Here is a 115,343-nt window from a genome sequence, read left to right on the forward strand (position 1 = left end):
CGAACGCAGCAGCGACGACAAAAACAACTGCTGGCGTTTGATGCGCCCGTAGTCGCCATTGCCCTCGGTGGTGACCTGGCGGGCGCGCACATAGTTCAGCGCGGTCGGCCCGTCAATGACCTGGCGTCCGGCGTGCTCCAGCACCGTGCCCAGTTCGTAGTCCCGCAACGGGGTGGTGCTGCATACCTCGACGCCGCCGAGGGCCTCGACCATCCGCGCGAAACCGACGAAGTCAATCGCGATGAACCGGTTGATGCTCAAGCCCGACAGTTTCTGAATGACCTTCACTAGACACTTAGGCCCGCCGAAGGAGAATGCCGAGTTCAGCTTGGTCTCCGTGTAAACCAGTCTGGGACCCATCGTTCCCGTCTTCTCGTCGTAGATGGGTCCGTACTTACCGGTCTCGGGGTTCCACGCCTCGCATTGGATTGGAGTGATCGCCAGGTCGCGGGGGAACGACACCGCGACGACCCGCTCGCGGCTGGCCGGAATGTTGACCAGCATGACGGTGTCCGAACGTGCGCCGCCGGCGTCCTCGGCGTCGCCGGCGCCGATATTGGCGTTCGCCCCGGCACGAGAGTCCATACCGACGAGCAAGAAGTTCTCGTCGCCATGCTGCCCGCTGGGGTTGACGATGTCGCCCGAATGCGGGTCGAGCGCGCTTACCATGTTGAGCCGGCTGTTCTTCGACGCGCTCCACTGCCATGCCCCGCCGGTCAGCGCCAACGCCAGAGCGGCAAACAGAGCCGCCAGCGAGCGCGCGGCCAGCACCATCGGGCGCCGGCCGGAGTTCGGCGCTGGCTTGGCGGGCGCGGGCGACGTTCGGCGGATCCGCAATGGCCGCACTCGAGCCGATCCGGTTAGCTGCTTGCCGGGTAGCTCGGGTTCACGGCGGGCGTGGTCGGCGCGCGGATAGTTGGCTGCCCGGAGGTCGGGAAGCTCCGAGAGGAACTCGAGCGAGTGGGCCGGGATGGCGATAGCCTCGGTGTCCTGCTGGTCGTCGGCGTCGTCGGGGACCTTCGGGCCGCGGCCGGATGGCTCGGGTTCGGGGGCGACATGGCGGTGCGTGGGGAGGTCAGGAAAAGCGGGGCCGAGCCTGGCGATCAGATCGGCCACACTAACGGCGCCGGTGGCATGACAGCCGACATTCTGGGTGTCCCGCGGACCCTGGGCTGCCACCCATGTGGCGGGCGGTACCGTGATCCATCGGTCAACACCATCGGGGAATGCTGACTCGGAGAGCCGTGCCCACGGCGCGGCGCTCTCGCCGTCACTCATGTCCTACCGGCCTCCGAGAGTCTAGGTGGCGGACGCCCGCGGTGTTGGCTGCGTGTCCTACGCGCACCTTCGCGCAGCACCGCCACGATTCGGCGCCGCACAATGCAGCAAGGCCCACATCGTACTGATTTATCGGTCCAGACGCGATTTCGACAGGGTCTCGATTCAGCCACCCGACCCCATGGCGTCCGCCCCTTCCGGCACTCGGCAGTCGTCGGGGTCGGTTAGCCAGCCGTCGGGAAGGGCCACCCGGGCGGGGGAACCCTGCCGGCCCCGGGCGCCAGTCGCGGAGTCCGGGAACGGTACCGTGCCGTCCAACCGGTCCAGCAGGCAGTCGAGCTCGTCGAACGTCTTGACCATTGCTAACGCCCGCCGGAGCGCGGAGCCCGCCGGGAAGCCATGGAGATACCAGGCGATGTGCTTGCGGATATCGCGCATGCCCTTGTCCTCGCCGAAGTGTGCGGCCAGCAAGGTGCCGTGACGGCGGATGATGTCGGCGACTTCGCCGAGCGTGGGTGGGGTGGGGGCCGGGCTGCCGGTGAAAGCCGCGGACAACTCGGCAAATAGCCAGGGACGGCCCAGGCAGCCACGGCCGATGACCACGCCGTCACAGCCGGTGGTGGACATCATGGCCAGTGCGTCGCCGGCATCGTAGATGTCGCCGTTGCCGAGCACCGGAATCGTCCGGACATGCTGCTTGAGCCGGGCGATCTGTTCCCAGTCGGCGGTGCCGGAATAGCGTTGTGCCGCGGTACGGGCGTGCAGCGCGACCGCAGCGGCTCCTTCGGCCTCAGCGATGCGGCCGGCATCCAGATGTGTGTGGTGGGCGTCATCGATGCCAATGCGAAACTTGACCGTCACCGGTATATCGGTGCCTTCGGTGGCGCGCACAGCCGCGGCCACGATCTGACCGAATAGCCGCCGTTTGAACGGTAGCGCCGCCCCGCCGCCGCGCTTGGTGACTTTGGGCACTGGGCAGCCGAAATTCATGTCGATGTGATCGGCTAACCCTTCGCCAGCGATCATCCGAGCGGCCGCATACGTGGTGTCCGGATCGACGGTGTACAGCTGCAGCGAGCGTGGTGATTCGTCCGCGGAGAACGTTGTCATGTGCATGGTGACCGGGTGCCGCTCGATGAGCGCACGTGCGGTCACCATCTCGCAGACATACAGTCCGCTGACCGTGCCGACCTTCGACTGTTCCAGCTGACGACACAGCGCCCGGAATGCGACGTTCGTCACACCGGCCATCGGAGCCAGCACAACCGGGCTGGCGAGCTCGATCGGGCCGATGCGCAACGCCGGGCTGGGTTGGATTGCCCGCCTCCTGCTCATCGCGCTGCGCGCTCTGCATCGTCGCCGGGCTGGGTTGGATTGCCCGCCTCCTGCTCATCGCGCTGCGCGCTCTGCATCGTCGCCGGGCTAACGACGGCTCATCGCCAGTTTGCCAGCGGTTTTATGCAGCTCGTGGGCGCTGACCTTCTTGCCCGTACGGGCTTCCCGGTCGAGTTGGCGTTGCTTGGACACCTCGAACTTGTCGCAGGCCAGCTCGAGGTCCTTGATCACCAGGGCCAGCTCGTCGCGCAGCTTAGCCCCCTCGCCGGTGAAGTCCTCGCGCTCGAAGATACGCCATTTCTTCAGTACCGGCATGACGACTTCGTCGAGGTGGATGCGCGGGTCGTAGACACCCCCGACGGCGATGACCACGGCTTTGCGCCGGAACTCGGGTACTTGGAAGCCGGGCATCTGGAAGTGGCTCAAAATCAGGTGCAGCGACTTCATGGCCTGGTTGGGCACGAGGTCGAACGCGGCCTCGCTGACGTCGCGGTAGAAGATCATGTGCAGATTCTCGTCTGCCGAGATCTTGGCCATGAGCTGGTCGGCGACGGGGTCGTTACATGCCTTGCCGGTATTGCGGTGCGAAATCCGGGTTGCCAGTTCCTGGAAACTGACATAGAGGACGGAGTCGGTGAGGCTCTCCGCGAAATAGTGGCCCTGGTGGTTTTGGCCTGGGCTGAAGCCCCGGTTGACTACCTCGAGGCGAAGTTTCTCCAACTCGACAGGGTCGACCGATCGGGTCACCACCAGGTAGTCGCGCAGCGCGATGCCGTGCCGATTCTCCTCGGCGGTCCAACGGTTGACCCACTGCCCCCACGCGCCGTCCATGCCCATGTTCATCGCGATCTCGCGGTGATACGACGGCAGGTTGTCCTCGGTGACCAGGTTCTGCACCATCGCCACCTGGGCGACATCAGAAAGCTTGCTCTGGTCGGGGTCCCAATCCTGCCCGCCGAGCGCGTAGTAGTTCTTCCCGTCCGACCACGGGATGTAGTCGTGCGGGTTCCAGGGCTTGTGCATGCTCAGGTGCCGGTTCAGGTACTTCTCGACGACCGGTTCAAGTTCGTGCAGCAGCTGCAGGTCGGTCAGCTTGGCTGACATGGCGCCTCCAGTTATCTGTGTCTAATGGTTGCAGTCAATATATCTGTGTCTCTCGGTAGCATCAAGTTTGGGCTTCGCGCGGCATGTTGAGCTGCCAGCAGCGGGCAGGATGCTGGCATCGGCGGGCCCCGGTGGCCGCGTGGGGTGAACCCCAGTCGTCCTCAGTTGTGCGGCCCGGCTGGGATGGAGTGTTCGGATTCTCCCCGCTCGCGGTGCGGTGCGTAGGTGGCGGCGGTGCTGAGCAACATGTTGACGCAGTAGTCGATGAATTGCTTGCGGGTGGCTCCCAGCCGTCCGTTCAGATATGCGGTGAACAGACCGGTAAGAGCGCCGATCAAGCTGGTGGCGACCAGTTTCTGCAGAACTGGATCAACGATGCGGGACAACTTGCGTTGCAGCAACTCGATGAAGTTGGGCATCCACTCCGCGCCCGACCGGGTCAGGGCCGGTTCTACCGCCGGCGCCAGCAACAGCACGCGCCCGCGCACCGGATCATCGACCATCAGCTCGACGAATTGCTCTACGGCCTCGCGCGGGGTTTGCGCGGACGTGAGGGTTGCCATCGCTCGTGTGCAGACGTCGTCGTAGACCGCGCGAACGAAATGTTCACGGTCGGCGAAGCTTTCGTAAAAGTAGCGTTCTGTCAGGCCGGCGTGGCGGCACACTGCGCGGACGGTGAGTGCGGGTCCGCCTGCGCCGCCGAGCAACTGCACGCCGGCGGCGACGAGGTTGTCTCGACGTAGGGCGTGCCGACTTTCCAAGGGGACACCGGACCAGCGGCCCCGGTTTTGACCGGTCTGCACAGCTCTCCTAAACTCCATCGTGACAACGTGCGTAGTCAGAATTCGTGTGGCCAATGAAGATTCAGCAGGCAAAACCACCAGTGACCCAAGATACGTCTGCTACCTGTCCGCTGACCAGCACCGTGCAGGATTCCTCGCCGGTTGCGGGCCAGCTTGGCAGGCCTATAGGGTTCCGCGGACTGGCCGGCGGTTGCCCCGTGTCACCGCTGGGTTACGAATCGCCGCCGCTGCCGCTGGGGCCGGATTCGCTGACGTGGCGATACTTCGGTGACTGGCGCGGGATGCTGCAGGGACCGTGGGCGGGATCCATGCAGAATATGCATCCGCAGCTGGGCGCGGCGGTCGAAGATCATTCGACGTTCTTCCGGGAACGCTGGCCACGGCTGCTGCGGTCGTTGTACCCGATCGGCGGAGTTGTCTTCGACGGCGATCGAGCCCCAGTCACCGGTGTGCAGGTGCGTGACTACCACATCACCATCAAGGGTGTCGACGGTGCGGGCCGTCGCTACCACGCGTTGAATCCCGACGTCTTCTACTGGGCGCACGCCACCTTCTTTGTCGGCACGTTGCATGTGGCCGAGCGGTTCTGCGGTGGCCTGACCGAGGCGCAGCGGCGCCAGCTATTTGACGAGCACGTCCAGTGGTACCGCATGTACGGCATGAGCATGCGGCCGGTGCCGGCGACCTGGGAGGAGTTTCAGGACTACTGGGACCACATGTGCCGCAACGTGCTGGAGAACAACTTCGCGGCGCGTGCCGTGCTCGACCTGACCGAACTACCCAAACCGCCATTCGCCCAACGAGTTCCGGATTGGCTGTGGGCCGCGCAGCGCAAGTTGCTGGCCCGGTTCTTCGTCTGGCTGACCGTCGGACTCTACGATCCGCCCGTGCGCGAGCTGATGGGCTACCGGTGGTTGCGCCGCGACGAATGGTTGCACCGCCGCTTTGGCGACATCGTCCGGCTCGTCTTTGCCTTGGTGCCATTCCGGTTTCGCAAGCACCCGCGGGCTCGCGCCGGCTGGGACCGTGCCACCGGCCGCATCCCCGCCGATGCGCCGCTAGTACAGACGCCCGCGCGCAACCTGCCGCCGCCCGACGAGCGTGACAACCCGACGCACTACTGCCCTAAGGTCTGACCCCGGACCTGCGGCGCAACCGGGGCGTGGTTGTGCTCACCGTTAATTGGCTTACCCGACATCCTTGGTAGCCGATGCCTTAGCGACCGACTGCAGTCCGCCGGCAGCACGGTGGTGGCGGGGAATCCCGGGACCGGCGTGCTCGGCGTTGAAAACGGCGTCGATGACGAGCTGGCGCACGTGCTCGTTCTCCAGACGGTAAAAGATCGTGGTTCCATCGCGGCGGGTGCGCACCAGCCGCGCCATTCGTAGCTTTGCCAGGTGCTGGGAGACCGACGGCGCGGGCTTGCCCACCTGCTCGGCGAGTTCATTGACCGACATTTCGCGGTCTGCCAGCGTCCACAGCACCTGCACGCGGGTCGCGTCGGCGAGCATTCGGAACACCTCGACCACCAAGCAGACCTGATCGTCAGGCAACGGGTCAGGTCCACTATCTGCGTACATACGCAAACAATAGAACGCGGGCGTGGTGGGCTGTCAAGGTCGCGGGTCGGCGCCCGCTCAGCCCGTCGGAGCGGCGATCGCGCTGCGCTCACCGCCGTTGGGTTCCTGCCGGAACCGGTAGACATCCACCGCGCCAGCCCTGATATCGGGCCGGTGCTCTTGGCGCATCGGCAGGCGCCGGTCCTGCCATTCCTTGGCGAACTCGTCGTAGAAGGTGGCGGGCTCGAAGTACCTGCGGTCATCGACGTAATGCGGTTCATAGGCGTCACGCGACGTCAGGAAGACAACCTCATCGGGTGAGCAGTAGTACAGCGATCCATAGCACATCGGACACGGATGGGCCAGCACGTTGAGAGTGGTACCGACCAGGTGCTCAGTGCCCAGCTTGGTGCACGCGGCACGGATGGTAAGGCTCTCGGCGTGGGCGGTCGGATCATTGGTTTGGGCCCATCGTCGAAAACCTGCCAGGCCTGCCGGCATGTGCAAGACATCGGCTGGGACGAAAAATGGCAATGCGACGGCTGTTCGATCACGCACCAACGTGACGACAACGCCGCGATCAACCTCGCACGCTACGAGGAACCACCTAGCGTCGTCGGCCCAGTTGGGGCCGCCGTCAAGCGTGGAGCCGACCGTAAGACCGGGCCTGGCCCGGCGGGTGGCCGTGAAGCGCGGAAGGGAACCGGCCACCCGGCTGGCGAACAACCCCGAGACGGGGTGCTAGTCGCGTGACCACTAAAGATCACTCACTTGCAACGGTAGTTCGCAGTGGAGACCACGGTAGTAGCTAGACTATCTACATTTATCGCATATCCGTTTTGCTTGAGGGGGCAACGATGGTACGCGCCGATCGTGATCGCTGGGATCTCGCGACGAGTGTCGGGGCGACGGCTACCATGGTCGCCGCCCAGCGCGCGCTGGCTGCCGACCCGCGATATGCGCTGATCGATGATCCATATGCGGCGCCGTTGGTGCGTGCCGTTGGTATGGACGTCTACACGCGGCTGGTGGATTGGCAGATCCCCGTCGAGGGGGATTCCGAGTTCGATCCGCAGCGAATGGCCACGGGGATGGCCTGCCGCACCAGGTTCTTCGATCAGTTCTTCCTTGATGCCACCCACAGTGGCATCGGCCAGTTCGTCATCCTGGCGTCCGGGCTGGACGCCCGGGCTTACCGCCTTGCCTGGCCGGTGGGCAGCATCGTCTACGAAGTGGACATGCCGGAGGTGATCGAGTTCAAGACCGCCACGCTGAGCGATCTGGGCGCCGAGCCGGCCACCGAACGCCGGACTGTCGCGGTCGACTTGCGCGACGACTGGGCCACCGCACTTCAGACGGCGGGTTTTGATCCGAAGGTGCCAGCGGCCTGGAGTGCTGAAGGGTTGCTGGTATACCTGCCGGTCGAAGCTCAGGATGCGCTGTTCGACAACATCACCGCGTTGAGTGCTCCCGGTAGTCGGCTGGCGTTCGAATTCGTGCCGGATACCGCGATTTTTGCCGATGAGCGATGGCGCAACTATCACAATCGGATGAGCGAGCTCGGATTCGACATCGACCTCAACGAGCTGGTGTACCACGGTCAGCGTGGTCACGTTCTCGACTATTTAACCCGCGATGGCTGGCAGACCTCGGCGCTTACGGTCACGCAGTTGTACGAGGCAAACGGCTTTGCCTATCCCGACGACGAGCTCGCGACGGCGTTTGCCGACCTCACCTACAGCAGCGCGACGCTCATGCGCTAAAGCAAGCGATCTGACCGCTTACTGGCGAAGCAGCTCATCTTTCAGGCGACTGGTGATCATCTCCTGAAACACGACCTGGGCCGGACCGTACAGGTCCTGGAATGTCGACACTAAGGCGTCCCTGTTGTACTCGGGAATGGAGCCGCCACTGGGAGTCCAAAAGCTATCGATGTCCAGCAGGAAGAATGGTCCGGTTTGGGCGGGTGTTATTCGGCGCAGATGGTAATTGGGATCAAGCGCTTGGCCCATACCCGGGCCGTAGCGCACGATGAGCGATTTGCCTGGTTGTAGCTCACGGTAGACTGCGGCACCCTGCCACTCGGTCAGGACCAGGCCGCCGGGAGTGAAACGCTGCGGCCCGAGCAGCTGCTCGTCGATCCAGTTGCTCCACGTGATCCGGCCGTCGACACCCGCGGGGACGCGGATCTCCAGAACAAAGCGCAGACCGATACGCTCCAACCCAACGATTGACGAGACCTGCGCGCGAGCATCCACGACCCGCATCACAACGTCGGTAAAGGCCTCAAAGCTGCGGTAGGCGGTGGTCTCCACGACTATCGCCTGGTTCTTCAGTGAAGCGGCGGTGGTGTTATCGCGATTGACATAACGAACGAAACGATCCGCGACCGGGGTGGGGGCTCCACCGGGCGCCGTCATCCCCCAGCTGACGTCCTGCGCCTGGCGTTCGATCGGTAGATCATTGATAAGCAGGTGTTTGAGCTCCCGGTTCGCTGATTCGGTGAGCGAATCCGTTGTCGGGTGACGGATTTCCACCGTCACCAGGGCAACGGGTGCGTTGGGCTGGACCTCATCCTGATTTGTCTCGGGGAGCATAGACAGCAAGCATAGCCAGGTTGCTTTGCTCAGATCGCCGGACCGTGCATCGGGAGGGAATCGGCGATGCGCACGGCTTCGTGCCCCTGTTTGTGCCCCCACCAGGACTCGAACCTGGGACCTGCGGATTAAAAGTCCGTAGCTCTACCAACTGAGCTATAGGGGCGCGAAGACTCAGGATACTGCGTTGGCGTCGGCCGCTCGTTTGAGGAATAGGCTGGGGGTGACCTAAGCTGGCGTGGCTCCCAACGGTCACCACGTTGCGAGTGCCCCGGAGAGATTCGGTTCTGCCCCCTTCGTCTAGACGGCCTAGGACGCCGCCCTTTCAAGGCGGTAACGCGGGTTCGAATCCCGTAGGGGGTACCTGCGACGCGGTATCGCGGAGCACACAACACAGCAAGGCCCTGTGGCGCAGTTGGTTAGCGCGCCGCCCTGTCACGGCGGAGGTCGCGGGTTCGAGTCCCGTCAGGGTCGCCAGGACGGTGAGGCACATGCTGCCTTCCGGCCAGGTAGCTCAGTCGGTATGAGCGTCCGCCTGAAAAGCGGAAGGTCGGCGGTTCGATCCCGCCCCTGGCCACCATGGTCTACCTGGATAGGCACTGTGGCAGCACTGCTACGTAGCCGACCTCCCTGGGTCTGGGTGATTGGTCCCGGGCTGCGATGGTCGTGAGCACACGCCCGGATCACCGATGCCGTCCCGCCCCGGTAGGCCATCGCGGCGATGATCGAGATTGCCGGCCGGGTTGATCGCTGCGGATTCCACCCGGGTCGAACGGCGGGTCCATCTGCTCCTCGATCGCTCGTGAAAGACCTGATTGTTCAGCCATTTCCAGCATCACAGGCGCCAAACCCATTGGCCGACATCAAATTCCGCTCGTCAACCACCGCCGGCTCGGTGGTGAACGCATGCAGTGAATGGGTCAAAAGTGTGGTCTTGGACTGTAGAGAAATGCGACGTGAGCGCTGGTGTTGTCCCAGGCCAGAAGGCCCAGAAGACTTGTCGCGGTTCGCACGCCGATCGAGTCACCGGACCATCCATGGGCGATGCGCCGGAAAACCAGACGCGCGCAAGCCTCGAAGGCCTTGGCGTGGCGAAGGGCCGCCGGCTAGGGCAACCCTCGTATTCCCGGATGTTGGCGGCCCGACGGGATTACACTGCTTCCTGCTGATTCCTCCCTGCGATCGGTCGATCGCAGGATCGGTTGGCATCGAGGTCATGTCGCTGTGGGAGGAGATGTCGCGTGTCTTATGTGAGCGTGTTGCCCGCTACGCTGGCCACAGCGGCAACAGAGGTGGCCCGCATCGGCTCGGCGCTCAGTTTGGCTAGCGCGGTCGCGGCGGCCCAGACCAGCGCGGTGCAGGCCGCGGCCGCGGATGAGGTGTCGGCGGCGATCGCTGCGCTGTTTTCCGCCCACGGGCGGGATTTTCAGGCGCTCAGCGCGCGGGCGGCAGCGTTTCATCACGAGTTTGTGCAGGCCCTGGCCGCGGGTGCGGGGTCCTATGCGGTCGCCGAGATTGCCGCCGCATCGCCGTTGCAGAGCCTGATCGACGTGTTCAACGCGCCCATCCAGGCCGCCACCGGGCGCCCGCTGATCGGCAACGGCGCCAACGGCCAGCCGGGCACCGGGGCCCCGGGGGGGCCCGGCGGGTGGTTGATCGGCAACGGCGGGGCCGGCGGGTCCGGGGCGCCCGGCGCCATCGGTGGGGCCGGCGGGCCCGCGGGGTTGATCGGTGTCGGAGGTGCCGGCGGGGCCGGTGGAGACTCCGCGGTCGCGGGTGTCATCGGAGGGGCCGGTGGGGCAGGCGGGGCTGCCCTGCTGTTCGGTGCCGGTGGGGCCGGCGGGGCCGGGGGTTCCGGCGGTTCCGGCGCAGCTGGTGGGGCCGGTGGCGCCGGTGGGGCCGGCGGGCTGTTCGCCAGCGGCGGCAGCGGCGGGTTCGGCGGGTTCGCATCGACGGGCACCGGTGGGGCCGGCGGCACCGGTGGGGCTGGTGGGTTGTTCGCCAGCGGCGGGGTCGGCAGTACTGGCGGGGGAGCCGGGTCCGGCGGTACCGGTGGGGTTGGTGGGACGGGTGGGGCCGGAGGGCTGTTCGCTAGCGGCGGCGCTGGCGGGGCCGGCGGGTCCGGCGGTACCGGTGGGGCTGGTGGGACGGGTGGGGCCGGCGGGCTGTTCGGAGCCGGTGGCGCTGGCGGGCTCGGCGGGCAAGGCAACCACACCGGCGGGCACGGTGGGGCCGGTGGCAGCGCCGGCCTGCTCGCCCTTGGCGACGGCGGCGCTGGCGGGGCCGGCGGGGCCGCTACCACCGGAACCGGCGGGGCCGGCGGGGCGGGTGGCAAGGCCGGCCTGCTGTTCGGCTCCGGTGGGGCCGGTGGGTCCGGTGGGGCTGCCGGCACCTTCGGTGACACCGGTAACTCCGGCGGGGCCGGTGGGGCAGGTGGCAAGGCCGGCCTGCTGTTCGGCTCCGGTGGGGCCGGTGGGGCCGGCGGCGCTGGGGGCTTCGCCAACGGCTCTACCGGCGGTGCCGGCGGGGCCGGCGGCGGGGCCGGGCTGATCGGCAACGGCGGCAACGGTGGCAGCGGCGGCACGTCGGTTGCCACCGGGGGGGCCGGGAACGGCGGTGCCGGCGGCGCCGGCGGCGGGGCCGGGCTGATCGGCAACGGCGGCAACGGCGGCAGTGGCGGAATGGGCGATGCCCCGGGCGGCACCGGCGTCGGCGGCATCGGTGGGCTGTTGTTGGGTTTGGACGGCGCCAACGCCCCGGCCAGCACCAACCCGCTGCACACCGCGCAGCAGCAGGCGTTGGCCGCAGTCAACGCGCCCATCCAGGCCGTGACCGGGCGCCCGCTGATCGGCAACGGCGCCAACGGCGCCCCGGGCAGCGGGGCCCCCGGCGGGCACGGCGGGTGGTTGTTCGGCGGCGGAGGGACCGGCGGGTCCGGCGTCAGCGGCGGGGCGGGCGGAGATGGCGGGGCCGGCGGGATCTTGTTCGGCGCCGGCGGGGCCGGCGGCGCGGGCGGGGCCGTCACGGGAACCGGCGCCACCGGCGGGTCCGGTGGGGCCGGCGGTGGAGCCTTGCTGTTTGGGGCCGGTGGGGCCGGTGGAGCCGGCGGGTCCAGCGGGATTGGCGGGTTCGCCGCGGGCGGGGCCGGTGGGCCCGGAGGGGCCGGTGGGCTGTTCAACGGCGGCGGGGCCGGCGGGGCCGGCGGGTCCGGCGTCAGCGGCGGGGCTGGCGGGGAGGGCGGGGCCGGCGGGGCCGGTGGCCTGTTCGCCGGTGGCGGGATCGGCGGGGCCGGCGGATTCGGCGGATTCCGCGGCGGGGAGGGCGGGGCCGGCGGGGCCGGTGGCCTGTTCGCCGGTGGCGGGGCCGGCGGGGCCGGCGGATCGGGCAACAACGTCGGGGGGGCCGGCGGGGCCGGTGGGGTCGGTGGGCTGTTCGGGGCCGGCGGGGCCGGCGGATCCGGCGGCGGCGGTAGCGTTGCTGGCGACGGTGGGGCCGGCGGCAACGCGGGCTTGCTCGCCCCCGGTCTCGCCGGCGGTGCCGGCGGTGGCGGCGGGCAGGGTTTTGACACCGGCGGGGCCGGCGGGCCCGGCGGCGACGCCGGCCTGCTGGTCGGCTCCGGCGGGGTCGGAGGTGCCGGCGGATTCGGCCTCACTACGGGTGGGCCTGGGGCGGCCGGCGGCGACGCCGGCCTGCTGTTCGGCTCCGGCGGCGCTGGCGGGGCCGGCGGCTCCGGCCGAACCGACCTCGGCGGCGCTGGCGGGGCCGGCGGCAAGGCCGGGCTGATCGGCAACGGCGGTAACGGCGGGGCCGGCGGGGCCGGCGGGAACGGCGGCGGGGACGGCGGGCCCGGTGGAGCCGCCTTCGGGCTCGGTAACGGCGGCAACGGCGGCAACGGGGGGACCGGCACGTCCGCGGGCAGCCCCGGTGCCGGCGGCGCCGGTGGTTCGCTGATCGGCGCGGAGGGGCTGCCCGGGCTGCTGCCCTAGCCGGCCCGGTTGGACCACGTGATCGACGACCGTCACAAGTCGACACGCCGAACGTGCAACCACGGCGGCATCACCTGGCGTGTCGCCGCCACCAGCGCACGCTCGGCACGGAGTTTAGCAACTACTCATCCAGAAGCCGGCCACTACGGCCTGGCCACCTGGTTTACCCGCATGGACGCGATGACCGCACCGACCTGAGTCGGCATTGCAGGTTGCGAGTGCTCATCCGGTTATGGCAAGCCGTTCTGTCCCGGTGCGCCAAACACGCCGGCGTTGCCACCGGTACCGCCGGCTCCGCCGTTGACGCCGTTGCCGCCATTGCCGCCGTAGCCGAGGGTAGACGGGGCGAGCATGCCGTTGACAACTAGCGTCGTGTCGCCGCCGTTGCCGCCGGTGGCAGCCCCGACGCCGGTGCCGGCGTTGCCGCCGTTCCCGCCTAAGCCGACTAATCCGAGGGCCTCGCCGCCGTCGCCGCCGTCGCCGCCGTTACCGGTGGGGGCGGCGCCGCCGGCACCGCCGGCACCGGCCACGGAGATCCCAACCGATGTGGCCTTGCCGCCGGCGCCGCCGTCGCCGCCGGTGCCGGCGGTCCCGGGGGCGGCACCGCCGTCGCCGCCGGCACCGCCAATGCCCACGCCCAGGATCACGGGCATGCTCGACCCGCCACCGCCACCGGCCCCGCCGAAGCCGCCGTCCCCGGTGGCTGCGCCACCAACCCCGCCGGCGCCGCCGTGCAGCACGGAGAATCCAAGGAAGTTTGCGAGGCTAGCGCCGGCGCCGCCGAAGCCGCCGGCTCCGCCGGTGGCGCCGTCCCCGGTGGCGGCACCACCAGCCCCGGCGGCGCCGCCAAAGCCTAGGCCGAGGACAGCAATGCCCTCGAAGACGCCGTCACCGCCGGCTCCGCCGGTGGCGCCGCTAGTGCCGGTGCCGCCCTGCGCGCCCGCACCGCCGATGGCGATGGCGATCCCGAAGGGGCTGCTGGCGGTGCCCGTGCCACCCGGACCGCCGGGTCCGCCGACTCCCGTGGAAGCGTCGCCGCCGGCGGCTCCGGCGCCGCCCAGGGCAAAGATCAGGCCGCGGGCGCTGCCGCCAGCACCGCCGAACCCGCCGGTTCCGCTGGTGGCGTCCCCGCCGGCCGCGCCGGCCCCGCCGACGGCCGCGAGTGCGCCGGTAGCGCTGCCGCCGTTGCCGCCGTTGGCGCCGTTAACCCCGACTCCGGTGCCGGCGTTGCCGCCGTTGCCACCTGCGCCGACGAATCCGAAGCCGTCACCGCCGGCACCGCCGCTGCCGCCGGTACCAGCGGAAGCCCCGCCGCCGTGCCCACCGGCGCCGCCCACGCCGCCCAGCAGCCCGGTCCCGCTGCCTCCGGCGCCGCCGTTGCCGCCGGTGTCGGTGGCGGCTCCGCCAACCCCCCCGACGCCGCCGATGCCGGCGCCGATCAATCCGAGGGCATCGCCGCCGGTCCCGCCATGGCCGCCGCTACCAGCCGAAGCGGCGCCGCCGGGACCGCCGGCGCCGCCGGCGCCGCCCAGCAGCCCGACGCCCAATCCGCCGGCGCCGCCGATGCCGCCGGTCTCGGTGGCGGCCCCGCCAGCCCCGCCGGCGCCGCCGACGCCCACGCCCAGAGCCGCGAAGCCGCCGGCACCAACGCCACCGGTCCCGCCGGTGCCGCCGGCACCGGTCGCAGCCCCACCAAGCCCGCCGGCCCCGCCGTAGGCCGCGCCGAACCCGATGAAGTCGGGGGCAACAGCGAAGCCGCCAGTGCCGCCGGCCCCGCCGGTCCCAGTGGTAGCTGCGCCACCATTGCCGCCAGCACCGCCCCAGCTCAAGTCGAGCGCGAAAACGGTGCCCGAGGAACCGCCGGCACCGCCGGCGCCGCCGGCACCGCCGTTAGTACCTGCGCCGCCGTGCCCGCCGGCACCGCCGATGCCGATGTCGATCCCGAAGGGGCTGGCGGCGCCACCAGAGCCACCGGCACCGCCGGCACCGCCGCTTCCCATGGCCGAGTCGCCGCCCTGACCGCCGGACCCGCCCAGGCCAAGGAACAGCCCCAATGCGTTGCTGCCGGCGCCGCCGGCACCGCCGGTTCCAGTGGTAGCGGCCCCGCCGGCGCCACCGGCGCCACCGATGGCTACCAGTGCGCCGCCGGCTCCACCGGCGCCGCCGACCCCGCCGTTCCCGACTCCGCTGGCGGCCCCGCCAGCTCCGCCGTTGCCGCCAATGCCGAACATCAGCGCGTTGCCACCCGCCCCACCGGACCCGCCGCCGGACCCGCCGGCCCCGCCAGCTCCGCCGCTACCCCACAGCCACCCGCCGGTGCCGCCTTTGCCACCCGAGGCGCCGGTGCCTCCGGCCCCACCGGTCCCGCCATGGCCCAGCAGCCCGGCGGCACCCCCGGCACCCCCGGTCTGCCCCGGAGCACCCGAACCGCCGTTGCCGCCGTTGCCCAACAACCAGCCTCCAGGCCCACCGGCCTCCCCGGTCCCCGGGGCGCCGTTGGTGCCGTTGCCGATAAAAGGTCGGCCCGACAACGCGGCGGCGGGTGCATTGATGGCGCCTAGCACGCCCTGCTCGAGGGTCTGCAACGGCGACGCGTTGGCCGCTTCGGCGGCCGCATAGGCGCCCATAGCCCCGGCCAGTGCCTGCACAAACCGGGCATGAAACGCCGCCGCCTGCGCGCTTATCGCCTGATACTGCTGACCGTGGCTGGAAAACAACGCCGCGATGGCCGCCGACACCTCATCGCCAGCAGCGGCCAACAGCCCGCTTGTCGGGACGGCGGCCGCCGCATTGGCAGCGGTCAGGGACGCACCGATGCCTGCAAGATCCTCCGTGGCCATCGCCACCAAGTCCGGCGCTGCAATCACGAAAGACATCCGACACCTCCCAGCTGGCCGGTGTGATCTGACTGTCGCCCATCGTTACGATACGCGCATATAGCGCCTACCGGGAGACGAAGTTGACACTCGTCAACATCCGATGGCCGCCGGAGATCCGGCACGGCTCGGCGGTCGTTTGGGCGGGCGTTGGCCCCGCACGTTCGACAGATTCGACAAGTTCGTGCGCCTCGCGCAACGAGACAACCGGCGACGCCGCCTAAGGTCAAGGGCGGCGTGCGTTAGCACTTCCGTCACTCTTGTCAATTAGCCGCAGCAAACGCCAGTCGCCCGTACGATGGCGGCAACGGCGTCGGCGGAGCGGTTTCCCGCTTGGCCAACGCCGAAGTCCCAGCATGACCGATCGCGGACGCCAGTCCGCAGAAGCCGGCTTATCGACGATGAGGCCAAAGAGCTCAACCCGTCAGCGGACATGTGGCGCGCGCTGGCCAGTGTGGCGATCAGTCGTGTGTTGCTCCACTGCTGCCAAGTCGGCCGTCATCGTCTGCTGTGCGGCCATCGCGACCACGGCATGCTCGTTTCAAGCCACATCGACCCAGCCGAGCACCGCACCCCCGACATCGCGGGTCGATTCGTTGATCGTCAGCATCGAAGACGTACGGCGCATCGCCAACTACGAGGAGCTCGCCGCACATTTTCAGACCGACTTGCGTGAACCGCCGGAGGCGGACACGAACGTTCCGGGCCCCTGTCGTGTGGTGGGCAGCAGTGATCGCACCTTCGGAACCGACTGGTCAGAGTTCCGTAGCGCGGGTTACCACGGCGTTACCGACGACCTCAGACCGGGCGGGCCGGTCATGGTCGAGACGGTTAGCCAGGCGATAGCGCTGTACCCGGACCCGAGTACGGCGCGCGGTGTGTTCCATCGGCTCGAGTCGTCGCTGGCAGAATGTGCTGGCTTGCATGACCCCTACTTCGATTTCATCCTCGACAGGCCGGACGCCTCCACCGTGAGGATCGGCGCTGCGGGTTGGAGTCATGTGTATCGCCTGAAATCGTCGGTATTCATATCCGTTGGCGTGTTGGGTATTGAACCGGCAGAGCCGATCGCCAACGTCATCTTGCAGACGATCAGCGATCGCATCCAGTAGTTAGCCGAGGACTGGAAAGCAGCAGCGGCGGCGACGAGCGCAGCGTGTTGAGGGCTGTTGACGCCACGACGCCCACCGTTGCGAAGAAGAAAGCGAGAAGCGTCGCTTCGGCACCGACTGCTGTCACCGCAACCGAGCTGTAACTACGGGGATCTATTGGATGCGAGGCGTAATCAAGCAGCGTGGCGATGGGTCTGGTGTCCACCGCAAAGGAGAAGACATGCCATATGGGGGAAAGCTTGACCCACGAGAGCGCTGTCCCGAACAACTCGGTGCCTGTCAGAAGGATCAGCGCACTGGCCGCTATCCAGGCCGTCAGGCGTGCCGGGGATATCACGACGCCGAATGTCTTTCGTTGGTTATCCCAGACTGTCGAGCGACGTTGTTTTTGCACTGAACGTCGAATCTTCTGAGACTGCCGCCGCTTTCGCCGGCGCCAAGTCTCGGGCTTACTTAACCAGGCGAGCCGCCACCGTACGACAGTCGCAGTCGCTAAGACTTGCTGCTGCATCCAACTCGTGGCGGCCTTCATTGATCCCGACTACCACCCTGCCTAACCAATTCTGTATGACGCGCCGTTTGAGAACGTACATTTGTGATTGCGGTTCGCATTTAGGAGCCCGGCGTGAGCTGGTCGAGTAACGCCTCGACCAGCGGGCGCCGCGAAGCTGTGGTGGTGGGCCAGCCCGGTCGACCCACGGCGAAGTGCTGGGCCAGCAGGTCGTGGTCGGCCTGTGTGGCGCGCGTCGCCAGCACGGCGGCCTCCGGTGCGCTGACACTGGCGCGCATGTCGTGGCCGAGCAGCGCGGCAGCGGCGGTGCGTAGGTCGAAGTCGTGACGGCGTAGCGCCCACTGGTCTGGTTTGGCGTAAAGCCGGTCGAGGTCGCCGGCGTACCAGTGCACCACCAAGGCCAGATCTGGGCCGTCTTTGTAGTCGTGGTCCGCGGACCGATCGAGCCATGCGTGCAGTTTGAGGACCGCATAGTTCGGCGGTTGGGGAAGGTGGACTGTCAGGCCGCCAGGGAGAGGCAGAACATCGGCACGCAGGTAGGCGTCGGTGCATCCGTGGACGTTCATGAGCTGGTTGCCTGGGGGATGGCGGGTTGTGCCGGTGGGCGACTCCACCTCGCCGAACGGGAGGGCATCGACGGCGCGGTCGGCGATCAGGAATCGGTGCCCGGTGCTGCCCAGGGCGCGGAAGGTGGCCCGAATTGCCTCGAAGTGGTCCCAATTGTTCAGGGTCCCTGCGATATCGGTGTCGTTGGTGGCCCGCGGCGGCACCCCGCGGCAGAAGCGCCAGTGCAGTAGATCGCGGCACTGTGCCCCGACGAGCATCAGCTGTTCAGCCGGCACGACGTCGGCAAGTGCTGTGACGATCGGTGTCACCCAGGCCAGGAGGACCGGGTCATAATCGGGCGAGTCGCTCATCCTGCCTTCTCATGAGGTGGGCGACTTCGACCTGGCGCGGCTCGCGCGAGGCAAGGAGGTCGGCATAGATCAAGGCCGTGGGAGCCAACCCCGGTTGCTCGTCAGGTAGGTTGCGCCAGAATAGCTTTCGGATCACGATGCTGCCGTGTGGGTCGCGGTGCCAGCGGTTGTGTATAAGCAGGTCGGCGGGTAGCCCGGGCGCTGGGGTGTCGACGTAGAGCATCAGTGATTCGGGATTGCGGATTTCGTCGGGCAGGGCCTGTTCCCCGCTGACCGCCACTGCGAGTCCGTCGGGTGCGGACCACGTGTGGATATCACCACTGGCGACCAGGAGTTTGTTGGCCCGGCCCAGACCCCCCGGATAGGCAGCCGCCCACAGGTCCAGCAGCTCATCGGTGCGCACCAGCCTGCGGCGGGAGCCGAGGTGTTCGAAGAAGCCGGTAGTGCGCAACGTATCCATCGTCTCCTTGGCCATACCGACCGAGACGCCGGCGCTCGCGGCGATCGCACGCAGCGGCGCGTCGACCAGTTGCGGTGCGTCAAGCAGTACGCAGACAACCTGCGCGCGCTTGGGGGTAAACGGGTTACGCGGTCCATCGCTGTGCAGTCCGTCACCGAGGGTGCCCGGTTGTGCGGACACAGCTGACCGTCGGCCGCGCACGTCGATGAGCAGTCCACCCTGGTGCCGCAAATAAGCGTTCCCAGCTCCGTCGATGTACCAGAGTCCGCGAGCCCGCAGCGTTTCAGCGCTCGACGGATGCAGACGCGGGCCCACCACAAGCAGCGGCGAACCAGCGCCGGCGGTATCCCAGGCCTGCAGTGCTGCCGTTGCCGACAGGTGAGGAAGGTAGAGGGCAGTGATCGTGAGGGGGTGAGCGTCGATCTCAAGGTCTAGTGATTCGGGATGCGCGGAGTTCAATGCTGATAGGCCACCGAGCACCCGCACTCCGTATTCGGTGAGGTGACGCTCGACGGCCTCAGCGAGGTCAGCCCCGATCTGATCCATGCGTTCAGTATATCCGCACGTTCAGTTTTATTGAACATAATGATTTATTGAACATATCAGGTCGGAGCTGGTCGACTTGGAAGGTGTAGCGGTATCCGAGTCGCACTCACTGCCTCCTGCCATGACTCACCCCAAGGGTGCAGGTTGTGCGGCAGTCTGATGAGTTGCCGCAGCATCGTTGCCGCGGCCTCCTCGTTGGCTGTCTGAAACCTCGTCTGCAGTCGAGGGGTGGTCAGCACGCGCCGGGCCAGACGGACTGGTCTACTGCGCCAAAGCTTGTCGCTGCGCTTGGAGGTCAGGCCGAGCAGGCGCGAGGAACGACGAACCCAACAAGCCATGGTGGTTGGCGCCGTCGAGAGGTCGGCGGTCGCCACAACGGGAAGATCGCCTTGAGCGCCGCTCGACCGCCGCCTCGAGTTGGGTCATAACGAAGTAGCTGATGCCGATCATGTCGACGTTTCCGTCGCATCAGCGTTGCAGCGGCGACCCACTCGACGAGGTCTCGGTGCCGCCGCGGCCAGGGCACCAGCAGTGACGAGTCCAGGCGCCGTCGGGCCAAGCAGTCGCGGTGCCAGCCGTGTTGGGTCGGGCGATGGTTGGGTGTGCTCATTTCGGGAACGCCAGGGCGATCAGCGTCGGCAAACTCGCGTCGATGTGCCCGCGGCGCAACAATCCGCGACAATGATCGGGTGCGTCTGATCGGGCGGCTCCGTCTGCTCATGGTGGGGCTGGTCGTCATCTGCGGGCCTTGCGCATGTGACCGCGTGTCGGCCGGCCGTTGGTCCGAGTCGCCGAGTGCGACCTCGTGGCCCGTCCGGCCGGTAAACACCACCACGCCGTCCGGTCCTGTGCCGCCAGTCAGCGAGGCGGCGCGGGCAGCCGGGTTGGTCGATGTTCGCGGTGTTGTTCCCGATGCCGCCATCGACCTGCGCTACGCGACGGCGAACAATTTCACCGGCACACAGCTATACCCGCCCGGGGCAAGATGCCTGGTGCACGAGTCCATGGCCGAGGGTCTCGCGGCCGCCGCGGCGGTGCTGCGCCCACACGGGCAGGTGCTGGTCTTCTGGGACTGCTATCGGCCCCACGACGTTCAGGTCAGGATGTTCGATGTGGTCCCCAACCCGGCCTGGGTGGCGCGGCCGGGCAAGTACGCGCGTAGCCATGAGGCGGGGCGTTCGGTCGATGTGACGTTTGCCAGCGCTCAGCGGCAGTGCCCATCAGTGCGGCGATCCGGCGAATTGTGCCTGGCCGACATGGGCACCGACTTCGACGACTTTTCTTCGCGGGCGACAGCGTTTGCAACGCAGGGCGTCAGTGCTGAGGCCCAGGCCAACCGTGCCCACCTGCGAGCCGCCATGCAGGCCGGGGGGTTGACGGTGTACTCCGGTGAGTGGTGGCATTTCGACGGCCCCGGCGCCGGCGTCGATCGCCCGATTCTCGAAGTGCCAGTTGACTGACGTCTCATATAGTGAAATTAATGTCCATTATTTGGGCGCAGTGGCGGTAGGCTTTGAGCCGAACACCTCGACCATGGGACCGCACGGTGAACGACAAACGTCGGGTGATTTATACGCACGGATATCACGAGTCGGTGCTGCGCAGTCACCGGCGACGCACTGCGGAAAACTCCGCCGGCTACCTGCTGCCCTACTTGGTGCCGGGGTTGTCGGTGCTCGACGTCGGTTGCGGCCCCGGGACGATCACCGTCGACCTCGCCGCTCGGGTCGTGCCGGGATCCGTGACCGGCGTCGAGCCAACCGATGACGCCTTAAGCCTGGCCCGCGCCGAGGCCCAGCTGCACCGCCTGTCAAACATTTCGTTCACCACTTCCGACGTGCATAAGCTCGACTTCCCTGACGACGCGTTCGATGTCGTCCACGCACACCAGGTGCTGCAGCACGTCGCCGATCCGGTACGGGCACTACAGGAGATGAGGCGGGTGTGTACACCAGGCGGCATCGTCGCAGCTCGCGATGCCGACTATTCGGGGTTCATCTGGTTCCCGAAGCTTCCGGCGCTGGACCGGTGGTTGGACCTTTATGAACGGGCGGCTCGAGCCAACGGCGGCGAACCGGATGCCGGCCGGCGGCTGCTGTCCTGGGCCCGTGCGGCAGGATTCGACGACGTCACGCCGACGGCCAGTGTCTGGTGTTTCGCGACGGCCTCGGCCCGCGAATGGTGGGGCCTAGTGTGGGCCGACCGGATTCTGCAATCCGATCTGGCTCACCAGCTGGTGGATTCGGGTCTGGCCACTGCCGCGCAACTCGAGGAGATCTCCACGGCGTGGCGAGAGTGGGCCGCGGCCCCGGACGGTTGGCTGGCGATACCCCACGGTGAAATCCTTTGCCGGGCATAAACTCAGGCACACGCGCGAGGCTCGCGCGGTTGGTTGCCGACGACGGGCAGGACGTGGCCCGGCGAGATCAAATATCGTGCAGCCGAAGGAATTCACGCATCACCCGGTCGAATCGCGCCGGCTCTTCGATGAACGGCATGTGGGAACTGGACTCGAAGAATTCCAATCGCGAGCCCGCAATCCGGCCCTGCATTTCTCGCATGTGCTCAGGCGAACATTCGTCGAAACGGCCCACCACCAGCAAGGTCGGCACCGCGATGTCGGCCAACCGGTCGACGACGTCCCAGTCTCGAACATTCCCAACGATGCGAAAGTCGCTGGGCCCAAACATCGTCTCGAAGATCTCGGTTCCCATGTTGGCGAATGCTTCCGTGAGTTCCCGGGGCCAGGGGCGGGTGCGGCACAGATAAGTCTCGTTCCAGGTTCTGATCGCGGCCTGGTATTCGGCGGAATGGGTGGTGCCGGCCGCCTCGTGACGGTCAATTGCCGAGCGAGTTGCCACGTCCAAGCACGACTTCAAGCTGACCAGACTGGCCGAAAATTCGGGTATCGAAGCCGTGCTGTTCGCGATGGTCAGACTGACGGCGTCAGGCGCCTTGTCGAGCACGTACTGCTGTGCCAGCATCCCACCCCACGAATGGCTGAAGATGTGAAAGCGGGTAAGGGCAAGGGCTTCCGCCACGGTTGCCATCTCGGCCACTGAGCGGTTCATCGTCCAAAGGTCTACGTCTGACGGACATGCGGAATTTCCGCAACCGAGCTGGTCCCAGAAGATGACCTCCCGCTCATCAGACAACCGTCGCAGTGGGGCCAAGTAGTTGTGCGGCAAGCCCGGCCCACCGTGCACTACAAGCAGCGGACGACCAGGACCGCCACCAATCCGCTGGAACCAGACGCGTCCACCCGGGACCGCGATTGTCCCCTCCACTTGACCTCCGATTTCGGTTGACCAACAGACGCAGAATCGCACATTCGCCCCTTCGGGGGAGTGCGAGTTTGCGTCGCCTCGCCGGGCATGTCGGTCAGCGATGGCGCGGTCGAGACCAGACGGCCCGAGGCGGTTTGGGTGGATCGACAGTATCGGTCGCGCAGTTGCCGGCGGACTCGGCTTCTGCTGGCCGGCCGGTCGGGTGTGCCCGTGCATACCGCTCTCGGCTTCACCGTGGCTGTGGCCGTGTGCACACCGGGTGAGACGCCCGGTTCGTGGTTGCGGCCAGCATCGTGCACCACAGCGCTGCGCCGGCCAACCGCGGTCGCTACCACGGAATCTGGTCGATGACCCCTGCAGTTGCTTCGGTGGTTGTGCCAATCATGGCTTCCTACGGCCCGATTCATGGTGGTCATCTCTTGGCCGCGGTGGTCGTGGGGTCGGCCGGTGCCGCGCTGTGCCTGCCGTTGGCGCGGGCCCTGCGCCGACCGACCCCCGTGCAATGACGACGGATTGACGGTGCGGAGCCCGGGGATGTGCTGAGGGCACCAATGTGGTGAAAGTTGCACGCAAGCAGCACAATCGGAGCCCAGAATGGGCACTGGGCGCAGAACCCGAGCCGCAGAAGTAATGTGCTGGAGGGGTTACTGCAGCAACCACACCCCCGGGTGTCCTCCGATCGGGGGAAGGGGCTTTCGTCATCGTTTCAGGCCGATCGGAGGACGCCGGCACAGGTCAACGATCCTAACTTGAGTTAGTGACCACTGCGGCGGCCATCGCCCGCGAGGACCGGTTGCGTTACGCCGGTCCGGAGCGCTGCTCGGGGGACGGACAAGTTCGAGCGGCCGGGGATCGCTATTCGACGGTGATCTGGCTGCTGGGCGGCAACTTGCTGGTGCGCTCGGCCGGATTCGGCTATCCGTTCCTGGCCTACCACGTGGCTGGACGAGGACATGGTGCGGGAGCGGTCGGCGCGGTCGTGGCGGCCTACGGCCTGGGTTGGGCGGTGGGGCAGCTGCTGTGTGGGTGGTTGGTGGACCGTGTCGGGGCGCGGGCGACGCTGGTATCCACCATGCTGGTGGCCGCCGCCGTGCTGGTGCTGATGGCCGGGCTACACACCGTGCCGGGATTGCTGGTTGGGGCCATGATCGCCGGCCTGGTTTGCGATGCCCCGCGTCCGGTGTTGGGTGCGGTGATCGCGGAGTTGGTTGCCGACCCACAGCGGCGGGCACAACTCGACGGCTGGCGATACGGTTGGGTGCTCAATATCGGTGCTGCGATCACCGGCGGGGTCGGCGGTGTGGTTGCGGGCTGGTTGGACACCCCGGTGTTGTACTGGATCAATGGCATCGGGTGTGCGATCTTCGCGGGGTTGGCAGGCCGCTGTATACCTGCCGATGTGTGCCGTAGGACCGAGTCCGGCCTTCGAGCTTGCACCGCCATGTCGAAAGTTGGCTATCGGCAGGCACTCTCGGACAAGCGCCTGGTCCTGTTGGCCGTCTCGGGTCTGGCAACGCTCACGACGCTGATGGGTTTCTTCGCGGCGGTACCGATGCTGATGAGCGCGAGTGGACTGGGTGTCGGGGCGTACGGCTGGGTGCAGTTGATCAACGCCCTAGCGGTTGTCGCGGTGACCCCGCTGTTGACGCCGTGGCTGAGCAAGCAGCTCGCACTTGGTCCACGGCCAGACATTCTGGCCGGCGCGGGAGTGTGGGTGACTCTTTGTATGGCGGCTGCCGGGCTCGCCCGCACCACGGTCGGTTTCAGTGTGGCCGCGGCTGCCTGCTCGCCGGGCGAGATTGCCTGGTTCGTGGTTGCCGCCGGCATCGTGCACCGCATCGCCCCTCCCGCGCACGGTGGGCGCTACCACGGGATCTGGTCGATGGCCGTCGCGGCGTCGTCGGTGGCCGCGCCTATCCTGGCTGCTTTCAACCTGGCTAATGGTGGGCGCCTAGTGCTGGCGGCCACCACGGTGACGGTTGGTTTCTTCGGGGCCGCTTTGTGCTTGCCGCTGGCTCGTGTTCTGGCAGCTGCCAGTTGCGGTCCGTTGAGCAGCAAGGAGCCGTCGCGTGACTCGTACCAGTGAAGGGTTGGCTGCGTTCGTGGTCGATCAGCTGGAGGAGCTGTATCGCCGGATGTGGGTGTTGCGACTGCTCGATATGGCGTTGGAGCAGTTGCGCATCGAAGGCCTGATCAACGGGCCGCTGCAGGGTGGCTTCGGCCAGGAAGCAGTAAGTGTCGGTGCCGCGGCGGCGCTGGGCGAAGGCGATGTCATCATCACCACCCATCGTCGGCATGCCCAACACGTTGGTACTGACGCTCCGCTGGGCCCGGTGATCGCCGACATGCTGGGTGCGACCGCAGGCGATTTAGAAGGCGCTGACGAGGATGCGCACCTTGCCGATCCTCGGGCCGGGCTACCGGCTGCAATACGCGTGGTCAAGCAATCGCCGCTGTTGGCTATCGGACACGCCTACGCCCTGTGGCTGCGCGACACCGGACGGGTCACACTCTGCGTGACCCAAGACTGTGATGTTGATGCCGATGCCTTCAACGAGGCCGCGGACCTAGCGGCCGTGTGGCAACTTCCGGTGGTGATTCTCGTCGAAAACATTCGTGGTGCCCTAAGTGTGCACCTGGACAGGTACACGCACGAGCCTCGGGTTTATCGCCGGGCTGTGGCCTACGGAATGCCGGGGGTATCGGTGGACGGCAACGACGTCGAAGCGGTCCGTGACTGTGTGGCCAACGCGGTGGTTCGGGCTCGCGCTGGTGGCGGCCCCACGCTGGTCCAAGCCATCACCTACCGCACCACCGATTTCTCTGGATCTGACCGCGGCGGCTATCGCGACCTGGCCGGATCCGAGCAGTTTCTGGATCCGCTGATCTTCGCGAGAAGGCGGCTGATTGCTGCTGGCACGACCCGCGGTCGGCTCGACGAGCAGGAGCGGGCGGCATGCCAACAGGTGGCCGATGCCGTGGCGTTCGCCAAGGCCAGGGCGTGGCCCAACGGCGGTGGGCCAATCAGCCGACCAACATCCGGCTGGCACCAACAACCAAAGACCCGGTTCTGAGGCCTAGATGTACGTTGGCCGCGGACAACGCGGTCGGTACATGCCGTCGCGCCGCGGCCCCAGCTAGTCGAGCAGCCTCTGCCGCATCGCCTCGGCGACCGCGGCAGCTCGGTCGCTGACGCCGAGCTTCTCGTACAACCGTTGCACGTGGGTCTTTACCGTCGACGGCGCCACATATAGCTCGGCTGCGATCGCGGGGATGCTTTGACCGCACGCAATGCGATTGAGCACCTCGCGTTCGCGCGCGCTGAGCACCGGGGCCACGGGTGCCGCGCGCTGGCGAATCTCCCCGGCGAGGCCCCCGACCAGCGAGGGCGCCACCACGTCGCGGCCCTTCGCGCAATCGAGCACCGCCTTGACGATCTCGGTGCGAGTCGAATCCTTGAGCAGGAATCCGGCGGCGCCCTGTTGGAGTGCCTGGTAGACGATCGCCGGCTCGTCGTGCGCGGAAATAAGCAGCACCCGGGTTGGCAACTCGTAGCTGCGCACCGCCGCCGCAACCTGCGCGCCGTCCATGCCGGGCATGCGGTAGTCCAGCAATGCGACGTCGGGCAAATGGGCCTTAATCAACTCCAGGGCCGCGGCGCCGTCGTCGGCCTCGCCGACCACGTTCACCGAGCCACTCAACGAAAGCGCTCGCACAACGCCCTCGCGAAATAACGGGTGGTCGTCGCCGACCACCACGCGCACTTTCTCCGGCTGCGGATTGCTCATGGCGCGCCGACCATGGCGATGAGTTTAGCTGCTCGTCGGCAACCAGCCGCTGGCAGTCACTGGACATTGATTTGCACTCCGACGTGCCCAGCTACGGCAACCTCGGACGTTTGGGCGGTCGCCATGAGTACGGTGTCCTAGTGGCAATGACCAGCTCGGCGGAACTGGACCGGGTTCGTTGGGCGCACCAGTTGCGCTCCTACCGAATTGCTTCGGTATTGCGGATCGGTGTCGTGGGGCTCATGGTCGCCGCGATGGTCGTTGGAACCAGCCGGTCCGAATGGCCACAGCAAATCGTGTTGATCGGCGTCTACGCGGTCGCTGCATTGTGGGCTCTGCTGTTAGCGTATTCGGCGTCCCGGCGATTCTTCGCTTTGCGACGCTTTCGCAGTATGGGCCGGTTGGAGCCATTTGCTTTCACCGCCGTCGACGTTTTGATATTGACGGGCTTTCAGCTGCTGTCCACCGACGGGATCTATCCGCTGCTGATCATGATCCTGCTGCCGGTCCTGGTGGGCCTTGACGTGTCGACGCGACGGGCGGCGGTGGTGCTGGCCTGTACGCTAGTCGGATTCGCAGTCGCGGTGCTGGGAGACCCCGTGATGCTGCGCGCGATTGGATGGCCCGAGACAATATTTCGGTTCGCGCTCTATGCGTTCCTGTGCGCCACGGCCTTGATGGTGGTTCGCATCGAGGAGCGGCATACCCGTTCGGTTGCCGGCCTGAGTGCGTTGCGGGAGGAACTGCTTGCCCAGACGATGACGGCCTCGGAGGTGCTGCAGCGGCGGATTGCGGAAGCCATTCACGATGGACCGCTGCAAGACGTGCTGGCCGCGCGTCAGGAGCTCATCGAGTTGGATGCCGTAACCCCCGGTGACGAGCGCGTCGGACGCGCGTTGGCCGGACTGCAGAGCGCGTCGGAGCGGCTGCGGCAGGCCACCTTCGAGCTGCATCCGGCAGTGCTTGAGCAAGTTGGGTTGGGGCCGGCGGTAAAACAGTTGGCGGCCTCTACCGCTCAGCGTTCGGGTATCAAGATCTCCACCGATATTGATTACCCAATACGCAGTGGGATCGACCCCATCGTTTTCGGTGTGGTTCGCGAACTGCTGTCCAACGTCGTGCGGCATTCCGGAGCTACCACCGCCTCGGTCAGGCTCGGAATCACCGACGAAAAATGCGTTTTGGATGTGGCCGACGATGGCGTGGGGGTCACCGGTGACACTATGGCGCGCCGCCTGGGTGAGGGACACATCGGTCTGGCTTCGCATCGGGCTCGGGTGGATGCCGCCGGCGGAGTTTTGGTTTTCCTGGCCACCCCCAGGGGGACCCATGTCTGCGTGGAACTACCACTGAAACGGTGAATGGCCGTTGTTGCCGGTCAACCGATGTGCCGGTGGCAGCGACGTGACCCCCGCGCAGGTCGAAAGCCTTGCTGGATCGATGGTTCCGCCGGTGCCCACAATGGGCCCGGCCGGTCACGCCGGCCAGTCCGCAACCGGCTGTCCAGGGCCATCTCACGGGCAACGTCCTGAGAGGCGCTGGCAGCGGCCCGGTTCAGCCCACAAGCCGCCTGTCACAGAATGTAGTCCAGGCGGGTCGCCATTCCGGCGACCTGGTGATAGTTGTTGTGGCAGTGCATCACCCACACGCCAGGATTGTCGGCGACCAGGACGGCGCGCATCTTCTGCTTGGGCAGCACTATCACGGTGTCCTTGCGGGCGCCGGGGCTGCCGTCGGCCTTGATCATCTGAAAGGTATGGCCGTGTAGGTGGATTGGGTGATACATCATGGTGGTGTTATCGAACGTCAGGGTTGGCCGTTGGCCTAGCCGCACGTGCAGTGGATTGGTCGTGCTGTAGGGTTCCCCGTTGATTGTCCAGTCGTACTTGGCCATGGTGCCGCCCAAGGTGACCGGGAGGTCGTGGGTGGGTTCGGGCCGGCCCAGGTTGGCAGTCGTTGCGGCGGTGAACATTTCCACGGTACCCACTCGCCAGTTCAGTTCATCCGGCCGAAACTGCGGGTCGGGTGGGCTGCCGGCGCCGGTAGACAGCAGCGCACGCGCCAGCGCGTTCTTGCCTTCCGCGAGTGCGACCAGGGGAAAGACGCCGCCAGCGGCGGTCACCATGACGTCGTAGCGTTCGGCCATGCCGATCAGCAGAGCGTCGACTTCGGTGGGAATCACTGGGTAACCGTCGGTGTGGGTGACCGTCATCGAATGCCCGGCCAGCGCGATGCGGAACGCGGTGTCGGCGGCGCTGTTGATGATGCGGATCCGGATTCGCTGGCCAGGCTTGGCCTTAAAAGACGTGGCCGCCACGGGGATTCGCCCGTTGATCAGATAGTACGGGTAGGCGATGTCCCCTCCGTCGCCGCCGAGCAGGTTGCTGTCAACGCCTTCGCCTTCGGGCATACCTGTTGTGTTTTGCATGGTGGGTTTGTTCGGGTCGGTCAGCTCGCCGTAGAGCTGTTGCGGGGACTTCCCGATGCCGTCCGTCCAATCGTCGAGGATGATGATCCATTCGGCGTCGTAGTGGCCTGGCTCAGTCGGATCGTCGACGACGACAGGCAGATATAGGCCGTGGTCGCCTTGAAGACCGACGTGCGGATGGGCCCAGTAGGTGCCCGGATCCGGCACGGAGAACCGGTACGTAAAGTCACCGCCGGGGCCGATGTTCGCAGTCGCGGGCTCGGTGCCATCCATATCGTTGCGCAGCGCGATGCCGTGCCAATGCACCGACGTCGGATCACCCAGACGGTTGGTCACCGAGACGACAATCTCATCCCCGACGGTGGCCCGGATCAGTGGTCCGGGGATGGTGTTGCCGTAGGTCAGCGTGCTGACGATCGGCCCGCCCAGGTCGATCCTCGCCGGCTGGGGGGTCAGCGTGGCGGTAACCGTTCGCCCACTGTGCGGCCGGGCCGCCTCGGCCGCGTCGATTGCAGCGGTCATCCCGGCGGCGCCGGATGCCGTGGGCTTCGAGGCGCAAGCGGCTAGCGCAAAGCCGCTGGCGATGCCGGCGCCGAGGAAGCCGCGCCGGCTGAACCGCCTCTTGTCGAAGGCGTTACCGCTCGTGGCCAGCTCGGGCATCGATCGCTCCTCGTCTGGATTTGGTCTCGCTCTTCGTACCCTGCCCAGACATCGGGCAGTACGCAACGGTTGATGATCACCACGCCATCATCCGCCCTTACACTATACCCCTATAGGGTATATAGTGGGCCACGTGGAAAGCGGGCACGTGGTGTGGATGCGATCGGCGATTGTCGCGGTCGCGCTGGGGGTGACGGTAGCCGCCGTCGCCGCTGCATGCTGGCTCCCCCAGCTCCACCGTCATGTGGCTCACCCAAACCACCCGTTGACGACGTCCGTAGGTAGCGAATTCGTCATCAACACCGACCACGGGCACCTGGTGGACAACTCGATGCCACCGTGCCCGGAACGGCTCGCGACGGCGGTGCTGCCGCGCTCCGCCACTCCGGTGTTACTACCAGACGTCGTGGCGGCTGCGCCCGGCATGACAGCCGCGCTTACCGACCCCGTCGCGCCGGCCGCGCGCGGTCCGCCGGCGGCGCAGGGATCCGTTCGCACCGGTCAAGACCTGTTGACCCGGTTCTGCCTGGCTCGTCGCTGAGGGGTCAGCGCCAGGCGGTGGTGGCCATTCGCCATCGCCGGTGACCGCTGACCCCCATCCAGTGCCGCGTGTGACTTCCGGCCCCGATGCAGAAGCGACGATCACTATGAACAACAACCTGCCGCTGGCAAATCCGGTAAACCCAACAAGCATCACCTCCAACCCGCAGATACTCCTGGCCAACCGGGCGCACCGCACCTTGGTGAGGTCGCGGCAGACCCGCGACCGGTACCGCCTCCTCCCGGAGGGATATCAAGTCACTCCTGGCCGGAATCGCCACCCGGGCACCATGGTTGGCAATACCCCGGTGCTTTGGATACCTGAGCTGTCGGGGACCTCAGACCCTGACCGTGGATTTTGGGCCAAGCTAGAAGGATTCAATCCCGGGGGTATGAAAGACCGCCCCGCGCTGTACATGGTCGAATGCGCGCGCGCCCGGGGCGATATCGCGCCCGGTGCCGCGATAGTCGAATCAACCAGTGGCACTCTGGGATTGGGCCTAGCCCTCGCTGGTAAGGTGTACCGGCACCCGGTCACCCTGGTCACCGACCCGGGGCTGGAACCCATCATCGCGCGCATGCTGACCGCCTACGGCGCCGGCGTCGATATGGTGACGCAGCCGCACCCGGTCGGCGGATGGCAACAGGCGCGCAAGGACCGGGTTGCGCAGCTGATGGCCGAATACCCCGGCGCGTGGAATCCGAACCAGTACGGCAACCCCGACAACGTCGGCGCCTACCGGTCGTTGGCGCTGGAGCTGGTCGCTCAGCTTGGCCGGATCGATGTCCTGGTGTGCTCGGTGGGGACGGGTGGACATTCAGCAGGTGTCGCCCGAGTGCTACGGGAGTTCAACCCGGACATGCAGTTGATCGGCGTGGACACCATCGGGTCCACGATCTTTGGGCAGCCCGCGTCGAACAGGCTGATGCGCGGGCTGGGCTCGAGTATTTATCCGCGCAATGTCGATTACCGTGCATTCGACGAAGTGCACTGGGTTGCTCCCCCCGAAGCCGTCTGGGCGTGCCGCTCCCTGGCCGCAACCCACTACGCCAGCGGCGGCTGGAGCGTCGGGGCGGTCGCCCTGGTAGCCGGCTGGGCAGCACGCAAGTTGCCGGCGGACACCACGATTGCCGCGGTCTTTCCCGACGGCCCACAACGCTACTTCGACACCATCTACAACGACGCGTACTGCAACGAACACGAACTGCTAGGCGGACAACCTCCCACCGAGCCCGACGAGATTGCCTCGCCGCTAGACGCCGTCGTCACCCGATGGACACGCAGCACCACGGTGATCGATCCAACCCAGGTGGTGTCGTAATGGGAGCGCGCGCTATATTCCGCGGGTTCAACCGCCCGAGCCGGGTGTTGATGATCAACCAGTTCGGCATCAACATCGGCTTCTACATGCTGATGCCGTACCTGGCCGACTACCTAGCCGGGCCACTGGGGCTAGCCGCGTGGGCGGTGGGTCTGGTGATGGGCGTGCGCAATTTCTCCCAGCAGGGCATGTTCTTCGTGGGTGGCACGCTGGCCGATCGGTTCGGCTACAAGCCACTGATCATCGCCGGATGTCTGATCCGCACCGGCGGGTTTGCCTTGCTGGTGGTCGCCCAGTCGCTGCCCAGTGTGCTGATCGCCGCGGCTGCCACGGGCTTTGCCGGCGCGCTGTTCAATCCCGCGGTGCGCGGCTATCTCGCGGCCGAAGCCGGGGAACGCAAGATCGAAGCGTTCGCGATGTTCAATGTCTTCTACCAGTCGGGGATCCTGCTCGGCCCGCTGGTTGGATTAGTATTGCTGGCGCTGGATTTCCGGATCACGGTGCTGGCCGCCGCCGGTGTGTTCGGCGTACTCACCGTCGCGCAGCTGGTCGCACTGCCCCAACACCGGGCCGACTCGGAGCGCGAAAAAACATCGATCCTGCAGGATTGGCGGGTCGTCGTTCGCAACCGTCCGTTTCTGACGTTAGCCGCCGCCATGACCGGATGCTATGCGCTGTCGTTCCAGATCTATCTGGCTCTGCCCATGCAGGCGTCGATCCTCATGCCACGCAACCAATATCTCTTGATTGCGGCGATGTTCGCGGTATCGGGTCTGGTCGCCGTCGGCGGGCAGCTGCGCATCACCCGCTGGTTCGCCGTCAGATGGGGGGCCGAGCGCAGCCTGGTAGTCGGCGCGACGATTTTGGCGGCCTCGTTCATCCCGGTTGCAGTCATCCCAAACGGCCAGCGGTTCGGCGTCGCCGTTGCGGTCATGGCATTGGTGCTGTCGGCGAGTCTGCTGGCGGTTGCCTCGGCAGCGTTGTTTCCTTTCGAAATGCGTGCCGTGGTCGCACTGTCGGGCGACCGGCTGGTGGCGACCCACTACGGGTTCTACAGCACCATCGTGGGCGTCGGAGTCCTCGTCGGAAATCTGGCGATCGGATCGCTCATGAGCGCCGCGCGCCGCTTAAATACCGATGAAATTGTTTGGGGCGGATTGATTCTGGTGGGCATCGTTGCGGTGGCCGGGCTCCGTCGGTTGGACACATTCACCTCGGGTTCCCAGAACATGACCGGTCGGTGGGCTGCACCCCGGTGACCCGCGATCCACACAGCCCGGACTGCGGGCGCGAGGGCAGCTACCGCGACACCATCACCCGCCCGTTGACCGACCTACCGGTGGCCGGCTATCCGTTGGTGCCGCGGGTCGCGTCGCCCCGCTACCGGTGCACAACGCCGCAGTGCGGGCGTGCGGTATTCAATCAGGATCTCGCTAACGTCGACCAGTACCTCGTTGTCAATCAACTGGCGCACCAACTCATCGACGGTTCTTCCCTCATACCCGATGCTGACAAGAGATGGGATGCGCGACGACATGCCGACATGACGCACCATCTGACATCGAGCCTTAAGGAAAATCAAAGCTAATGCCGCCACCCCTCGGCGGCCTGTTCGTCGAAGGTGCGGTCAATGCGCTCGAACCTGCGGCGGATCGAAGCGCGCGAGGCCGCATGCGGAAGGACGTAGAGGCGGTTGGCCAGAATCGCATCGGCTGTTAGCTGGGCGATATCGTCGACGCCCAGGTTGTCGTCCTGCAGGGGGAGTGGACCGGGCGATCCCGTCGTTGAGGACTGCGCGCAAGCCGCGCCTCGGATTCGTTCAGAGTTGGCAACCAGATTGGTTCCGACGACCATCGGGCAGAGCACCGACACCCCAATGCCGTCGGCGGTGACCTCGCGGGCCAGCGTCTCCGCCAGACCGACAACCCCGTACTTGGCAACGCCGTATGCGCCGAGTCCGGCATTGGGCACCAGCCCGGCAAAGGACGCGGTGAACACCACATGCCCGCCCGTGCCCTGCTCAAGCAACCTCGGCAGGAACGCTTCGACCGTATGGATCGAGCCCCACAGGTCGACGTCGATCACCCAACGCCAGTCGTCGTGCGTCATCTCCACGATCGGACCGCCGACAACGATGCCGGCGTTGCTGAATACGACATCGACGTGGCCGAGCAGGCGGAAAGCCTCGTCCGCGAGGTGAGTGACCTCTTCTCGATGCCGGACGTCGCACATCACGCCGTGCACATCGAACCCCTCGGCACGCAGGTGGTTCACCGCCTGCCGAAGTCCCGGCTTGTCAACGTCCCCTAGCACGACTCTGGCTCCGCGGCGGGCGAACTCGGTGCCGGTAGCCAACCCGATGCCACTGGCACCGCCAGTGATGACCGCACCGCGCCCGGGAAACCCGTCCACAGCACGCAACCCTATTTCAGGCAGTCACCCGCGTCGACTGCGCCGGGCGAGCGTGATTCTGGCGACGCCACAGCGGCATGTTGCGTCGCGGTGTTCACAATCGGTTACAGCTGCGCTAGTCGCGGCGCAGATTCATGGTTGATCCGCAGGTGCAGTGTCGTGCAAGGTTGTCTCGACGATCCAGGTGCCACTGTGGAGGCAATCGATGACGACGGATGGCCGCACACCGGCGATCCTTGCAGCCCGAATTCGGCAGCCTCCGGCAAATATGGTGAAAGACCAGCTTCGGTGAGTACCGGCGACATTCATTCGTTGGTGATCGCTTCGGACTATCGGGTCCCTGATCCCGGTAGAGTGTGGCCGCTGCTGCAGCGCAACAAATCGGCTCTGGCCGACATCGGCGCACACCACGTTCTGATCTACGCGTCAACGCACGACTCTGGCCGTGTGCTGGTAATGATCGGAGTACGCAGTCGTGAGCCGATCGTGGAATTGCTCCGCTCACGGGTCTTCTTCGACTGGTTCGACGCCATGGGCGTCGACGATATCCCGGCGGTCTTCGCCGGCGAGATCGTCGACCGATTTGTCGCGGCGCCTACTACGACTCAGTCCACTCCACGGGTTCCTGGCGTTGTGGTGGCCGCGTTCGCGTCGGTGAACAACGTGTCCAACCTGACCGCCGAGGTCCGTTCTGCGATAGCCAGGTTTACCGCCGCGGGGATTCGAAAGACCTGGGTTTTCCAGGCTTTCGACGATGCGCACGAGGTTTTGATCCTGCAGGAGTTTGCCGATGAGGCGGGCGCGCGGTGCTGGATCGAGCATCCCGACGCCGCCGCCGAATGGATGAGCGGGGCGGGAGTGGGAGCCTACCCACCGCTGTTCGTCGGCCGGTTCTTCGACATGATGCGGATCGAGGCGCTGCAGTGAGCGCATCGCTGGGCACTCGGCCCGGCCCGGGTCAGCGACCTCACTGCGGCGCCATGGATCCCACGAGTTGGCCAAGCAGGCGGGGGATCTCGAGCCGCGGCAACACCACCTCGACGAGCACCATCCGGTCCCGCCGTGCCGCGGCGACGGTGAGGGCGTCGTCGAGTTGGCCATAGGTTTGGGCACGGAACGCGAGGTGATTGGTCACACCCAGCGCGCTGGGAAGCTCGGTCCAATTCCAGCTCACGATGTCGTTGTACGGGGCCATCTCGCCGTGGATGGCCCGTTCGACCGTGTAACCATCGTTGTTGACCACCACGATGACCGGGGACAGCCCTTCGCGGGAGAACGTGCCGAGTTCCTGCACGGTCAATTGTGCGGCCCCGTCGCCGATCAACAGCACCGTACGGCGGTCCGGATGCGCCACCGCGGCCCCGACTGCCGCGGGCAGCGTGTAACCGATTGAGCCCCACAAGGGTTGGCCGATAAAGGTCACTCCTTGCGGCAACCGGTGGTCCGCCATGCCGTAGAACGACGTCCCCTGGTCGGCGAGCACCACGTTTCCGGGTGTGAGCGCTGAGCAAACCCGGTCCCACACCATCTGCTGGGTGAGCGGCTCATCGCGCGCCGGCATCGCCGGCGGCGGTTCGGCGGGCGGCGGTACCACCGGCGGCGAACTGATTCCGCGCCCGGTCAGGATGGTGGCCAGCGCCTGCAGCGCGGCACTCATTTCCAGTGGTGCGAACACCTGGTCGGCCACGCTGCTCTGGTATTGCCCGATGTCGATGGTCCGGGCCGGGTCGATCCGCTGGCTGAAGAAGCCGCTGACCATGTCGGTGAACACCACTCCGGCGGTCACCAGCACCGGCGCCCCTTCGATCGCGGCGCGCACCCGTTCGGCGCTGGCCGCGCCGGCGTAGATTCCCAGGAAGTTCGGCGAGCTCTCGTCGAGCAGGCTCTTCCCCCACATCAACGTGGCGTGCGGCACCACGTCGGCGGCCAACAGCGCCTCGAGTTCTTTGACGGCATGCAGGCGATGAACCAACAGATCGGCGAGCACCGTCAACTGGTGGTCGGCAATGAGTTCGGTGGCGGCCTTGGTGAACAGCGACAGCGCGCGCGGGCTGGTGCCGCCGGGGTAGCGGGGCAACGGCGCAGCGGGCGGTTCAGTGGGGAAGCGTGCTACGTCGCTGGACAGCAATATATATCCTGGACGCTTCTGCTCCCGTACCTCGGACAGCACCCGATCTATTTCTCTACCGGCCGTTGCCGGCATGAGATTGGCTTGGGCACAGGTGATTTCACGGCTGATCCGGAGAAAGTGCTCGAAGTCGCCGTCGCCGAGGGAATGATGCAATGCCCGGCGAGTGCCCTGGGCGTCTTTGGTCGGGCCGCCAACAATGTGCACCACTGGCACATGCTCGGCGTAACTGCCCGCGATCGCATTGGTCACCGAGAGCTCGCCGACCCCGAATGTCGTTACCACCGCTGACATCCCACGCAGCCGCCCGTACCCGTCGGCGGCATACCCGGCATTCAGTTCGTTGGCGCTGCCCACCCACCGGATGGTCGGGTGGGCCACGATGTGGTCGAGGAATTGCAGGTTGTAGTCGCCGGGAACGCCGAAGATCTCAGAGACGCCGAGTTCGGCGAGCCGGTCGAGTAGGTAGTCGCCGACGGTGTAGACGGGATCGCTGCAGGCATCGCTCTTCTGGGGTGTCACGAAGACGACCGTACGCCGGAGCGAGGCTATTCCCGACTGGACGCCGATTCGCTATCGTGCGGCCATGGCCATCAAGGAGTCGCGCGACATAGTTATCGAAGCAAGTCCCGAGGAGATCCTGGATGTCATTGCCGACTTCGAAGCGATGACCGAATGGTCGCCAGCCCATCAGAGCGTCGAAATACTCGAGACCGGAGACGACGGGCGGCCCAGCAAGGTGAAGATGAAAGTCAAGACCGCCGGCATCACCGACGAGCAGGTGGTGGCCTATAGCTGGACCGACAGATCAGTGCGGTGGACGCTGGTCAGCTCCACCCAGCAGCGCTCGCAGGATGGAAAGTACGAGTTGACACCCAAGGGCGACAACACCCTGGTCCAGTTTGAGATCACCGTCGACCCGCAGGTGCCACTGCCCGGCTTCGTGCTGAAACGTGCGATCAAAGGGACGATCGACACGGCCACCGAGGCGTTGCGCAGCCAGGTGTTGAAAGTGAAGAAGGGTCAATAGTCGCGGTGACGACCGGGGGGCCCCTGGCCGGGGTGAAGGTCATCGAACTCGGTGGTATCGGACCGGGGCCGCACGCCGGGATGGTGCTCGCCGACCTGGGTGCTGACGTGGTGCGGGTGCGCCGCCCGGGTGGCCTGACGATGCCGTCCGAAGACCGCGACCTGCTGCACCGTGGGAAGCGGATCGTCGACCTGGACGTCAAAACGCAACCGCAGGCGATGCTGGAGCTGGCCGCCAAGGCCGATGTGCTGCTGGACTGTTTCCGGCCCGGCACTTGCGAGCGCCTCGGCATCGGACCCGACGACTGTGCGTCGGTCAATCCGCGACTGATCTTCGCCCGCATTACCGGTTGGGGACAGGATGGCCCGTTGGCCTCGACGGCGGGTCACGACATCAACTACCTGTCGCAGACCGGTGCGCTGGCGGCGTTTGGCTACGCCGACCGGCCTCCGATGCCGCCGCTAAACCTGGTTGCCGACTTCGGCGGCGGCTCGATGCTGGTGCTGCTGGGCATTGTGGTGGCCCTCTACGAACGGGAACGTTCGGGTGTGGGTCAGGTCGTCGATGCCGCGATGGTCGACGGGGTTAGCGTGTTGGCGCAGATGATGTGGACCATGAAGGGGATTGGCAGCCTGCGCGACCAGCGCGAATCTTTCCTGCTCGACGGCGGCGCCCCGTTCTACCGCTGCTACGAAACGTCCGACGGCAAGTACATGGCCGTTGGGGCAATCGAGCCGCAGTTCTTCGCGGCGTTGCTGAGCGGGCTCGGCTTGTCGGCCGCTGACGTGCCGACTCAGCTCGATGTGGCCGGCTACCCGCAGATGTATGACATCTTCGCCGAGCGATTTGCCAGCCGAACCCGCGACGAGTGGACGCGGGTTTTCGCCGGCACTGACGCATGTGTGACGCCGGTGCTGGCGTGGAGCGAAGCCGCCAACAACGATCATTTGAAGGCACGATCGACGGTGATCACCGCCCATGGTGTCCAGCAGGCCGCGCCCGCTCCCCGATTTTCCCGGACACCGGCCGGGCCGGTCAGGCCGCCGCCGGCCGCAACCACGCCGATCGACGAAATCAACTGGTAACCACGGTGGCTGCCGAACACCGCCCACCAACGGCGCGGCGTTGCTAGCGTGAACGTCAGTGGCCGTAAAAGCATCGCGGGAATTTGTCATCGACGCGCCTCCGGAAGTGGTGATGGAGGCGCTGGCAGATGTCGGCGTCCTGGCTTCGTGGTCACCGCTGCACAAGCAGGTGGAAGTGATCGACTACTACCCGGATGGCCGGCCGCACCATGTGAGGGCAACCGTCAAGATTCTGGGGCTCGTCGACAAAGAGGTCCTCGAATATCACTGGGGCCCGGACTGGGTGTGCTGGGATGCCGATCAGACCTTCCAGCAACATGGACAGCACATCGAGTACACCGTGAAACCTGAGGGTGTCGATAGGGCCCGGGTGCGCTTCGACATCACCGTCGAGCCAGCGGGACCGATCCCCGGCTTCATCGTCAAGCGGGCAAGTGAGCATGTGTTGGATGCCGCGGCGAAAGGGCTGCAGAAGTTGATCGCGGGTGCCGGCGATCAAGGAAACGCGAAATCGTGACGATGTGACGGGTCCGCGTAGCGGATCGTGATTGCTAATTTGGTAGCAGTGGCTATCCGAGCATCGCGCGAAGTCGTCATCGAAGCGCCTCCGGAAGTGATCGTGGAGGCGCTCGCCGACATGGACGCTGTGCCGTCTTGGTCTTCAGTGCACAAACGGGTCGAAGTCGTCGACACTTACTCCGACGGTCGACCACATCACGTGAAGGTCACCATCAAGGTGGCGGGCATCGTCGACACGGAGTTACTGGAGTATCACTGGGGACCCGACTGGGTGGTGTGGGATGCCGCCAAGACCGCGCAGCAACACGGCCAGCACGGCGAGTACAACCTGCGCCGTGAGGATAACGACAAGACCCGAGTGCAATTCACCCTCACGGTCGAACCCTCGGCGCCCCTGCCGGCGTTTTGGGTCAACATTGCCCGCAAGAAGATCCTCCATGCGGCGACGGAAGGACTGCGAAAGCAGGTGGTGGGGCGCCGACGGTTCACGTCGGGCTAGGTAGCGGGTCGCTCGGCGAGCACGCTCAGTCGCCTGATTGCCTCGTCGAGGGTGTCGTCTCGTTTGCAGAAGGTGAAGCGCACCAGGTGGTTCCACACATCGGCTTGTTGTGAGGCCTGTCCTGCGGCGGGGTCGCAGAACGCCGACATCGGGATGGCGGCCACCCCGACTTTCTCCGGTAGCGCCGCACAGAATTCGGTGCTGTCGTCATAACCCAACGGGCGCGGGTCGGCGCATAGGAAGTACGTGCCGTAGCTGTCGTGCACTGCGAAGCCGATCTCCGTCAGGCCCGCTGCCAGCCGGTCGCGCCGGGCCCGCAACGAGTTCCGAAGGGCCGCCACCCAGGCGTCCTCGGTGTCTAGCGCGAGGGCGACCGCAGGCTGAAACGGTGCGCCGCCCACATAGCTCAGGTACTGTTTTGCGGCGCGCACCCCGGCGATGAGTTCGGCTGGGCCGCAAGCCCATCCGATTTTCCAGCCGGTGCAGTTGAACATCTTGGCCGCACTGGAAATGGTGATCGTGCGCTCGGCCATGCCGTCGAAACCCGCCAGCGGCAGGTGTCTGGCGTGGTCAAACACTAGGTGCTCGTACACCTCGTCGGTGATCACCACAAGGTTCGCCGCCACCGCGATCTCGGCGATGGCCGCGAGTTCCGTCGCGCTCAGCACCGCACCGGTCGGATTGTGCGGCGAGTTAATGATCAGCGCCCGAGTTCGCGGGGTCACCGCGCGTCGCAGCGCGTCGGCGTCTAGGGCGAAGCCGCGGCCATCGGGCACCAGCGGTACGGTCACGCGGTGGGCGCCGGCCATCGCCACCACCGGCGAGTAGGAGTCGTAGAACGGCTCGATCAGCAACACCTCCGAGCCCGGTTCGACCAGTCCGAGCACCGCTGCGGCGATGGCCTCGGTGGCTCCGACCGTGACCAGCACCTCGGTCTCGGGGTCGTAGTCGACGCCGAAATGGCGCCGCCGCTGGGCGGCGATGGCCCGCCGTAGCGGAGCGCTTCCAGGGCCGGGCGGGTACTGGTTGACGCCGCCGGCGATGGCGTCTTGGGCGGCCTGCAGCATCTTCGGCGGGCCGTCCTCGTCGGGAAAGCCCTGTCCCAGGTTGACCGCGCCGATACGGGTGGCCAGCGCGGACATTTCGGCGAACACCGTGGTCGCATACGGCCGCAGCCGCGACACCGTCATGGCGGTCGAGCCTATCCGGGCGACGATGCGCGCCGCAGCGATACCTTGCCCAACCAACAGGTTGGCCGGGGGCCCTGTTAGGGTGCCGGTACGGGACCTAGTCTTGAAGAAGGATCCAAACCCCCTTTTGTGGAATTTGTGGAACAGGAAATCGACATGTCCGAAGAAGCCTTCATCTACGAGGCCATCCGCACCCCGCGCGGCAAACAAAAGAACGGATCGTTGCACGAAGTCAAGCCATTGAGCCTGGTCGTCGGCCTGATCGACGAGCTGCGCAAGCGCCATCCCGACCTCGACGAGAACCTGATCAGCGACGTCATCTTGGGCTGCGTCTCACCGGTGGGCGACCAGGGCGGCGACATCGCCCGCGCCGCGGTGCTGGCATCGGGCATGCCGGTCACCTCCGGCGGTGTGCAGCTCAACCGGTTCTGCGCGTCCGGCCTGGAGGCCGTCAACACCGCCGCGCAGAAGGTGCGTTCGGGCTGGGATGACCTGGTGCTGGCCGGCGGCGTGGAGTCGATGAGCCGGGTGCCGATGGGCTCCGACGGCGGCGCTATGGGCCTGGACCCGGCGACCAATTACGACGTCATGTTCGTCCCGCAGGGCATCGGCGCCGACCTGATCGCCACCATCGAGGGCTTCTCCCGCGAAGACGTCGACGCCTACGCGCTACGCAGCCAGCAAAAGGCCGCCGAGGCGTGGTCGGGCGGCTACTTCGCCAAGTCGGTGGTGCCGGTGCGCGACCAGAACGGCCTGCTGATCCTCGATCATGACGAACACATGCGGCCGGACACCACCAAGGAGGGTCTGGCCAAGCTGAAGCCGGCCTTCGAAGGCCTGGCCGCGCTGGGCGGTTTCGACGACGTGGCGCTGCAGAAGTACCACTGGGTGGAAAAGATCAACCACGTACACACCGGCGGCAACAGCTCGGGGATCGTCGACGGTGCCGCGCTGGTGATGATCGGTTCCGAGGCCGCCGGCAAGTTGCAGGGCCTGACTCCGCGGGCGCGCATCGTCGCCACCGCCACCAGCGGCGCCGACCCGGTGATCATGCTCACCGGCCCCACCCCGGCCACCCGCAAGGTGCTCGACCGCGCCGGGCTGACCGTCGACGACATCGACCTGTTCGAGCTCAACGAGGCGTTCGCGTCGGTGGTGCTGAAGTTCCAGAAGGACCTCAACATTCCCGACGAGAAGCTCAACGTCAACGGTGGCGCCATCGCGATGGGCCACCCGCTGGGTGCCACCGGCGCGATGATCCTGGGCACTATGGTCGACGAACTGGAGCGCCGCAACGCCCGACGTGCACTCATCACGCTGTGCATCGGGGGCGGCATGGGTGTCGCGACGATCATCGAGAGGGTTTAACAGCATGCCAGACAACACAATTCAGTGGGACAAGGATGCCGACGGCATCGTCACGCTGACCATGGACGATCCCTCCGGGTCAACCAACGTGATGAACGAGGCCTACATCGAGTCGATGGGCAAGGCCGTCGATCGCCTTGTCGCCGAAAAGGATTCGATCACCGGAGTGGTAGTCGCCAGCGCGAAGAAAACCTTCTTCGCCGGCGGCGACGTCAAGACGATGATCCAGGCCAGGCCCGAGGACGCCGGCGATGTATTCAACACCGTCGAGACCATCAAGCGGCAGCTGCGCACCTTGGAGACATTGGGTAAGCCGGTCGTCGCGGCCATCAACGGGGCGGCGTTGGGCGGCGGCCTGGAGATCGCGCTGGCGTGTCATCACCGGATCGCCGCCGACGTCAAGGGCAGCCAGCTCGGTCTGCCGGAGGTGACGCTGGGTCTGCTGCCGGGTGGCGGTGGGGTGACCCGCACGGTACGGATGTTCGGCATCCAGAACGCGTTCGTGAGCGTGCTGGCGCAAGGTACCCGGTTCAAGCCGGCCAAGGCCAAGGAGATCGGTCTGGTCGACGAGCTGGTGGCAACGGTCGAGGAGCTGGTGCCCGCCGCCAAGGCTTGGATAAAGGAGGAGCTCAAGGCCAACCCCGACGGTGCCGGGGTGCAGCCGTGGGACAAGAAGGGCTACAAGATGCCCGGCGGCACCCCGTCGTCGCCGGGTCTGGCGGCGATTTTGCCGTCGTTCCCGTCGAACCTGCGCAAGCAGCTCAAGGGTGCCCCGATGCCGGCGCCGCGGGCCATCCTGGCCGCCGCGGTCGAGGGTGCACAGGTCGACTTCGACACCGCCAGCCGCATCGAGAGCCGCTACTTCGCGTCGTTGGTCACCGGCCAGGTCGCCAAGAACATGATGCAGGCGTTCTTCTTCGACCTGCAGGCCATCAATGCCGGCGGGTCTCGGCCCGAAGGCATCGGCAAGACCCCGATCAAGAGGATCGGTGTGCTGGGTGCGGGCATGATGGGCGCCGGCATCGCCTACGTCTCTGCCAAGGCCGGCTATGAGGTGGTACTCAAAGATGTCAGCCTTGAGGCCGCCGTTAAAGGCAAGGGCTACTCCGAAAAGCTGGAGGCCAAGGCGCTGGAGCGGGGCCGCACCACACAGGAGCGCAGCGACGCCCTGCTGGCGCGCATCACCCCGACCGCCGACGCCGCCGATTTCAAGGGCGTTGATTTCGTGATCGAGGCGGTTTTTGAAAACCAGGAGCTCAAGCACAAGGTGTTCGGCGAGATCGAAGACATCGTCGAGCCCAACGCGATCCTGGGATCCAACACCTCGACGCTACCGATCACCGGTCTGGCGACCGGCGTCAAGCGGCAGGAAGATTTTATCGGGATCCACTTCTTCTCGCCGGTCGACAAGATGCCGCTGGTGGAGATCATCAAGGGCGAGAAGACTTCTGACGAGGCCCTGGCCCGGGTGTTCGACTACACCTTGGCCATCGGCAAGACCCCGATCGTGGTCAACGACAGCCGCGGCTTTTTCACCTCGCGGGTCATCGGCACGTTCGTCAACGAGGCGCTGGCGATGCTCGGTGAGGGTGTCGAGCCGGCTTCTATCGAGCAGGCGGGGTCGCAGGCCGGGTATCCGGCGCCGCCGCTGCAGCTGTCCGACGAGCTCAACTTGGAGCTGATGCACAAGATCGCCGTCGCCACCCGTAAGGGTGTTGAGGACGCCGGCGGCACGTACCAGCCGCATCCGGCGGAGGCCGTGGTGGAGAAGATGATCGAGCTCGGCCGGTCCGGCCGGCTGAAGGGCGCGGGCTTCTACGAGTACGCCGACGGCAAGCGATCCGGGTTGTGGCCCGGCTTGCGCGAGACGTTCAAGTCGGGCTCGTCGCAGCCGCCGCTGCAGGACATGATCGACCGCATGCTGTTCGCCGAGGCGCTGGAAACCCAGAAGTGCCTCGACGAGGGGGTGCTGACGTCGACGGCCGACGCCAACATCGGCTCGATCATGGGCATCGGCTTCCCGCCGTGGACAGGTGGCAGTGCCCAGTTCATCGTCGGCTACTCCGGCCCGGCCGGTACCGGTAAGGCGGCTTTCGTGGCCCGGGCCCGCGAGCTGGCGGCCGCCTACGGCGACCGCTTCCTGCCGCCGGAGTCGCTGCTAAGCTGAGCGCGAGCAGACGTAAAAGCCCCCGCACGCTCGGCGTGTCGGGGGCTTTTACGTCTGCTCGCGCAACCTAAATTGCCGGGCCCAGCAGGTCGTCGGCGTCGCGGATGATGTAACCGTAGCCCTGCTCAGCTAAAAACCGCTGCCGGTGTGCGGCGTACTCGGCATCCAGGCTGTCGCGGGCCACCACCGAGTAGAAGATGGCACCGCCCCCGTCGGCCTTGGGTCGCAATATCCGGCCGAGCCGTTGCGCCTCTTCCTGGCGTGAGCCGAATGTTCCCGAAACCTGTACCGCCACGGCGGCTTCCGGCAAGTCGATGGAGAAGTTAGCCACCTTGGACACCACGAGCGTAGCGACCTCGCCGCGGCGGAAGGCGTCGAACAGTGCCTCGCGTTCGCTGGTCCTTGTCGACCCCTGAATCACCGGAGCGTCGAGCTCGGCGCCCAGCTCGTCGAGCTGATCCAAGTACGCTCCGATGACCAGGGTCTGCTCATCCGGGTGCTTCGCCAGAATCGACTTGACCACAGCAATTTTGGTGTGCACCGTCGAGCAGATCCGGTAGCGTTCTTCGGGTTCGGCGGTGGCGTACATCATCCGCTCGCTGTCGGTCATCGTGACCCGGACTTCCACGCACTCAGCTGGCGCGATCCAGCCCTGCGCCTCAATGTCCTTCCACGGCGCGTCATAGCGCTTTGGTCCGATAAGGGAAAACACGTCGCCCTCGCGTCCGTCTTCACGGATCAACGTGGCGGTCAGCCCCAGCCGCCGTTTGGACTGCAGGTCAGCGGTCATCCGGAAGACCGGTGCCGGCAACAGGTGCACCTCGTCATAGATGATGAGCCCCCAGTCGCGGCTGTCGAACAGTTCCAGATGGCGGTACTCGCCCTTGGTGCGGCGGGTGATCATCTGGTATGTCGAGATGGTGACAGGTCGGATTTCCTTGCGTTCTCCCGAGAATTCGCCGATCTCAATTTCGGTGAGCGAGGTGCGCGCGACCAGCTCTCGTTTCCATTGCCGGGCCGCGACGATATTGGTGACCAGGATCAACGTCGTCGCGCCGGCTTTGGCCATTGCGGCCGCACCGACCAGCGTCTTGCCGGCCCCACATGGCAGCACCACCACCCCGGAGCCGCCCGCCCAGAACGAGTCCGCGGCCAGCCGCTGGTAATCGCGCAGCTGCCAGCCCTCCTGGTGCAGGCTGATCGGGTGCGCTTCACCATCGACGTAGCCGGCGAGATCCTCTGCGGGCCAACCGATCTTGAGCAGCAGCTGCTTGACCCGGCCGCGTTCGCTGGGGTGGACGACGACGGTGTCGTCATCGATGCGGGCGCCAAGCATCGGCGCGACCTTCTTGTTGCGCAGCACTTCCTCAAGCACCGCGCGGTCCAGGCTCACCAGCGTCAGGCCATGGGCCGGGTTCTTGACCAACTGCAGTCGTCCGTAGCGGGCCATGGTGTCGACGATGTCGACGAGCAAGGGTTGCGGCACCGCGTAGCGGGAGTAACTGACCAGCGCGTCGACGACTTGCTCGGCATCATGGCCGGCGGCGCGAGCATTCCACAGTGCCAGCGGTGTGATGCGGTAGGTGTGGACATGTTCGGGTGCACGTTCCAGCTCGGCGAACGGCGCGATGGCGGCGCGTGCAGCGCCGGCCAGTTCATGGTCGACTTCCAACAGCACCGTCTTATCGGACTGCACTATCAATGGTCCGTCAGTCAATGGCGCCGCTCCTCCTCATCGCTGCGCTCTGCATCGTCGCCGGCGGTAGTCAATGGCGCCGCTCCTCCTCATCGCTGCGCTCTGCATCGTCGCCGGCGGTAGTCAATGGCGCCGCTCCTCCTCATCGCTGCGCTCTGCATCGTCGCCGGCGCGGGGGTCATGGGCTCCATTATCGGTCGTGGGCCGACACCACCGACGTGATGCGGTGGATGGCGAAGTCACGCAGTCGCCCGGATGACGAGTCGAACGCCACCAGCTGGCCGCCCCGTAGCGTGATCGGTGCGACCACCCGCTGAGTGGCAACGCCGGCGGCATCGAGGTAGCTGATCACCAAGGTGGCCTGGTCCTTGGCCGCGCGCTGCAACAGCGACATGGTGACCGCCGGGTCGACGCGGACATTAGCGAACGGCGCTGCGGTCACCTCACGCAGCACGGCAACCACGGCTTTCAACGCCTCGCTATTGGGTCTCGGCGGCGGTCGGTATGGCCGGCGCCGTTGCGGTGTGGGCACCCGGGCGCCGCGGGTTCGCACGTCGACAACGGCTCCGGTGGAATCTTCGGCGGCCGGGGCAAAGCCCGCGCCGCGCAACGTGACGAGGACTTCGGATATCGGAGCGGGGGACACCGCCACCGTTGGGGCCAGGGCCCGCAGTGCCAGCCCGTCGGCTTCGGGCGCCGCCACGACCTGGGCCAGTAGCGTTGGGTCCTCGCACCGCACGAACGATGCGGCCATGCCGATCCGAAGCTGGCCGTGCCGGCGCGCGACATCGTCGATGAGATATGTAAGCCCTTGTGGTACAGGAGTTTTAGAACGATTTGCGAAGAATTCCTGCAACCAGTCGCGGGACTTGCCGACATCGAGGGCATGCCGGATCGACTGCTCGCTGACGCGGTACACCATCGCCGTGCCGGCCGATTCCACGGTGGCGACGGTGGTCAGGTCGTCGGCCAGTTCGCGCTGCAGCGGCCCTGGCACCACGACGGTCAGGTCGGCCTGCACCAGGAAGTGATCGATGGGCTTGGGCAGCGCCCGAGCCATCACGCCGACCGCGGCGGCAGGGGCAGTAGCTGGCTCTAAGGCCTCGTCCAACAGTGCGCGAGCAGGCGTGCTGATCGCCCCGCGCCCCACCAGACCCAGCGCATGGCCCTCTGTCAGCAGATCCGCGATAGGCGCAGGTTGCAATCGCCTGGCCCAACGTGGGCGGCGCCAGATCAGTGTCGCCGACGCCCGGGACGCATCGACGCCGGCGCCGGCGGGCAGCTCGGCGAGCATGCCTAGCAATAGCCGGCGATCCAGTGGGGCCGCCGTGGAGAACAGCGAATCCGACAGGGCGCCATAGGGTTTGGCGTCGGGTCCGCGGGTACCGATTAACGCCGGCCGGCCCGGAAGGTCAAGCCAGGCGCTGGCCAGCAAGTGCCAACGCTCGGCGGGTGACATCGTGGCGAATCGATCGGCGGCCACCGTTGGCGCCCAAAAAGGTCCGTCACTGTGGGGCGGTTCGGGATCGGGCATGCCGCTGGCGATCAGTCCAGCCGCGGCCGCAATCTCGAGGATTAGGCCCAGCCGCGGCTCGTCGATTCCCGTTGCCTTGGCCAGCCGCTTGAATTCACGAACCCCCAGTCCGCCGCTGCGTAGTTCGGCAACCGGTGTGGCGCCGAGGTTTTCGAGCAGTACGTCGACTTCACGCAGTAGGTCGATGACGGCTCCGGCCGCCGCAGCGTCGGCGTCGTCGGGTGTGGTGGTGGAAACTACCGGGTCCGGCGCGGTCAACTCCATCGGACCGGGTTGTTCGCCGCGCAGCACCTGCCCGACGTGGCGGGGCAAGATCACCGTTTCGGCATCGATTCGTCGCAGCAAGCCCATCGCCAGCAACCGCGGCACGGGTCGATCAGATGGCGCGCCGGGTGCGGCGTCGCGAGTGCGCCCCACGGGTGACCCTTGGAGCAATTTGTCCAGCACGTCACGCTGCGCAGGGTCGAGGCCGGCGATCAGGTCGGCGAGCTGATCCCCGGAACGCGAACTTCCCTCGAGGGTGACCTGGCCGGGATGCCACGGCAACGCCGTACCTGCGTCTGTCGCCACCCGGACTGCGGTCTCGCCCCAGGCCAGGGCACGTTGTTTAAGGTCAGCCAGCGCGCCAAGCACGTCGGCTTGGGCGGCGCGGTCGCCGATCACTGCCAGCAGCCGGGCGATCGGCACCGGTGCGGTATCTGCCTGCAGCACCAGCAGTGCGTCGAACACCGCCAGCCGCAGGAAGTCGAGCTCGTCGGTGGCCGCCTTGACCGACTGGCGGGCCTGGGCACGGGCGGCCAGCGCGGCGATGCTGCCGGGTGGTGGCTGGGCAAGGTCGGGCCGCAGCTCCAACAGCTGGGTCAGCCGTTCATCGGGCAAGGCGGCCAGCCAGGACCCCAGCGGGATATCCGGGGTGTGTTCGGTCATTGCTGATCAGCGTAGGCCGGACCAGCCTTGTGGCGTGGGCGGGTGCAAGACCTGTCAGAATGGTTTCGTGGCTGACATTGCTGAAGGTAAGGCACGCAAGACCAGGTACGTGGACCATGGTTGGCCGACCACCGATCCAGACGACCATGCGGTGAGCGAACTCGTGACCGACCGCACGGGTGCGCTATCACCCTTCGGTGAATTGACGTTCCCGGTACCGTCCGACGACCTGCCCTACATCCACCCGGTGACCGTCATCAATCGGTAAGCCGCCAGGATGGCCAGGGCTTCTGGGGCATCCGACTACCGCTCGGGCGAGCTGTCGCACCAGGATGAGCGGGGGGCAGCGCACATGGTCGATATCACCGAGAAGGCAACCACGAAGCGAACAGCCGTTGCCGCGGGCATCTTACGTACCTCGGCGCAGGTGGTGGCGCTGATCTCGACTGGCGGGCTGCCCAAAGGGGATGCGCTGGCCGCCGCGCGGGTGGCGGGCATTATGGCGGCCAAGCGCACCAGCGACCTGATCCCGCTGTGCCATCAACTCGCGCTTACCGGAGTCGACGTCGATTTCACCGTCGGCCAGTTGGATATCGAGATCACAGCGACGGTACGCAGTACCGACCGAACGGGCGTCGAGATGGAAGCGCTGACCGCTGTCAGCGTGGCCGCCCTCACGCTCTACGACATGATCAAGGCGGTCGATCCGGGCGCGCTTATCGATGACATCCGGGTGCTCCACAAAGAAGGCGGTCGTCGCGGGACCTGGACGAGGCTATGAGCACCCGGTCCGCTCGAATTGTCGTTGTGTCGAGCCGCGCGGCGGCCGGTGTGTATACCGATGATTGCGGGCCGATTATCGCTGGATGGCTTGAACAGCATGGGTTTTCGTCCGTCCAGCCGCAGGTGGTTGCCGACGGGAACCCAGTCGGCGAGGCGCTACACGACGCGGTCAACGCCGGAGTCGACGTGATCATCACTTCCGGCGGCACCGGTATCTCGCCCACCGATACTACGCCCGAACACACGGTCGCCGTGCTGGACTACGTCATTCCCGGGCTGGCCGACGCGATCCGCCGCTCCGGCCTGCCCAAGGTGCCGACATCGGTGCTGTCGCGCGGGGTGTGCGGCGTGGCTGGGCGGACCCTGATCATCAATCTGCCGGGATCGCCTGGAGGTGTACGTGACGGCCTCGGGGTGCTCGCCGATGTGCTGGACCATGCTCTCGAGCAGATCGCCGGTGGAGATCACCCGCGATGACGCAGGTCCTGCGCGCCGCGCTGACAGATCAACCGATCTTTCTGGCCGAGCACGAGGAGCTGGTGAGCCATCGGTCGGCTGGCGCCATTGTCGGGTTCGTCGGAATGATCCGCGACCGTGACGGTGGACGGGGGGTGTTGCGGCTGGAGTACTCCGCGCACCCGTCGGCCGCACAGGTCCTTGCGGATTTGGTGGCGGAGGTAGCTGAAGAGTCCAGTGGCGTGCGTGCGGTGGCGGCCAGCCACCGGATCGGCGTCTTGCAGGTCGGGGAGGCCGCCCTGGTGGCGGCGGTTGCCGCCGATCACCGGCGGGCGGCGTTTGGCACCTGTGCGCACCTGGTGGAGACCATCAAGGCGCGGCTTCCCGTGTGGAAGCACCAGTTCTTCGAGGACGGTACCGACGAATGGGTGGGTTCGGTTTAAAGTCCGGCCTCAGCCCGTCAGCCGATGACGTACGGCTGTGCGAGCGAGTCCAGCGCATCGTTGCCGCAGACGTCCTGGGCCCGAATCGCCTGCCACAGCTTCTTCGTATAGGCGATGTTCGAGACTTGGGGCGTTTCGGCGGGCGCCTCGGTGACGTCGCCGGGCGGCGGTGCGTCAGCTGGTTGGGGGTCGGGCTCGGGGAGTTCCAAATCGGTGGCAAGGCCAACCGGGCCGCCTGGAGCTGTGGCGGGCTGATCGCTCGGCGCGGTTTGCTCGTTCACCGCAGCGGGTGGTGCCAGTTCGGCGGGCGCGGGTGGCGCCAGGTCGGCGGGCGCGGGTGGCGCCAGTTCGGCGGGCGCGGGTGGCGCCAGGTCGGCGGGCGCGGGTGCCAGATCGGCGGGTGGCGCCAGTTCGGCGGGAGCTGCCGGGAGGGGTTCACCCAGCGGCGCGGGCAGGTCGTTTACGGCAAGTTCCACGGGTGGTGCCAGGTCGGCGGGCGCGGGTGGCGCCAGTTCGGCGGGCGCGGGTGGCGCCAGGTCGGCGGGCGCGGGTGCCAGATCGGCGGGTGGCGCCAGTTCGGCGGGAGCTGCCGGGAGGGGTTCACCCAGCGGCGCGGGCAGGTCGTTTACGGCAAGTTCCACGGGTGGCGCGACGTCGGCGGGCGCGGGTGGTGCCAGGTCGGCGGGTGGTGCCGGGTCGGCGGGAGCTGCCGGGAGGGGTTCACCCAGCGGTGCGGGCAGGTCGTTAGCGGCAAGTTCCACGGGTGGCGCCGGGTCGGCGGGCGGCGGGGCCAGCGGTGCTGGTTCGCCGTTGACCGCGGCCGCGTCCAACGGAGCGTCCATCGCTGCCGAAGCGGGAAGCACTTCGCGGGGTGTTGCGTTCGATAACCCGCGGCCGCACACCGGCCAGGCGCCGCGACCCTGGGTGGCCAGCACCCGCTCACCGACGGCAATCTGCTGCTCCCGGCTGGCCAGCTGAGCCGACGGGGCGAACTCGCCGCCACCATGTGCGGCCCAGGTGCTTTGAGTGAACTGCAAGCCACCGAGGTAACCGTTGCCGGTGTTGATCGACCAGTTGCCGCCCGACTCGCAGCGGGCCACCTGATCCCATTCCCCGTCGGTGGCCGCAGTCGCCTGAGCGGCCATGGCGATGCCGCCGCCACCGAGTACTGCGCCGGTAAAGGCGATCTTGGCGACGCTGACGTTGGATGTGGTGGGCTTACGGTGGCGTCCACTCATACGTTAGGTAATTCCTCTCGGTACACGCCTACGAGGTCAGCTGTCGGGTTCGGGTTGGATTCGCCGTGGAGAGGATCACCCGGCCGCGGTCGTACATCGGCGAACGACGTTGGCTTCACCCCAAGGAGCCGTATGCGGCTCCGGTCCGATCTCGGCGGACCTGGTGGGTCCCCCGCCTCCATCCGCGGTCGGAATCCCTCGCCCACTGGATGGAGTTCGGCGTGCTATCGGCGAGGGAGGGCACGTCATTTTGGGTTAGGTTGACGAGCCTCCCGAGACGGTAGCGGTTTCAGGCGATTCCGTCACGTTTAAGAAAAGTCGGCGTTTCCGTCACAATCGCCGGCAAGAACGCCAAGAAATATAGGCATTTGCGCAGGTAGTAAGCCCTCGCAATCGGAGCGTGTCCGCCCCGTTATCGTTCCGTTATGTGGGTAATGTCACATGGCCTTAGCCGCCGGCGAAAGGGGATAGTACGTCAATCGTGTCGCCGGCGGATAACGCGACGGCGTCATCTCGGACGACAATCCCGTCGCGCAGGTAGGAGCATCGACTCAACACCGTCGCGAGGCGAACATCGCGGACCGACAGGCCGTCTATCAGCTCGGCGACTGTGGCGCCAGATCGCAGGGTGACTTTCTCCGACCCGGCACCAGCGGCCGCTCGGGCGGCCGCGAAGTAGCGGACAGTCACCTGAATTCCGGCGGATTCGTCGGACACCTGCGTCACCGGTTAGCCGCCGATCGCGCTCATCGGGCGGTCGGGCTGAATGAAATCGGGGGCGTTGATGCCGTGGCCGGCGGGTTTGCTCCACATCGCGGCACGCCATGCCGCCTCGATCGCGTCGTCGTCAGCACCGCCGCGCAGTAGGCGGCGCAGGTCGGTCTCCTCGGTGGAGAACAGACAGCTGCGGATCTGGCCATCGGCGGTCAGCCGGGTGCGGTCGCACGTCGAACAGAAGGCGTGCGACACCGAGGCGATGACACCGAACCGTCCGCGTGGCGTGTTCGGTCCGGCGTCGACCAGCCAGAGTTCGGCCGGGGCCGAACCGCGCGGTGCCGGGTCGGGCCGTAGCCGGAAGTGGGGCCGCAGCGCCGCCAGCACGTCGTCGGCGCTCAGTGCGATGTTCCGCCGCCAGCTATGCCCCGCGTCCAGCGGCATCTGCTCGATGACTCGCAATTGATAACCGCGCTCTAGGCAGAACCTCAGCAGGTCGACGACATCCTCGCGGCCGGTCGTGGGGTCGAGGACGGCGTTCACCTTGACGGGTGTCAACCCGGCTGCCTTGGCGGCGGCCAAGCCGGCCAGCACATGCGCAAGCCGGTCCCGACGGGTGATAGCAGCGAAGTGGGCGCGGTCGATGCTATCCAGCGAGACGTTGACCCGGTCCAGGCCCGCTTCGGCCAGGGCGCCCGCCCGCCGCGCCAGTCCCACCCCGTTGGTGGTCAGCGAGATCTCCGGGCGCGGCCGCAGCCTAGCTGTCGCTGCGACCACCTCGTCGAGGTGGTGGGCCAATAGCGGCTCGCCGCCGGTGAACCGCACGCTGGTGACGCCGAGCCGAGTTACCGCGATGTGTATCAGCCTGGCCAGTTCGTCGGGCCGCAGCAGTTGCTCGCCGGGCAGCCACCTCAGCCCTCGCTCAGGCATGCAGTAGCTGCACCGCAGGTTGCAGCGGTCGGTTAGCGACACCCGCAGATCGTTGGCGACCCGGCCGAACGTGTCCACCAAAGGGCCAGTGGTGGGTACGACCCGCGGGTCGGCAATGCCGTTGGTGCGGCTGCGCAGCGCCGGCATGCCCAGCGCGGTCAGTGTCATGTGGGCACCTGTGAGTTGACCCCGACGATGTCCTTGCCCAGCGGCACCAGCGACACCGGGATCAGTTTCAAGTTGGCCAGTGCTAGCGGAATGCCGATGATCGTGACTGCCATTGCCGCGGCACTCACCAAATGCCCGAGGGCCAGCCAGATCCCGAACAGCAGCACCCAGATGACGTTGCCGATCAAGGCCCCGGTCCCGGCGGTTGGCTTTTCGACGATCGTCCGGCCGAACGGCCACAACGCGTACGACGCGATGCGCAGCGCCGCGAAGCCAAACGGAATGGTGACGATGAGCACGAAGCAGACAAGCGCCGCCGCCAGGTACCCGAGGGCCAGCCAGAGGCCACCGAACACCAACCAGATAACGTTCAGGATTAGGCGCATATCTCCTCCAGCGGTAGTGCAAGCCTACCGAGTGGCGGGTAAACGGGGGTGCTCGGCGGCCAACCATCCGAGTAGGATCTTCAGATCGTCATCGCGTCCCGCGCAGGAGGGGCGCGTCTTCTGTTGCCAATCTAGCGACCCGTCAGACAAGCAGGTGAGACCAGTGCCGACCGGCAAGGTGAAGTGGTACGACCCCGACAAAGGGTTCGGCTTCCTGTCGCAAGAGGACGGCGAGGACGTCTACGTCCGCTCCTCGGCGTTGCCCACGGGTGTCGAGGCACTCAAAGCCGGGCAGCGGGTGGAATTTGGCGTCGCCTCCGGGCGGCGCGGACCGCAGGCATTGAGTCTCAGGTTGATCGAACCGCCGCCCAGCCTTTCCCGGCCGCGCCGTGAGCCGGCGGCCGAGCACAAGCACAGCCCTGATGAGCTGCACGGCATGGTCGAGGACATGATCACCTTGCTGGAAAGCACCGTGCAGCCGGAGCTACGTAAGGGGCGCTACCCGGATCGCAAGACTGCTCGCCGGGTCGCCGAGGTTGTCCGGGCGGTGGCGCGCGAGTTCGAGGCCTAACTCGGGTCGACGACGCGTGCCGTGTTCCCGTGCACCATCCGTTGCCACATTCGGGTTGACGCGACGGCAGCCGGTTAGCCAGGTTGGCCGGGTAGGCCGGCACTGGGCGTTGTCTATCAGCGGGCGACCCAGCAGCGTCTGCGTGCGCGGTTGTCACATTCAACGCTTGCTGCAGCGGGGAGGCATTTGCCGCCTCGGCGCTGCCATATGCGCCCGCAGCCGTGCTCAAGGCCTGGATACGCCGCTCATGAAACGCCGCCGTCTGCGTGCTAAGCGTCGGGTGTGCCCGGAAAATAGCGATGCCACGGCTGCCGACAGCTCGTCGGCGCCCGCGGCCGGCACCGCGGTTGTCTGGGCCAGTGCCGCGGCGTTGGCCGCGCTCAACGCCGAGCCGATCTGCGCCAAATTGGTTGCTGCCGCTGCCACCATCTCCGGTGTCGCCAGTACGTACGACATCGCTGTCCTGCCACATCGTCATCGTTGACCGGTCGACAGATATTTACGCTGGCGTGATTACGGCTTGGCGTCTCCGGTTTCTATTTCTTGACATGGAGAGTTCGGTGGCCGCGACTTCGTGACTGGGTTTTCCTGCCATTGCACCGCTTCCCGCGTCCGCAAACGGCGCCACGTAGTATTCGGACAGGTACTGGCAGGTAACCTTCGAAGCGATTCGTCAGCGAGGAGGCGGCGATGGCACAGCAAACGCAGGTCACCGAGGAGCAAGCGCGGGCCCTTGCCGAGGAATCTCGCGAAAGTGGTTGGGATAAACCGTCCTTCGCTAAAGAACTCTTTCTCGGCCGTTTTCCGTTAGGGCTCATACACCCATTTCCCAAGCCGTCCGACGCCGAGGAGGCCCGAACCGAGGCGTTTTTGGTCAAACTGCGGGAATTCCTCGACACCGTGGACGGCAGCGTCATCGAGCGTGATGCCCAGATCCCCGACGAGTACGTGAAAGGCTTGGCGGAGCTGGGCTGTTTCGGCTTGAAAATTCCGTCCGAGTACGGCGGGTTGAACATGTCGCAAGTCGCCTACAACCGCGTACTGATGATGGTCACGACGGTTCATTCCAGTCTGGGCGCGTTGTTGTCGGCGCATCAGTCGATCGGGGTACCAGAACCGCTCAAGCTTGCCGGGACTGCCGAACAGAAGCGGCGGTTCTTACCGCGGTGCGCGGCCGGCGCCATATCGGCCTTTTTGCTCACCGAACCCGATGTGGGCTCCGATCCGGCGCGCATGGCATCGACGGCGACGCCGATCGACGACGGCCAGGCTTACGAGCTTGAGGGTGTGAAGTTGTGGACCACCAACGGTGTGGTCGCCGACCTGCTAGTGGTTATGGCCCGGGTACCGCGCAGTGAAGGGCACCGAGGGGGAATCAGCGCCTTTGTCGTCGAGGCTGATTCGCCCGGGATCACCGTGGAGCGGCGCAACACGTTCATGGGACTGCGTGGCATCGAAAACGGCGTGACCCGGCTCCATCGCGTCAGGGTGCCCAAAGAAAACCTGATCGGCAGGGAAGGCGACGGCCTGAAGATCGCGCTGACCACACTCAACGCCGGAAGGCTGTCCTTGCCGGCGATCGCAACCGGAGTTGCCAAGCAGTCGCTGAAGATAGCGCGGGAATGGTCCCGCGAGCGGGTGCAGTGGGGCAAGCCGGTTGGCCAACATGAAGCGGTGGCCAGCAAGATCTCTTTCATCGCCGCCACCAACTACGCGCTCGATGCGGTGGTCGAGATGTCCAGTCAGATGGCCGACGAAGGCCGCAACGACATCCGGATCGAGGCTGCGCTGGCTAAATTGTGGGCCAGCGAGATGGCCTGCCTGGTCGCCGATGAGCTGATGCAGATCCGCGGTGGCCGGGGCTACGAGACCGCCGAGTCCCTCGCCGCGCGCGGCGAGCGTGCGGCACCAGTGGAGCAGATGGTGCGGGACCTGCGGATCAACCGGATCTTCGAAGGGTCCAGTGAGATCATGCGGCTACTCATTGCGCGTGAAGCCGTCGACGCGCACCTCACTGCCGCGGGCGATCTCGCGAACCCGAAAGCCGACCTCCGCCAGAAGGCCGCGGCGGCGGCTGGTGCCAGCGGGTTCTACGCCAAGTGGTTGCCGAAGCTGGTTTTCGGCGAAGGTCAACTACCCACCACGTATCGCGAGTTCGGCGCCCTGGCGACACATCTGCGTTTTGTCGAACGCGCGTCGCGCAAATTGGCCCGCAATACCTTCTACGGGATGGCGCGCTGGCAGGCCAGCCTGGAGAAAAAGCAAGGATTCCTCGGCCGCATCGTGGATATCGGCGCCGAGCTGTTCGCCATGTCTGCGGTGTGTGTTCGCGCCGAGGCGCAGCGAACAGCAGATCCGGTCGAGGGGGAGCAGGCATACGAACTGGCCGAGGCGTTTTGCCAACAGGCCACACTGCGGGTGGAGGCACTGTTCCACGCGTTGTGGTCCAACACCGACAGCATCGACGTTCGGTTGGCACACAATGTGCTGGAGGGCCGCTACACCTGGCTGGAGCAAGGGATACTCGACCAGTCCGAAGGCACCGGACCGTGGATCGCGTCCTGGGAACCGGGTCCATCCACCGAGGCCAATCTGGCTCGGCGGTTCTTGACGGTGTCTAGATCGAGCGAAGCGAAACTTTAGGGCGCCCGCGTGGCCGGTTATGTCTGCAGAACCGGCGAATTCAACCGCGACGTGGCTCATCGCTTCCAACGATCGCTTCGGCACCGGCCCTCGGACGCAGAGTGGGTCGCCGGTGGCATGGAGCGTATCCCTTCGGTGACGACACCGTATAGCTGACGGAGGAGCCGTGGCTTCGTCAAAAGGTCAGGCGCACAGACCATTCCGCGTGCGGAACGTCGTGTAGTTCACCCGAGTGGTCGACCACCAACGTCAGCAACTGCACGACAATCCCGGTCAGCCGCCCGCGCTGCGGGTCGACAGTGGGGATGGTGACCGCCAACCGGGTGTCCGGCCGAAACAAGGTGCTGGTGGTGTTGGCGGGGTCCTGGTATACCTGCAGCAAACGCCACGGCGCCCGGGAAATGACTTCGGGTACCGAGAGCTGCACGGGATAGCGTTCGCTTACCGGCAATTCGCCCTGCGCCTGCGGGGTCTGACAGTCGTCGAGGTCGACCACGTTGCAGTACAAATAGGGCCCCACGCGGGTCAGGTGCCCGTGCGAGTAAGCGCTGATCTCGGGTTGCTGCGGACCGTGTCCGCGTACTAGCAGCCATGCACCGGCCCCGGCCGCCACCGAGAGCAGAATCACCAGGATCACCGGCAGCGTTGCGACACCGCGCTTCACTGCGGCGCCACCGCCGCACCACGACGGGTGGTTTCTTGCTCGGCCATCACGGGCCGATTACCGCCCAGGCCAGGGATCAGCGAATCGCCGCGGAAGCTGACGATGGTCTGAGCCAGACCCAGGATCAGCAGCGCGCTCACCGCAGTGAAGCCCACCCACAGCTCGGTGTACACCAACACGCCCACAGCGCCGCCCAGCACCCAGGCCAGCTGAAGAGTCGACTCGGAACGCCCAAACCCCGATGCCCGCGACTCCTCGGGCAGGTCGTGCTGCAACGAGGCGTCCAGCGAGGCTTTAGCAATGGCACTGGACCCTGCCGTGATCAGGGTGGCAATCGCTGTCGCTGCCAGGCTGCCGGCCACCGCGGCCGCGATGGCTAACACGGTAACTAGCACGGTGCAGCGCACCACCAGCACAGCTGGCCTGCCTAGCTGCAGGCGTGCGCTGGTGAAATTGCCGGCGAAGTTGCCGACCGCGGCCGCCGCGCCGATCAGGCCCAGCATGCCCAATTGCACCCACCCGTTGGCTTCGTGCGCCTTGGCGACAAACGCCGGATACAAGAACAGAAAGCCGACCATCACCTTGATGGTGCAGTTACCCCACAGGGAGGTAATGATGTTGCGGCCCAACGGTTGTCGGAGTGTTCCGCCGAGGTTCTTGACTTCCTCCGGCCAGCGTCGCCGTAGTCTGCCCCTATCCCGGTGGTAGCTCAATGTGGCCGGGACCTCACCGCTGGTCACCTCGACCCAGCGCGGAATGCGCATCGACAGCGAAGCGCCAGCGATGGTGATCGCGACGACGACGAACAACGCGCCGGGTAGCTGGAACAGGTGGGTGCAGACGAATTCGACTCCGGCCGCAATCGCGCCACCAGCGATGGTGCCGCCGAGCAGGCCGAACACGGTCAGCCGTGAGTTGACCCGGACCAAGTCGATGGTTGGCGGCATCACCCTCGGTGTCACTGCGCTGCGCAGCACGCTGAACGACTTCGAGAACACCATCATGGCCAGGGCACAGGGATAGAGCACCCATGACGGGAAGCTGCCGGTGGCGCCGTCGTAGTTCATGATCAGCACCACCGCCAACGCGGTCCGAAGTCCGAATGACAGCGCCAAGGCGACGCGACGGCCATGCTGCAGCCGGTCGAGTGCCGGACCGATGAGTGGAGCGATCACGGCGAACGGCGCGATGGTGATCAACAGGTACAAGGCGACCCTGGACTTGCTCTCCCCGCTGGCGGCCGCAAAGAATAGTGTGTTTGCCAGTGCTACCGCCATTGCCGAGTCGACCGCGAAGTTCGCCATTACCGGCCAGGTCAATGCCGTCAGTCCAGACTTGTCGGCGCCGTCTGCGGTAGCGGCCCGGTGCACCAGCAAGTACATCCGAGAACCCATTTCGCGGCTGCGCATGGCCGCGGCGCGGGTGACGGTGATCCGCTCGCCCGCCCTTGTAGTCCGTGGCGGTACGCGGCTGCGTTCAGGTTCGGGCTGCTCGCCCAGCGGCGGGAGATAGCGGTTGGCGCTGGGCATCGGCGGAGGTCGACGCGATCGGCGATAGTTGGCGTCGTCGGGAGGGTAGTTGGCCATGCCAGGGTGCCCGTTGACCGATCCGTTTCGGGTCCGGCGGCCCGGGGTTGGGGCCGTCCGGCCCGGATGATCACCTCGCCGTCCGGACACAAATCAATTCTGTCCTATCCGGACTCCTGGCGTAGCCAACCGGGTGTGGCTTGCCGGCCGTGTCTTCCGGCAGTATTGGAAGCGCGTTACAGAGAGGGGACAGCGTGACCGGGCCCACCGAGGAGTCTGCCGTGGCGACTGTGGCCGACTGGCCCGAGGGGTTAGCGGCGGTGCTCAGGGGTGCGGCCGACCAAGCCAGGGCCGCCGTTGTGGAGTTCAGCGGCCCGGAGGCGGTGGGAGACTACCTGGGCCTCAGCTACGAGGATGGCAACGCCGCCACCCACCGGTTCATCGCGCATCTGCCTGGCTACCAGGGATGGCAATGGGCCGTCGTGGTGGCGAGCTATTCCGGTGCGGACCATGCCACGATCAGCGAGGTGGTGCTGGTCCCGGGGCCTACCGCACTGCTGGCGCCGGATTGGGTGCCGTGGGAGCAACGGGTGCGGCCGGGAGACTTGAGCCCCGGAGATCTGCTGGCGCCGGCGAAGGATGATCCGCGGCTGGTTCCGGGTTACACCGCCAGTGGTGATGCGCAGGTTGACGAGACCGCCGCAGAGATCGGGTTGGGTCGGCGCTGGGTGATGAGCGCCTGGGGTCGCGCCCAGTCGGCCCAACGGTGGCACGACGGCGACTATGGTCCCGGCTCTGCTATGGCGCGGTCGACGAAACGCGTCTGCCGCGACTGCGGTTTCTTCCTGCCGCTGGCCGGGTCGCTGGGCGCAATGTTCGGGGTATGTGGTAACGAACTGTCCGCTGACGGGCATGTTGTCGATAGGCAATACGGCTGTGGCGCCCATTCCGACACCACTGCGCCGGCCGGTGGCAGCACACCCATTTATGAGCCGTACGACGACGGTGTGCTCGACATCATCGAGAAGCCGGCTGAATCATAGGTTTTCTCTCACCCGCTGTTCCCTACTTTTTTTTTTGGGGGGGGGGGGGTCACCAGTCGAAGAAACCCGACTGATTATCACCCGTATTGAACACTCCCGAGCTGTTGTCGCCCGAGTTCGCCACACCTGAAGTCTGGAGGGTGCCCGTATTGGCCAAGCCCGAGGTGAATCTGCCCACGTTGAAGAAGCCCGAGTTAAACGCGGTGCCTGCATTCTGGAAGCCGGAGCTAGTGTCGCTCGCGTTTCCGAAGCCGGAGCTGCCGTTGCCCAAGTTCTGGAAGCCGGAGCCACTGTTGCCGGAGTTAAAGAAGCCCGAGTGACCGGTGCCCGTGTTGCCGAAGCCCGAGTTCGCGACGCCTTGAGTGACCGGGCTGCCGATGCCGGTGTTCAGGTCCCCCGAGTTGAAGCCGCCCGTGTTGGTGTCGCCCGAATTACCCCATCCCGTGTTGTCGTCGCCGTCGTTTCCGAAGCCGAGGTTTCCAGAACCTTCGTTTCCACTGCCGATGTTGAGGAAGCCGGCATTTCCGCTGCCGAAGTTGGTGTTGCCGTCGTTTCCGTTGCCGAAGTTGAAGAAGCCGGCGTTTCCGCTGCCCAGGTTTGCATTGCCGATGTTGCCGTTGCCGAGGTTGGCGTTGCCGATATTCCCGATGCCGAAGTTGTAGTCGCCGGTGTTGCCGCTGCCCACGTTGTTGTTGCCGATGTTGCCGATGCCCAAGAAGTTCCCCACGCCGATGTTCTCGACGCCCAGGGCCGGGATCGCGAGCGCTGCTGGGACCCCCACCGCACCGGCCGGCGCGGCGGTCACCACGGGCGGCAAGACACTCAGCAGCTGCTGCCACGGGGTCAACTGCGAAGCCACCGTCGAGGCTTCACCGTGATAACCCACCATCGCCGCCACATCCTGTGCCCACAACTGCTCATAGGACGCCTCGGTCGCTGCGATCGCTGGCAAATTCTGCCCAAACAGATTCGAGAGCACCAACGACAGCAACTGGTTGCGATTGGCCGCCACCAATGCTGGATGTGCGGTCGCTGCCCGCGCGGCCTCATATACTGCGGCCGCAGCCTTGGCCCCGGCAGCCGCCCCCTCAGCGCGTGCCGTCGCCGCGTTCAGCCAACTCAGATACGGTGCGGCCGCGGCCGCCGCCGGACCCTGCCACGCCGAACCCGGCCCAGCCGTTAGGCCTGAGATCAGCAACGAAAACGAGGCCGCTGCCATCCCCAGCTCGGCGGCCAGCCCATCCCAGGCCACGGCCGGCGTCAGCATCGGGGCCGGCCCCGCACCGGCGTAGATCCGCGCCGAATTAACCTCCGGCGGCAACACCATGAAATTCATCACGCCATCCCTTCTCAGCTGGCCACCCCCGGCCTAGCCACCACGACGGCGGGACCCGGCTGCCGCGATCCGCGCCGGCGGGCCTCGGTCGACTACAGTGGCGCGATCGCTCGACAACTTGAGCACCTTGGCAAACGACTGTATGTCCAATCGCGGCACATTGTTGGGGTTTTCATCGAAATCCTGTCGCCAACCCCGACAGCCGGGTTCCGGGAAGCCGGGTGTCGCAGTGGTTTAGGTGTCGACGTTGAACACCCGGGCAGGCAACCGGCCGTGGCTATTTCGGGTCGAGATAGGTTTCGAGTCCGGCTTGTGCGCCGCGTGCGCCACGGCGGGCAGCGGCGAGCTGCCAGACGAAGATGGTCGTGCCGAGCAACCCTGTTGCCAGCCCGGCCACTGTCACCGGACGCCAACTTGCGAGGCCAGGCACGACGAATGCGGCCACCGCGGCGACCAGCCAGGCGAGCGCGCCGACCGCGATCACCGGCCACACCTCGAGCAGCACGGGTGGTAGCGGTGGCGGCTCGCGAATCTGACTATTTTCGACGCTCATCCCGAGTCAACATAGCGCGGCGATGATGCGTCGGCGAACGGCCCGGGGTGGGTGGCTTCCGCACCAGCGGGAGGTACCACCACCTGCTGGTGGGTCGTCGGCCGGCAATGGGTGGAACCGAAATCGTCGTTCGCCGTTTCAGATGCCCTAGTCTGAACTTCCGTTGTAACCTCAGCTGTGCTTGACAGCGATGCGCGGCTGGCCAGCGACTTGTCATTGGCGGTCATGCGGCTCTCCCGCCAACTGCGGTTTCGGAACCCGTCATCGCCGGTCTCGCTGTCCCAGCTCTCAGCGTTGACGACGCTGGCCAATGAGGGCGCGATGACCCCGGGTGCGTTGGCGATTCGTGAACGGGTCCGGCCACCGTCGATGACCAGGGTGATCGCCTCATTGGCCGACATGGGTTTTGTAGACCGCGCCCCACACCCCATCGACGGTCGGCAGGTGCTGGTCTCGGTGTCGGAATCGGGCGCCGAATTGGTCAAGGCGGCACGGCGGGCCCGGCAGGAGTGGCTGGCTGAGCGGCTCGCGACGCTGAACCGCAGCGAGCGTGACATCCTGCGCAGCGCCGCCGATCTGATGCTGGCTCTGGTCGACGAAAGCCCGTGACCGAAGGCCGTTGTGCCCAGCACCCCGACGGCCTCGATGTTCAGGACGTCTGCGATCCCGACGACCCACGGCTCGACGATTTCCGTGACCTGAACAGCATCGACCGTCGTCCCGATCTGCCGACCGGCAAGGCGTTGGTGATCGCCGAGGGTGTGCTGGTGGTGCAGCGCATGCTGGCCTCACGGTTCACGCCGCTGGCGCTGTTCGGCACCGACCGCCGGCTGGCCGAGCTCAAGGATGATCTGGCCGGTGTCGGCGCGCCGTACTATCGAGCGTCGGCTGATGTCATGGCACGGGTGATCGGCTTCCATCTCAATCGTGGGGTGTTGGCAGCCGCGCGCCGGGTGCCGGAGCCGAGCGTTGCTCAGGTGGTCGCCGGGGCGCGCACCGTCGCAGTGTTGGAAGGCGTTAACGACCATGAGAACCTGGGCTCGATCTTCCGCAACGCGGCAGGGCTGAGCGTGGACGCGGTAGTGTTCGGCACCGGCTGCGCTGATCCGCTCTACCGTCGTGCGGTGCGGGTATCCATGGGACACGCGTTATTGGTGCCATATGCACGCGCGGCCGACTGGCCCACCGAACTTATGACGTTGAAAGAGAGCGGCTTTCGACTGTTGGCGCTGACCCCACACGGCAACGCGTGCAAACTACCGGAGGCCATCGCCGCGGTGTCGCACGAACGGATTGCGCTACTGGTGGGCGCGGAGGGCCCGGGCCTAACGGCGGCCGCACTGCGGATTAGCGATGTGCGGGTGCGCATTCCGATGTCCCGAGGGACCGACTCCCTCAACGTCGCGACGGCGGCCGCATTGGCTTTCTACGAGCGGACTAGGTCGGGCCATCACATTGGGCCCGGCACGTGAACGATCAGCGCGACCAAGCCGTGCCCTGGGCAACGGGTTTGGCGGTCGCCGGCTTCGTCGCCGCAGTCATCGCGGTTGCGGTCGTGGTGCTGAGCCTCGGCCTGATCCGCGTGCATCCGCTGTTGGCCGTCGGTCTCAACATTGTGGCGGTCAGCGGGTTGGCCCCTACGCTGTGGGGCTGGCGCCGCACCCCAGTGCTGCGCTGGTTCGTGCTTGGCGCGGCAGTGGGCGTGGCGGGCGCGTGGTTGGCGCTGCTCGCCTTGACGTTGGGGGACAGCTAGCGACGCCCGCCTGAGCGCACCCCGAGCAGCACATCTTCCCAGGCAGGTATGGCGGGTTTGCCTCGTCGGTTGCTGACCGGCTGTGCGGACGGCACCGTGAGCGTCGGCTGTGCGGGCTCGGGCTCATCGAAGTCGAGATGGGCGACCGGCGCCAACGGCCGTAGCGGGCGATTGAAGGTGGGGTTGATCAGCTCATGGGCCGTGTCGTCGATCGCGGTGGCGGTTCCGCCGTGGGCGCCGGGGGTGAAGCGGAAATGCGCCAGGTTGTCGGAGCGGCCAGCCTTCCAGGCAAGCTGCACCGTCCAGCGACTGTCCTCGTTGCGCCACGCGTCCCAGGTGAGGCTGTCGGGGTTAAGGCCGCGTGCCACCAGGGCCGCGGCGACGGTCTCCTGCATGGTCAGCACCGCCGGGCCGTCGGCCAGGACCGGGTGCGCCGCGGTTGCCAGCTCGGCCGCGCGCGAGCGTTCCAACAGTACCGGGTGGGCAAACCGGCGGATACGGGCGATGTCGGAGCCCGATGCCGCAGCGACCTGTTCGACAGACGCGCCGGCCCGAATTCGGGCCTGAATCTCCTTGGGGCTCAGCACGTTGGTGACCTCGATGTCCAGCTGGGCTTGCTCCGGCGGGACGGAGTCGTCCCGTAGCGCCGCCCGCAGTCGGTCGTCGACCGGCAGCTTGAACTGTTCGGACGGGATGTCACCCTGGCAGATGATGTTTTTGCCGTCGGCATCGAGCCCAACGACTTTGAGTTCCCGCATGGCTTCTCCTCGCAGGCTCCGGGCAGGACAACGCCGGACCTGTTACGTGCGCACTCTAGTGCGGTAAACGCCGTTAGCCTCGTTGACACGCGGAGGTGTCTTGCCGGCATGGCGCTGGTGACCGGAATGCCCGGTCACAGCCGCACTAAAGCAGCGCTAAAGCCGCTCGACCACCCAGTCGACGCACTCGGTGAGGGCGCTGACGTCATCCGGCTCGACCGCGGGGAACATCGCGACCCGCAGCTGGTTTCGGCCCAGTTTGCGATACGGCTCGGTGTCGACGATGCCGTTAGCCCGCAGGATCTTCGCGACGGTCCCGGCGTCGACGTCGTCGACGAAGTCGATCGTGCCCACCACCTGCGACCGCAACCCGGGGTCGGTGACAAATGGCGTGGTGTAGGGCCGCTCTTGCGCCCACGAGTACAACCGCTGCGACGAGTCCGCGGTGCGTTTGACCGCCCAGTCCAAGCCACCGTTACCCACCAGCCAGTCGATCTGTTCGGCCAGCAGCGCCAGCGTGGCGATGGCCGGTGTGTTGTATGTCTGGTTCTTCAAGCTGTTCTCGACCGCGATCGGCAGGGACAGGAAATCAGGAACCCAGCGACCGGTCGCGGCGATGGCCTCGATCCGGCTCAGGGCGGGGGGGCTCATGATGGCCAGCCACAGGCCGCCGTCGCTGGCGAAGTTCTTCTGCGGTGCGAAGTAGTAGGCGTCGGTCTCGGCGATGTCGACCGGTAGGCCGCCAGCACCGGAGGTGGCGTCGATGACGACCAAGGCGTCATCGGAGCCCTCCGGACGGCGCACCGCAACCGCGACCCCGGTCGAGGTCTCGTTGTGGGCCCAGGCGATCACGTCGACTGACGGGTCGGTTTGCGGCTCCGGAGCACTGCCGGGATCCGACGTGATGATGATCGGCTCGCCGACGAACGGGTTCTTGGAAACGGCGGAAGCGAACTTCGCGCTGAACTCGCCGTAAGTCAAGTGCAGTGAGCGTTTGTCAATCAGCCCGAAGGCGGCCGCATCCCAGAACGCCGTGGCACCACCATTGCCCAGTATCACCTCATAGCCGTCCGGCAACGAGAACAGCTCGGCCAGGCCTGACCGAACCCTGCCCACCAGATTCTTGACCGGCGCCTGTCGGTGCGACGTGCCGAACAATGCCGCTGCGGTGGTGGTCAGCGTTTGCAGTTGCTCAAGCCGGACCTTCGACGGGCCCGACCCAAAGCGGCCGTCGCGGGGTTTGATGGCGGTGGGAATTTCCAGGTGGGGGGTGAGCTGGTCGGCCATGCCATCAGGGTAGTGAGGGGTACCGAACCGCGGCGACTCGAGCGGAACGAAAGCCTGCCGGCACAGGCGCGTAGTGTGAACAAGCTCACATGCAAGCCCTGGCTGGTGGCTGGGTCATAGTGTCGCCAAGGGTCTGGATAATTCCCGGTACCAGCGGTACCGTGTTCGATACCCGTGCGGACGCACACCTCGGTGGGGAGGCTTCGAATGGACAGGACGCGCATAGTTCGGCGGTGGCGCCGCAACATGGACGTGGCCGACGACGCCGAGTACGTGGAAATGCTGGCCACACTGTCCGAGGGGTCTGTGCGGCGGAATTTCAACCCGTACACCGATATCGACTGGGAGTCGCCGGAGTTCGCCGTCACGGACAACGATCCCCGGTGGATCCTCCCGGCGACCGATCCGTTGGGCCGCCACCCCTGGTACCAGGCGCAGTCGCGGGAACGCCAGATCGAGATCGGGATGTGGCGCCAGGCCAACGTGGCCAAGGTCGGGCTGCACTTCGAATCCATCCTGATTCGCGGCCTGATGAACTACACGTTCTGGATGCCCAACGGCTCACCGGAATACCGGTATTGCCTGCACGAATCGGTCGAAGAGTGCAACCACACCATGATGTTCCAGGAGATGGTCAACCGTGTCGGCGCGGACGTTCCGGGGCTGCCACGGCGGCTGCGGTGGGTTTCACCGCTGGTTCCGCTGGTGGCCGGACCATTGCCGGTGGCCTTCTTCATCGGCGTGCTCGCTGGGGAGGAGCCCATCGACCACACGCAAAAGAACGTGTTGCGCGAAGGCAAGTCGCTGCATCCGATCATGGAACGAGTGATGTCCATTCACGTGGCCGAGGAAGCGCGACACATCTCGTTCGCCCACGAGTACTTGCGTAAGCGGCTGCCGCGCCTGACCCGGATGCAGCGGTTCTGGATCTCGCTCTACTTCCCCCTGACGATGCGGTCGTTGTGCAACGCGATCGTGGTGCCGCCCAAGGCATTCTGGGAGGAATTCGACATCCCGCGCGAGGTCAAGAAGGAGTTGTTCTTCGGCTCGCCGGAGTCGCGAAAGTGGTTGTGCGACATGTTTGCCGACGCCCGCATGCTGGCCCACGATACCGGATTGATGAACCCGATCGCTCGGCTAGTGTGGCGACTCTGCAAGATCGACGGCAAGCCGTCGCGCTACCGCAGCGAGCCGCAGCGTCAGCACTTGGCTGCCGCGCCGGCCGCATAGCTTGCTACGAGTGCACGCATGCCGCACGTAATTACTCAGTCGTGCTGCAACGACGCGTCCTGCGTCTTCGCATGTCCGGTGAACTGCATCCACCCGACGCCGGACGAGCCGGGCTTCGCGACCTCGGAAATGCTCTATATCGATCCGGTGGCCTGCGTGGACTGTGGTGCCTGCGTAACCGCCTGCCCGGTCAGCGCGATCGCGCCGAACACCCGGTTGGACTTCGAGCAGCTGCCGTTCGTCGAAATCAATGCGTCGTATTACCCGAAGCGGCCCGCCGGCGTGAAGCTAGCGCCGACGTCGAAGCTGGCTCCGGTGACTCCGGCCGCCGAGGTGCGTGTGCGCCGGCAGCCGCTGACGGTAGCCGTCGTCGGGTCCGGGCCCGCGGCGATGTATGCGGCCGATGAGCTGCTGGTCCAGCAGGGAGTGCAGGTCAACGTCTTTGAGAAGCTGCCGACACCCTACGGGCTGGTGCGCTCCGGGGTGGCGCCGGATCACCAGAACACCAAGCGGGTCACGCGACTATTTGACCGGATCGCCGGTCATCGCCGCTTCCGGTTCTATCTCAACGTCGAGATCGGCAAGCATCTAGGCCATGCCGAGCTATTGGCCCACCATCACGCCGTGCTGTACGCGGTCGGAGCGCCCGACGACCGCCGGCTGACGATTGACGGGATGGGACTGCCGGGCACCGGTACCGCCACGGAGCTGGTCGCGTGGCTCAACGGACATCCCGACTTCAACGATCTGCCAGTCGATCTCAGTCACGAACGCGTGGTGATCATCGGCAACGGGAATGTCGCGCTCGACGTGGCGCGCGTGCTTGCGGCCGATCCGCACGAGCTGGCCGCCACCGACATCGCCGACCACGCGTTGTCCGCGTTACGCAACTCGGCGGTCCGTGAGGTGGTGGTCGCCGCCCGCCGCGGTCCTGCCCATTCGGCGTTCACCCTGCCCGAGCTGATCGGGCTCACGGCCGGAGCCGACGTCGTGCTTGACCCGGGAGATCATCAGCGAGTACTCGATGATCTGGCAATCGTTGCCGATCCGTTGACCAGGAACAAGCTGGAGATCTTGAGCACGCTGGGGGACGGGTCGGCGCCTGCGCGACGAGTCGGGCGCCCGCGGATCCGGCTGGCCTATCGGCTCACGCCGCGGCGCGTCCTCGGCCAGCGGCGGGCCGGCGGAGTTCAGTTCTCGGTCACCGGAACCGACGAGCTGCGCCAACTGGATGCTGGCCTGGTGCTGACGTCGATTGGCTACCGCGGCAAGCCGATTCCCGACCTGCCGTTCGACGAGCAGGCCGCGCTCGTGCCCAACGATGGTGGACGGGTCATCGACCCGGGCACCGGCGAGCCGGTGCCCGGCGCATACGTCGCGGGTTGGATCAAGCGCGGGCCCACCGGGTTCATCGGCACGAACAAGTCCTGCTCTATGCAGACCGTTCAGGCGCTGGTGGCCGACTTCAACGACGGCCGGCTGACCGATCCGGTGGCTACACCGACGGCGCTGGATCAGCTGGTGCAGGCCCGCCAGCCCCAAGCCATCGGCTGTGCGGGATGGCGGGCCATCGACGCGGCCGAGATTGCGCGCGGCAGCGCCGACGGCCGGGTCCGCAACAAGTTCACCGACGTCGCCGAGATGCTCGCGGCAGCAACCAGCGCGCCTAAGGAACCGCTTCGGCGGCGCGTGCTGGCCCGGCTGCGTGACCTGGGGCAGCCGATCGTGCTAACCGTCCCCTTGTGATGACATGGCGGCTTGGATCTCATCCATGTTGACCTCGCGCACCGGCTGGCCCAGCGACCAGTGGTGGCCGAACGGGTCGGCGACCACCCCGTAGCGGTCTCCCCAGAGCTGGTCCTCCAAGGCGGTCACCACCGTGGCGCCCGCGTTCAGGGCACGCTGGAACTTGGCGTCGACATCGGTGACGGTCAAATGAATGGTGACCGGTGTTCCGCCCAGCGAGGTGGGCGTCATCGACTTGCCGCCGCACATCTGCGGGACGTCGTCGTTGAGCATCACCGTAAAGCCGTTGATGCGTAGTGCGGCGTGGATCAGTTTGCCATCGGGACCGGGGACGCGCCCCAGTTCGACGGCGTCAAAGGCCTTGACGTAGAAGTCGATCGCCGAGGCAGCGTCGTCGACGACAAGGTGTGGTGACAGAGCGGGTTCGACGTTGATCGCCATGGTGTCTCCTTGTTGTTGGTGTGCTCGGCCAATCCGGGGCCCGGACAGGCTCACGGATATTGACTTCCGGCGCGATGGAAAATCATCGCGGTGCCGTCATTCAATCGCCGGACACGTGGCCACCGCCCAGCGGTGTGGCCAGCAAGCCGAATCTCAACCGCAGGTGTCTTCAATGAATACTTTTCCGTCACAACGTGATTGCTGCTTTGTGTCGACAAGCGCACTTTTCGGTCTCGACACGAATGCTCTTCCGTTACAGCGCAAGTTGAAACTTTCTGCACGCAACCCATGCCGACCATGTCCGCGCCACCCGCTCAAGCGCCGGTATGTGGCGCCTTGGCGGCTAGGCCAACCGCCCCCGGCAACGCCAGCTGCACACGCCCAGCGAAGCGCGATTGTCGGTACGGGTCGCGCTGCGAAACCTGCCTCCCATTCGCACTAGCAAAAGACTGTCGACAAGCGAGCAGTCGACTTCAGGCCGCGACCGAACCCGACGAGACGACAACAACATCTGTCATCTCAATGCGCTCACCAGGATCGCTACAATATCAGCCAGCTACATGAGCCGATGTATATCCAGGAAGGCTCTGCCGCCGACATGTTGGATCGCTCGCGCGGACAGCTGCACCGGCTCTACCTGGCTAGTAGGTGAATTCAATGGCGCGTTCGCTCATTACTCACCCATGTGCACAATAGGTTCGCGTGCGGCTCGCCGGCAACGTTGGCAACATCCCGATTCCCATTGATTGCACGTTGCGCGGCCTAACCCAATATTCCCGGACGAACAACGCCGAGGTCGTGCAGAGCGTCGAGACACACCACCGTCCCGCTAACTTTGATGCCCTCACCTGAGGAAAACCACAGGAGCGTCAGGTACTCACCCACTGCGGGAATTGCGATGACGTTCAAACCGATCGAGGCCGCGCAGCTACGCCAGCGCGCAGTGAACAGGCCGTAACTGGACCGCGCTTGCGCAACGTTCGAAAAGGGATCCGGTGGAGCGGCCCGACGACACCAAATAGGCCATATCCCCCAAAGACTGGTATTGACAACCGTTCTGATGCCGCGTCAGACTTCCCACCACGCCACGGACCGTCCAACGCCAGAACTCAATACCGTCTCGTCCCAGGCGAAACCGTGAGCCTAGCCGATGATCTCCTGGCATTGGTCGGACTGGACTTGATCTGCTCGCTGACAAGCATACGTATCAGTGCTACGAACCGTTCACGCGGTGAACCTGCTGGGCGCACAAGGAGAATCGATGGATTACGCCAAACGCATCGGCCAGGTTGGGGCGTTAGCCGTTGTCCTGGGGGTGGGGGCGGCGGTGACTACCCACGCGATCGGCTCTGCCGCGCCGACGGATCCGAGCTCCTCGAGCACCGATTCGCCGGTCGACGCGTGCTCGCCGTTGGGTGGGTCCGCCAGTTCGTTGGCTGCGATACCGGGCGCCAGTGTGCCACAGGTCGGCGTGCGACAGGTAGACCCCGGAAGCATCCCCGATGACTTGCTCAATGCCCTGATCGACTTTCTGGCCGCGGTACGCAACGGGTTGGTGCCCATCATCGAAAACCGCACTCCGGTAGCGAATCCGCAACAAGTCAGCGTCCCTGAGGGGGGCACCGTCGGCCCGGTCCGGTTTGACGCCTGCGACCCCGATGGCAACCGGATGACCTTCGCGGTGCGCGAGCGCGGTGCACCCGGTGGACCCCAGCATGGCATCGTGACCGTCGACCAACGAACGGCCAGCTTCATCTACACAGCCGATCCGGGTTTCGTTGGCACCGATACCTTCAGTGTGAACGTCAGCGATGACACCAGCCTGCACGTGCACGGTCTGGCGGGATACCTGGGTCCGTTCCATGGGCACGACGACGTCGCCACCGTGACCGTGTTCGTCGGCAACACCCCGACCGACACCATCAGCGGCGACTTCAGCATGCTCACCTACAACATCGCGGGGCTGCCCTTCCCGCTATCCAGCGCAATTCTGCCCCGGTTCTTCTACACCAAAGAGATTGGGAAGCGGCTCAACGCCTACTACGTCGCGAACGTCCAGGAGGATTTCGCCTACCACCAATTCCTCATCAAGAAATCCAAGATGCCGAGCCAGACCCCGCCGGAGCCGCCTACCTTGCTGTGGCCTATCGGTGTGCCCTTCTCCGACGGGCTCAATACCCTCTCGGAGTTCAAGGTGCAGCGGCTGGACCGGCAGACATGGTATGAGTGCACATCCGACAACTGCCTCACCTTGAAGGGCTTCACCTACAGCCAGATGCGGCTTCCCGGCGGTGACACGGTCGACGTCTACAACTTACATACCAACACCGGTGGAGGGCCGACCACCAACGCCAACCTCGCGCAGGTCGCCAACTACATCCAGCAGAACTCGGCGGGCCGCGCGGTCATCGTCACCGGCGACTTCAACGCGCGGTACTCCGACGACCAAAGCGCTCTGTTGCAATTTGCGCAGGTCAACGGGCTCACCGATGCCTGGGTGCAGGTAGAACACGGCCCCACCACACCGCCGTTCGCGCCCACTTGCATGGTCGGCAACGAGTGCGAGCTGCTCGACAAGATCTTCTATCGAAGCGGCCAGGGAGTGACGTTGCAGGCCGTCAGCTACGGCAACGAGGCGCCGAAATTCTTCAATTCCAAGGGTGAGCCACTGTCGGATCACAGCCCGGCGGTGGTCGGCTTCCACTACGTCGCGGACAACGTGGCCGTACGGTGACAGCGGTTGATCGCCAACTGGTTTGTCGTCGGCCTCAGGCGGTGGTGAGTACCCGCTCCCAGCCGTCGACCGATTCCGGGCTGCGCGGGCCCGGTCCCACGTAAATGGCCGACGGGCGGACCAGCTTGCCGAGTCGCTTCTGCTCGAGAATGTGGGCACACCAGCCGGCAGTGCGCCCACAGGTGAACATTGCTGGCATCATGTTGGCCGGTACCCGGGCAAAGTCCAGGACCACTGCGGCCCAGAATTCGACATTGGTCTCGATCGCCCGATCCGGACGGCGCTCTCGCAGTTCTGACAGCGCAGCCTGCTCCACCGCGACCGCGACCTCGTAGCGGGGGGCGCCCAGCCGCTCGGCGGCCGCCCGCAGCACCCGCGCCCGCGGGTCCTCGGCGCGGTAGACCCGGTGCCCGAACCCCATCAGTTTCTCGCCGCGGTCCAGGATTCCCTTGGCCACGCTGCGGGCATCGCCGGCGCGTTCGACCTCGTCGAGCATCGGCAGGACGCGCGCCGGCGCGCCACCATGCAGCGGTCCGCTCATCGCCCCGATTGCGCCCGACAGCGCTGCTGCCACATCCGCCCCAGTTGAGGCGATCACACGCGCGGTGAATGTCGAAGCGTTCATGCCGTGCTCGGCGGCCGACACCCAGTAGGCGTCAATGGCCTCGATGTGTCTGGGGTCTGGCTCGCCCTGCCAGCGCGTCATGAAACGTGCTGTGACCGTCGAGCATTCATCGATGATTCGCTGCGGGACCGCCGGCTGGTAGATGCCCCGTGCGGATTGCGCGACATAGGACAGCGCCATCACCGATGCCCGGGCCAGCTGTTGGCGGGCGGTGGCGTCGTCGATGTCGAGCAGCGGCGCATATCCCCAGATGGGCGCCAGCATCGCCAGGCCGGCCTGGACGTCGACGCGCACATCGCCGGAGTGAATCGGCAGCGGGAACGGCTCAGCCGGCGGCAGCCCGCTGCCGAAGTTGCCGTCCACCAGCAGCGCCCACACATCGCCGAAGGTGACCCGCTGACTTACCAGGTCTTCGATGTCGACGCCACGGTAGCGCAGGGCCCCGCCGTCTTTGTCCGGCTCGGCAATCTCGGTCGTAAAGGCCACCACGCCGTCGAGGCCGGGGACGAAATTCTCCGGGACCACTGTCATACGAGAATTCTCACACCTGGCCCCGGCAACGACGCTACCGGCTGGTGCCAATCACGGTGCCGGCGATGAGCGTGCCGCGAGAATCGTCACGAGGGTGAGCCGCGGCGTGCCGCCTCGTCTACCAGTTGTACTCGGGAGGCCAAGCCAAGTTTGGCGTAGACGTGGGTGAGGTGGGTTTGCACAGTGCGCGGCGAGACGAAAAGCCGTTTTGCAATGTCCTTGTTGGATAACCCCTCGCTGACCAACCGCACGACGTCGCGTTCGGTCGGGGTCAACGAGCCCCACCCGCGGGCCGGTCGTTTGCGTTCACCGCGACCGCGTTGTGCATATGCGATCGCCTCGTCGGTGGACAAGGCGGCCCCCTCGGCCCAGGCGCGGTCGAAATCCTCATCACCCATCGCCTCACGAAGCGCCGTCACCGAGGCCTGGTAGCCGGCATCCCAAATCTTGAAGCGGACCTGACGTGTCTGTTGCCGAAGGGCGGCTGCGGCACCGAGAAGGCGGACACCTTCGGAGTGACTGCCGACCTCGCCGGCCAGGCCGGCGAGGAGTTCCATGGCATCTGGCATGCCCTGGTAGATGTGCAGCTCGGCGCCGCACGCCAGCGCAGCATGAGCATCATCGCGCGCCAGTTCTGGTTCGCCCCGTGCGGTGGCTACGCGCGCGCGTATTGTCAACGCCACCATTCGGTGCCACCCATTGGTCGCATCGACGGCGTCGTTGGCGAACTGTCGTGCGGCGATCGCATCACCTCCTGCCAGGGCTAACTGCGCCATCAGGACCTGGTGCATGGTCACCTGGTCGGGCTGGGCCCTAAGAATCGGCCGCGCCGCGTCGCTGGCCTCGAGCGCTGCCGTGACATCACCGGCGGCCAGCGCGGCGTACGTCATCGCCGCATAACCAATGCCTTGGTACACACCGCCTAACTCCGTCGCGGCTGCAATGCACGCCCCGGCTATGGCGTGGGCCGCGCTGGCGCCGCAATACGCCAGCACCTGGGCTTGGGTATATAGGCCGAGAACCTTTGTCGGCACATCGTTGGATGCCTCGGCCTCGGCAGTGATTTCTCTGGATAGCTCGAGGGCCTCGGTCAGATTGCCAGCCCACATCTGCGCCAAACTAAGCCACAAGCTGCAGTGACGTGAGACGAACCGGTCGCCGATGGTGTCGGCCAGGTCGCGGCATTCTTCTGCCGCGGCTCGCAAAGCATTCGGGTCACCTGATATGCAGGTCCCCACCCCCCGCCAGTAGAGGATTTGACACAGCGTCCATTTGTCGTCAATAGCGCGTGCCAGGTCGGTCGCTTCGGCGAAATAGGGCGCAGCGGCCTCCGCGTTGTAGCCACTGCTACAGCCGCAGGCGGTGAGCGCCCGCACCAACGCGGCGGGGTCGCCCACCTCACGTGCCATCGCCAGCGCTTGTTGTGCGGGAGCGATGATGTCGGTGGCGCCTACCGGACTGGTGGCCAGCCAGGTACTGAGCATTGCCTTGTCAGCGAGCGCTCGCGCCCGTACTGCTGTTGACACAGCGAGCCGGTGGAACCTTTGGTCTTCCAGGATCGAGTTGAACCAGGACAACCCCTCGCGCAGGTGCGCCCGCCCGAACCAGATTGGTTGCAGCGAAGATGCGAGCTGTAACGCTTCGGTGATATGGCCATTTTCCCGGCTCCAGGCGAACGCGGCGCGCAGGTTGTCGATCTCGGTCTCAGCCCGGGCGACAAGCCGTTGGTGATCGTTGTCCGCAGGAGTGTTGAGTGAGGCGGCCAGCGCCGTGTAGTAGTCACGGTGACGTGCGTGCACATCGGCCTCGCCGGAGTCGCCCAGTTTTTCCAGCGCGTACCGACGCACCGTTTCCAGCAGCCGGTACCGCGTGCGGCCCTGGCAGTCGTCGGCCACCACCAGCGACTTGTCTACCAGCAGGGTCAGCTGATCAAGCACCGAAAACGGATCCAGGTCGCTACCGGCGGCGACCGCCCGCACCGCGGCGAGGTCGAACCCGCCGACAAATGGCGCCAGTCGCCGAAACAAGATTTGCTCGGTCTCGGTCAGCAGTGCATGCGACCAATCGATCGAGGCGCGAAGTGTCTGCTGGCGCTGCACCGCGCCCCGCACACCGCCGGCCAACAGCCGGAAACAGTCGTCCAGACCGTCGGCAATCTCGAGCGGTGACATCGACCGCACCCGTGCGGCAGCGAACTCGATCGCCAGCGGTATGCCGTCTAGCCGCCGGCAGATCTCGCCGACGGCCGCGGCGTTGTGATTGGCGATGGTGAACCCGGGCTGAACTCGGCTGGCTCGGTCAGCAAACAATTCGACTGCTTCGTCGGTTATCGACATCGACGGTACGCGCCAGGTGATCTCGCCGGCCATCCCGATCGGCTCCCGGCTAGTCGCTAAGATCGTCAGCTCCGGACAGGCCCCCAATAGCTCAACGACCAACGCTGCGCACGCATCGAGAAGATGTTCACAGTTGTCCAACACCATGAGCATGCGGCGATTGCCGATGAATCGGCGAAGACTATCCATGGTTGAACGGCCCGGCTGATCGGGCAGACCCACGGCGCGCGCAGCCGTGGCTGCGACGATCCCGGATTCAGTGATCGGGGCCAGATCGACAAAGCACAAACCGTCGCGAAGTTCGGATGCACTCGCGATCTGGATTGCCAGACGGGTCTTGCCGACACCGCCGGTTCCGCATAGCGTCACGAGCCGGTTCTGCGCCAACAGTGCCCGCACCTCGCTTATTTGCGCACGGCGGCCCACAAATGTGGTGAACTGCGCCGGGAGAATCGATGTCGGGCTGGATTTGGCCGTGCGCAGTGGGGGAAACTTTTCGCGAATGTCGGGGTGGCACAACTGCATGACCCATTCGGGACGAGGTAGACCGCGCAGCGGGTGGCGGCCGAGATCGACAAGCCATGCATCGGCTGGGAGCCGGCCAGTCACTAAATCACCTGTCGCAGCTGACAGGACAACCTGACCCCCGTGTGCCAAATCGCGGAGACGCGCCGTCCGGTTGATAGTGGGGCCGACATAGAGTTCGTCGCGCAACTGTACCTCGCCTGTATGAAGACCTATACGTAGTCGGATCGGCGCGAGCGAGGTCCGCTGCAGATCCAGCGCGCATGCAGCGGCATCGCTAGCGCGAGTGAAAGCCGCAACGAAGCTATCACCCTCGTACCGTTTGACCGGCTGCACCCCACCGTGATTCGTGATAGCTTCCGACACAGTGTGATCCAAGTGCGCGATGGCGGTCGCCATGTCCTCTGGGCACATTTGCCATAGGTGGGTCGATTCCTCGACGTCGGCTAAGAGCAATGTCACCGTGCCCGTCGGCAGCAATCTGCTCACGTCTAATCCCTGGTTGGCTATAAGGACGCGTCTGCGTGGGGGAACGAACTCACATCGGCCAACATCTGGTGGAGCCGCATAGCAGCGGAGCGAATGGTACCGGAGATCCAGCGATCCTAGCGCAGATATACGACCCCTGGCGACGCACTTTGCGCATGTTGGCGGATGATCTTCGCCCCGCAGGATCGCATGGTCGATGTCGATGTTGGGAGGAAGGCTGTTATGAACTGCGTTGAAGAGCACGATACGTGTCTGACCACTGCTATCACGTCATCGCAACACCTTCGCGGCGCCGCGAAGCCAATAAGCACACTACAGTTCGGGGAAGACACCTGGCCCATCCTCGAAACAGGCCTCTCGCAGCGATGTTCATTACCGCCCAAAGAGATTGTCTTCGGCGCTGCACGGTGGGCGCTCGCGGCGGCCCGCGGGATGCTACCGCGGCCCACGACCGACAGCCCACCGCAGCGTCAGCGCTACCCGAAGCGCTACCGATTCCTGGAGCACTCCTGCCTAGAACGCGAGATGCGTCGACTATAGAACAGCGTCGCGTGTTTGTCTCGGTAGCTGCTCTGTATAGTATGCGTTGCTTAACCGCATGTGGGAGGGTGATTTTGGGCTGTTCTGGGGGGTCGGAGCGATGACCGGGCGATGTCCGACGGTTGCCGTGGTCGGAGCGGGTATGTCCGGAATGTGCGTCGCAATTACGTTGCTGAGCGCAGGGATTACTGATGTCTGCATCTATGAAAAGGCCGACGATGTTGGCGGAACGTGGCGCGATAACACCTATCCAGGTCTGACATGTGATGTGCCGTCCCGGCTCTATCAGTACAGCTTTGCCAAGAATCCGAACTGGACCCAGATGTTTTCACGCGGAGGCGAAATCCAAGATTACTTGCGTGGGATCGCCGAGCGCTACGGGCTGAGGCACCGGATTCGGTTTGGCGCCACGGTTGTCAGCGCCCGATTCGACGACGGCCGGTGGGTGTTGCGCACCGATTCCGGAACGGAGTCGACAGTAGACTTCTTGATTTCGGCCACCGGCGTTTTACATCATCCCCGAATACCGCCGATCGCTGGTTTGGACGACTTCAGGGGGACGGTGTTTCACTCGGCTCGCTGGGATCACACGGTTCCGCTGCTGGGACGCCGAATCGCGGTGATCGGTACCGGGTCCACGGGCGTACAACTCGTCTGCGGCCTGGCTGGGGTCGCGGGTAAAGTCACCATGTTCCAGCGCACCGCACAATGGGTGCTGCCGTGGCCTAACCCTCGATACTCGAAGCTGGCGCGTGTCTTCCACCGCGCTTTTCCGTGTCTGGGTTCGCTGGCCTATAAGGCATATAGCCTTTCCTTCGAAACGTTCGCGGTTGCGCTCAGCAATCCAGGTTTGCACCGAAAGCTGGTAGGGGCCGTGTGTCGCGCCAGCTTACGTCGGGTGCGTGACCCCCGACTGCGTCGGGCACTGACGCCTGATTACGAGCCGATGTGCAAACGGCTAGTGATGTCCGGCGGATTCTATCGGGCGATTCAGCGTGACGACGTCGAATTAGTCACCGCCGGTATCGATCACGTCGAACATCGGGGCATCGTCACCGATGATGGTGTGTTGCACGAGGTGGACGTCATCGTGCTTGCCACGGGGTTTGACTCTCATGCATTTTTCCGGCCGATGCAGCTGACCGGTCGCGACGGCATCAGGATCGACGATGTGTGGCAAGACGGTCCGCATGCTCATCAAACCGTCGCAATACCTGGATTTCCGAACTTCTTTATGATGTTGGGGCCACACAGCCCAGTGGGAAACTTCCCGCTGACAGCGGTCGCCGAATCTCAGGCTGAACACATAGTGCAGTGGATAAAGCGATGGCGCCATGGTGAATTCGACACCATGGAACCGAAGTCAGCTGCTACCGAAGCATATAACACGGTGTTGCGGGCCGCGATGCCGAACACCGTCTGGACCACCGGCTGCGACAGCTGGTACCTGAACAAAGACGGTATTCCTGAGGTTTGGCCATTTGCACCGGCCAAACACCGCGCCATGCTCGCTAACCTACATCCCGAAGAATACGACCTGCGGCGCTATGCTGCGGTGCGCGCAACTAGTCGGCCTCAAAGCGCTTGAAGCCTATCGAGGTGCTGGACGGTGACGTTCGCGCGGGATCGGCCACTGATCCCGTTCTGACGGCGCTGACAAAGGTTATAGCGGTGACCATTGGCGCAGCTTCGGTATCGGCTTCGGGCACCGCTCGGCCGACGCGGCGCAGATACTCGGCCAATGGAGTAGCGGTCGCGCGCCAGCCTCGCTCATCGAACCATTCCGTGGCCCGCGCCCACCGCTCGTTGTAGACCATTTGAAAGAACCTGCGCGGGTCGCCTTGGGCGTTCGCGGTGCGTTCTCGTTCGAGCTTCGCTGCGAATTCGCAAGGGTCCAGTGGAGTTGCTTCCTCGACAGCAACGTGGCTACCGGGGCTAGCCAAGGTGTCGATGCCGATAAACAGGCGCTGCTGGGCCTCGGCCGAGAGATAGACCAGCAGGCCCTCGGCGATCCAAGCCGACGGCCGGTTGGCATCAAATCCGTTGTTACACAAGGCTATCTGCCACTCATCGCGCAGATCGACAGCAACCGACCGACGTTGGGCTCGCGGCCGTATGTGATAGTCGGCGAGCACCGCGTTCTTGAAGTCGAGGACCTGAGGTCGATCCAACTCGAAGATTGTTGTCCCGATTGGCCATTGCAATCGGAATGCACGGGAATCCAATCCTGCAGCCAAGATGACCACCTGCTTCATGCCGGCGGCCGTTGCCCGGGAGAAATACTCGTCGAAATACCTGGTGCGGGCACCTTGGAAGTTGACGAAATGCTCACCGAAGTCCCCGGTTGTCAGATAGTGATCGGGCAGCTTGCCGTCCAATACGTCGGCCCATTCACCACCTGCGGCACGGCAGAAAACCTCGGCATAGGGATCGATGGCCAGCGGATCGGCCTTCTGCGTCTCCAATGCTCTTGCGGCGGCTACCAATAGTCCTGTCGAACCAACACTCGTGGTGACATCCCAGCTATCGTCCTCGGTCCGCATTCATCGAACTCTAGTTGCTCCAGTCCGCCCACCGCTGTCGGTATCCCAGCGCAGTCGGCCGTGCACACATATCTGCGCGGTGGACTTGGTACTTCTACGCGCATTCGCCGATGTTTTGCGATCCGCGGCGGGTCTATGGTGCCATTTATGTGCCAGGATCGGTCTTCAATAACAACGTCGCGAAGCGAGGGGTCGTGACGTGAGAGGGCTCGCTTATGCCGGCGGTGGATGCCCAGTAGGGCGACGGTCCAGGAATTCTCAGCCAGTTATCCGTTCTGCCACAATGGATTCCGGCCGATCATGATGCCAAAGATCGTCTCCGTCCAACATTCCACTCGCCGCCACTTGACGAGCTTTGTCGGTCGCAAGGCTGAGCTGAACGACGTGCGGCGGCTCCTGTCCGACAAACGACTGGTGACGCTTACCGGTCCGGATGGGATGGGGAAATCCCGTCTCGCGCTGCAGATCGGCGCCCAGATTGCACACGAATTCACTTATGGCCGTTGGGATTGCGACTTGGCTACGGTCACTGACCGAGACTGCGTGTCCATCTCGATGCTGAATGCCTTGGGCTTGCCTGTCCAGCCGGGTTTGTCTGCGATCGACACGCTCGTCGGTGTCATCAATGATGCTCGGGTGCTGCTGGTGTTGGACCATTGTGAGCATTTGCTGGACGCGTGTGCCGCGATAATTGATTCGCTGTTACGTTCCTGTCCGAGATTGACGATCCTGACGACAAGTACCGAAGCGATCGGGTTGGCGGGCGAGCTGACCTGGCGGGTGCCCCCGTTGTCGCTGACCAACGATGCCATCGAGCTGTTTGTCGACCGGGCACGCCGAGTGCGGTCGGATTTTGCGATTAATGCCGATACCGCGGTGACGGTCGGGGAAATCTGCCGACGCTTGGACGGTGTGCCACTGGCGATCGAGCTGGCCGCGGCGCGAACGGACACCTTGTCGCCGGTGGAGATCCTTGCTGGTCTAAATGACCGATTCCGGCTGGTGGCCGGTGCTGCGGGCAACGCGGTGCGCCCCGAACAGACGCTGTGTGCCACGGTGCAATGGTCGCATGCTCTGTTGAGTGGACCTGAGCGTGCGTTGTTGCACCGGTTGGCAGTCTTCGCCGGCGGGTTCGACCTTGACGGCGCCCAGGCGGTCGGTGCCAATGACGAGGACTTCGAGGGCTACCAGACACTCGGCCGGTTTGCCGAGTTGGTGGACAAGGCATTTGTCGTCGTCGAAAACAACAGGGGCCGAGCGGGATACCGGTTGCTGTATTCGGTGCGTCAGTACGCGTTGGAGAAGCTCAGTGAGTCGGGAGAGGCCGACGCCGTGCTTGCGCGTTACCGCAAGCACCTCAAACAACCCAACCAGGTAGTGCGTGCTGGGTCAGGCGGGGTTCGGTACTGATGCGTGAACGTAGCTTAACCGTCGGTGGGAATTGACCGCGCCACCCATAGCAGTCGAGAGGAACACCCGCAGCAAAGTGCGCCAACAACAGGAGGCTGACGTCGTTGCCCTGGGTCGAAAGCCAGGGCTGCTATGTGTGCCGGAAAGGTTCCGTGCAATGGATCTTCCGATGGCAGCCGCCGATGCCTTATTCCTATGGGCCGAGACGCCGACGCGGCCGCTGCATGTCGGCGCGTTGGCCGTGCTGAGTCAGCCCGACAACGGGACCGGGCGTTACCTGCGCAAGGTGTTCTCCGCCGCGGTGGCCCGTCAGCAGGTGGCGCCGTGGTGGCGCCGACGCCCGCACCGGTCGCTCACCTCGCTCGGGCAGTGGTCTTGGCGCACCGAGGCCGAGGTGGACCTGGATTACCACGTGCGGCTTAGCGCATTGCCGCCACGGGCCGGTACCGCCGAGCTGTGGGCGTTGGTTTCTGAACTACACGCCGGCATGCTGGACCGCTCCCGCCCGCTATGGCAGGTGGACCTGATCGAGGGTCTACCTGGCGGGCGCTGCGCGGTCTACGTCAAGGTCCACCATGCGCTGGCGGACGGAGTCTCGGTGATGCGGCTTTTACAACGGATCGTCACCGCGGACCCGCATCAGCGTCAGATGCCCACCTTGTGGGAGGTGCCAGCGCAGGCGTCGGTGGCCAAACACACGGCACCGCGCGGTTCGTCGAGACCACTGACGTTGGCCAAGGGGGTGCTGGGTCAAGCCAGGGGCGTCCCGGGCATGGTGCGCGTAGTGGCCGATACCACGTGGCGGGCAGCGCAATGTCGCAGCGGGCCGCTGACACTGGCCGCACCACACACCCCGCTGAACGAGCCGATCGCCGGGGCCCGGTCCGTGGCAGGTTGTTCCTTTCCGATCGAGCGGCTGCGACAGGTCGCCGAACACGCCGATGCCACCATCAACGATGTCGTGCTGGCCATGTGCGGCGGGGCGTTACGTGCGTACCTGATCAGCCGGGGAGCGTTACCGGGTGCGCCGCTGATAGCGATGGTGCCGGTTTCGCTGCGCGATACCGCAGTTATCGACGTGTTCGGCCAGGGTCCAGGCAACAAGATCGGTACGTTGATGTGTTCGCTGGCGACGCACCTGGCCAGTCCGGTCGAACGGCTGTCGGCGATACGGGCAAGTATGCGCGACGGCAAAGCCGCGATCGCCGGCCGAAGCCGAAACCAGGCGCTGGCCATGAGCGCATTGGGCGCCGCCCCGCTCGCCCTTGCGATGGCCCTGGGGCGCGTGCCCGCGCCGCTGCGCCCACCAAATGTGACGATCTCCAACGTGCCGGGCCCGCAGGGCGCGCTGTACTGGAACGGCGCTCGCCTGGACGCGCTCTACCTGCTCTCGGCACCTGTCGATGGCGCGGCGTTGAACATCACCTGTAGCGGCACCAATGAGCAGATCACTTTCGGTTTGACGGGCTGCCGTCGTGCCGTCCCCGCGCTGAGCATCCTGACCGACCAGCTCGCCCACGAACTCGAGCTACTCGTTGGCGTCAGTGAAGCCGGCCCAGGGACCAGACTTCGAAGGATCGCAGGGCGCCGTTAAACGGACGCCGCGAGTCATCACCCGGCCGAGCGCGCAGCGGCTTACCTTACGCGCGGCCGCCCATGGTGCCAGAGACCCCACCCCGGGCAGGCGGGTCATCCCGATAGCGACTACCTTCAGCTATAAGCACTTAGTGGGGCAGCCATATCAGCCAAAGCGCGAAGGGGTTCTCGTGGCCGACACCGACGACACCGCAACCCTCCGTTACCCGGGAGGCGAGATCGACCTGCAGATCGTGCACGCCACCGAAGGCGCCGACGGCATTGCGCTCGGGCCGCTGCTGGCAAAAACCGGGCACACCACGTTCGACGTCGGCTTCGCCAACACGGCCGCCGCTAAAAGCTCCATCACCTACATCGACGGAGATGCCGGCATTCTGCGTTATCGCGGCTACCCGATCGACCAACTGGCGGAGAAGTCAACCTTCATCGAGGTCTGCTACCTGTTGATTTACGGCGAGCTGCCCGATACCGACCAGCTTGCCCAGTTCACCGGCCGGATCCAGCGCCACACCATGCTGCACGAGGATCTCAAGCGGTTCTTCGACGGCTTTCCGCGCAATGCCCACCCGATGCCGGTGTTGTCCAGCGTGGTCAATGCGCTGTCGGCGTACTACCAGGATGCTCTGGACCCCATGGACAACGGTCAAGTCGAGCTGTCGACCATTCGGCTGCTGGCCAAGCTGCCCACCATCGCCGCGTACGCCTACAAGAAATCGGTCGGCCAGCCCTTCCTCTACCCAGATAACTCACTGACGCTGGTGGAGAACTTCCTACGGTTGACGTTCGGATTTCCCGCCGAGCCCTACCAGGCCGACCCCGAGGTGGTGCGGGCGCTGGACATGTTGTTCATCTTGCACGCCGACCACGAGCAGAACTGCTCGACGTCGACGGTTCGGCTGGTTGGCTCGTCGCGAGCCAACCTGTTCACCTCGATCTCGGGTGGCATCAACGCACTATGGGGTCCGCTTCATGGCGGCGCCAATCAGGCTGTCCTGGAGATGCTCGAGGGCATTCGCGACAGCGGCGACGACGTCAGCGAGTTTGTACGCAAGGTCAAGAACCGCGAGGCCGGGGTCAAATTGATGGGTTTCGGTCATCGTGTCTACAAGAACTACGATCCGCGGGCCCGCATCGTCAAGGAACAGGCCGACAAGATCCTGGCCAAGCTCGGCGGCGATGACTCCTTGCTGGGCATCGCCAAGGAGCTCGAAGAGGCGGCGCTGACCGACGACTACTTCATCGAACGCAAGCTTTACCCCAACGTCGACTTCTACACCGGCCTGATCTACCGGGCCCTCGGCTTCCCGACCAGGATGTTCACCGTGTTGTTTGCCCTGGGCAGGCTTCCCGGCTGGATCGCGCACTGGCGTGAGATGCACGACGAGGGCGACAGCAAGATCGGCCGGCCCCGCCAGATCTACACCGGCTACACGGAGCGCGACTACGTCACCATAGACGCGCGGTAGGCCGGCGAGCAGACGCAAAAGCCCCCTAAACCGGCAGGTATTAGGGGCTTTTGCGTCTGCTCGCCAGGCAAGCCAGCACTGCCATCGCGGCGTTGTGACCGCCGATGCCCGACACCGCCCCGCCGCGACGGGCACCCGAGCCGCACAGCATGATCCGCTCGTGGTCGGTGGCTACGCCCCACTGCCGTGCCGGTGTGTCCAGCGGATCGTCGTCGTCAGCGAACGGCCAGGACAACGCACCGTGGAAGATGTTGCCGCCGGTCATCCCAAGCGTCCGCTGCAGGTCCAGGGTGGTCGTCGTCTCGATGCATGGCTTGCTCTGCGCATCGGTCCAAAGCACGTCCTGAATCGGTTCGGCCAGAACGGAATTCAGCGACGCTAGGACGGCTGCCGTCAGCCGTTCGGCTAAGCCTTCGGTGTCGCCGAACACCGAGTGCGGTGTGTGCAAGCCGAACACCGTCAGCGTCTGAGCGCCGGCATCGCGCAACCGGGCGGACAGGATGCTCGGGTCGGTCAGCGAATGGCAGTAGGCTTCGCAGGGTAGGGGATCCGGCAACCGCCCGCTGGCTGCTTGCGAGTACGCGGCATCCAATTGGCTCCATGTCTCGTTGACGTGGAACGTCCCGGCAAATGCTTGCTGCGGTGTGACACTGTCGTCGCGCAACCGGGGGAGTCGGCGCACCACCATGTTGACCTTGACCTGTGCGCCCGGGGCCAGTGCCGCAACCGGTTCACCGAGCAGGCTGGCCAGCACCGCCGGTGTGACCCCGACCAGAACGAACCGGCCCCGGACCAAATGCTCGGCACCGTCGCTACCGTCGCTGTGGTAGCGCACCGTACCGTCTGGATCAAGGGCGAAAACGTCTGCACCGGTGACTATTTCGGCGCCGTGGCGGGCAGCTGCCGTGGCCAGGGCCGAGGTCACCGACCCCATGCCGCCGATTGGGACGTGCCAAACTCCGGTGCCCCCACCGACCAGGTGATACAGGAAGCAGATGTTCTGCATCAGCGACGGGTCGTGCATGCGGGCGAAGGTGCCGATCAGCGCGTCGGTGGCGATCACCCCGCGTAGCAGGTCATTGGCCACCGCGCCGGCGATGGCATGCCCGATCGGCTCGTCGACCATGGCTTGCCAGGCAGCGGCCGCCTCGTGGCCGCCGTATTCCACAATGTCGCGGCGGGCCTGCTCGCGGGTGCGCAGCGGCTCGATCAGGGTGGGCCACAGCCGTGCGGTCACCAGCCGGCAGCGCCGGTAGAACGCGGCGAAGCCGTGCGCATCCGGCGCGGCGCCGATCGCCGCGAGGTGCGCTGCGCGTGGTTCGCCGGTGGGCCCGATGAGCAGGCCAGAGCGCCCGGCCGTGGCTGGGGCAGGGGTGTATGAGGAAAATGGCCGCCGCGCCAACCGCACCGGAGCGCCGAGGTCGGCGACGATGCGCGACGGCAGCAAGCTGACCAGGTACGAGTAGCGTGACAGCGCGACCTCGACACCGTCGAAGGCCTGTATCGACACCGCGGCCCCCCCAGTCTGTGCCAGCCGCTCGAGCAGTCGCACTCGAAGCCCGGCCCGGGCCAGGTAGGCGGCCGCGACCAAGCCGTTGTGACCGCCGCCAACCACGACAACGTCGAAGTCCCTGTCGTGATCGCTCATAGTGACGGCGGCTATCGAGACGGATCTAGCCGGTGTACCCCTCGACTTGGTCGGCGGGACGCACGACTGCTTCGCGCGGGTCACCACCGGTTTGGCGCAATGCCCGTCGCTGTCGGAGCAGGTCCCAGCACTGGTCGAGTTCGATCTCGATGCGGCGCAGTTGCTGCTGCTCCTCGGACTCGCTGATGCCACCGTGCCGCAGCTGCGCTCGCAACGCCTTCTCCTCGGCCACCAGGTCACGGATGTGTGCCAGGGTCTCGCTGTCTGTCGGTTTGCGTCCCTTGCCCATGGCTCCAGTGTGCCCGATTTGACGCGGTGTCCCGGCACCGACTCGGTAGGCTGCATATCGCCTGCAGCACGGACGAGACGCGTTCGACGACCTGAGGGAGTGGCGTAGTGGCTTCTAAGGCGGGTTTGGGCCAAACACCCGCGACCACCGACGCGCGACGAACTCAGAAATTCTACCGGGGCTCGCCGGGCCGTCCGTGGCTGATTGGCGCGGTGGTTATTCCGTTGCTGATAGCGGCAATCGGTTACGGTGCATTCGAGCGGCCCCAGTCCGTTACCGGACCGACCGGTGTGTTGCCGACACTGACACCGACCAGCACCCGGGGCGCTTCTGCGTTGTCCTTGTCTTTGCTGTCAATTAGCCGCAGCGGCAACACCGTTACTCTGATCGGTGACTTCCCCGATGAGGCCGCCAAGGCGGCCTTGATGACGGCGCTCAACGGCTTGCTTGCTCCGGGCGTGAACGTCATCGACCAGATTCACGTCGATCCCGTTGTGCGATCACTTGATTTCTCAAGTGCGGAACCAGTTTTCACCGCCAGCGTGCCGATTCCTGATTTTGGCCTCAAAGTCGAAAGGGACACCGTCACCTTGACCGGAACTGCCCCTTCATCCGAGCACAAGGACGCAGTGAAGCGCGCGGCGACCAGCACCTGGCCTGACATGAAAATCGTTGACAATATTGAGGTTACGGGGCAGGCACCGCCAGGACCCCCGGCCTCCGGCCCATGTGCCGACCTGCAATCAGCCATCAATGCCGTGACGGGTGGACCCATCGCGTTTGGCAACGACGGGGCTAGTCTGATCCCAGCCGACTATGAAATCCTGAACCGGGTAGCCGACAAGCTCAAGGCATGTCCGGACGCTCGGGTGACGATCAACGGCTACACCGACAACACCGGCAGCGAAGGTATCAATATCCCGTTGAGCGCTCAGCGAGCCAAGATAGTCGCCGACTACCTGGTTGCCCGCGGAGTTGCCGGCGATCACATTGCCACCGTGGGTCTCGGTTCGGTGAATCCGATCGCCAGCAACGCCACACCCGAGGGGCGCGCCAAGAATCGTCGCGTCGAGATCGTGGTCAACTAAGGAGAACCCAGCATGGATTTTGTGATCCAGTGGTCGTGCTACCTGCTGGCGTTCCTGGGGGGCTCGGCTGTTGCCTGGGTAGTCGTCACTCTGTCGATCAAGCGCGCCAGCCGTGATGAGGGTGCTGCGGAGGCGCCCAGTGCAGCCGAGACAGGCGCACAGTGATGGAACACGTGCACTGGTGGCTGGCGGGCCTGGCGTTCACGCTCGGGATGGTGCTGACGTCGACGCTGATGGTCCGGCCCGTCGAACATCAAGTGCTGGTAAAGAAATCGGCCCGCGGGTCAAGCGCAAAGTCCAAGCCGCCAACGGCGAGAAAACCCGCCGTCAAGTCGGGCACCACGAGAGAGGAGTCGCCGACGGCGAAGACCAAGGTGGCAACGGAGTCTGCTGCGGAGCAGATCCCGGTTGCCGGGGAGCCGGCGGCGGAGCAGATCCCGGTCGCCGGCGAGCCGGCGGCGCGTATTCCGGTGGTTCCGTACGCGCCGTACGGCCCGGGCTCGGCGCGTGCCGATGCCGATGGCAGCGGACCGCAGGGGTGGCTGGTGAAGGGCCGCTCGGACACCAGGCTCTACTACACTCCCGACGATCCGACGTACGACCCTACTGTCGCCCAGGTTTGGTTCCAGGACGAGGAATCGGCAGCGCGGGCGTTTTTCACGCCGTGGCGCAAGAGCACACGGCGGACATGAGGTCAGGGCCGCAGGGCTAACTGGGCCCGGGAAGGCGCAACACGAGGCGCGCGCCACCCAGCGGGCTATTCTCCAGCGACGCGGTCCCGCCGTGCAACTGGGCCTGTTGGGCCACCAACGCCAGCCCGAGACCCGACCCCGAATGCGACGCCGTGGACCCGCGGGAGAACCGCTCGAACACCACCTGGCGCTCACCTTCGGGCACTCCGCTGCCGTTGTCGTCGATGGCGATCTCCACACCGGCCCGCGAACTGACCGCGGAGAGTTGAACCAGGGTGGCGCCGCCGTGCTTGACCGCGTTGGCGATGGCGTTGTCGACGGCCAAGCGCAACCCGGCCGGCAAGCCCACGATGATGCAGGTCGGCGACGGCACCAGCGATACATCGAGATCGGGGTAGATCCGGGCCGCGTCATGGGCGGCGCGGTCGAGCAGGTCGGTGATATCGACCGGCACGTGATCGTCCGAGGTCGACAGTTCGCCCTGGGCCAACCGCTCCAGCGCGCTCAGGGTGGCCTCAATGCGCGACTGGGTGCGGATGACGTCGTTGAGCACTTCTTTGCGCTGGTCGTCGGGCAGATCCAGGGTGGACAGCACCTCCAGGTTGGTGCGCATCGCGGTCAGCGGAGTGCGCAGCTCGTGGGAGGACACCGCCGCGAAGTCACGCGCCGACGCAAGCGCCTCCTTGGTTCGGTTCTGCTCGTTCCAGATGCGCTGCAGCATGCCGCGCATCGCCTCGGCGATCTCGATGGCTTCGCTGGCGCCGTGTACTTCCACGCGTGGCGCCTCGTCGCCCGCGTCGATGGACCGGGTCTGCTCGGCGAGCTGCTTGAACGGGCGTACCGCGAACGCGGCCAACAGCCAGGCGAACACCGCCGCCGCGCCGATGGCGAAGGTACAGATCAGCAGCACCCGGCGGTGCAGGTTGTTGGTCTCGGCTACGGTGGCGTCATACGTCGCGCCCACCGCAACCGACGTCGGCTCGGGCCCGGGGATCTCCACCGTGCGCACGCGGTAGCGCACCCCGCGGACGTAGGTGTCGGCGTAGTCGTCTTGCAGTTTGGGCAGCGTGATGTCGGAATTCGACTTGATCACGTTGCCACGGCGGACCGTGATGAGGGCGTCCTGGTCGTTCGGTGAGCGCGGGATCTCGTCGAGGCCACGCGGCACGAACGGGATCGCGAAACCCGCGGCCTCGTCGAGCCGGCGGTCCAGCCGCTCCTTGCGGTCGTTGGTGATCCCGACCCAGACGACGGTGCCGACAATGAGTACCGGGATCGCGGCGCCGATCGCCGTCGCGACCACCACCCGGGTTCGCAGCGAGGGCGTACGGGCGAAGATCCGCGACAGAATATTCATGCATGCCCCGTCACTGCATACGCAGCACGAATCCGACTCCGCGGACGGTATGCAGCAGCCTAGGGCCACCGCCGGCCTCCAGTTTGCGCCGCAGGTACCCGATGAAGACGTCCACCACGTTGGTGTCGGCGGCGAAGTCGTAGCCCCACACCAATTCCAGGAGTTGCGCTCGGGAGAGCACCGCGGTCTTGTGCTCGGCCAGCACCGCGAGCAGGTCGAATTCGCGCTTGGTCAGGTCGACGTCGACGCCGTTGACCCGGGCCCGCCGGCCGGGGATGTCCACCTCCAGCGGGCCCACCGTGATGGTTTCCGAGGACGACGTTGCAGTGGAGCCGCGGCGGCGCAGCAGCGCCTTCACCCGTGCCACCAGCTCGGCCAGCACGAACGGTTTCACCAGGTAATCGTCGGCGCCGGCCTCCAATCCGGCCACTCGGTCATCGACCGAGCTGCGTGCGGATAGCACACAGACCGGGACGTCGTTGTCCATCGCGCGTAGTGCCGTCACGACGCTGACTCCATCGAGCACTGGCATGTTGATGTCGAGCACGATCGCGTCCGGCCGGTTCTCGGTGGCGCTGCGCAAGGCCTCGGCGCCGTCCACCGCGGTCGCTACCTCGAATCCGGACAGCCGTAAGCCGCGTTCCAGCGAGGCGAGCACATCGGAGTCGTCGTCGACGACCAACACCCGAGGTGAGGTCACACCAGTGTCCATGCCGCCCATTTTGCCTGATTACCGTCCAGCAGGGTGGGAGGGTGAGCCGCCGGGTCGCGTGCTGGGCGAGCAGACACAGAGTCGCATCAAAACCGCCGATTTTGTGCGACGCTGTGTCTGCTCGCGGGGTGCGCGCGGGTTAGTCGCGGGGCAACCCGATCCGGCGGTAGCGTTGCAACCGAGTCGCGAGGCGTTCCGGGGCCGGTATCTTCCGTAACGCGTGCACTTCGGCGGCGATGGCGTTCGACAGTCGTAGGGCGAACTCGATCGGCTCGTCTGCGGCGTCGGGGTACTCCGGCACGATGGTGTCGACAATCCCCGACTTCAGTAGGTCGGCCGACCGGATGCCTTGGGCGGCAGCGAGTTCGGCGGCATGAGCAGTGTCTCGGAACACGATCGCGCTGGCTCCTTCGGGAGGCAAGGGCGCCAGCCAGCCGTGGAGTGCGGCCAGCACCCGGTCGGCGGGCAACATCGCCAGCGCCGGCCCGCCGCTGCCCTGGCCCAGCAGGATCGACACGGTCGGGGTATCCAGCGTGACGAGCTCGGCCAGGCAATGCGCGATCTGGCCGGCCAGCCCGCCCTGTTCGGCTGCGGCCGACAACGCGGGTCCGGCCGCGTCAATGACCAGCACCAGCGGCAGGCACAGCTCGGCGGCGAGCGCCATCCCGCGTCGGGCTTCGCGTAACGCAGCGGGCCCGACAGTGCTTCCCCCGCCGCCTACTGCCCTTTGCTGGCCGAGGACCACCGTGGGTTGGCCGCCAAAGCGGGCCAGCGCCAGCAGCGTGGTCGCCGCTTCGCCTTGATCGGTTCCTGACAACAACACCCGGTCGGTGGCGCCGTGTCGCAGTAGCTGCCTGACGCCCGGCCGGTCCGGCCGGCGCGATGCCACCACCGAGTCCCACGTGGGCACATCGGGTACGGGCGCGGGCGTCTGCGGTGCCGGAAGCGGTTCGGGAGCGTCGATGAGCACCGTCAACGCACGATCCAGCATCGGTCGTAGCCGGTCCAGTGCAACGACGCCGTCGATGATCCCATGCCGCCGTAGATTCTCGGCGGTTTGGACGCCGGATGGGAAGGGGTCGCCATAGAGCAACTCATAGACCCGTGGTCCCAGAAAGCCGATCAGGGCGCCCGGCTCGGCGACGGTGAGATGCCCCAGCGAGCCCCACGACGCGAAAACTCCACCCGTGGTCGGATGGCGCAAATAGACCAGGTAGGGCAGGCGCGCCTGGTTGTGCAGCTGGATGGCCGCAGCGATCTTCACCATCTGCAGAAACGCGACCGTGCCTTCTTGCATGCGGGTGCCTCCCGAGCTTGGTGACGCCAGTAGCGGCAGCCGCTCGGCGGTCGCCCGCTCGACGGCGGCGGTGATCCGTTCGGCCGCTGCCACCCCAATCGAGCCGCCCAGGAAGTCGAACTCACAGGCCACCACGGCCACCCGCCGCCCGAATACGCGTCCCTCACCGGTCTGCACCGATTCGTCCGCGCCGGTGGCCGCCCGAGCGGCGGCCAGCTCCCGCGCATAGGAGTCGGCTACCGGCACCGCCAGCGGCTCGCTATCCCAGCTGACGAAAGATCCCCGGTCTAGCACCGCGTGCCGCAGTTGGTCGGTCGTGATACGACTCACGCGATGAGGCTATATAGGCTGACCCAATGATCGGTATCACCCAGGCAGAAGCCGTGCTGACCATTGAGCTGCAACGCCCGGAGCGCCGCAACGCGTTAAATTCCCAGCTGGTCGAGGAGCTTACGCAGGCCATCCGGAAAGCCGGGGATGGATCGGCTCGGGCGATCGTGCTGACCGGCCAAGGCACCGCGTTCTGCGCTGGCGCGGACCTGAGCGGAGACGCATTCGCCGCCGATTATCCCGACCGGCTCATCGAGCTGCACAAGGCGATGGACGCCTCCCCGATGCCAGTGGTCGGCGCGATCAACGGTCCCGCCATCGGCGCCGGCTTGCAGCTTGCCATGCAATGCGACCTGCGGGTTGTCGCGCCCGATGCCTTCTTCCAGTTTCCGACGTCGAAATACGGTCTGGCCCTGGATAACTGGAGCATCCGCCGGCTGTCGTCGTTGGTTGGGCACGGACGTGCCCGCGCGATGCTGCTCAGCGCGGAAAAGCTGACCGCCGAGATCGCACTGCACACCGGAATGGCGAATCGCATTGGCACTTTGGTCGACGCCCAGGCCTGGGCCGCCGAGATCGCCAGGCTGGCACCACTGGCTATCCAGCACGCCAAGCGGGTGCTCAACGACGACGGCGCTATCGAGGAAGCGTGGCCGGCCCATAAGGAACTCTTCGACAAAGCCTGGGGCAGCCAGGATGTCATCGAAGCGCAGGTTGCCAGGATGGAAAAGCGGCCGCCGAAGTTCCAAGGGGCTTAACCGTCATGGTGCGCCGAGCGCTACGACTGGCGGCCGGCACCGCCTCGCTGGCCGCCGGCACGTGGCTGTTGCGTGCGCTGCACGGCACGCCGGCCGCGCTCGGTGCCGACGCGGCGTCGATCAGGGCTGTGTCGGAGCAATCGCCGAACTATCGTGACGGCGCCTTCGTCAACCTGGATCCCGCGTCGATGTTCACCCTGGATCGCGAGGAGCTTCGGCTCATCGTGTGGGAGTTAGTGGCCAGACACAGTGCGAGCCGGCCGGCGGCGCCGATCCCGTTGGCCTCGCCGAATATCTACCGGGGTGACGCCAGCCGGCTCGCCGTCAGCTGGTTCGGTCACTCGACGGCGCTGCTGGAAATCGACGGCTACCGGGTGCTTACCGATCCGGTGTGGAGCGATCGGTGCTCACCGTCCGACGTCGTCGGCCCCCAGCGGCTGCATCCGCCGCCGGTGCAACTGGCAGCTCTCCCGGCCGTCGACGCCGTGGTCATCAGCCACGACCACTACGACCATCTCGATATCGACACCGTGGTTGCGCTGGTCGGCATGCAACGGGCCCCGTTCCTTGTGCCGCTCGGGGTCGGCGCCCACCTTCGGTCGTGGGGTGTTCCGCAGGATCGCATTGTTGAGCTCGACTGGAACCAGAGCGCTCAGGTCGATGAGCTCACCGTGGTCTGCGTGCCGGCACGGCACTTCTCGGGACGGTTCCTGAGCCGCAACACCACACTGTGGGCCTCGTGGGCGTTTGTTGGGCCGAACCATCGCGCCTACTTCGGCGGTGATACCGGATACACCAAGAGCTTCACCCAGATCGGCGCGGACCACGGACCGTTCGACCTGACCCTGCTGCCCATCGGGGCCTACAACACGGCGTGGCCGGACATCCACATGAACCCCGAGGAGGCGGTCCGGGCGCACCTGGACGTCACCGATTCTGGCTCGGGAATGCTGGTGCCGGTGCACTGGGGCACCTTCCGGCTGGCCCCCCATCCGTGGGGCGAGCCGGTCGAGCGGCTGCTCGCGGCGGCTGAACCCGAGCACGTCACGGTAGCCGTGCCGCTACCCGGTCAGCGGGTCGACCCGACCGGGCCCATGAGATTGCACCCATGGTGGCGGCTGTAATTCCCCGCAGCGCCCGGCTAATGGTGCTAGGGGGCGAGCCGAGGCGATCAAACCACCGAGTGTTCCGGCCGCGTTGGCTACTATCTGCGGCCATGACCAAACGAGCGGCAACGGCCGCCATGGTGATGTTGCTGACGTTAACGGGTTGCGGATCCGCGCACCAGGCACTTGGCCCGCCGTCCGGGTTGCCCGATGCCTCTCCCAATGAGAGGTCAGCGATACAGATCCCCGCTGGCCGCATCGACGATGCCGTGGCAAAGGTCGACGGCCTGGTCGGCGAGCTGATGCAGAATACCGGCATACCCGGAATGGCAGTGGCGATAGTCCATGGCGGAAAGACGTTGTATGCCAAAGGGTTCGGTGTCAGAGACGTGGGCAAAGGTGGTGGTCCGGACAACAAGGTGGACGCCGACACCGTCTTTCAGTTGGCGTCGGTGTCCAAATCGGTCGGCGCCACGGTGGTGGCGCATGCGGTAACCGACAACGTCGTGACCTGGGATACGCCCGTCGTATCGAAGCTGCCGTGGTTTGCCCTTCGCGATCCCTACGTCACCGGCCAGGTAACCATTGCTGACCTCTACTCGCATCGCTCCGGCCTGCCCGACCATGCGGGTGATCTGTTGGAGGATTTGGGTTATGACCGTCGACAGGTACTGCAGCGGCTGAAATACCTGCCGCTGGCACCGTTTCGAATCAGCTATGCCTACACCAACTTTGGTGTGACCGCGGCGGCCGAAGCGGTCGCGGCCGCGGCCGGCCAGTCCTGGGAGGACCTGTCCGACGAGGTGCTCTACCGCCCGTTGGGGATGGGGTCTACGAGTTCCCGGTTCACCGACTTTCTGGCCAGGCCCAACCATGCGGTCAACCACGTCAAGGTCGCAGACCGATGGGAGGCGCGCTACCAGCGCGATCCCGACGCCCAATCACCTGCGGGCGGGGTGAGTTCGTCTCTTAACGACATGACGCACTGGCTGGCCATGGTGCTGGCCGACGGCGTGTACAACGGCCGTCGGATCACGTCGCCGGAGGCCCTGCTCCCCGTCTACACGCCGCAGGTGATCTCTCGACACCCGGTGTCACCGAGAGCGCGGGCCAGCTTCTATGGCTACGGATTCAACGTGGGGGTAACCTCTTCGGGACGCACCGAGTACAGCCATTCCGGCGCCTTCGGGCTGGGTGCCGCGGCGAATTTCGTGGTGCTGCCCTCCGAAGACCTGGCCATCATCGCGCTGACCAACGCCGGGCCCATCGGCGTGCCGGAGACGCTGACCGCCGAATTCATGGACTTGGTGCAGTACGGCCAGGTACGCGAGGACTGGGCGGCCCTGTACAAGAAGGCATTTGCCCCGCTGAACGAGCTCGCGGGCTCGCTGGTCGGCAAGCAATCCCCGGCCAACCCAGCGCCGAGCAGACCGCTGAACGACTACGTCGGCGTGTACGCCAACGACTACTGGGGGCCCGCCACCGTGACCTACCACGACGGCCAACTGCGCCTGTCGCTGGGGCCGAAGAACCAGACGTTCGATTTGACGCACTGGGACGGCGACACTTTCACGTTCACGTTGTCGACCGAAAACGCATTGCCCGGATCGATTTCCAAGGCCACCTTCGCCGGCGACACGTTAAACCTGGAATACTACGACGCCGACAAGCTGGGAACGTTTACCCGATGACCCGTTCGGCTTCGGCGACAGCCGGTTTGACCGATGCCGAAGTGGCGCAACGGGTCGCCGAAGGCAAGAGCAACGATATCCCGGAACGGGTCACCCGCACCGTCGGGCAGATCGTCCGGGCCAACGTATTCACGCGGATCAACGCGATTCTGGGCGTTTTGCTGCTCATCGTCTTGGCGACGGGCTCGTTGATCAACGGGATGTTCGGCCTGCTCATCATCGCCAACAGCGTCATCGGCATGGTCCAGGAGATCCGTGCCAAGCAGACGCTGGACAAACTCGCGATCATCGGACAGGCGAAACCGTTGGTGCGCAGGCAATCCGGAACGCGCACGCGGTCGACCAACGAGGTGGTGCTGGACGACATCATCGAACTTGGGCCCGGGGACCAGGTTGTCGTCGACGGCGAGGTCGTCGAGGAGGAAAACTTGGAGATCGACGAATCATTGCTGACCGGCGAGGCCGACCCGATTGCCAAAGACGCTGGCGATACCGTGATGTCGGGCAGTTTCGTCGTCTCCGGTGCCGGCGCCTACCGCGCCACCAAGGTCGGCAGCGAAGCATATGCAGCCAAACTGGCCGCCGAGGCCAGCAAGTTCACCCTGGTGAAATCCGAATTGCGCAACGGCATCAACAGGATTCTGCAGTTCATCACTTACTTGTTGGTGCCGGCCGGCCTGCTGACCATCTACACCCAGTTGTTCACCACACACGTGGGATGGCGGGAATCCGTGTTGCGGATGGTGGGCGCGCTGGTGCCGATGGTTCCCGAAGGCCTGGTGCTGATGACCTCGATCGCCTTCGCCGTCGGGGTGGTCAGGCTCGGCCAGCGTCAATGCCTGGTGCAAGAGTTGCCCGCCATCGAGGGGTTGGCGCGGGTGGACGTGGTCTGCGCCGACAAGACCGGCACACTGACCGAAAGTGGCATGCGGGTCTGCGAGGTCGAAGAGCTCGACGGGGCTGGTCGACAGGAAAGTGTCGCCGATGTGCTGGCCGCCCTGGCCGCCGCCGACGCCCGTCCCAACGCGAGCATGCAGGCAATCGCCGAGGCCTTTCACTCGCCGCCGGGCTGGGTCGTGGCCGCGAACGCGCCTTTCAAGTCGGCCACCAAGTGGAGCGGCGTCTCCTTTCGCGATCACGGTAACTGGGTGATCGGCGCGCCCGACGTGCTGCTCGATCCGGCTTCGGTGGCGGCCAGACAGGCCGAGCGGATCGGAGCGCAGGGATTGCGGGTGCTGCTGCTGGCTGCTGGCAGTGTGGCCGTCGACCATGCCCAAGCGCCGGGTCAGGTCACCCCGGTAGCGCTGGTTGTGCTGGAGCAGAAGGTGCGGCCCGACGCCCGTGAAACGCTGGATTATTTTGCTGTTCAGAATGTTTCGGTCAAGGTGATCTCCGGTGACAACGCGGTGTCGGTTGGTGCGGTCGCCGACCGGCTCGGGCTGCATGGCGAGGCGATGGATGCGCGTGCGCTGCCGACGGGCCGCGAAGAACTGGCCGACACACTGGACTCTTACACCAGTTTTGGCCGTGTGCGGCCGGACCAGAAGCGTGCGATCGTGCATGCTCTGCAATCACACGGGCATACCGTGGCGATGACCGGCGACGGCGTCAACGACGTGCTTGCCCTCAAGGACGCTGATATCGGTGTGGCGATGGGCTCGGGCAGCCCGGCCTCGCGTGCGGTGGCACAGATCGTGTTGCTGAACAACCGGTTTGCCACGCTGCCCCATGTGGTCGGCGAGGGGCGTCGGGTCATCGGCAATATCGAACGGGTCGCCAATCTATTCCTGACTAAGACGGTGTATTCCGTGTTGCTGGCGCTGCTGGTGGGTATTGAGTGCTTAATTGCCATACCGCTGCGGCGTGATCCGCTGTTGTTCCCGTTCCAGCCGATCCACGTCACCATCGCGGCCTGGTTCACTATCGGGATCCCAGCGTTCATCCTGTCCTTGGCGCCCAACAACGAGCGGGCCTATCCGGGCTTCGTTCGGCGAGTTATGACGTCTGCGGTGCCGTTCGGACTAGTCATCGGTGTCGCGACTTTCGTCACCTATCTGGCCGCTTACCAGGGTCGCTACGCCTCGTGGCAGGAGCAGGAACAGGCGTCGACCGCTGCGCTGATCACGTTGTTGATGACCGCGTTATGGGTGCTGGCGGTGATCGCACGGCCCTATCAGTGGTGGCGACTGGCGCTGGTGCTTGCCTCCGGACTGGCCTATGTGGTGATCTTCAGCCTTCCGCTGGCGCGGGAGAAGTTCCTGCTGGATGCCTCGAACCTGGCGACGACGTCAATCGCGCTGGCGGTTGGCGTGGTGGGTGCGGCGACCATTGAGGCGATGTGGTGGATCCGAAGCAGGATGCTCGGTGTGAAACCGAGAGTGTGGCGATAACCGCGAATCGCCGCGCATTAGCGCCCGCAGTTCGGGCAATCCGAGGGCGTTGCGGCGTAGTGCTTCCAGGCGGCCATTGATGGCTTCGGTAGGGCCGTTGGAGGTGTGGTGGTCAAAGTAGACCAGCACGTCGGCACGTCGTCGCCACCGGGTGCGGCCGAGCTGGGCGAGTTCTTCGAGTGCGTGGGGGACACCGCTGCGCAGCGCGTGGATGATCTCGGTCATCATGGTCTTGCCGCGGCGCCGGTCGGGGTGGGCGTAGGCGGCGATCAGGCGCTGGGAGAAGCCCCAGCACATTTTGCCGTGTGTTGAGCGGTGGGTAGCGCGTGCGCGGGGTGTGTCGTACTCGGTAGAGCGGATCTCCGCGCGGCCCCGGTGACCGCCCGTGAGCTGTTGGATGGTTGGTGGTGCATATCGTCGGTCTGTCGATCGAGACCACAGCACCGACCGACTCCGCGATTACTCCCATCATGGTCCGGGAAATCAACATCGGTGAGATCCGCTAGGCCTCAGGCTGGGCAGCGACACCACACTGCTCGACGCCGCTCTCGCGGGTGGGTAACACCGGCAGCCAGCTTTCGGGCTTTTCCCGACCGGTTCTAAGGGCTGGTTGCAGTCAACCGCACCGCGACAAGTAGGGTTCACCAGAGGATACTGGGGCCAAGCTCGTGGCAAGAAACGGTACGCATGGGAATCCTGGACAAGGTAAAGAACCTGCTGTCGCAGAACGCCGACAAGGTCGAGACGGTGATCAACAAAGCGGGCGAATTCGTCGACGAGCAGACGCAAGGCAATTATTCTGACGCCATCCACAAGCTGCAGGACGCGGCCAGCAACGTCGTCGGCATGAGCGACCAGCAGAGCTAGCACGCATGGCGAAACTGTCCGGATCCATCGACGTACCGCTGCCACCGGAGGAAGCCTGGATGCACGCCTCCGATCTGACTCGTTACCGAGAGTGGCTGACCATCCACAAGGTATGGCGCAGCAAGTTGCCCGAAGTGCTCGAGAAGGGCACGGTCGTCGAGTCGTATGTCGAGGTCAAGGGCATGCCCAACCGGATCAAGTGGACGATCGTGCGGTACAAACCCCCGGAGGGCATGACGCTCAACGGCGACGGTGTGGGTGGTGTCAAAGTCAAGCTGATCGCTAAGGTAGCGCCGAAAGAGCACGGCTCCGTCGTCAGCTTCGATGTGCACCTCGGCGGCCCGGCCCTGCTCGGGCCGATCGGCATGATCGTCGCCGCTGCATTGCGAGCCGACATCCGCGAATCGCTGCAGAACTTCGTCACGGTGTTTGCCGGCTGACCGGCGAACGTGATCGGTGTCGATGAGTTTCAGACTCCGGGGCGGTCGGTACCTGTGAACCCTGATCCAGGGCCCGACACAGACTAGGAGGTCATCCGTGCCTACTCGTAGTAGCGCGCCGCTGGGCGCACCCTGCTGGATCGACTTGACGACTTCGGACGTCGACCGTGCCCAAGATTTCTACGGCACGGTGTTCGGCTGGGCGTTCGAGTCCGCGGGACCCGACTACGGCGGATACATCAATGCCGCCAAGGGCGGTCACCCGGTCGCCGGCCTGATGGCCAATCGGCCCGAGTTTCAGTCTCCCGACGGCTGGGCCACCTACTTTCATACCGTCGACATCGGCGCGACCGTGGCCAAGTTGGCTGCCGCGGGCGGTTCGTCGTGCCTGGACCCGATGGAAGTACCCGGCAAGGGCTTCATGAGCCTGGCGGTCGATCCGTCGGGTGCGGCCTTCGGCCTGTGGCAGCCGCTGCAGCACCACGGCTTCGAGGTGATCGGTGAAGCCGGCTCGCCCGTCTGGCATCAGCTGACGACGCGCGACTACCGTTCCGTCATAGACTTCTACCGCCAGGTCTTCGGGTGGCGCACCGAACAGATTTCCGACACTGACGAATTCTGCTACACCACAGCATGGTTCGACGATCAGCAATTGCTCGGTGTGATGGACGGCAGCTCCTGTCTCCCCGAAGGCGTTCCGTCGAATTGGACCATATTCTTTGGTGCCGAGGACGTTGACGAGACGTTGCGGGTGATCTGCGACAACGGCGGAAGTGTGGTGCGGGCCGCCGAGAACACCCCGTATGGCCGATTGGCCGCGGCAGCCGACCCGATGGGCGTTGTCTTCAATTTGTCGTCTCTGCAGGCGTAATGGCGAATCGGGCTGCCGCGTGGCGCGCGGCGACCCGCCCATGCGCAGTATTAGTGTCACAACCATGACGCGCCGCCTGCGCCCTGGTTGGCTCGTGGCACTTTCCGCCGCGGTCATCGCGGCCAGCACCTGGATGCCTTGGCTGACGACGACCGTCGGCGGTGGAGGCTGGGTCAACGCCATTGGGGGCACACACGGCAGCCTGGAGCTCCCGCACGGGTTCGGCCCGGGTCAGCTCATCGTCTTGCTTTCCTCGACGCTGCTGGTGGTTGGCGCGATGGCGGGACGCGGCCTGTCGGTGAAGCTTTCCTCGATTGCCGCGCTGGTCGTCTCGCTGCTCATCGTGGCACTCACGGTGTGGTACTACAAGCTCAACGTCAACCCACCCGTGTCAGCCGAATACGGGCTGTACTTCGGTGCCGCCGGCGGGGTGTGCGCGGTGGGTTGCTCGTTGTGGGCTGCGGTGTCGGCCGCTTCGCCTGGGCGTCGTCGCCATCGTGAAGTGGTGCGGTAGAACGTTTCAGCCCGGCGGAACTCGTGTTTTCCCGTGCGGGGCTGGCTCCCGATTGGGTGGCCCCGTACACGAAAGGCGCAAACACAACCTCGCGGCCATCCGGGTCGCGATAGATGACGGCTCCGGTAGCTTCTCAAAGGGGGCGTTGTTCCACCGGCTGGGTCGCCACCTCTTGCAGGCCAGTAAGTGCGGCTTGCTGCCCCCGCTTGTCCGAGCAATACCGGCACAGCTGTTCGTGATGGTCTGTTTCGACGATTTCCAGCGTCAGGCTCGAGCTGGGAAGGCCGAATATCGCGCCGTTGCTTCCGTAGCTTTCGGCGAAGGTCTGGTCGAGCATTCCCACCAGATCACGGTAGAACCGCACTGTCTCTTCCAAGTTCGACGGGCGGGGCCGATTGACGCCAATCCCTCGGGCCAGTGCGTTGTTCGGCGGCGCTTTTCGTTGTCCACCGCTACTCCGTTTCGCCGAGGCTGCACTTCTGCAGGCCGCTACTCGCAGTTTTGCTGCGGATTTTCCGGCTCGGTGCAATTCATAGCCCAACGGCAGCCGCCGGCGACTCTGCGTGATCCCAGCGACGCAACTCGGCGCCCGGCACCCACGCCGAATGCGTGCCGCTGGAAATACGTTCCGGCAGTGCAAGCTTGCATATCGGGCCATCGCCGGGGCGCGCCGCGTCGAAAACCAGGCAATACGATGCGTCGTCGTTCATGTCGGTGGTGAGGGTGACCAGATAGCCGTCGTCCTCGGCGCTGCTGCCCACCCGTGGAGCCATCGCGGTCTCACTTCCGTAGACGCCGTCACCGAACGAGTAACACTCGTGGTTGCCGGTGAGCAGATCGTGCTTAACCAGTCCGTCGAACAGGAACCAACTCGGTTTGCCGGTAGCGGCATAGGTGTAACGGTAGCTGCTGGCCGCGTAATCGGCGTTGATGGTTCCGAACTCGGTGATGGACTCGGACAGTTGCTCCTCGTGGACTGCCCCGGTCACCATATTGAGCCGCCACCGATGCAGCCGGGACTGCAACCGATCCAGAGCCAGGAACCGAAACAGCTTCTCCCACTTCGTTCCTCCGGTGTCAAGTGGCTGCGGATCGCCTTCGTAGAAGCCGTCGAGCACGATCTCGTCGCCCTGCTCGTAGGCGTTGGTGAAGTGCAACACGAACGTTGGATCGGCTTCGAACCAGCGAATGTCGTTGCCTCGGCGAGCAACAACCGCAAACCGAGATGGAATCTCCGGATAGAAGCGTGGTAGGTGCACGTCGCGCTCGAGCAGCCTGGGATCCCAGAACAGTGGAAAATCGTTGAGGATTACGTAATTTTCGGTGAACGCCATGTCATGCGGTAGCCGCGGCCCGGGCAGCGGAACATCGACATAGTGCACAAGCTCATTGTTCTGGTCGACAACGCCGTAGCGCATATACGGCTCTTGCTTGCTGTAGTTGAAGAACAACAGTTCGCCGGTCTTGTTGTCTACCTTCGGATGTGCCGACACGCCCCAGTCGAACGGAAACCTTCCGTGCCAGCTCTCCTTGCCGAGCGTATTGGCCGAGTACGGGTCGATCCGATACAGATCGCCGCACTGGTAGAAGCTAGTCAGCGCGATACCTCGGTGGACGATGACGTCGGTGCTCGACGCGTCCTTCATGAGGCCACGAGCGCCCCAGCCGTGTTCCCGCTTGGCCAGTTGCACCGGTTCTGCCAGACCCGGCCACAGCGGCCCGCCGGCCTCGTTCTCGGCCAAGAATCCATCGGTGCGAATAAATCGGTTGCGGTAGAAGGCTTTTCCATCACGGAAGCCGACGACATGGATCATGCCGTCGCCATCGAAGGGGTGGTAGGTCGCGAATGCCGGGTGTAGCGGGTTCTCGGTGTTGCGCAGGTAGATGCCGTCCAGGTCGGCGGGGACTTCGCCTGTCACGGTGGTCAGGTCGTCGGCATCCCATTCGGTGGTCTGTGGTCGCCACGGACCGGTGCGATAGGGGTGGTCGTCGTCTTCGGGAAGGGTCGACAAGTACTTGCCGACAATCGTGATGTCCATTTCACGATCCTCGTGTGGTGCTGACAACGAAACTGACCGTGGTGGCCGTGCTGCCACCGAAATTCAGCGTGCCGAACGCTTCGGCGTTCTCGACCTGATAGTCACCGGCAATGCCGCTCACCTGTTTGGCCGCGTCGAGCAGCATCCGCACACCGGAAGCCCCGACCGGATGTCCGCCACCGATCAGTCCTCCGCTGGGGTTGATGGGTAGCCGCCCGCCGATCTCGATCTCTCCGTTCTCGATGGCCTTCCAAGATTCCCCGGGGCCGGTCAACCCGATGTGATCGATGGCCAGGTATTCGCTGGGGGTGAAGCAGTCGTGCACCTCGATCCCGTCCAGATCGTCGAGGGTCACCCGGGCGCGGCGCAGGGCGTCCAGCACTGTGGCCCGCACGTGCGGCAGTAGGTAGGGGGCCGAGTCGCCCTGGGCGACGCGGTCCAGTTTCTGCCGCAGACCCAACCCGACGGTGCGATGTCCCCAGCCGTCGATGCGGCCGATCGGGCGCGCGTCGCGATGGTCGCGCAGGTAGGCGTCGCTGACCAGGACCAATCCCGCACCGCCGTCGGTCATCGCGCTGCAGTCGAACCGCCGCAGCCGGCCTTCGGTGATCGGGTTGGTCGCGTCGTCATCGGTGATCGGGTCGGGGATCGTCCAGCCGCGGGTCTGCGCATTGGGGTTGCGGCGGGCGTTGGCGAAGTTGAGTTGAGCGATGGCCCGCAGGTGAGTGTCATCCAAACCGTATCGCCGGTCGTATTCGTCGGCGACCTGAGCGAACATCGACGGCCATAAGTAGCGGGCCTCGGCTCCTTCGTGCCCGGTCCAGGCCGCGGCACTCAGATGCTCGGCCGCGGTGTCGCCGGGCACGGTCTTCTCCAGCTCTAGGCCCACGACGAGCGCGACGTGGTACGCGCCTGATCGCAGGTCGGCCATCGCCGCGAGCGTCGCCACGCTGCCGGACGCGCACGCGGCCTCGTGCCGGGTGGCCGGCGTGTCCCAGAGATCGTCGCAGACAGTGGCCGGCATCGCGCCGAGGTGGCCTTGACGGGCGAACATCTCGCCGAAGGCGTTCGCGACGTGGACGACTCCCGCAGCGGCTAGGTCGGCGGCGTCCACCTTGGCCGCGGTGAGCGTGCCGTCGACGACCTCCCTAGTCAGGTCGGCGAAGTCGCGGTTCTCTTTGCTGAGGTTGCGAGCAAAATCGCTCTGATAGCCTCCGAGAATCCAGACACCGTCGTCCATAGCCGTACGCTACTACAAGCGGTGTGAACGGCCCGTCGGATAGCCACGCTCACCAGGCATTTTCCGCGCGGCGACGAACGGTTGCCGGACTTTTACCGCGGGGGGTTTCCGGGCGGCGGCTGCTCTCTAATCACAACTACCGGGGGTTTGCGGCCGTCCTCTTGGCCGTCAGTGCTGGTGCCGCTACGGGTGCCGCCACCGCCCGTCGTGCCGCGTGCGGCCAGGCTCGCCAAAGCCATCCCGCTGAGCAGGCCTGCCGGCATCCCGTTTAGGGCCGTCGGGTCGGCGCCGGCGCTGGAGCTGAAGGTGGGTGTTGCCTGAACGGCGAGCTGGATCTCCGGGGCGGCCGTGGTCCAGCTGTGCGGCACCGACAACGCTCCGACTAATGCTGCGTGGCCGACGCCCGCGGACACCGGCGCCGCGCCCCCGAAGGGGCCCCAGTGCGGCTCCGGCTCGTCGGTCGCCGAACTCAGTGGATGGCCCTGCGTCGGTCCCAGCCCGCCGGCGTTCCCGTATAGGCCGATGTGCCAGGGTCTGGCCGTGTTCGTGATCGCGAGCGCAATGCTGCCGGTCGCGATGGATGCAATGTAGAGCGCGATCACGTCCAATTCCCCTATCGGGGTGGGGATCACTATCGGCTGAGCGGATCCGACTTGCGGGTTGAGGGTCGACGCGATCCCCAACAGTCCCGATGTCAGCGGATCAGCGTTGGCGGCCAATGCGGACAGAATGTCGCTCAGGATCCCCGGGGGCAGCTGGGCCAGTGTCGCCTGTGCATCCGCAACGGCGCCCGCACCGGCGGCTTGGGTCGCCGCGGCTGCGGCCGCGGGCCCGGCCGGGCCGGTGCCTTGCACGGGTGGAGTGAACGGCGGCAACGCCGACGCGGCCGCAGATGCCCCCTCATAGCTGTACATCACGGCAGCGTCTTGGGCCCACATTTCGGCATACTCGGCCTGGGTAGCCGCGATCGCCGCACTGTTTTGCCCCAGAATGTTCGCCGCGACCAGCGACATCAACCGGCTGCGGTTGGCCGCGACGAGGGATGGTGGCACCATCATCGCGAACGCCGTCCCAAACGCTTCCGCCGCTGCCCTCGCCTGTGTGGCCGTCTCCTTCGCCAGCGCCGCCGTGGCGGCCAGCCACCCCACATACGGCGTTGCCGCGGCCGCCATCGCGGCCGCCGCCGGCCCCATCCACGGCTCAACGATCAGCGTCGACACCACCGATCCATACGAGACCGCGGCGGAAGTCAACTCCGCGGCCACACCGTCCCAGGCGGCCGCGGCGGCTAGCATCGACTCCGGCCCCGGACCGGAATACATTCGGCTTGAATTCACTTCCGGAGGTAAAAGCCCGAAATCCATTGCCAGCAACCTCCTTAACCGGTCGCGACCACATTGACGGCCTCGGTGGTCGCATACGCATCGGCGGTGGCCGCCGGGAGGGCCACGAACATGCCATGGACCAGCGCGGCCGGCTTACTCACCACTCGGTAGTGCTTGGTGTGCGCGGTGAACCGGGCCGCCGTCAGGACCGACACGTCATTGGCAGCAGGGGGTAACACCCCCGTCGTCGGGGCACAGACGGCTGTGTTCCGAGCACTCACGGCGGTACCGATCGTCGGCAAGTCCCCCGTCGCGGCTGCCAAGACCACCGGCTGGATGGTCACAAAAGACATCGGATACCACCTGACGCGGATCGCTTCATCTGATCGGTCGACATCTTCTACATAACCACGGAAATGTCTGCTTTATAACGGAATTAGACTACTTTGTGTTGTCTGGCGTTGCTCTGCACCGACGGCATGGGTAAACGTCTGAGATGCGGGTGTCGGCGGTAGCTGAAAAACCGTGCTGACAACCATGATTCGCCATTCCCGAACGACCTGCGAACTTTGTCGCCTAGCGTAACGCCGTGGCGAGATTTGGCTCGATTGTTCGCAGTGGCGTTACGCTCGCCACGCGTGAGCCTGGATCAGGCAAACGCGGCTCCACCTGGCCATTTGCTGTCCGAGACGGTAGTTACTCAGCATGGTGCACAGGTCTGTGCTTGTCTGGTTGATGGTGATTTGGCGTTGCGGTGGCCGTGATGAGGACGCGGTGAGAAACGGAGCTTGAAGATATGTCAGCGAAAGAACGCGGTGACCAGAACGCCGTCGTCGACGCCCTGCGGAGTATTCAGCCCGCAGTCTTCATTCCGGCTTCAGTGGTCATCGTCGCCATGATCGTCGTTTCCGTGGTGTACTCGAGCGTCGCCGAGAATGCGTTCGTTCGGCTGAACTCCGCGATCACCGGCGGCGTCGGGTGGTGGTACATCCTGGTTGCCACCGGGTTTGTGGTATTCGCGCTGTACTGCGGCATTTCCCGGATTGGCACTATCCGGCTGGGCCGCGACGATGAGTTCCCCGAGTTCAGCTTCTGGGCATGGCTGGCAATGCTGTTTAGTGCCGGTATGGGTATCGGCCTGGTCTTCTACGGGGTGGCCGAGCCGCTCAGCCACTACCTGCGGCCACCGCGGTCACGCGGCGTGCCCGCGCTTACTGATGCGGCGGCTAACCAGGCGATGGCGCTGACAGTGTTCCACTGGGGCCTGCACGCCTGGGCAATTTATGTCGTGGTTGGCCTCGGTATGGCGTACATGACCTATCGGCGGGGTCGCCCCTTGTCGGTGCGCTGGCTGCTGGAGCCGGTCGTGGGTCGGGGCCGTGTAGAGGGCGCCTTGGGGCACGCGGTGGACGTCATCGCCATTGTCGGAACACTCTTTGGTGTCGCCACATCACTGGGCTTCGGTATCACTCAGATCGCCTCCGGCCTGGAATATCTCGGCTGGATCCGGGTGGACAACTGGTGGATGGTCGGCATGATCGCCGCCATCACCGCCACTGCGACGGCGTCGGTGGTCAGTGGGGTCAGCAAGGGTTTGAAGTGGCTGTCGAACATCAATATGGCGCTGGCCGCCGCATTGGCCCTGTTCGTGTTGTTGCTCGGGCCGACACTTTTCTTGCTGCAGTCGTGGGTGCAAAATTTGGGAGGCTACGTCCAGTCGCTTCCGCAATTCATGCTGCGCACCGCGCCGTTCTCGCACGACGGCTGGCTCGGCGACTGGACTATCTTCTACTGGGGTTGGTGGATCAGCTGGGCTCCGTTTGTCGGGATGTTCATCGCGCGGATTTCGCGGGGACGGACGATCCGGGAGTTCATCGGGGCGGTGCTGCTGGTTCCCACCGTGATCGCCTCGCTATGGTTTACGATCTTCGGTGACTCGGCGTTGTTGCGGCAACGCAACAACGGCGACATGCTCGTCAACGGGGCGGTAGACACCAACACATCGCTTTTCCGATTGCTGGCCGGTTTGCCTATCGGGGCTATTACCAGCGTTCTTGCTGTGCTGGTGATCGTGTTCTTCTTCGTTACGTCGTCGGACTCCGGTTCGTTGGTCATCGACATCTTGTCAGCGGGTGGTGAGCTGGACCCGCCCAAGCTGACCAGGGTCTACTGGGCGGTGTTGGAGGGGGTAGCCGCGGCCGTTTTGCTCCTGATCGGAGGTGCTGGGTCACTGACCGCGTTGCGGACGGCCGCTATTGCCACGGCCCTGCCGTTCTCAATCGTCATGGTGGTGGCGTGCTATGCGATGACCAAAGCGTTCCACTTCGACCTGGCCGCCACACCTAGGCTGCTGCACGTCACCGTGCCTGACGTGGTTGCGGCAGGAAACCGGCGACGCCACGATATCTCGGCGACGCTGTCGGGGCTCATTGCTGTCCGTGATGTCGATAGCGGCACATATATAGTCCACCCCGACACCGGCGCTCTCACCGTCACTGCACCACCAGATCCGTTGGACGATCATGTTTTTGAGTCTGATCGGCACGTAACGCGAAGAAACACAACATCATCGAGATGATGTGTTATCGACCTGCCGGGTCGCCGCTGCCTGGACCGGAGCCGGCTACTTCCGGTAAACGCGCACCGCTGGATGAATCGCCGCGGCATGAGAAGCTCGACGGTGGTGCCGGGATCGTCGCGCACGATGTCATGCTCCAGGGTGCTGGTCAGCCGATGGCCTTTGGTGTGCCACTGACCGGGTCGATCTCCGCGGCCGGCGACCACGCCACGGTCGCGTCCATAGCACAGGTCGCGCGGCGCGCGACGGCGTGACCCGACATCAAGTCCTTATCGGAGGAGCTTGGCCCCTCGCGTTGGTCCGCGGCAGGCTCGGTCGGCAAATCCTCAAATCGGCCCCAAGTTGCACCGAGCGGGAGCGGCGGTGACGGCCAACGTGTGGTGTCGTGCGGGCGGCATTCGGATGGCGCCACGGCCGGTCATCCCGGTGGCTACGCAGCAGCGCCTGCGGCGGCAGGCGGATCGCCAGAGCCTGGGTGGTAGCGGCTTGCCAGCGTTGAATTGTACGCCTATCAGGCACACAATTGATGTCATGGCTACCAAGCCTGAGCGGAAGACCGAGCGTCTTGCAGCGCGCCTGACCCCTGAGCAGGACGCGCTGATTCGTCGTGCCGCCGAGGCCGAGGGGACTGACCTCACCAATTTCACGGTTACAGCGGCGTTGGCGCACGCGCGCGACGTGCTGGCCGACCGCCGGCTCTTCGTACTCACCGATGCCGCGTGGACTGAGTTCCTCGCCGCGCTGGACCGGCCCGTCTCACACAAGCCTCGGTTGGAGAAGCTGTTCGCCGCGCGGTCCATTTTCGACACCGAGGGGTGAGCGGCTACAGCGCGCCGCGACGTATCAGCGACGCCGATGACGTCACGAGGTTCAGCAGCGGCGAGCCCAGTCTGGACGATTACTTGCGCAAGCGGGCGTTGGCCAACCATGTGCAGGGAGGGTCGCGCTGTTTCGTGACGTGCCGTGACGGTTGGGTAGTCGGCTTCTATGCGCTAGCGTCAGGGTCGGTCGCACACGCTGATGCTCCGGGACGGGTGCGCCGCAATATGCCTGACCCCGTGCCGGTGATCCTGCTGTCGCGGTTGGCGGTTGATCGCAAAGAACAGGGCAGGGGCCTGGGCAGTCATCTGCTGCGTGATGCGATCGGTCGCTGTGTCCAGGCTGCGGACTCGATCGGGCTGCGGGCGATTCTTGTTCATGCGTTGCACGATGAGGCCCGCGCGTTCTACGTCCACTTCGACTTCGAGATCTCGCCGACCGATCCGCTGCACCTAATGCTGTTGATGAAAGACGCTCGCGCGCTAATTGGCGACTGATGCTACGCGATTGACTATCGAGAGCCAGGCTACGTCATCTGATACCAACCAATCACCGACCACAGCATCGACCAGAACAAGCCACGACCACTCGGCTGACACCTGAAAACCATGGCTGAACTGCGCAAACACAGAGTGCCCCCGGCAGGATTCGAACCTGCGACACCGGCTTTAGGAGAGCCGTGCTCTATCCCCTGAGCTACGAGGGCGGGGACGCCTTTGAATACCTGACTAAAACCTAGCCGTTCGCCGCGCCGGCCGGGACTGTCCGATATTCGGTGTAAGTGGCGTTTCTCGGGATTTTTCTTTCGGTCAGCGTTCTTCGGCGGCTGGCATGCGATCGGCGAACGTGATCGCCAGGGCGTTGAGCGCTGGCTTCCAGCGTACGGCCCACTTGGTTTGCCCGGTGCCCTTGGGATCCAGGGAGCGGGTGACCAGGTAGAGCGTCTTGAGTGCTGACTGTTCGTTCGGGAAGTGTCCACGTGCCCGCACCGCCCGCCGGTAGCGCGCATTGAGACTTTCAATTGCGTTGGTAGAACACGGGACTCGCCGTATTTCGACATCATAGTCCAGGAACGGAATGAACTCTTCCCACGCGCTGTCCCACAGCCGTGTGATCGCCGGGTAAGGCTTACCCCATTTCTCGGCGAACTCCTCGTAGCGCAACCTGGCCTCAGCGGCACTGGCTGCGGTGTAGATCGGCTTGAGGTCGACGCTGATCTTGTCCCAGTACTTGCGGGAGGCATACCGGAAAGTGTTGCGGATCAGATGGATGATGCAGGTCTGCACCGTGGTCAACGGGAACGCCGCGGACACGCTGTCGGGCAACCCTTTGAGGCCGTCGCAGACCAGGAAGAAGATGTCTTTGACCCCACGATTGCGCAGGTCGGTGAGCACTGCCAGCCAAAATTTGGCTGACTCACCGTCGCCTTCGCCGGCCCACATCCCCAGGATGTCCTTGTGGCCGTCGAGGTCGACGCCGATCGCGGCGTAGACCGGCCGGTTGCGGACCTGCCCGTCGCGGATCTTGACCATGATCGCGTCGATGAACACCGCGGCGTAGACCTTCTCCAGCGGCCTGGACCACCACGCCTGCATCTCCTCGATGACCCGGTCGGTGATCCGCGAGATGGTGTCCTTGGACACCGACACCCCGTAAACGTCGGCGAAGTGAGCCGCGATCTCGCCGGTGGTCAGGCCTTTGGCGTACAGCGACAACACCACCCGGTCCACATCGGTGACCCGGCGCTTACGTTTGCCCACGATCACCGGCTCGAAGGTGCCGTTGCGGTCACGGGGCACCGCAATCTCGACCTGTCCGCACGCATCGGTTATCACCTTCTTGTTACGAGATCCGTTGCGTGAGTTTCCACTTCCACGCCCGGCTGCGGCGTGCCTGTCGTAGCCGAGGTGTTCGGTCATCTCCTCTTGCAGGGCGGCTTCGAGCACCGTCTTGGTCAGCGCCTTGAGCAACCCGTCAGGGCCGGTCAATGCGACCCCCTCAGCGCGTGCCTGGCGTACCAGATCACCCACCAGCGCCCGCTCGGCACCGGAGAGCTCACGGGCCGCAACGGCCGCCTCATCCACGTCCTGGCCGGCGTGAGCCGGCTCTATCACCTGAGCAGCATCCATGCCCTTGAGTGTGTTTGGTCATAGCAGTGATTCCTTCTGCCCCACGCCGGGGGCGGTCAGAACCACTTACACCGAATCAGCGATAGACCCCTCCGGCGGCGGGGGGGGGTTGGCGGTGTTTGTGGCGTCCGGTCGTCGGGGTGCGGCGGGTGTGAGTGTAGCGGGCGCAACGAGGGCCACCTGACGCTCGGGCGTGTGTGGTGGGCGCTTGTCGGCCAACGCTCTGGGGTTCAGAGCTGTTGCGTGTTGAGTGTGTTTTAGTGTGCGTTAGTGTGTTCTAATTGGCGGCGTGAATCTGGCGGATTGGGCGGAGTCGGTGGGGGTGAATCGACATACCGCTTATCGCTGGTTTCGGGAGGGGACGTTGCCGGTGCCCGCGGAGCGGGTTGGCCGGTTGATCCTGGTCAAGACGGCCGCCTCGGCGTCGGCCGCAGCGGCGGGAGTGGTGCTGTATGCGCGGGTGTCAAGCCATGATAGGCGTTCGGATCTGGATCGGCAGGTCGCGCGTCTAACCGCGTGGGCCACCGAGCGTGACTTGGGGGTGGGGCAAGTGGTGCGCGAGGTCGGTTCCGGCCTGAACGGCAAGCGACCCAAGCTGCGGCGCATCTTGTCGGACCCCGATGCGAGAGTGATCGTTGTGGAGCATCGGGATCGGCTGGCGCGTTTCGGGGTGGAGCACCTCGAGGCGGCGCTGTCTGCTCAGGGCCGGCGGATTGTGGTCGCCGATCCTGGTGAGACGACCGATGATCTGGTGTGTGACATGATCGAGGTCTTGACCGGTATGTGCGCGCGGCTGTACGGGCGTCGCGGTGCGCGCAACCGGGCGATGCGTGCGGTCACGGAGGCCAAGCGTGAGCCGGGGGCGGGGTGATGATCGTCAGGATGCGTAGCTGCGCTCAGGCCGCGAAGGTGGCCGAGGCCACCGGTGGTGTGCAGCTGGCGGGCAAGCCGAAACCCGATGGGACACCGACGTTCTCCCGGTATGTGGAGATCGGCGTGGATTTTGAGGCGCACCGGCCGGTGGTGGAGTCGGTTTCGGTGCTGTTCGAGCTTTATGACGGCGACGCCAACAGTTATGCCGCGACCGGGGGGCCGGGTGCCCAACTGCCGTCGGGCTGGATGGTCACGGCGGCGAAATTCGAGGTCGAGTGGCCCGCCGACCCGCAGCGGGCGGGTTTGGTGCGTTCACATTTCGGCGCCCGCCGCAAAGCTTTCAACTGGGGCCTGGCCCAGGTGAAGGCCGACCTCGACGCCAAAGCCGCTGATCCGGCACATGAGTCGGTGGACTGGGACTTGAAGTCGCTGCGATGGGCGTGGAACCGAGCCAAAGATGACGTGGCGCCGTGGTGGGCCGAGAATTCCAAGGAGTGCTACTCGTCGGGGTTGGCCGATCTGGCCCAGGGCCTGGCTAATTGGAAAGCTGGCAAGAACGGGACCCGCAAAGGCCGGCGGGTGGGCTTCCCGCGATTCAAATCCGGGCGGCGTGATCCTGGCAGGGTGCGGTTCACCACCGGCACCATGCGCATAGAGGATGACCGGCGCACGATCACGGTCCCGGTGATCGGGCCGCTGCGGGCCAAGGAGAACACCCGCCGGGTGCAACGCCACCTCGTGAGCGGGCGCGCGCAGATCCTGAACATGACCTTGTCGCAGCGGTGGGGCCGGTTATTCGTGGCGGTCTGCTACGCGCTGCGCACCCCGACCACCAGATCACCGCTCACCCAGCCGACTGTGCGCGCCGGAATGGACCTGGGAGTCCGGACCCTGGCCACGGTCGCCACCCTCGACACCGCCACCGGCGAGCAGACCATCATCGAATACCCAAACCCGGCCCCGCTCAAGGCGACACTCGTCGCCCGTCGCAGGGCCGGCCGAGAACTTTCCCGCCGCATCCCCGGCTCCCATGGGCATCGGGCAGTGAAAGCCAAGCTGGCCCGCCTGGATCGCCGGTGCGTGCACCTACGGCGGGAAGCAGCCCACCAGCTCACCACCGAGTTGGCGGGCACCTATGGCCAGGTCGTGATCGAAGACCTCGACGTGGCCGCGATGAAACGCAGCATGCGCCGGCGGGCGTTTCGCCGATCGGTCTCCGATGCCGCAATGGGTTTGGTCGCGCCGCAGCTGGCTTACAAAACGGCCAAGTGCAGCGGCGTGCTGACGGTGGCGGACCGCTGGTTTGCCTCCAGCCAAATCCACCACGGCTGCACCAGCCCCGACGGCACACCGTGCCGGCTGCAAGGCAAGGGCCGCATCGACAAACACCTGCTCTGCCCTGTAACGGGCGAGGTAGTCGACCGCGACAGAAACGCTGCTTTGAATCTCCGTGACTGGCCGGATAACGCCAGTCGTGGTCCAGTCGGGACCACGGCCCCATCGGCACCCGGGCCAACCACCACGGTTGGTACAGGCCATGGCGCGGACACCGGATCATCCGGCGCCGGCGGAGCATCCGTAAGACCCCGCCCACGCAGGGCCGGACGCGGCGAGGCCAAAACCCAAACCCCGCAAGGGGACGCCGCATGAGAGTGCAACTAAAACACACTCAACGGCAACGGTGTCGTCGGGATGCCAGCGCCCCGCCCACGCATCTTCACTTGATCGAGATCGATCAGGTGATCGGCCGCTCATTGGCGGCCGCGGCATCATGCAGATGGTTGACGAGCTGCGTGCGGCCGCCTCCGGTCCAAAGTCGCCAGACAGCTACCAGGAACGGGCCGCAGTTACCAGGCCCTGTACCAGGGTAGCGGTGACCGGTGACATGCCGCCGACGCCGGGGAGGGTACTGCGTGGGCTCAGACCCCTTACCCGAATCGATAGTTCCAGCTGGGTCCCGCCGTCGCGGACCCGGTTGACCGGATTGTCTGGATGCAGGCCGCGGAGCTCCTCCGGGATGGCGGCCAGATCGGTGACTACCCGATAGCCGGGCAGCTGGATGTGCCGCGCGAGATGGGCGGCAAGCGCGCGGTTGCGGCCCCCGGCCAACAGCTGGGTGCTGCGCCCGATGCGGTCGTAGCCGTGCAGCGACACGGCGACGTCAACGTGGTCAAGGAATTCGGCGAGGCGCGCCGATTCCGCCGGGTCGAACCGGGCCGACGGCAGGTGGTGCGGGTAGTTGTCCGGATGACGCAGCAGGTACACCGAAGCGCCCGCAGCCTCGGCGGAGCGTTCGGCGATCAGGTCGGTCACCTGCTCCAGGCCGCCCCCGTGGATGGCGAGGAAGCCGAAGCGGGACCGCAGCTGGCTCGTCTCGATGACGCCGGGCTGGCTTAGCAACTCCGAAAGTGATTGTGGCGCAGGCCCAGATCTCGATGACGGTAACACTGGCAGGGGCCACCGCGCGGGGTCCCAGCGGTGCAGATAGTCGATCCAGCGTTGCGGCAGCCCGTGGTGTCGAGCGCCGTCGATGACGCGCGGTAGATAGCCCGGCCGCGGCCGGCCCGGCATCACCCGGTGGTCAATGTAGACCCAGGCCGGCAACGCTGTGTCGTCGGTGTGCACGGTCAACCGTTCGCGCCGGTAGCGCACCGGCACGCCTTCGGCGCTGTCCAACCTGACCAGGTCGCGCTCGGAGAGCTGCCATAGCACGCCATGCACCTTGTTTCCGGCGAAGGGTTCGACGGTGGCCACGCCGCGCTGGTTGATCAGCCAGTTGTGATCGCTGAGCACTGCCGGCCGCGGAGCACCGGCGTCGGGACAGCGCGACGCCATCTGGTGGGCGCACAGGTTGGACCCGTAGGCGAAGTAGGGATGCCGGCGGTCCGGCATTCAGCCGGTCACCGTGAGATAGATCAGCATCACGTTGAGCAGACTAACCATCACCGCGACCACCCAGCCAACCCAAGTCGTGGCGCGATGGTTGGTGTCGCCGCCCATCACCGCGGGGCTGCCGGTGAGTTTGACCAGTGGAAGTACCGCAAACGGAATACCGAACGACAGCACCACCTGTGAGAGCACCAATGTGCGGGTGGGGTCGAAGCCCAGCGTAAGTATCGCCAACGCGGGGCCCAGCGTGATTAGGCGGCGCACCAGCATGGGAACGCTCCAGTGCAGCAGCCCCTGCATGATCATCGCGCCGGCGTAAGCACCCACCGACGACGACGCCAAGCCGGACGCCAGCAACCCGACCGCGAAGAGCACCGCGATCGTCGCCCCCAAGGTGTCGTGGACGGCGTGGTAGGCGCCTTCGATCGAGGCGGTGTCCCCACGGCCCCGCATGTTCAGCGCGGCAACCAGCAGCATCGCGGCGTTTACCCCGCCGGCTATCAGCATCGCCAGGCCGACATCCCAGCGGGTGACGCGCAGCAGCCGGCGCCGCTGAGGGCCCGGATCGGGATGCCCGTGCCGGTCGCGCGCGAGACCTGAATGCAGGTAGACGGCGTGCGGCATGACGGTCGCCCCCATGATCGCCGCGGCCAAAAGAACGCTCTCGGTTCCCTGAAAGCGCGGTGCCAAACCGGCGAGGACCGCATTGGGGGGTGGTGTCACGACGAAGAAACTGGCGGTGAAGCCGATGGCAATCACCAGCAGCAAGGCGGTGATGACGCGCTCGAACAAACGTTGACCGCGCCGATCCTGGATCGTCAGCAGCAGCAGCGAGACCACCCCGGTGATGATCCCGCCGATCGGCAGCGGCAGGTTGAACATGATCCGCAATGCGATAGCTCCGCCGATCACTTCGGCCACATCGGTTGCCATCGCGACGATCTCGGCCTGTGCCCAGTAGGCCAGCCGGGCCGGGCGTCCCATTCGCTTGCCGATCGCTTCCGGCAGTGAGCGTCCGGTCACCAGCCCGAGCTTTGCCGACAGGTACTGCACCAGGGCGGCCATCACGTTGGCGGCGACGATCACCCATAACAACAGGTAGCCGAACTGGGCGCCGGAGCTGACGTTGGCTGCCACGTTCCCGGGGTCGACGTAGGCGATGGCCGCGACAAAGGCTGGCCCGAGCAGATACCAGCTCGTCTTCAGGGAAGTCCGGGTGTCCTGGGCCAACTCACCGACTTTCGATCCACGCGAACAAAGATGCGAGAGTAACCGAAATTCGCCCGCCACCAACCACCGGGCTACTCGGGACCTCCGCTGGCTATCGGTAGTCGGGGTTGGCGAAGTCCGGCCGGCAGCCGGCGTCCCACTTGGTGCGTTGATTGCCGTAGGCCGGGATGCCGCCGGCGACCCGCAACATCTGCGCGATGTGCATCAGATTGAACGTCATGAATGTGGTGTTGCGGTTGGTGAAGTCGTTCTCTGGACCGCCGGATCCGGGGTCGAGATACGACGGTCCCGGCCCCGCTTCACCGATCCAGCCGGCATCCGCTTGCGGCGGGATGGTGTATCCCAGGTGTTGCAGGCTATAGAGCACATTCATCGCGCAATGCTTGACGCCGTCCTCGTTTCCGGTAATGAGGCAACCACCGGCGCGGCCGTAGTAGGCGTACTGTCCATCCTCGTTGAGCAGGCTCGAGCATGCGTACAGGCGCTCGATAACCCGTTTCATCACCGAGCTGTTGTCGCCCAGCCAGATCGGCCCGCACAGCACCAGGATGTGCGCATCGAGGACACGCCGATACAGGGCGGGCCATTCGTCGGTCGCCCAACCGTGTTCGGTCATGTCCGGCCATACGCCGGTCGCTATGTCATGGTCAACTGCGCGCAGAGTGTCGACCTGGACGCCATGCTCACGCATGATCCCCGAGCTGCGCTCAATGAGCCCGTCGGTATGGCTGAGCTCTGGCGAGCGCTTCAGTGTCGCGTTGATGAACAGCGCACGCAGCCCGTCGAATCGGGGTGGGGCCGCGGCGTTCTGGTCAGAGGTCGTGGTCATACGTCATACCCACCTGCCTGTCATCGTCGTGCCGGGTTGCCGCTGGGCGGCGGTGCTGGTGCCAAGAAATGACCGATCAGGCAGCAGCGTACCGCCCTTCACCGGTGATCAGGGGTAGGTCGAGGGTTGTCCGGATACCCGGTTCGGCGGCCACCACTGCAGGGATCGCGTTGACGATGCGCATCGCGGTGGCGACCAGTCCGGCGTGGTTGTG

Annotated in this window: 102 protein-coding genes, 5 tRNA genes, 6 pseudogenes and 1 riboswitch (2 of these 114 cut by a window edge); of the genes and pseudogenes, 60 read left to right on the top strand and 53 right to left on the bottom strand. The window is 65.6% G+C overall.

Annotation, left to right across the window (positions count from 1 at the left end; translation table 11 throughout):
- From MCAN_RS04290 to MCAN_RS04305, 4 genes are all read right to left on the bottom strand, one after another.
- A protein-coding gene (locus MCAN_RS04290) for an LCP family protein (protein WP_014000447.1) crosses the window boundary here: on the bottom strand, window positions 1-1,278 show its 5' portion. 777 nt of this gene lie to the left of the window's left edge; the window shows 1,278 of its 2,055 coding nt (coding positions 1-1,278); it begins with the start codon at window positions 1,276-1,278; its stop codon lies off the left edge, out of view.
- 165 nt (window positions 1,279-1,443) lie between these two features.
- A complete protein-coding gene (gene dusB, locus MCAN_RS04295) occupies window positions 1,444-2,613 on the bottom strand; it encodes a tRNA dihydrouridine synthase DusB (RefSeq protein WP_003898601.1) in 1,170 nt (389 codons plus the stop codon).
- Window positions 2,614-2,700: 87 nt separating this feature from the next.
- Entirely contained in the window at window positions 2,701-3,717 is a 1,017-nt protein-coding gene (gene desA1, locus MCAN_RS04300) for an acyl-ACP desaturase DesA1 (protein ID WP_003404321.1), read from the bottom strand.
- 161 nt (window positions 3,718-3,878) lie between these two features.
- The gene (locus MCAN_RS04305; protein WP_003404326.1) at window positions 3,879-4,520 is read right to left on the bottom strand and encodes a TetR/AcrR family transcriptional regulator; all 642 of its coding nucleotides are present in this window, start codon (window positions 4,518-4,520) and stop codon (window positions 3,879-3,881) included.
- A gap of 80 nt (window positions 4,521-4,600) precedes the next feature.
- Here MCAN_RS04305 and MCAN_RS04310 point away from each other — a divergent pair, with 80 nt between their 5' ends.
- Window positions 4,601-5,656, top strand: coding sequence for an oxygenase MpaB family protein (locus tag MCAN_RS04310; RefSeq protein WP_014000448.1), 1,056 nt, complete (start codon window positions 4,601-4,603; stop codon window positions 5,654-5,656).
- Between the two features lie 51 nt (window positions 5,657-5,707).
- Here MCAN_RS04310 and kmtR read toward each other — a convergent pair whose 3' ends face one another.
- Both kmtR and MCAN_RS04320 read right to left on the bottom strand, forming a co-directional pair.
- Complete coding sequence (kmtR, locus tag MCAN_RS04315) at window positions 5,708-6,100, bottom strand: Ni(II)/Co(II)-sensing metalloregulatory transcriptional repressor KmtR (RefSeq protein WP_014000449.1); 393 nt, start codon at window positions 6,098-6,100, stop codon at window positions 5,708-5,710.
- Between the two features lie 57 nt (window positions 6,101-6,157).
- A complete protein-coding gene (locus MCAN_RS04320) occupies window positions 6,158-6,613 on the bottom strand; it encodes a deaminase (RefSeq protein ID WP_049805721.1) in 456 nt (151 codons plus the stop codon).
- On the opposite strand from MCAN_RS04320, the pseudogene MCAN_RS04325 reads away from it, so the two are divergent.
- A pseudogene (locus MCAN_RS04325) lies at window positions 6,548-6,832 on the top strand (zinc ribbon domain-containing protein); the annotation flags it as partial. The gene MCAN_RS04320 and the pseudogene MCAN_RS04325 sit on opposite strands and share 66 nt — an antisense overlap.
- Before the next feature lie 104 nt (window positions 6,833-6,936).
- Window positions 6,937-7,842 carry an SAM-dependent methyltransferase gene (locus MCAN_RS04330; protein ID WP_003404349.1) on the top strand — a complete coding sequence of 302 codons (906 nt, stop codon included), beginning with the start codon at window positions 6,937-6,939 and terminating at the stop codon, window positions 7,840-7,842.
- An 18-nt stretch (window positions 7,843-7,860) separates the two neighbouring features.
- Here the strand turns inward: MCAN_RS04330 and MCAN_RS04335 are convergent, their stop codons facing one another.
- Entirely contained in the window at window positions 7,861-8,676 is an 816-nt protein-coding gene (locus MCAN_RS04335; protein WP_003404352.1) for a TIGR04255 family protein, read from the bottom strand.
- 93 nt (window positions 8,677-8,769) lie between these two features.
- Window positions 8,770-8,842 (bottom strand) — tRNA-Lys (locus MCAN_RS04340).
- Between the two features lie 123 nt (window positions 8,843-8,965).
- Here MCAN_RS04340 and MCAN_RS04345 point away from each other — a divergent pair.
- From MCAN_RS04345 to MCAN_RS23925, 5 genes are all read left to right on the top strand, one after another.
- Window positions 8,966-9,039 (top strand) — tRNA-Glu (locus MCAN_RS04345).
- 37 nt (window positions 9,040-9,076) lie between these two features.
- A tRNA-Asp gene (locus tag MCAN_RS04350) sits at window positions 9,077-9,153 on the top strand.
- A gap of 26 nt (window positions 9,154-9,179) precedes the next feature.
- Window positions 9,180-9,256 (top strand) — tRNA-Phe (locus MCAN_RS04355).
- Window positions 9,257-9,917: 661 nt separating this feature from the next.
- Window positions 9,918-12,662: a PE family protein PE_PGRS12, long form gene (locus MCAN_RS04360; protein ID WP_014000452.1), complete on the top strand. Its 2,745-nt coding sequence runs from the start codon at window positions 9,918-9,920 to the stop codon at window positions 12,660-12,662.
- A gap of 18 nt (window positions 12,663-12,680) precedes the next feature.
- A complete protein-coding gene (locus MCAN_RS23925; protein WP_003404355.1) occupies window positions 12,681-12,860 on the top strand; it encodes a hypothetical protein in 180 nt (59 codons plus the stop codon).
- A gap of 32 nt (window positions 12,861-12,892) precedes the next feature.
- Here MCAN_RS23925 and MCAN_RS04370 read toward each other — a convergent pair whose 3' ends face one another.
- Complete coding sequence (locus MCAN_RS04370; RefSeq protein ID WP_014000453.1) at window positions 12,893-15,538, bottom strand: PE family protein; 2,646 nt, start codon at window positions 15,536-15,538, stop codon at window positions 12,893-12,895.
- A 467-nt stretch (window positions 15,539-16,005) separates the two neighbouring features.
- Here MCAN_RS04370 and MCAN_RS04375 point away from each other — a divergent pair, with 467 nt between their 5' ends.
- Window positions 16,006-16,650, top strand: a complete 645-nt coding sequence (locus tag MCAN_RS04375) for a sensor domain-containing protein (protein ID WP_003404362.1) — start codon at window positions 16,006-16,008, stop codon at window positions 16,648-16,650.
- Here the strand turns inward: MCAN_RS04375 and MCAN_RS21060 are convergent.
- The 3 genes from MCAN_RS21060 to MCAN_RS04385 form a co-directional block, all read right to left on the bottom strand.
- Complete coding sequence (locus tag MCAN_RS21060; protein WP_003913158.1) at window positions 16,631-17,044, bottom strand: hypothetical protein; 414 nt, start codon at window positions 17,042-17,044, stop codon at window positions 16,631-16,633. The genes MCAN_RS04375 and MCAN_RS21060 overlap by 20 nt on opposite strands.
- A gap of 218 nt (window positions 17,045-17,262) precedes the next feature.
- Window positions 17,263-18,078, bottom strand: coding sequence for a hypothetical protein (locus tag MCAN_RS04380; protein WP_003404365.1), 816 nt, complete (start codon window positions 18,076-18,078; stop codon window positions 17,263-17,265).
- The gene (locus MCAN_RS04385) at window positions 18,056-19,084 is read right to left on the bottom strand and encodes a type IV toxin-antitoxin system AbiEi family antitoxin (RefSeq protein WP_003404368.1); all 1,029 of its coding nucleotides are present in this window, start codon (window positions 19,082-19,084) and stop codon (window positions 18,056-18,058) included. Before MCAN_RS04385 ends, MCAN_RS04380 begins: the two co-directional genes overlap by 23 nt.
- A gap of 689 nt (window positions 19,085-19,773) precedes the next feature.
- Between MCAN_RS04385 and MCAN_RS04390 the strand changes: the two genes are divergently transcribed.
- Entirely contained in the window at window positions 19,774-20,544 is a 771-nt protein-coding gene (locus MCAN_RS04390) for a M15 family metallopeptidase (protein ID WP_014000454.1), read from the top strand.
- Window positions 20,545-20,630: 86 nt separating this feature from the next.
- Window positions 20,631-21,443, top strand: a complete 813-nt coding sequence (locus MCAN_RS04395) for a class I SAM-dependent methyltransferase (protein ID WP_014000455.1) — start codon at window positions 20,631-20,633, stop codon at window positions 21,441-21,443.
- A gap of 67 nt (window positions 21,444-21,510) precedes the next feature.
- Here MCAN_RS04395 and MCAN_RS04400 read toward each other — a convergent pair whose 3' ends face one another.
- A complete protein-coding gene (locus MCAN_RS04400; RefSeq protein ID WP_003404376.1) occupies window positions 21,511-22,371 on the bottom strand; it encodes a proline-specific peptidase family protein in 861 nt (286 codons plus the stop codon).
- 216 nt (window positions 22,372-22,587) lie between these two features.
- On the opposite strand from MCAN_RS04400, the pseudogene MCAN_RS23375 reads away from it, so the two are divergent.
- The 3 genes and pseudogenes from MCAN_RS23375 to MCAN_RS04415 all read left to right on the top strand — a co-directional run.
- Window positions 22,588-22,877 (top strand): annotated as a pseudogene (locus MCAN_RS23375) (MFS transporter); the annotation flags it as partial.
- Between the two features lie 287 nt (window positions 22,878-23,164).
- Complete coding sequence (locus MCAN_RS04410) at window positions 23,165-24,457, top strand: MFS transporter (RefSeq protein WP_014000457.1); 1,293 nt, start codon at window positions 23,165-23,167, stop codon at window positions 24,455-24,457.
- Window positions 24,441-25,445 carry a thiamine pyrophosphate-dependent dehydrogenase E1 component subunit alpha gene (locus tag MCAN_RS04415; RefSeq protein ID WP_014000458.1) on the top strand — a complete coding sequence of 335 codons (1,005 nt, stop codon included), beginning with the start codon at window positions 24,441-24,443 and terminating at the stop codon, window positions 25,443-25,445. Before MCAN_RS04410 ends, MCAN_RS04415 begins: the two co-directional genes overlap by 17 nt.
- Window positions 25,446-25,508: 63 nt before the next feature.
- On the opposite strand, the gene narL is transcribed toward MCAN_RS04415, so the two are convergent.
- Window positions 25,509-26,159 (bottom strand): two-component system response regulator NarL, encoded by a 651-nt coding sequence (gene narL / locus MCAN_RS04420; protein ID WP_003404388.1) that lies wholly within the window; start codon window positions 26,157-26,159, stop codon window positions 25,509-25,511.
- Window positions 26,160-26,299: 140 nt separating this feature from the next.
- Between narL and MCAN_RS04425 the strand changes: the two genes are divergently transcribed.
- Window positions 26,300-27,520, top strand: a complete 1,221-nt coding sequence (locus tag MCAN_RS04425; RefSeq protein WP_015287938.1) for a sensor histidine kinase — start codon at window positions 26,300-26,302, stop codon at window positions 27,518-27,520.
- A gap of 212 nt (window positions 27,521-27,732) precedes the next feature.
- On the opposite strand, the gene mmcO is transcribed toward MCAN_RS04425, so the two are convergent.
- On the bottom strand, window positions 27,733-29,247 hold the full coding sequence (gene mmcO / locus MCAN_RS04430; RefSeq protein ID WP_014000459.1) for a multicopper oxidase MmcO: 1,515 nt from the start codon (window positions 29,245-29,247) through the stop codon (window positions 27,733-27,735).
- 148 nt (window positions 29,248-29,395) lie between these two features.
- On the opposite strand from mmcO, the gene lpqS reads away from it, so the two are divergent.
- The 4 genes from lpqS (at window position 29,396) to MCAN_RS04450 (ending at window position 32,697) form a co-directional block, all read left to right on the top strand.
- Entirely contained in the window at window positions 29,396-29,788 is a 393-nt protein-coding gene (lpqS, locus tag MCAN_RS04435) for a putative copper homeostasis (lipo)protein LpqS (RefSeq protein ID WP_003901025.1), read from the top strand.
- A 202-nt stretch (window positions 29,789-29,990) separates the two neighbouring features.
- Complete coding sequence (gene cysK2, locus MCAN_RS04440) at window positions 29,991-31,109, top strand: S-sulfocysteine synthase CysK2 (RefSeq protein ID WP_014000460.1); 1,119 nt, start codon at window positions 29,991-29,993, stop codon at window positions 31,107-31,109.
- A complete protein-coding gene (locus MCAN_RS04445) occupies window positions 31,109-32,368 on the top strand; it encodes an MDR family MFS transporter (protein ID WP_014000461.1) in 1,260 nt (419 codons plus the stop codon). The genes cysK2 and MCAN_RS04445 overlap by 1 nt, the downstream gene beginning before the upstream one ends.
- On the top strand, window positions 32,365-32,697 hold the full coding sequence (locus tag MCAN_RS04450) for a transposase (protein WP_003404404.1): 333 nt from the start codon (window positions 32,365-32,367) through the stop codon (window positions 32,695-32,697). The genes MCAN_RS04445 and MCAN_RS04450 overlap by 4 nt, the downstream gene beginning before the upstream one ends.
- Here the strand turns inward: MCAN_RS04450 and MCAN_RS04455 are convergent.
- Window positions 32,694-33,521 (bottom strand): SDR family NAD(P)-dependent oxidoreductase, encoded by an 828-nt coding sequence (locus MCAN_RS04455; protein WP_014000462.1) that lies wholly within the window; start codon window positions 33,519-33,521, stop codon window positions 32,694-32,696. The two genes, MCAN_RS04450 and MCAN_RS04455, sit on opposite strands and share 4 nt — an antisense overlap.
- 288 nt (window positions 33,522-33,809) lie before the next feature.
- Here MCAN_RS04455 and MCAN_RS04460 point away from each other — a divergent pair, with 288 nt between their 5' ends.
- Complete coding sequence (locus MCAN_RS04460; RefSeq protein WP_041179841.1) at window positions 33,810-34,448, top strand: hypothetical protein; 639 nt, start codon at window positions 33,810-33,812, stop codon at window positions 34,446-34,448.
- Between the two features lie 40 nt (window positions 34,449-34,488).
- Here the strand turns inward: MCAN_RS04460 and pdc are convergent, their stop codons facing one another.
- A complete protein-coding gene (gene pdc, locus MCAN_RS04465) occupies window positions 34,489-36,171 on the bottom strand; it encodes an alpha-keto-acid decarboxylase (protein WP_014000464.1) in 1,683 nt (560 codons plus the stop codon).
- Between the two features lie 64 nt (window positions 36,172-36,235).
- Here pdc and MCAN_RS04470 point away from each other — a divergent pair, with 64 nt between their 5' ends.
- Genes MCAN_RS04470 through MCAN_RS04485 form a run of 4 tightly spaced genes read left to right on the top strand, consistent with a single transcriptional unit; the run spans window position 36,236 to window position 38,782 of the window.
- On the top strand, window positions 36,236-36,679 hold the full coding sequence (locus MCAN_RS04470; RefSeq protein ID WP_003404412.1) for an SRPBCC family protein: 444 nt from the start codon (window positions 36,236-36,238) through the stop codon (window positions 36,677-36,679).
- Between the two features lie 5 nt (window positions 36,680-36,684).
- Entirely contained in the window at window positions 36,685-37,764 is a 1,080-nt protein-coding gene (gene far, locus MCAN_RS04475; RefSeq protein ID WP_014000465.1) for a fatty-acid-CoA racemase, read from the top strand.
- A gap of 58 nt (window positions 37,765-37,822) precedes the next feature.
- Entirely contained in the window at window positions 37,823-38,281 is a 459-nt protein-coding gene (locus MCAN_RS04480; protein ID WP_017351365.1) for an SRPBCC family protein, read from the top strand.
- A gap of 48 nt (window positions 38,282-38,329) precedes the next feature.
- Complete coding sequence (locus tag MCAN_RS04485; RefSeq protein ID WP_015287941.1) at window positions 38,330-38,782, top strand: SRPBCC family protein; 453 nt, start codon at window positions 38,330-38,332, stop codon at window positions 38,780-38,782.
- On the opposite strand, the gene MCAN_RS04490 is transcribed toward MCAN_RS04485, so the two are convergent.
- Window positions 38,779-39,972 (bottom strand): pyridoxal phosphate-dependent aminotransferase, encoded by a 1,194-nt coding sequence (locus MCAN_RS04490; protein ID WP_003404420.1) that lies wholly within the window; start codon window positions 39,970-39,972, stop codon window positions 38,779-38,781. The genes MCAN_RS04485 and MCAN_RS04490 overlap by 4 nt on opposite strands.
- A 156-nt stretch (window positions 39,973-40,128) precedes the next feature.
- Here MCAN_RS04490 and MCAN_RS04495 point away from each other — a divergent pair, with 156 nt between their 5' ends.
- Window positions 40,129-41,340, top strand: a complete 1,212-nt coding sequence (locus MCAN_RS04495; protein ID WP_014000467.1) for an acetyl-CoA C-acetyltransferase — start codon at window positions 40,129-40,131, stop codon at window positions 41,338-41,340.
- 4 nt (window positions 41,341-41,344) lie between these two features.
- Complete coding sequence (gene fadB / locus MCAN_RS04500) at window positions 41,345-43,507, top strand: fatty oxidation protein FadB (RefSeq protein WP_014000468.1); 2,163 nt, start codon at window positions 41,345-41,347, stop codon at window positions 43,505-43,507.
- 67 nt (window positions 43,508-43,574) lie between these two features.
- Here fadB and MCAN_RS04505 read toward each other — a convergent pair whose 3' ends face one another.
- The 3 genes and pseudogenes from MCAN_RS04505 to MCAN_RS04510 form a co-directional block, all read right to left on the bottom strand.
- Window positions 43,575-45,224: a DNA repair helicase XPB gene (locus MCAN_RS04505; RefSeq protein WP_041180031.1), complete on the bottom strand. Its 1,650-nt coding sequence runs from the start codon at window positions 45,222-45,224 to the stop codon at window positions 43,575-43,577.
- A gap of 66 nt (window positions 45,225-45,290) precedes the next feature.
- Window positions 45,291-45,385: pseudogene (locus MCAN_RS24065) on the bottom strand (sirohydrochlorin chelatase); the annotation flags it as partial.
- A gap of 8 nt (window positions 45,386-45,393) precedes the next feature.
- A complete protein-coding gene (locus tag MCAN_RS04510; protein WP_014000470.1) occupies window positions 45,394-47,664 on the bottom strand; it encodes a helicase-associated domain-containing protein in 2,271 nt (756 codons plus the stop codon).
- A 67-nt stretch (window positions 47,665-47,731) separates the two neighbouring features.
- Between MCAN_RS04510 and MCAN_RS04515 the strand changes: the two genes are divergently transcribed.
- From MCAN_RS04515 to moaE2, 4 genes are read left to right on the top strand one after another with little or no spacing between them, the layout of a single operon-like run.
- A complete protein-coding gene (locus tag MCAN_RS04515) occupies window positions 47,732-47,932 on the top strand; it encodes a hypothetical protein (RefSeq protein WP_003911329.1) in 201 nt (66 codons plus the stop codon).
- Window positions 47,933-47,941: 9 nt separating this feature from the next.
- Entirely contained in the window at window positions 47,942-48,445 is a 504-nt protein-coding gene (moaC, locus tag MCAN_RS04520) for a cyclic pyranopterin monophosphate synthase MoaC (protein WP_014000471.1), read from the top strand.
- Complete coding sequence (locus MCAN_RS04525; RefSeq protein ID WP_003404549.1) at window positions 48,442-48,924, top strand: MogA/MoaB family molybdenum cofactor biosynthesis protein; 483 nt, start codon at window positions 48,442-48,444, stop codon at window positions 48,922-48,924. Before moaC ends, MCAN_RS04525 begins: the two co-directional genes overlap by 4 nt.
- A complete protein-coding gene (moaE2, locus tag MCAN_RS04530) occupies window positions 48,921-49,346 on the top strand; it encodes a molybdopterin synthase subunit MoaE2 (protein ID WP_003404552.1) in 426 nt (141 codons plus the stop codon). Before MCAN_RS04525 ends, moaE2 begins: the two co-directional genes overlap by 4 nt.
- Before the next feature lie 17 nt (window positions 49,347-49,363).
- Here the strand turns inward: moaE2 and rpfA are convergent, their stop codons facing one another.
- The 4 genes from rpfA to MCAN_RS04550 form a co-directional block, all read right to left on the bottom strand.
- On the bottom strand, window positions 49,364-50,584 hold the full coding sequence (rpfA, locus tag MCAN_RS04535) for a resuscitation-promoting factor RpfA (RefSeq protein WP_014000472.1): 1,221 nt from the start codon (window positions 50,582-50,584) through the stop codon (window positions 49,364-49,366).
- A 9-nt stretch (window positions 50,585-50,593) separates the two neighbouring features.
- Window positions 50,594-50,816: riboswitch (cyclic di-AMP (ydaO/yuaA leader) on the bottom strand.
- 215 nt (window positions 50,817-51,031) lie between these two features.
- Window positions 51,032-51,310 carry a molybdopterin synthase subunit MoaD2 gene (gene moaD2, locus MCAN_RS04540; RefSeq protein WP_014000473.1) on the bottom strand — a complete coding sequence of 93 codons (279 nt, stop codon included), beginning with the start codon at window positions 51,308-51,310 and terminating at the stop codon, window positions 51,032-51,034.
- A gap of 3 nt (window positions 51,311-51,313) precedes the next feature.
- Window positions 51,314-52,396 (bottom strand): GTP 3',8-cyclase MoaA, encoded by a 1,083-nt coding sequence (moaA, locus tag MCAN_RS04545; protein ID WP_003404564.1) that lies wholly within the window; start codon window positions 52,394-52,396, stop codon window positions 51,314-51,316.
- Window positions 52,393-52,782, bottom strand: coding sequence for a YccF domain-containing protein (locus MCAN_RS04550; RefSeq protein ID WP_014000474.1), 390 nt, complete (start codon window positions 52,780-52,782; stop codon window positions 52,393-52,395). The genes moaA and MCAN_RS04550 overlap by 4 nt, the downstream gene beginning before the upstream one ends.
- Before the next feature lie 163 nt (window positions 52,783-52,945).
- On the opposite strand from MCAN_RS04550, the gene MCAN_RS04555 reads away from it, so the two are divergent.
- Window positions 52,946-53,353, top strand: a complete 408-nt coding sequence (locus tag MCAN_RS04555) for a cold-shock protein (RefSeq protein ID WP_014000475.1) — start codon at window positions 52,946-52,948, stop codon at window positions 53,351-53,353.
- 108 nt (window positions 53,354-53,461) lie between these two features.
- Here the strand turns inward: MCAN_RS04555 and MCAN_RS21080 are convergent.
- Window positions 53,462-53,809 (bottom strand): annotated as a pseudogene (locus MCAN_RS21080) (PE family protein); the annotation flags it as partial.
- A 234-nt stretch (window positions 53,810-54,043) separates the two neighbouring features.
- Between MCAN_RS21080 and MCAN_RS04565 the strand changes: the two are divergent.
- Window positions 54,044-55,996 carry an acyl-CoA dehydrogenase family protein gene (locus tag MCAN_RS04565; RefSeq protein WP_014000476.1) on the top strand — a complete coding sequence of 651 codons (1,953 nt, stop codon included), beginning with the start codon at window positions 54,044-54,046 and terminating at the stop codon, window positions 55,994-55,996.
- A gap of 175 nt (window positions 55,997-56,171) precedes the next feature.
- Here the strand turns inward: MCAN_RS04565 and MCAN_RS04570 are convergent, their stop codons facing one another.
- Window positions 56,172-56,660 (bottom strand): DUF2771 domain-containing protein, encoded by a 489-nt coding sequence (locus MCAN_RS04570; protein WP_014000477.1) that lies wholly within the window; start codon window positions 56,658-56,660, stop codon window positions 56,172-56,174.
- On the bottom strand, window positions 56,657-58,246 hold the full coding sequence (locus tag MCAN_RS04575) for an MFS transporter (RefSeq protein WP_014000478.1): 1,590 nt from the start codon (window positions 58,244-58,246) through the stop codon (window positions 56,657-56,659). The genes MCAN_RS04570 and MCAN_RS04575 overlap by 4 nt, the downstream gene beginning before the upstream one ends.
- A 194-nt stretch (window positions 58,247-58,440) precedes the next feature.
- Here MCAN_RS04575 and MCAN_RS04580 point away from each other — a divergent pair, with 194 nt between their 5' ends.
- Entirely contained in the window at window positions 58,441-59,229 is a 789-nt protein-coding gene (locus tag MCAN_RS04580; protein WP_014000479.1) for a DUF3027 domain-containing protein, read from the top strand.
- An 8-nt stretch (window positions 59,230-59,237) separates the two neighbouring features.
- Here MCAN_RS04580 and MCAN_RS04585 read toward each other — a convergent pair.
- Window positions 59,238-60,565, bottom strand: a pseudogene (locus tag MCAN_RS04585) (PPE family protein).
- Window positions 60,566-60,842: 277 nt separating this feature from the next.
- Window positions 60,843-61,118, bottom strand: a complete 276-nt coding sequence (locus tag MCAN_RS04590; RefSeq protein WP_003404603.1) for a DUF2530 domain-containing protein — start codon at window positions 61,116-61,118, stop codon at window positions 60,843-60,845.
- Window positions 61,119-61,295: 177 nt separating this feature from the next.
- Here MCAN_RS04590 and MCAN_RS04595 point away from each other — a divergent pair, with 177 nt between their 5' ends.
- From MCAN_RS04595 to MCAN_RS04605, 3 genes are read left to right on the top strand one after another with little or no spacing between them, the layout of a single operon-like run.
- A complete protein-coding gene (locus MCAN_RS04595) occupies window positions 61,296-61,727 on the top strand; it encodes an Rv0880 family HTH-type transcriptional regulator (RefSeq protein ID WP_003404606.1) in 432 nt (143 codons plus the stop codon).
- Window positions 61,724-62,590 (top strand): TrmH family RNA methyltransferase, encoded by an 867-nt coding sequence (locus MCAN_RS04600; RefSeq protein ID WP_014000481.1) that lies wholly within the window; start codon window positions 61,724-61,726, stop codon window positions 62,588-62,590. The genes MCAN_RS04595 and MCAN_RS04600 overlap by 4 nt, the downstream gene beginning before the upstream one ends.
- Window positions 62,587-62,871: a DUF2537 domain-containing protein gene (locus tag MCAN_RS04605; RefSeq protein ID WP_014000482.1), complete on the top strand. Its 285-nt coding sequence runs from the start codon at window positions 62,587-62,589 to the stop codon at window positions 62,869-62,871. Before MCAN_RS04600 ends, MCAN_RS04605 begins: the two co-directional genes overlap by 4 nt.
- Here MCAN_RS04605 and sepH read toward each other — a convergent pair.
- Both sepH and serC read right to left on the bottom strand, forming a co-directional pair.
- Window positions 62,868-63,629: a septation protein SepH gene (gene sepH / locus MCAN_RS04610; protein ID WP_014000483.1), complete on the bottom strand. Its 762-nt coding sequence runs from the start codon at window positions 63,627-63,629 to the stop codon at window positions 62,868-62,870. The two genes, MCAN_RS04605 and sepH, sit on opposite strands and share 4 nt — an antisense overlap.
- Window positions 63,630-63,785: 156 nt before the next feature.
- Entirely contained in the window at window positions 63,786-64,916 is a 1,131-nt protein-coding gene (gene serC, locus MCAN_RS04615) for a phosphoserine transaminase (protein ID WP_014000484.1), read from the bottom strand.
- A gap of 207 nt (window positions 64,917-65,123) precedes the next feature.
- Here serC and MCAN_RS04620 point away from each other — a divergent pair, with 207 nt between their 5' ends.
- Both MCAN_RS04620 and MCAN_RS04625 read left to right on the top strand, forming a co-directional pair.
- Window positions 65,124-66,146, top strand: a complete 1,023-nt coding sequence (locus MCAN_RS04620; protein WP_003404627.1) for an AurF N-oxygenase family protein — start codon at window positions 65,124-65,126, stop codon at window positions 66,144-66,146.
- 18 nt (window positions 66,147-66,164) lie between these two features.
- Window positions 66,165-67,892, top strand: coding sequence for an FAD-dependent oxidoreductase (locus tag MCAN_RS04625; RefSeq protein WP_003404631.1), 1,728 nt, complete (start codon window positions 66,165-66,167; stop codon window positions 67,890-67,892).
- Here the strand turns inward: MCAN_RS04625 and MCAN_RS04630 are convergent.
- Window positions 67,875-68,333, bottom strand: a complete 459-nt coding sequence (locus MCAN_RS04630) for a VOC family protein (protein ID WP_003404633.1) — start codon at window positions 68,331-68,333, stop codon at window positions 67,875-67,877. The genes MCAN_RS04625 and MCAN_RS04630 overlap by 18 nt on opposite strands.
- A 1,261-nt stretch (window positions 68,334-69,594) precedes the next feature.
- Between MCAN_RS04630 and spmT the strand changes: the two genes are divergently transcribed.
- Window positions 69,595-71,067: a sphingomyelinase gene (gene spmT, locus MCAN_RS04635; protein ID WP_003901038.1), complete on the top strand. Its 1,473-nt coding sequence runs from the start codon at window positions 69,595-69,597 to the stop codon at window positions 71,065-71,067.
- A gap of 34 nt (window positions 71,068-71,101) precedes the next feature.
- Here the strand turns inward: spmT and MCAN_RS04640 are convergent, their stop codons facing one another.
- Entirely contained in the window at window positions 71,102-72,223 is a 1,122-nt protein-coding gene (locus MCAN_RS04640) for a citrate synthase 2 (RefSeq protein ID WP_014000485.1), read from the bottom strand.
- Between the two features lie 86 nt (window positions 72,224-72,309).
- Window positions 72,310-75,573 (bottom strand): LuxR family transcriptional regulator, encoded by a 3,264-nt coding sequence (locus tag MCAN_RS04645; protein WP_015287947.1) that lies wholly within the window; start codon window positions 75,571-75,573, stop codon window positions 72,310-72,312.
- 640 nt (window positions 75,574-76,213) lie between these two features.
- On the opposite strand from MCAN_RS04645, the gene MCAN_RS04660 reads away from it, so the two are divergent.
- Window positions 76,214-77,701, top strand: a complete 1,488-nt coding sequence (locus MCAN_RS04660; RefSeq protein ID WP_003404651.1) for a flavin-containing monooxygenase — start codon at window positions 76,214-76,216, stop codon at window positions 77,699-77,701.
- On the opposite strand, the gene MCAN_RS04665 is transcribed toward MCAN_RS04660, so the two are convergent.
- Window positions 77,679-78,656 (bottom strand): class I SAM-dependent methyltransferase, encoded by a 978-nt coding sequence (locus MCAN_RS04665; RefSeq protein ID WP_014000487.1) that lies wholly within the window; start codon window positions 78,654-78,656, stop codon window positions 77,679-77,681. The genes MCAN_RS04660 and MCAN_RS04665 overlap by 23 nt on opposite strands.
- A 228-nt stretch (window positions 78,657-78,884) precedes the next feature.
- Between MCAN_RS04665 and MCAN_RS04670 the strand changes: the two genes are divergently transcribed.
- The 3 genes from MCAN_RS04670 (at window position 78,885) to MCAN_RS04680 (ending at window position 83,128) form a co-directional block, all read left to right on the top strand.
- On the top strand, window positions 78,885-80,066 hold the full coding sequence (locus MCAN_RS04670; protein WP_014000488.1) for an ATP-binding protein: 1,182 nt from the start codon (window positions 78,885-78,887) through the stop codon (window positions 80,064-80,066).
- Window positions 80,067-80,223: 157 nt separating this feature from the next.
- Complete coding sequence (locus MCAN_RS04675; RefSeq protein ID WP_181518727.1) at window positions 80,224-81,660, top strand: WS/DGAT/MGAT family O-acyltransferase; 1,437 nt, start codon at window positions 80,224-80,226, stop codon at window positions 81,658-81,660.
- Between the two features lie 172 nt (window positions 81,661-81,832).
- Entirely contained in the window at window positions 81,833-83,128 is a 1,296-nt protein-coding gene (locus MCAN_RS04680; protein ID WP_003901040.1) for a citrate synthase, read from the top strand.
- 40 nt (window positions 83,129-83,168) lie between these two features.
- Here MCAN_RS04680 and MCAN_RS04685 read toward each other — a convergent pair whose 3' ends face one another.
- Window positions 83,169-84,776, bottom strand: coding sequence for a phytoene desaturase family protein (locus tag MCAN_RS04685; RefSeq protein ID WP_014000490.1), 1,608 nt, complete (start codon window positions 84,774-84,776; stop codon window positions 83,169-83,171).
- A 25-nt stretch (window positions 84,777-84,801) separates the two neighbouring features.
- Complete coding sequence (locus MCAN_RS04690; RefSeq protein ID WP_003404673.1) at window positions 84,802-85,065, bottom strand: DUF2630 family protein; 264 nt, start codon at window positions 85,063-85,065, stop codon at window positions 84,802-84,804.
- Between the two features lie 107 nt (window positions 85,066-85,172).
- Between MCAN_RS04690 and arfA the strand changes: the two genes are divergently transcribed.
- From arfA to arfC, 3 genes are read left to right on the top strand one after another with little or no spacing between them, the layout of a single operon-like run.
- Window positions 85,173-86,153 (top strand): channel-forming protein ArfA/OmpATb, encoded by a 981-nt coding sequence (gene arfA, locus MCAN_RS04695; RefSeq protein WP_014000491.1) that lies wholly within the window; start codon window positions 85,173-85,175, stop codon window positions 86,151-86,153.
- A 12-nt stretch (window positions 86,154-86,165) separates the two neighbouring features.
- Window positions 86,166-86,318 (top strand): channel accessory protein ArfB, encoded by a 153-nt coding sequence (arfB, locus tag MCAN_RS04700; protein ID WP_003404687.1) that lies wholly within the window; start codon window positions 86,166-86,168, stop codon window positions 86,316-86,318.
- Entirely contained in the window at window positions 86,318-86,845 is a 528-nt protein-coding gene (arfC, locus tag MCAN_RS04705; protein WP_014000492.1) for a channel accessory protein ArfC, sunset domain variant, read from the top strand. Before arfB ends, arfC begins: the two co-directional genes overlap by 1 nt.
- Window positions 86,846-86,861: 16 nt before the next feature.
- Here arfC and prrB read toward each other — a convergent pair whose 3' ends face one another.
- The 3 genes from prrB to MCAN_RS04720 all read right to left on the bottom strand — a co-directional run bounded on the left by prrB (window position 86,862) and on the right by MCAN_RS04720 (window position 90,541).
- Window positions 86,862-88,202, bottom strand: coding sequence for a two-component system sensor histidine kinase PrrB (gene prrB / locus MCAN_RS04710; RefSeq protein ID WP_003404689.1), 1,341 nt, complete (start codon window positions 88,200-88,202; stop codon window positions 86,862-86,864).
- A 10-nt stretch (window positions 88,203-88,212) separates the two neighbouring features.
- On the bottom strand, window positions 88,213-88,923 hold the full coding sequence (gene prrA / locus MCAN_RS04715) for a two-component system response regulator PrrA (protein ID WP_003404690.1): 711 nt from the start codon (window positions 88,921-88,923) through the stop codon (window positions 88,213-88,215).
- A gap of 130 nt (window positions 88,924-89,053) precedes the next feature.
- Window positions 89,054-90,541 (bottom strand): carboxyl transferase domain-containing protein, encoded by a 1,488-nt coding sequence (locus MCAN_RS04720; protein ID WP_003404691.1) that lies wholly within the window; start codon window positions 90,539-90,541, stop codon window positions 89,054-89,056.
- Between the two features lie 26 nt (window positions 90,542-90,567).
- Between MCAN_RS04720 and MCAN_RS04725 the strand changes: the two genes are divergently transcribed.
- The 4 genes from MCAN_RS04725 to MCAN_RS04740 all read left to right on the top strand — a co-directional run bounded on the left by MCAN_RS04725 (window position 90,568) and on the right by MCAN_RS04740 (window position 96,486).
- Complete coding sequence (locus tag MCAN_RS04725; RefSeq protein WP_014000493.1) at window positions 90,568-91,299, top strand: enoyl-CoA hydratase; 732 nt, start codon at window positions 90,568-90,570, stop codon at window positions 91,297-91,299.
- A 5-nt stretch (window positions 91,300-91,304) separates the two neighbouring features.
- On the top strand, window positions 91,305-92,423 hold the full coding sequence (locus tag MCAN_RS04730) for an MBL fold metallo-hydrolase (RefSeq protein WP_003404705.1): 1,119 nt from the start codon (window positions 91,305-91,307) through the stop codon (window positions 92,421-92,423).
- A 92-nt stretch (window positions 92,424-92,515) separates the two neighbouring features.
- Entirely contained in the window at window positions 92,516-94,096 is a 1,581-nt protein-coding gene (locus MCAN_RS04735; protein WP_015287949.1) for a serine hydrolase, read from the top strand.
- Window positions 94,093-96,486 (top strand): cation-translocating P-type ATPase, encoded by a 2,394-nt coding sequence (locus MCAN_RS04740; RefSeq protein ID WP_003898639.1) that lies wholly within the window; start codon window positions 94,093-94,095, stop codon window positions 96,484-96,486. The genes MCAN_RS04735 and MCAN_RS04740 overlap by 4 nt, the downstream gene beginning before the upstream one ends.
- 27 nt (window positions 96,487-96,513) lie before the next feature.
- On the opposite strand, the pseudogene MCAN_RS23840 reads toward MCAN_RS04740, so the two are convergent.
- Window positions 96,514-96,930, bottom strand: a pseudogene (locus tag MCAN_RS23840) (transposase); the annotation flags it as partial.
- A 243-nt stretch (window positions 96,931-97,173) separates the two neighbouring features.
- Here MCAN_RS23840 and MCAN_RS04750 point away from each other — a divergent pair.
- The 4 genes from MCAN_RS04750 to MCAN_RS04765 all read left to right on the top strand — a co-directional run bounded on the left by MCAN_RS04750 (window position 97,174) and on the right by MCAN_RS04765 (window position 99,178).
- A complete protein-coding gene (locus tag MCAN_RS04750) occupies window positions 97,174-97,353 on the top strand; it encodes an antitoxin (protein ID WP_003404724.1) in 180 nt (59 codons plus the stop codon).
- 5 nt (window positions 97,354-97,358) lie between these two features.
- Complete coding sequence (locus tag MCAN_RS04755) at window positions 97,359-97,793, top strand: type II toxin-antitoxin system Rv0910 family toxin (RefSeq protein ID WP_003404726.1); 435 nt, start codon at window positions 97,359-97,361, stop codon at window positions 97,791-97,793.
- Window positions 97,794-97,890: 97 nt separating this feature from the next.
- Window positions 97,891-98,664, top strand: a complete 774-nt coding sequence (locus MCAN_RS04760; protein ID WP_003404735.1) for a VOC family protein — start codon at window positions 97,891-97,893, stop codon at window positions 98,662-98,664.
- Window positions 98,665-98,728: 64 nt separating this feature from the next.
- Entirely contained in the window at window positions 98,729-99,178 is a 450-nt protein-coding gene (locus tag MCAN_RS04765; RefSeq protein WP_003404738.1) for a hypothetical protein, read from the top strand.
- A 133-nt stretch (window positions 99,179-99,311) separates the two neighbouring features.
- Here MCAN_RS04765 and MCAN_RS04770 read toward each other — a convergent pair whose 3' ends face one another.
- The 5 genes from MCAN_RS04770 to MCAN_RS04790 all read right to left on the bottom strand — a co-directional run bounded on the left by MCAN_RS04770 (window position 99,312) and on the right by MCAN_RS04790 (window position 104,135).
- Entirely contained in the window at window positions 99,312-99,542 is a 231-nt protein-coding gene (locus MCAN_RS04770; protein WP_003898642.1) for a hypothetical protein, read from the bottom strand.
- A 166-nt stretch (window positions 99,543-99,708) separates the two neighbouring features.
- Window positions 99,709-101,217, bottom strand: a complete 1,509-nt coding sequence (locus MCAN_RS04775; protein ID WP_003404742.1) for a carotenoid oxygenase family protein — start codon at window positions 101,215-101,217, stop codon at window positions 99,709-99,711.
- 1 nt (window position 101,218) lies between these two features.
- Window positions 101,219-102,457 (bottom strand): acetyl-CoA acetyltransferase, encoded by a 1,239-nt coding sequence (locus MCAN_RS04780; protein ID WP_014000495.1) that lies wholly within the window; start codon window positions 102,455-102,457, stop codon window positions 101,219-101,221.
- Between the two features lie 92 nt (window positions 102,458-102,549).
- Window positions 102,550-103,821, bottom strand: a complete 1,272-nt coding sequence (locus MCAN_RS04785; protein ID WP_014000496.1) for a PPE family protein — start codon at window positions 103,819-103,821, stop codon at window positions 102,550-102,552.
- A 14-nt stretch (window positions 103,822-103,835) separates the two neighbouring features.
- Complete coding sequence (locus tag MCAN_RS04790) at window positions 103,836-104,135, bottom strand: PE family protein (protein ID WP_003404748.1); 300 nt, start codon at window positions 104,133-104,135, stop codon at window positions 103,836-103,838.
- 443 nt (window positions 104,136-104,578) lie between these two features.
- On the opposite strand from MCAN_RS04790, the gene MCAN_RS04795 reads away from it, so the two are divergent.
- From MCAN_RS04795 to MCAN_RS04810, 4 genes are all read left to right on the top strand, one after another.
- Entirely contained in the window at window positions 104,579-106,360 is a 1,782-nt protein-coding gene (locus tag MCAN_RS04795; protein ID WP_014000497.1) for a BCCT family transporter, read from the top strand.
- Window positions 106,357-106,614, top strand: a complete 258-nt coding sequence (locus MCAN_RS04800) for a hypothetical protein (protein WP_003404750.1) — start codon at window positions 106,357-106,359, stop codon at window positions 106,612-106,614. Before MCAN_RS04795 ends, MCAN_RS04800 begins: the two co-directional genes overlap by 4 nt.
- Before the next feature lie 88 nt (window positions 106,615-106,702).
- Complete coding sequence (locus MCAN_RS04805) at window positions 106,703-107,179, top strand: type II toxin-antitoxin system TacA family antitoxin (RefSeq protein WP_003404754.1); 477 nt, start codon at window positions 106,703-106,705, stop codon at window positions 107,177-107,179.
- Entirely contained in the window at window positions 107,176-107,676 is a 501-nt protein-coding gene (locus MCAN_RS04810) for a GNAT family N-acetyltransferase (protein WP_014000498.1), read from the top strand. Before MCAN_RS04805 ends, MCAN_RS04810 begins: the two co-directional genes overlap by 4 nt.
- Window positions 107,677-107,812: 136 nt before the next feature.
- On the opposite strand, the gene MCAN_RS04815 is transcribed toward MCAN_RS04810, so the two are convergent.
- Window positions 107,813-107,885: transfer RNA gene (locus tag MCAN_RS04815), tRNA-Arg, on the bottom strand.
- A 103-nt stretch (window positions 107,886-107,988) separates the two neighbouring features.
- Window positions 107,989-109,308: an IS256-like element IS1554 family transposase gene (locus MCAN_RS04820; RefSeq protein WP_014000499.1), complete on the bottom strand. Its 1,320-nt coding sequence runs from the start codon at window positions 109,306-109,308 to the stop codon at window positions 107,989-107,991.
- A gap of 289 nt (window positions 109,309-109,597) precedes the next feature.
- Here MCAN_RS04820 and MCAN_RS04825 point away from each other — a divergent pair, with 289 nt between their 5' ends.
- Window positions 109,598-110,179 carry an IS607-like element IS1535 family transposase gene (locus MCAN_RS04825; RefSeq protein WP_014000500.1) on the top strand — a complete coding sequence of 194 codons (582 nt, stop codon included), beginning with the start codon at window positions 109,598-109,600 and terminating at the stop codon, window positions 110,177-110,179.
- On the top strand, window positions 110,179-111,831 hold the full coding sequence (gene tnpB, locus MCAN_RS04830; RefSeq protein WP_003404761.1) for an IS607 family element RNA-guided endonuclease TnpB: 1,653 nt from the start codon (window positions 110,179-110,181) through the stop codon (window positions 111,829-111,831). The genes MCAN_RS04825 and tnpB overlap by 1 nt, the downstream gene beginning before the upstream one ends.
- Window positions 111,832-112,008: 177 nt before the next feature.
- On the opposite strand, the gene MCAN_RS04835 is transcribed toward tnpB, so the two are convergent.
- From MCAN_RS04835 to MCAN_RS04850, 4 genes are all read right to left on the bottom strand, one after another.
- The gene (locus tag MCAN_RS04835) at window positions 112,009-113,073 is read right to left on the bottom strand and encodes a poly-gamma-glutamate hydrolase family protein (protein ID WP_014000501.1); all 1,065 of its coding nucleotides are present in this window, start codon (window positions 113,071-113,073) and stop codon (window positions 112,009-112,011) included.
- Window positions 113,074-114,360, bottom strand: coding sequence for an Nramp family divalent metal transporter (locus tag MCAN_RS04840; protein WP_015289415.1), 1,287 nt, complete (start codon window positions 114,358-114,360; stop codon window positions 113,074-113,076).
- Window positions 114,361-114,391: 31 nt separating this feature from the next.
- Window positions 114,392-115,129 (bottom strand): flavodoxin family protein, encoded by a 738-nt coding sequence (locus MCAN_RS04845; RefSeq protein WP_003404764.1) that lies wholly within the window; start codon window positions 115,127-115,129, stop codon window positions 114,392-114,394.
- A 76-nt stretch (window positions 115,130-115,205) separates the two neighbouring features.
- Window positions 115,206-115,343 carry the end of an NAD(P)H-dependent amine dehydrogenase family protein gene (locus MCAN_RS04850; RefSeq protein ID WP_003404767.1) on the bottom strand. The gene runs 939 nt beyond the window's last position, so only the last 138 of its 1,077 coding nucleotides appear in the window; the start codon falls outside the window, past its right edge — the gene reads right to left on this strand; the stop codon is at window positions 115,206-115,208.

The organism is Mycobacterium canetti CIPT 140010059 (assembly GCF_000253375.1).
Classification (GTDB): domain Bacteria; phylum Actinomycetota; class Actinomycetes; order Mycobacteriales; family Mycobacteriaceae; genus Mycobacterium; species Mycobacterium tuberculosis.

Coding starts and splice junctions, on each gene's coding strand:
- dusB (WP_003898601.1), bottom strand. CDS start 2,613: ATGAGCAGGAGGCGGGCAATCCAACCCAGCCCGGCGTTGCGCATCGGC.
- desA1 (WP_003404321.1), bottom strand. CDS start 3,717: ATGTCAGCCAAGCTGACCGACCTGCAGCTGCTGCACGAACTTGAACCG.
- kmtR (WP_014000449.1), bottom strand. CDS start 6,100: ATGTACGCAGATAGTGGACCTGACCCGTTGCCTGACGATCAGGTCTGC.
- MCAN_RS04330 (WP_003404349.1), top strand. CDS start 6,937: ATGGTACGCGCCGATCGTGATCGCTGGGATCTCGCGACGAGTGTCGGG.
- MCAN_RS04335 (WP_003404352.1), bottom strand. CDS start 8,676: ATGCTCCCCGAGACAAATCAGGATGAGGTCCAGCCCAACGCACCCGTT.
- MCAN_RS04370 (WP_014000453.1), bottom strand. CDS start 15,538: ATGTCTTTCGTGATTGCAGCGCCGGACTTGGTGGCGATGGCCACGGAG.
- MCAN_RS04380 (WP_003404365.1), bottom strand. CDS start 18,078: ATGAGCGACTCGCCCGATTATGACCCGGTCCTCCTGGCCTGGGTGACA.
- MCAN_RS04385 (WP_003404368.1), bottom strand. CDS start 19,084: ATGGATCAGATCGGGGCTGACCTCGCTGAGGCCGTCGAGCGTCACCTC.
- narL (WP_003404388.1), bottom strand. CDS start 26,159: ATGAGCAATCCGCAGCCGGAGAAAGTGCGCGTGGTGGTCGGCGACGAC.
- mmcO (WP_014000459.1), bottom strand. CDS start 29,247: ATGCCCGAGCTGGCCACGAGCGGTAACGCCTTCGACAAGAGGCGGTTC.
- MCAN_RS04445 (WP_014000461.1), top strand. CDS start 31,109: ATGGGAGCGCGCGCTATATTCCGCGGGTTCAACCGCCCGAGCCGGGTG.
- MCAN_RS04470 (WP_003404412.1), top strand. CDS start 36,236: ATGGCCATCAAGGAGTCGCGCGACATAGTTATCGAAGCAAGTCCCGAG.
- MCAN_RS04490 (WP_003404420.1), bottom strand. CDS start 39,972: ATGACGGTGTCGCGGCTGCGGCCGTATGCGACCACGGTGTTCGCCGAA.
- MCAN_RS04495 (WP_014000467.1), top strand. CDS start 40,129: ATGTCCGAAGAAGCCTTCATCTACGAGGCCATCCGCACCCCGCGCGGC.
- fadB (WP_014000468.1), top strand. CDS start 41,345: ATGCCAGACAACACAATTCAGTGGGACAAGGATGCCGACGGCATCGTC.
- MCAN_RS04510 (WP_014000470.1), bottom strand. CDS start 47,664: ATGACCGAACACACCCCGGATATCCCGCTGGGGTCCTGGCTGGCCGCC.
- moaC (WP_014000471.1), top strand. CDS start 47,942: ATGGCCAGGGCTTCTGGGGCATCCGACTACCGCTCGGGCGAGCTGTCG.
- MCAN_RS04525 (WP_003404549.1), top strand. CDS start 48,442: ATGAGCACCCGGTCCGCTCGAATTGTCGTTGTGTCGAGCCGCGCGGCG.
- moaE2 (WP_003404552.1), top strand. CDS start 48,921: ATGACGCAGGTCCTGCGCGCCGCGCTGACAGATCAACCGATCTTTCTG.
- rpfA (WP_014000472.1), bottom strand. CDS start 50,584: ATGAGTGGACGCCACCGTAAGCCCACCACATCCAACGTCAGCGTCGCC.
- moaA (WP_003404564.1), bottom strand. CDS start 52,396: ATGACACTGACCGCGCTGGGCATGCCGGCGCTGCGCAGCCGCACCAAC.
- MCAN_RS04550 (WP_014000474.1), bottom strand. CDS start 52,782: ATGCGCCTAATCCTGAACGTTATCTGGTTGGTGTTCGGTGGCCTCTGG.
- MCAN_RS04565 (WP_014000476.1), top strand. CDS start 54,044: ATGGCACAGCAAACGCAGGTCACCGAGGAGCAAGCGCGGGCCCTTGCC.
- MCAN_RS04575 (WP_014000478.1), bottom strand. CDS start 58,246: ATGGCCAACTACCCTCCCGACGACGCCAACTATCGCCGATCGCGTCGA.
- MCAN_RS04590 (WP_003404603.1), bottom strand. CDS start 61,118: ATGAGCGTCGAAAATAGTCAGATTCGCGAGCCGCCACCGCTACCACCC.
- sepH (WP_014000483.1), bottom strand. CDS start 63,629: ATGCGGGAACTCAAAGTCGTTGGGCTCGATGCCGACGGCAAAAACATC.
- serC (WP_014000484.1), bottom strand. CDS start 64,916: ATGGCCGACCAGCTCACCCCCCACCTGGAAATTCCCACCGCCATCAAA.
- MCAN_RS04620 (WP_003404627.1), top strand. CDS start 65,124: ATGGACAGGACGCGCATAGTTCGGCGGTGGCGCCGCAACATGGACGTG.
- MCAN_RS04625 (WP_003404631.1), top strand. CDS start 66,165: ATGCCGCACGTAATTACTCAGTCGTGCTGCAACGACGCGTCCTGCGTC.
- MCAN_RS04630 (WP_003404633.1), bottom strand. CDS start 68,333: ATGGCGATCAACGTCGAACCCGCTCTGTCACCACACCTTGTCGTCGAC.
- spmT (WP_003901038.1), top strand. CDS start 69,595: ATGGATTACGCCAAACGCATCGGCCAGGTTGGGGCGTTAGCCGTTGTC.
- MCAN_RS04640 (WP_014000485.1), bottom strand. CDS start 72,223: ATGACAGTGGTCCCGGAGAATTTCGTCCCCGGCCTCGACGGCGTGGTG.
- MCAN_RS04660 (WP_003404651.1), top strand. CDS start 76,214: ATGACCGGGCGATGTCCGACGGTTGCCGTGGTCGGAGCGGGTATGTCC.
- MCAN_RS04665 (WP_014000487.1), bottom strand. CDS start 78,656: ATGCGGACCGAGGACGATAGCTGGGATGTCACCACGAGTGTTGGTTCG.
- MCAN_RS04670 (WP_014000488.1), top strand. CDS start 78,885: ATGCCCAGTAGGGCGACGGTCCAGGAATTCTCAGCCAGTTATCCGTTC.
- MCAN_RS04675 (WP_181518727.1), top strand. CDS start 80,224: ATGGATCTTCCGATGGCAGCCGCCGATGCCTTATTCCTATGGGCCGAG.
- MCAN_RS04685 (WP_014000490.1), bottom strand. CDS start 84,776: ATGAGCGATCACGACAGGGACTTCGACGTTGTCGTGGTTGGCGGCGGT.
- MCAN_RS04690 (WP_003404673.1), bottom strand. CDS start 85,065: ATGGGCAAGGGACGCAAACCGACAGACAGCGAGACCCTGGCACACATC.
- arfB (WP_003404687.1), top strand. CDS start 86,166: ATGGATTTTGTGATCCAGTGGTCGTGCTACCTGCTGGCGTTCCTGGGG.
- arfC (WP_014000492.1), top strand. CDS start 86,318: ATGGAACACGTGCACTGGTGGCTGGCGGGCCTGGCGTTCACGCTCGGG.
- prrB (WP_003404689.1), bottom strand. CDS start 88,202: ATGAATATTCTGTCGCGGATCTTCGCCCGTACGCCCTCGCTGCGAACC.
- prrA (WP_003404690.1), bottom strand. CDS start 88,923: ATGGGCGGCATGGACACTGGTGTGACCTCACCTCGGGTGTTGGTCGTC.
- MCAN_RS04725 (WP_014000493.1), top strand. CDS start 90,568: ATGATCGGTATCACCCAGGCAGAAGCCGTGCTGACCATTGAGCTGCAA.
- MCAN_RS04730 (WP_003404705.1), top strand. CDS start 91,305: ATGGTGCGCCGAGCGCTACGACTGGCGGCCGGCACCGCCTCGCTGGCC.
- MCAN_RS04735 (WP_015287949.1), top strand. CDS start 92,516: ATGACCAAACGAGCGGCAACGGCCGCCATGGTGATGTTGCTGACGTTA.
- MCAN_RS04740 (WP_003898639.1), top strand. CDS start 94,093: ATGACCCGTTCGGCTTCGGCGACAGCCGGTTTGACCGATGCCGAAGTG.
- MCAN_RS04750 (WP_003404724.1), top strand. CDS start 97,174: ATGGGAATCCTGGACAAGGTAAAGAACCTGCTGTCGCAGAACGCCGAC.
- MCAN_RS04755 (WP_003404726.1), top strand. CDS start 97,359: ATGGCGAAACTGTCCGGATCCATCGACGTACCGCTGCCACCGGAGGAA.
- MCAN_RS04765 (WP_003404738.1), top strand. CDS start 98,729: ATGACGCGCCGCCTGCGCCCTGGTTGGCTCGTGGCACTTTCCGCCGCG.
- MCAN_RS04775 (WP_003404742.1), bottom strand. CDS start 101,217: ATGGACATCACGATTGTCGGCAAGTACTTGTCGACCCTTCCCGAAGAC.
- MCAN_RS04780 (WP_014000495.1), bottom strand. CDS start 102,457: ATGGACGACGGTGTCTGGATTCTCGGAGGCTATCAGAGCGATTTTGCT.
- MCAN_RS04785 (WP_014000496.1), bottom strand. CDS start 103,821: ATGGATTTCGGGCTTTTACCTCCGGAAGTGAATTCAAGCCGAATGTAT.
- MCAN_RS04790 (WP_003404748.1), bottom strand. CDS start 104,135: ATGTCTTTTGTGACCATCCAGCCGGTGGTCTTGGCAGCCGCGACGGGG.
- MCAN_RS04795 (WP_014000497.1), top strand. CDS start 104,579: ATGTCAGCGAAAGAACGCGGTGACCAGAACGCCGTCGTCGACGCCCTG.
- MCAN_RS04800 (WP_003404750.1), top strand. CDS start 106,357: ATGATGTGTTATCGACCTGCCGGGTCGCCGCTGCCTGGACCGGAGCCG.
- MCAN_RS04820 (WP_014000499.1), bottom strand. CDS start 109,308: ATGGATGCTGCTCAGGTGATAGAGCCGGCTCACGCCGGCCAGGACGTG.
- tnpB (WP_003404761.1), top strand. CDS start 110,179: ATGATCGTCAGGATGCGTAGCTGCGCTCAGGCCGCGAAGGTGGCCGAG.
- MCAN_RS04835 (WP_014000501.1), bottom strand. CDS start 113,073: ATGCCGGACCGCCGGCATCCCTACTTCGCCTACGGGTCCAACCTGTGC.
- MCAN_RS04845 (WP_003404764.1), bottom strand. CDS start 115,129: ATGACCACGACCTCTGACCAGAACGCCGCGGCCCCACCCCGATTCGAC.